The sequence below is a fragment of the Bosea vaviloviae genome, assembly GCF_001741865.1.
GTDB lineage: Bacteria > Pseudomonadota > Alphaproteobacteria > Rhizobiales > Beijerinckiaceae > Allobosea > Allobosea vaviloviae.
Genome location: NZ_CP017147.1, coordinates 4,712,596 through 4,827,938, shown reverse-complemented (window position 1 = coordinate 4,827,938; position 115,343 = coordinate 4,712,596). Strand labels below are relative to the sequence as shown.

At 65.7% G+C, this 115,343-nt stretch carries 90 protein-coding genes and 1 tRNA gene (2 of these 91 only partly in view); 44 read left to right on the top strand and 47 right to left on the bottom strand.

From position 1 onward, the window contains the following. Both trmFO and BHK69_RS31640 read right to left on the bottom strand, forming a co-directional pair. A protein-coding gene (trmFO, locus tag BHK69_RS22085) for a methylenetetrahydrofolate--tRNA-(uracil(54)-C(5))-methyltransferase (FADH(2)-oxidizing) TrmFO (protein WP_069691974.1) crosses the window boundary here: on the bottom strand, window positions 1-802 show its 5' portion. 611 nt of this gene lie to the left of the window's left edge; only the first 802 of its 1,413 coding nucleotides appear in the window; its start codon is at window positions 800-802; its stop codon lies off the left edge, out of view. A 224-nt stretch (window positions 803-1,026) separates the two neighbouring features. Next, the gene (locus tag BHK69_RS31640) at window positions 1,027-1,182 is read right to left on the bottom strand and encodes a DUF1127 domain-containing protein (protein ID WP_082358930.1); all 156 of its coding nucleotides are present in this window, start codon (window positions 1,180-1,182) and stop codon (window positions 1,027-1,029) included. 503 nt (window positions 1,183-1,685) lie between these two features. Here BHK69_RS31640 and BHK69_RS22080 point away from each other — a divergent pair. Further along, on the top strand, window positions 1,686-2,597 hold the full coding sequence (locus BHK69_RS22080) for a dienelactone hydrolase family protein (protein ID WP_069691973.1): 912 nt from the start codon (window positions 1,686-1,688) through the stop codon (window positions 2,595-2,597). Window positions 2,598-3,389: 792 nt separating this feature from the next. Here BHK69_RS22080 and BHK69_RS22075 read toward each other — a convergent pair. After that, a complete protein-coding gene (locus BHK69_RS22075; RefSeq protein WP_069691972.1) occupies window positions 3,390-4,217 on the bottom strand; it encodes an arylamine N-acetyltransferase family protein in 828 nt (275 codons plus the stop codon). A 296-nt stretch (window positions 4,218-4,513) separates the two neighbouring features. Here BHK69_RS22075 and BHK69_RS22070 point away from each other — a divergent pair, with 296 nt between their 5' ends. Further along, the gene (locus BHK69_RS22070; protein WP_069691971.1) at window positions 4,514-4,807 is read left to right on the top strand and encodes a PsiF family protein; all 294 of its coding nucleotides are present in this window, start codon (window positions 4,514-4,516) and stop codon (window positions 4,805-4,807) included. Window positions 4,808-4,909: 102 nt separating this feature from the next. After that, window positions 4,910-5,272 carry a YidB family protein gene (locus BHK69_RS22065; protein WP_069691970.1) on the top strand — a complete coding sequence of 121 codons (363 nt, stop codon included), beginning with the start codon at window positions 4,910-4,912 and terminating at the stop codon, window positions 5,270-5,272. Window positions 5,273-5,925: 653 nt separating this feature from the next. On the opposite strand, the gene uvrA is transcribed toward BHK69_RS22065, so the two are convergent. Then, on the bottom strand, window positions 5,926-8,892 hold the full coding sequence (uvrA, locus tag BHK69_RS22060) for an excinuclease ABC subunit UvrA (protein ID WP_069691969.1): 2,967 nt from the start codon (window positions 8,890-8,892) through the stop codon (window positions 5,926-5,928). Between the two features lie 284 nt (window positions 8,893-9,176). On the opposite strand from uvrA, the gene BHK69_RS22055 reads away from it, so the two are divergent. Further along, window positions 9,177-10,529 carry a methyl-accepting chemotaxis protein gene (locus BHK69_RS22055; protein ID WP_069691968.1) on the top strand — a complete coding sequence of 451 codons (1,353 nt, stop codon included), beginning with the start codon at window positions 9,177-9,179 and terminating at the stop codon, window positions 10,527-10,529. Here BHK69_RS22055 and BHK69_RS22050 read toward each other — a convergent pair. The 3 genes from BHK69_RS22050 to BHK69_RS32275 form a co-directional block, all read right to left on the bottom strand. Continuing rightward, entirely contained in the window at window positions 10,522-11,706 is a 1,185-nt protein-coding gene (locus BHK69_RS22050; RefSeq protein WP_069691967.1) for an MFS transporter, read from the bottom strand. The genes BHK69_RS22055 and BHK69_RS22050 overlap by 8 nt on opposite strands. Continuing rightward, entirely contained in the window at window positions 11,703-12,218 is a 516-nt protein-coding gene (locus BHK69_RS22045; protein WP_069693880.1) for a GNAT family N-acetyltransferase, read from the bottom strand. Before BHK69_RS22045 ends, BHK69_RS22050 begins: the two co-directional genes overlap by 4 nt. 71 nt (window positions 12,219-12,289) lie before the next feature. After that, window positions 12,290-12,700 carry a hypothetical protein gene (locus tag BHK69_RS32275; RefSeq protein ID WP_148663540.1) on the bottom strand — a complete coding sequence of 137 codons (411 nt, stop codon included), beginning with the start codon at window positions 12,698-12,700 and terminating at the stop codon, window positions 12,290-12,292. On the opposite strand from BHK69_RS32275, the gene BHK69_RS22035 reads away from it, so the two are divergent. The 4 genes from BHK69_RS22035 (at window position 12,699) to BHK69_RS22020 (ending at window position 17,266) form a co-directional block, all read left to right on the top strand. After that, window positions 12,699-13,631, top strand: coding sequence for a LysR family transcriptional regulator (locus BHK69_RS22035; protein WP_069691965.1), 933 nt, complete (start codon window positions 12,699-12,701; stop codon window positions 13,629-13,631). The genes BHK69_RS32275 and BHK69_RS22035 overlap by 2 nt on opposite strands. 439 nt (window positions 13,632-14,070) lie before the next feature. Continuing rightward, the gene (locus BHK69_RS22030; protein ID WP_244548278.1) at window positions 14,071-14,940 is read left to right on the top strand and encodes a helix-turn-helix domain-containing protein; all 870 of its coding nucleotides are present in this window, start codon (window positions 14,071-14,073) and stop codon (window positions 14,938-14,940) included. A 126-nt stretch (window positions 14,941-15,066) separates the two neighbouring features. Further along, window positions 15,067-16,353, top strand: a complete 1,287-nt coding sequence (locus BHK69_RS22025) for an MFS transporter (protein ID WP_069691963.1) — start codon at window positions 15,067-15,069, stop codon at window positions 16,351-16,353. Further along, a complete protein-coding gene (locus BHK69_RS22020) occupies window positions 16,346-17,266 on the top strand; it encodes an amidohydrolase family protein (protein WP_069693879.1) in 921 nt (306 codons plus the stop codon). Before BHK69_RS22025 ends, BHK69_RS22020 begins: the two co-directional genes overlap by 8 nt. A gap of 128 nt (window positions 17,267-17,394) precedes the next feature. On the opposite strand, the gene BHK69_RS22015 is transcribed toward BHK69_RS22020, so the two are convergent. Continuing rightward, entirely contained in the window at window positions 17,395-18,576 is a 1,182-nt protein-coding gene (locus BHK69_RS22015) for a pyridoxal-phosphate-dependent aminotransferase family protein (protein WP_069691962.1), read from the bottom strand. A 476-nt stretch (window positions 18,577-19,052) separates the two neighbouring features. Here BHK69_RS22015 and BHK69_RS22010 point away from each other — a divergent pair, with 476 nt between their 5' ends. Continuing rightward, window positions 19,053-22,331 carry an autotransporter outer membrane beta-barrel domain-containing protein gene (locus BHK69_RS22010; RefSeq protein ID WP_083269610.1) on the top strand — a complete coding sequence of 1,093 codons (3,279 nt, stop codon included), beginning with the start codon at window positions 19,053-19,055 and terminating at the stop codon, window positions 22,329-22,331. 52 nt (window positions 22,332-22,383) lie between these two features. On the opposite strand, the gene BHK69_RS22005 is transcribed toward BHK69_RS22010, so the two are convergent. From BHK69_RS22005 to BHK69_RS21995, 3 genes are all read right to left on the bottom strand, one after another. Then, window positions 22,384-23,523: an ABC transporter substrate-binding protein gene (locus BHK69_RS22005; RefSeq protein ID WP_069691960.1), complete on the bottom strand. Its 1,140-nt coding sequence runs from the start codon at window positions 23,521-23,523 to the stop codon at window positions 22,384-22,386. 511 nt (window positions 23,524-24,034) lie between these two features. Beyond that, complete coding sequence (locus BHK69_RS22000) at window positions 24,035-24,718, bottom strand: GntR family transcriptional regulator (RefSeq protein WP_069691959.1); 684 nt, start codon at window positions 24,716-24,718, stop codon at window positions 24,035-24,037. A gap of 39 nt (window positions 24,719-24,757) precedes the next feature. After that, window positions 24,758-25,594 carry an isocitrate lyase/PEP mutase family protein gene (locus tag BHK69_RS21995; RefSeq protein ID WP_069691958.1) on the bottom strand — a complete coding sequence of 279 codons (837 nt, stop codon included), beginning with the start codon at window positions 25,592-25,594 and terminating at the stop codon, window positions 24,758-24,760. Between the two features lie 157 nt (window positions 25,595-25,751). Between BHK69_RS21995 and BHK69_RS21990 the strand changes: the two genes are divergently transcribed. From BHK69_RS21990 to BHK69_RS21980, 3 genes are all read left to right on the top strand, one after another. Then, entirely contained in the window at window positions 25,752-27,191 is a 1,440-nt protein-coding gene (locus BHK69_RS21990; protein ID WP_244548277.1) for an FAD-binding oxidoreductase, read from the top strand. Window positions 27,192-27,391: 200 nt separating this feature from the next. Continuing rightward, a complete protein-coding gene (ssb, locus tag BHK69_RS21985; RefSeq protein ID WP_069691957.1) occupies window positions 27,392-27,934 on the top strand; it encodes a single-stranded DNA-binding protein in 543 nt (180 codons plus the stop codon). 209 nt (window positions 27,935-28,143) lie between these two features. Next, complete coding sequence (locus tag BHK69_RS21980) at window positions 28,144-29,730, top strand: ABC transporter substrate-binding protein (protein WP_069691956.1); 1,587 nt, start codon at window positions 28,144-28,146, stop codon at window positions 29,728-29,730. Between the two features lie 134 nt (window positions 29,731-29,864). Here BHK69_RS21980 and BHK69_RS21975 read toward each other — a convergent pair whose 3' ends face one another. Beyond that, a complete protein-coding gene (locus BHK69_RS21975; protein WP_069693877.1) occupies window positions 29,865-30,335 on the bottom strand; it encodes a VOC family protein in 471 nt (156 codons plus the stop codon). Between the two features lie 187 nt (window positions 30,336-30,522). Here BHK69_RS21975 and BHK69_RS21970 point away from each other — a divergent pair, with 187 nt between their 5' ends. Beyond that, on the top strand, window positions 30,523-31,638 hold the full coding sequence (locus BHK69_RS21970) for a M20 family metallopeptidase (RefSeq protein WP_069691955.1): 1,116 nt from the start codon (window positions 30,523-30,525) through the stop codon (window positions 31,636-31,638). Window positions 31,639-31,932: 294 nt separating this feature from the next. On the opposite strand, the gene gyrA is transcribed toward BHK69_RS21970, so the two are convergent. Continuing rightward, window positions 31,933-34,698 (bottom strand): DNA gyrase subunit A, encoded by a 2,766-nt coding sequence (gyrA, locus tag BHK69_RS21965; RefSeq protein WP_069691954.1) that lies wholly within the window; start codon window positions 34,696-34,698, stop codon window positions 31,933-31,935. Window positions 34,699-34,906: 208 nt separating this feature from the next. Then, window positions 34,907-35,404 carry a hypothetical protein gene (locus tag BHK69_RS21960; protein WP_148663538.1) on the bottom strand — a complete coding sequence of 166 codons (498 nt, stop codon included), beginning with the start codon at window positions 35,402-35,404 and terminating at the stop codon, window positions 34,907-34,909. A gap of 86 nt (window positions 35,405-35,490) precedes the next feature. Here BHK69_RS21960 and BHK69_RS21955 point away from each other — a divergent pair, with 86 nt between their 5' ends. Beyond that, window positions 35,491-36,123 (top strand): MarC family protein, encoded by a 633-nt coding sequence (locus tag BHK69_RS21955; protein ID WP_069691952.1) that lies wholly within the window; start codon window positions 35,491-35,493, stop codon window positions 36,121-36,123. Window positions 36,124-36,247: 124 nt separating this feature from the next. Here the strand turns inward: BHK69_RS21955 and BHK69_RS21950 are convergent, their stop codons facing one another. Next, window positions 36,248-38,035 carry a peptide ABC transporter substrate-binding protein gene (locus BHK69_RS21950; RefSeq protein WP_069691951.1) on the bottom strand — a complete coding sequence of 596 codons (1,788 nt, stop codon included), beginning with the start codon at window positions 38,033-38,035 and terminating at the stop codon, window positions 36,248-36,250. A 287-nt stretch (window positions 38,036-38,322) separates the two neighbouring features. Between BHK69_RS21950 and BHK69_RS21945 the strand changes: the two genes are divergently transcribed. Continuing rightward, the gene (locus BHK69_RS21945; RefSeq protein WP_069691950.1) at window positions 38,323-38,520 is read left to right on the top strand and encodes a hypothetical protein; all 198 of its coding nucleotides are present in this window, start codon (window positions 38,323-38,325) and stop codon (window positions 38,518-38,520) included. 326 nt (window positions 38,521-38,846) lie between these two features. Here BHK69_RS21945 and BHK69_RS21940 read toward each other — a convergent pair whose 3' ends face one another. From BHK69_RS21940 to guaB, 9 genes are all read right to left on the bottom strand, one after another. Then, complete coding sequence (locus tag BHK69_RS21940; protein ID WP_069691949.1) at window positions 38,847-40,040, bottom strand: E22 family MetX-like putative esterase; 1,194 nt, start codon at window positions 40,038-40,040, stop codon at window positions 38,847-38,849. A gap of 115 nt (window positions 40,041-40,155) precedes the next feature. Further along, window positions 40,156-41,910, bottom strand: coding sequence for an AsmA family protein (locus BHK69_RS21935; protein WP_069691948.1), 1,755 nt, complete (start codon window positions 41,908-41,910; stop codon window positions 40,156-40,158). A 187-nt stretch (window positions 41,911-42,097) separates the two neighbouring features. Further along, on the bottom strand, window positions 42,098-43,777 hold the full coding sequence (locus BHK69_RS21930) for an ABC transporter permease (RefSeq protein WP_069691947.1): 1,680 nt from the start codon (window positions 43,775-43,777) through the stop codon (window positions 42,098-42,100). After that, complete coding sequence (locus BHK69_RS21925) at window positions 43,774-44,787, bottom strand: extracellular solute-binding protein (RefSeq protein WP_069691946.1); 1,014 nt, start codon at window positions 44,785-44,787, stop codon at window positions 43,774-43,776. Before BHK69_RS21925 ends, BHK69_RS21930 begins: the two co-directional genes overlap by 4 nt. A 194-nt stretch (window positions 44,788-44,981) precedes the next feature. Beyond that, window positions 44,982-46,007: a DUF2865 domain-containing protein gene (locus BHK69_RS21920; RefSeq protein ID WP_069691945.1), complete on the bottom strand. Its 1,026-nt coding sequence runs from the start codon at window positions 46,005-46,007 to the stop codon at window positions 44,982-44,984. Between the two features lie 294 nt (window positions 46,008-46,301). After that, window positions 46,302-49,445, bottom strand: a complete 3,144-nt coding sequence (locus BHK69_RS21915; RefSeq protein ID WP_069691944.1) for an efflux RND transporter permease subunit — start codon at window positions 49,443-49,445, stop codon at window positions 46,302-46,304. Further along, the gene (locus BHK69_RS21910) at window positions 49,445-50,686 is read right to left on the bottom strand and encodes an efflux RND transporter periplasmic adaptor subunit (RefSeq protein WP_158516258.1); all 1,242 of its coding nucleotides are present in this window, start codon (window positions 50,684-50,686) and stop codon (window positions 49,445-49,447) included. Before BHK69_RS21910 ends, BHK69_RS21915 begins: the two co-directional genes overlap by 1 nt. A 207-nt stretch (window positions 50,687-50,893) precedes the next feature. Then, complete coding sequence (locus tag BHK69_RS21905; protein WP_083269608.1) at window positions 50,894-51,304, bottom strand: MAPEG family protein; 411 nt, start codon at window positions 51,302-51,304, stop codon at window positions 50,894-50,896. A gap of 219 nt (window positions 51,305-51,523) precedes the next feature. Continuing rightward, the gene (gene guaB / locus BHK69_RS21900; RefSeq protein WP_069691943.1) at window positions 51,524-53,017 is read right to left on the bottom strand and encodes an IMP dehydrogenase; all 1,494 of its coding nucleotides are present in this window, start codon (window positions 53,015-53,017) and stop codon (window positions 51,524-51,526) included. A 321-nt stretch (window positions 53,018-53,338) separates the two neighbouring features. Between guaB and BHK69_RS21895 the strand changes: the two genes are divergently transcribed. Beyond that, complete coding sequence (locus BHK69_RS21895; RefSeq protein ID WP_069691942.1) at window positions 53,339-54,778, top strand: MFS transporter; 1,440 nt, start codon at window positions 53,339-53,341, stop codon at window positions 54,776-54,778. 53 nt (window positions 54,779-54,831) lie between these two features. Here BHK69_RS21895 and BHK69_RS21890 read toward each other — a convergent pair whose 3' ends face one another. Both BHK69_RS21890 and BHK69_RS21885 read right to left on the bottom strand, forming a co-directional pair. Beyond that, a complete protein-coding gene (locus tag BHK69_RS21890) occupies window positions 54,832-56,103 on the bottom strand; it encodes an aminotransferase class V-fold PLP-dependent enzyme (RefSeq protein WP_244548276.1) in 1,272 nt (423 codons plus the stop codon). Beyond that, window positions 56,021-56,488 carry a RidA family protein gene (locus BHK69_RS21885; RefSeq protein ID WP_069691940.1) on the bottom strand — a complete coding sequence of 156 codons (468 nt, stop codon included), beginning with the start codon at window positions 56,486-56,488 and terminating at the stop codon, window positions 56,021-56,023. Before BHK69_RS21885 ends, BHK69_RS21890 begins: the two co-directional genes overlap by 83 nt. A gap of 210 nt (window positions 56,489-56,698) precedes the next feature. Here BHK69_RS21885 and BHK69_RS21880 point away from each other — a divergent pair, with 210 nt between their 5' ends. Next, window positions 56,699-57,553 (top strand): LysR substrate-binding domain-containing protein, encoded by an 855-nt coding sequence (locus BHK69_RS21880; protein ID WP_158516257.1) that lies wholly within the window; start codon window positions 56,699-56,701, stop codon window positions 57,551-57,553. A 172-nt stretch (window positions 57,554-57,725) separates the two neighbouring features. Here BHK69_RS21880 and BHK69_RS21875 read toward each other — a convergent pair whose 3' ends face one another. Beyond that, window positions 57,726-58,640, bottom strand: coding sequence for a DMT family transporter (locus BHK69_RS21875; RefSeq protein ID WP_069691938.1), 915 nt, complete (start codon window positions 58,638-58,640; stop codon window positions 57,726-57,728). A 121-nt stretch (window positions 58,641-58,761) separates the two neighbouring features. After that, entirely contained in the window at window positions 58,762-59,499 is a 738-nt protein-coding gene (locus tag BHK69_RS21870) for a pyridoxamine 5'-phosphate oxidase family protein (protein ID WP_069693874.1), read from the bottom strand. A 70-nt stretch (window positions 59,500-59,569) separates the two neighbouring features. Here BHK69_RS21870 and pdxR point away from each other — a divergent pair, with 70 nt between their 5' ends. Further along, on the top strand, window positions 59,570-60,982 hold the full coding sequence (pdxR, locus tag BHK69_RS21865) for a MocR-like pyridoxine biosynthesis transcription factor PdxR (protein WP_148663536.1): 1,413 nt from the start codon (window positions 59,570-59,572) through the stop codon (window positions 60,980-60,982). Window positions 60,983-61,014: 32 nt separating this feature from the next. Here pdxR and BHK69_RS21860 read toward each other — a convergent pair whose 3' ends face one another. From BHK69_RS21860 to BHK69_RS21850, 3 genes are read right to left on the bottom strand one after another with little or no spacing between them, the layout of a single operon-like run. Then, entirely contained in the window at window positions 61,015-61,935 is a 921-nt protein-coding gene (locus tag BHK69_RS21860) for an aminoglycoside phosphotransferase family protein (RefSeq protein WP_425285526.1), read from the bottom strand. Window positions 61,936-61,975: 40 nt separating this feature from the next. Beyond that, window positions 61,976-62,710, bottom strand: coding sequence for an RlmE family RNA methyltransferase (locus BHK69_RS21855; RefSeq protein WP_069691935.1), 735 nt, complete (start codon window positions 62,708-62,710; stop codon window positions 61,976-61,978). A 58-nt stretch (window positions 62,711-62,768) separates the two neighbouring features. Beyond that, window positions 62,769-63,854 (bottom strand): Ppx/GppA phosphatase family protein, encoded by a 1,086-nt coding sequence (locus BHK69_RS21850; RefSeq protein WP_199579283.1) that lies wholly within the window; start codon window positions 63,852-63,854, stop codon window positions 62,769-62,771. Between the two features lie 300 nt (window positions 63,855-64,154). Between BHK69_RS21850 and glpK the strand changes: the two genes are divergently transcribed. After that, window positions 64,155-65,657 (top strand): glycerol kinase GlpK, encoded by a 1,503-nt coding sequence (gene glpK / locus BHK69_RS21845; RefSeq protein ID WP_069691934.1) that lies wholly within the window; start codon window positions 64,155-64,157, stop codon window positions 65,655-65,657. A gap of 9 nt (window positions 65,658-65,666) precedes the next feature. On the opposite strand, the gene BHK69_RS21840 is transcribed toward glpK, so the two are convergent. Beyond that, complete coding sequence (locus BHK69_RS21840; protein ID WP_158516256.1) at window positions 65,667-66,338, bottom strand: helix-turn-helix domain-containing protein; 672 nt, start codon at window positions 66,336-66,338, stop codon at window positions 65,667-65,669. 765 nt (window positions 66,339-67,103) lie between these two features. Here BHK69_RS21840 and BHK69_RS21835 point away from each other — a divergent pair. Continuing rightward, the gene (locus tag BHK69_RS21835) at window positions 67,104-67,994 is read left to right on the top strand and encodes an energy transducer TonB family protein (protein WP_069693872.1); all 891 of its coding nucleotides are present in this window, start codon (window positions 67,104-67,106) and stop codon (window positions 67,992-67,994) included. 12 nt (window positions 67,995-68,006) lie between these two features. On the opposite strand, the gene BHK69_RS21830 is transcribed toward BHK69_RS21835, so the two are convergent. From BHK69_RS21830 to BHK69_RS21815, 4 genes are all read right to left on the bottom strand, one after another. After that, the gene (locus BHK69_RS21830; RefSeq protein ID WP_069691932.1) at window positions 68,007-68,966 is read right to left on the bottom strand and encodes a DMT family transporter; all 960 of its coding nucleotides are present in this window, start codon (window positions 68,964-68,966) and stop codon (window positions 68,007-68,009) included. Beyond that, the gene (locus BHK69_RS21825; protein WP_069691931.1) at window positions 68,963-69,688 is read right to left on the bottom strand and encodes an alanyl-tRNA editing protein; all 726 of its coding nucleotides are present in this window, start codon (window positions 69,686-69,688) and stop codon (window positions 68,963-68,965) included. The genes BHK69_RS21830 and BHK69_RS21825 overlap by 4 nt, the downstream gene beginning before the upstream one ends. Before the next feature lie 121 nt (window positions 69,689-69,809). After that, the gene (locus BHK69_RS21820) at window positions 69,810-70,640 is read right to left on the bottom strand and encodes an AraC family transcriptional regulator (protein WP_069693871.1); all 831 of its coding nucleotides are present in this window, start codon (window positions 70,638-70,640) and stop codon (window positions 69,810-69,812) included. A gap of 66 nt (window positions 70,641-70,706) precedes the next feature. Continuing rightward, window positions 70,707-72,380, bottom strand: coding sequence for an acyl-CoA dehydrogenase family protein (locus BHK69_RS21815; RefSeq protein WP_244548274.1), 1,674 nt, complete (start codon window positions 72,378-72,380; stop codon window positions 70,707-70,709). A 504-nt stretch (window positions 72,381-72,884) separates the two neighbouring features. Between BHK69_RS21815 and BHK69_RS21810 the strand changes: the two genes are divergently transcribed. Next, the gene (locus tag BHK69_RS21810) at window positions 72,885-73,127 is read left to right on the top strand and encodes a hypothetical protein (RefSeq protein WP_148663535.1); all 243 of its coding nucleotides are present in this window, start codon (window positions 72,885-72,887) and stop codon (window positions 73,125-73,127) included. A 44-nt stretch (window positions 73,128-73,171) separates the two neighbouring features. On the opposite strand, the gene BHK69_RS21805 is transcribed toward BHK69_RS21810, so the two are convergent. Both BHK69_RS21805 and BHK69_RS21800 read right to left on the bottom strand, forming a co-directional pair. Continuing rightward, window positions 73,172-74,386: a glycosyltransferase gene (locus BHK69_RS21805; RefSeq protein WP_069691929.1), complete on the bottom strand. Its 1,215-nt coding sequence runs from the start codon at window positions 74,384-74,386 to the stop codon at window positions 73,172-73,174. After that, window positions 74,335-74,856: a MarR family transcriptional regulator gene (locus BHK69_RS21800; protein ID WP_069691928.1), complete on the bottom strand. Its 522-nt coding sequence runs from the start codon at window positions 74,854-74,856 to the stop codon at window positions 74,335-74,337. The genes BHK69_RS21805 and BHK69_RS21800 overlap by 52 nt, the downstream gene beginning before the upstream one ends. A gap of 425 nt (window positions 74,857-75,281) precedes the next feature. On the opposite strand from BHK69_RS21800, the gene BHK69_RS21795 reads away from it, so the two are divergent. The 15 genes from BHK69_RS21795 to BHK69_RS31635 all read left to right on the top strand — a co-directional run bounded on the left by BHK69_RS21795 (window position 75,282) and on the right by BHK69_RS31635 (window position 94,832). Further along, window positions 75,282-77,033: a type I secretion system permease/ATPase gene (locus tag BHK69_RS21795; RefSeq protein WP_069691927.1), complete on the top strand. Its 1,752-nt coding sequence runs from the start codon at window positions 75,282-75,284 to the stop codon at window positions 77,031-77,033. Next, on the top strand, window positions 77,030-78,388 hold the full coding sequence (locus BHK69_RS21790; RefSeq protein WP_069691926.1) for an HlyD family type I secretion periplasmic adaptor subunit: 1,359 nt from the start codon (window positions 77,030-77,032) through the stop codon (window positions 78,386-78,388). The genes BHK69_RS21795 and BHK69_RS21790 overlap by 4 nt, the downstream gene beginning before the upstream one ends. 327 nt (window positions 78,389-78,715) lie before the next feature. Continuing rightward, entirely contained in the window at window positions 78,716-79,537 is an 822-nt protein-coding gene (locus BHK69_RS21785; RefSeq protein WP_069691925.1) for a calcium-binding protein, read from the top strand. A 60-nt stretch (window positions 79,538-79,597) separates the two neighbouring features. Continuing rightward, on the top strand, window positions 79,598-81,880 hold the full coding sequence (locus BHK69_RS21780) for a glycosyltransferase (protein ID WP_083269605.1): 2,283 nt from the start codon (window positions 79,598-79,600) through the stop codon (window positions 81,878-81,880). Further along, the gene (locus BHK69_RS21775; protein WP_069691923.1) at window positions 81,877-82,722 is read left to right on the top strand and encodes a class I SAM-dependent methyltransferase; all 846 of its coding nucleotides are present in this window, start codon (window positions 81,877-81,879) and stop codon (window positions 82,720-82,722) included. The genes BHK69_RS21780 and BHK69_RS21775 overlap by 4 nt, the downstream gene beginning before the upstream one ends. Then, window positions 82,719-83,972: a glycosyltransferase family 4 protein gene (locus BHK69_RS21770; protein WP_069691922.1), complete on the top strand. Its 1,254-nt coding sequence runs from the start codon at window positions 82,719-82,721 to the stop codon at window positions 83,970-83,972. The genes BHK69_RS21775 and BHK69_RS21770 overlap by 4 nt, the downstream gene beginning before the upstream one ends. A 2-nt stretch (window positions 83,973-83,974) precedes the next feature. Further along, complete coding sequence (locus BHK69_RS21765) at window positions 83,975-84,721, top strand: hypothetical protein (RefSeq protein ID WP_158516255.1); 747 nt, start codon at window positions 83,975-83,977, stop codon at window positions 84,719-84,721. Window positions 84,722-84,726: 5 nt separating this feature from the next. After that, entirely contained in the window at window positions 84,727-86,910 is a 2,184-nt protein-coding gene (locus BHK69_RS21760) for a glycosyltransferase family 2 protein (protein ID WP_148663534.1), read from the top strand. Next, a complete protein-coding gene (locus tag BHK69_RS21755) occupies window positions 86,907-88,217 on the top strand; it encodes a glycosyltransferase family 4 protein (protein WP_069691920.1) in 1,311 nt (436 codons plus the stop codon). The genes BHK69_RS21760 and BHK69_RS21755 overlap by 4 nt, the downstream gene beginning before the upstream one ends. A gap of 32 nt (window positions 88,218-88,249) precedes the next feature. After that, window positions 88,250-89,437 carry a polysaccharide pyruvyl transferase family protein gene (locus BHK69_RS21750; RefSeq protein ID WP_069691919.1) on the top strand — a complete coding sequence of 396 codons (1,188 nt, stop codon included), beginning with the start codon at window positions 88,250-88,252 and terminating at the stop codon, window positions 89,435-89,437. After that, window positions 89,434-90,621, top strand: coding sequence for a hypothetical protein (locus BHK69_RS21745; protein ID WP_083269603.1), 1,188 nt, complete (start codon window positions 89,434-89,436; stop codon window positions 90,619-90,621). Before BHK69_RS21750 ends, BHK69_RS21745 begins: the two co-directional genes overlap by 4 nt. After that, window positions 90,618-92,078, top strand: coding sequence for a polysaccharide pyruvyl transferase family protein (locus tag BHK69_RS21740; RefSeq protein WP_069691918.1), 1,461 nt, complete (start codon window positions 90,618-90,620; stop codon window positions 92,076-92,078). Before BHK69_RS21745 ends, BHK69_RS21740 begins: the two co-directional genes overlap by 4 nt. Window positions 92,079-92,182: 104 nt before the next feature. After that, window positions 92,183-93,220: a GSCFA domain-containing protein gene (locus BHK69_RS21735; protein WP_069691917.1), complete on the top strand. Its 1,038-nt coding sequence runs from the start codon at window positions 92,183-92,185 to the stop codon at window positions 93,218-93,220. A 280-nt stretch (window positions 93,221-93,500) separates the two neighbouring features. Then, window positions 93,501-93,776 carry an antitoxin gene (locus BHK69_RS21730; RefSeq protein ID WP_069691916.1) on the top strand — a complete coding sequence of 92 codons (276 nt, stop codon included), beginning with the start codon at window positions 93,501-93,503 and terminating at the stop codon, window positions 93,774-93,776. Window positions 93,777-94,505: 729 nt separating this feature from the next. Next, complete coding sequence (locus BHK69_RS31635) at window positions 94,506-94,832, top strand: PIN domain-containing protein (RefSeq protein WP_083269602.1); 327 nt, start codon at window positions 94,506-94,508, stop codon at window positions 94,830-94,832. Window positions 94,833-94,945: 113 nt separating this feature from the next. Here BHK69_RS31635 and BHK69_RS21720 read toward each other — a convergent pair whose 3' ends face one another. Further along, window positions 94,946-95,914, bottom strand: coding sequence for a lysozyme inhibitor LprI family protein (locus BHK69_RS21720; protein ID WP_083269601.1), 969 nt, complete (start codon window positions 95,912-95,914; stop codon window positions 94,946-94,948). 479 nt (window positions 95,915-96,393) lie between these two features. After that, window positions 96,394-96,467 (bottom strand) — tRNA-Gln (locus tag BHK69_RS21715). A 615-nt stretch (window positions 96,468-97,082) separates the two neighbouring features. Between BHK69_RS21715 and BHK69_RS21710 the strand changes: the two genes are divergently transcribed. From BHK69_RS21710 to BHK69_RS21690, 5 genes are all read left to right on the top strand, one after another. Further along, entirely contained in the window at window positions 97,083-98,825 is a 1,743-nt protein-coding gene (locus BHK69_RS21710) for an ABC transporter ATP-binding protein (RefSeq protein ID WP_069691913.1), read from the top strand. A 221-nt stretch (window positions 98,826-99,046) separates the two neighbouring features. Further along, window positions 99,047-100,264, top strand: coding sequence for an ABC transporter substrate-binding protein (locus tag BHK69_RS21705; RefSeq protein WP_069691912.1), 1,218 nt, complete (start codon window positions 99,047-99,049; stop codon window positions 100,262-100,264). 171 nt (window positions 100,265-100,435) lie between these two features. Continuing rightward, window positions 100,436-102,322: an ABC transporter permease gene (locus tag BHK69_RS21700; RefSeq protein ID WP_069693867.1), complete on the top strand. Its 1,887-nt coding sequence runs from the start codon at window positions 100,436-100,438 to the stop codon at window positions 102,320-102,322. After that, complete coding sequence (locus BHK69_RS21695) at window positions 102,319-103,122, top strand: ABC transporter ATP-binding protein (RefSeq protein ID WP_069691911.1); 804 nt, start codon at window positions 102,319-102,321, stop codon at window positions 103,120-103,122. Before BHK69_RS21700 ends, BHK69_RS21695 begins: the two co-directional genes overlap by 4 nt. Window position 103,123: 1 nt before the next feature. After that, window positions 103,124-103,834 carry an ABC transporter ATP-binding protein gene (locus BHK69_RS21690; RefSeq protein ID WP_244548273.1) on the top strand — a complete coding sequence of 237 codons (711 nt, stop codon included), beginning with the start codon at window positions 103,124-103,126 and terminating at the stop codon, window positions 103,832-103,834. Between the two features lie 144 nt (window positions 103,835-103,978). Here the strand turns inward: BHK69_RS21690 and BHK69_RS21685 are convergent, their stop codons facing one another. The 7 genes from BHK69_RS21685 to BHK69_RS21655 all read right to left on the bottom strand — a co-directional run bounded on the left by BHK69_RS21685 (window position 103,979) and on the right by BHK69_RS21655 (window position 112,638). Then, window positions 103,979-104,848 (bottom strand): UPF0280 family protein, encoded by an 870-nt coding sequence (locus tag BHK69_RS21685; protein WP_148663533.1) that lies wholly within the window; start codon window positions 104,846-104,848, stop codon window positions 103,979-103,981. A 503-nt stretch (window positions 104,849-105,351) separates the two neighbouring features. After that, on the bottom strand, window positions 105,352-106,797 hold the full coding sequence (locus BHK69_RS21680) for a 6-hydroxynicotinate reductase (protein ID WP_244548546.1): 1,446 nt from the start codon (window positions 106,795-106,797) through the stop codon (window positions 105,352-105,354). Between the two features lie 83 nt (window positions 106,798-106,880). Continuing rightward, a complete protein-coding gene (locus BHK69_RS21675) occupies window positions 106,881-109,712 on the bottom strand; it encodes a molybdopterin-dependent oxidoreductase (protein WP_244548272.1) in 2,832 nt (943 codons plus the stop codon). Then, window positions 109,709-110,584 (bottom strand): FAD binding domain-containing protein, encoded by an 876-nt coding sequence (locus tag BHK69_RS21670; protein WP_069691908.1) that lies wholly within the window; start codon window positions 110,582-110,584, stop codon window positions 109,709-109,711. The genes BHK69_RS21675 and BHK69_RS21670 overlap by 4 nt, the downstream gene beginning before the upstream one ends. A 29-nt stretch (window positions 110,585-110,613) precedes the next feature. Next, window positions 110,614-110,928 carry a 2Fe-2S iron-sulfur cluster-binding protein gene (locus tag BHK69_RS21665; RefSeq protein WP_069691907.1) on the bottom strand — a complete coding sequence of 105 codons (315 nt, stop codon included), beginning with the start codon at window positions 110,926-110,928 and terminating at the stop codon, window positions 110,614-110,616. Then, window positions 110,928-111,971, bottom strand: a complete 1,044-nt coding sequence (locus BHK69_RS21660) for an NAD(P)/FAD-dependent oxidoreductase (RefSeq protein WP_069693864.1) — start codon at window positions 111,969-111,971, stop codon at window positions 110,928-110,930. The genes BHK69_RS21665 and BHK69_RS21660 overlap by 1 nt, the downstream gene beginning before the upstream one ends. 166 nt (window positions 111,972-112,137) lie before the next feature. Next, complete coding sequence (locus BHK69_RS21655) at window positions 112,138-112,638, bottom strand: MarR family winged helix-turn-helix transcriptional regulator (RefSeq protein WP_083269884.1); 501 nt, start codon at window positions 112,636-112,638, stop codon at window positions 112,138-112,140. 157 nt (window positions 112,639-112,795) lie between these two features. Here BHK69_RS21655 and BHK69_RS21650 point away from each other — a divergent pair, with 157 nt between their 5' ends. From BHK69_RS21650 to BHK69_RS21640, 3 genes are all read left to right on the top strand, one after another. Then, on the top strand, window positions 112,796-113,992 hold the full coding sequence (locus BHK69_RS21650) for an amidohydrolase family protein (protein WP_069691906.1): 1,197 nt from the start codon (window positions 112,796-112,798) through the stop codon (window positions 113,990-113,992). A gap of 8 nt (window positions 113,993-114,000) precedes the next feature. After that, entirely contained in the window at window positions 114,001-114,588 is a 588-nt protein-coding gene (locus BHK69_RS21645) for an amino acid synthesis family protein (protein ID WP_069691905.1), read from the top strand. A 209-nt stretch (window positions 114,589-114,797) separates the two neighbouring features. Further along, a protein-coding gene (locus tag BHK69_RS21640) for an amino acid synthesis family protein (protein ID WP_069691904.1) crosses the window boundary here: on the top strand, window positions 114,798-115,343 show its 5' portion. 39 nt of this gene lie beyond the right edge of the window; only the first 546 of its 585 coding nucleotides appear in the window; its start codon is at window positions 114,798-114,800; its stop codon lies off the right edge, out of view.

Genomic DNA, 115,343 nt, shown 5'->3' with positions numbered 1-115,343 from the left:
TGACCGTCGGGTTGTGCTTGTTGGTCAGCCCGACCGGCTTCATCGGTCCCCAGCGCAAGGTCTCGCGGCCGCGCTCGGCCATGACCTCGATCGGCAGGCAGCCGTCGAAATAGGGCGTGCCCTCCCATTCCTTGAACTCGGTCTTCTCGGCGGCCAAAAGCGCATCGATGAAGGCCTCGTACTGGTCGCGGTCGAGCGGGCAGTTGATGTAGTCGGCGCCGGTACCGCCCGGGCCGACCTTGTCGTAGCGCGACTGGAACCAGGCCTGGTCCATGTCGACGGAGTCGAAATGCACGATCGGTGCGATGGCGTCGAAGAAGGCGAGCGAATCCTCGCCGGTGAGCGACTGGATACCTTGCGCCAGCGCCGGCGAGGTGAGGGGGCCGGTCGCGATGATGACATTGTCCCAATCGGCGGGCGGCAGGCCGGCGATCTCGGCGCGGTCGATCGTGATCAGCGGATGGCCTTCGAGCGCGGCCGTCACGGCTTGCGAGAAGCCGTCGCGGTCGACCGCGAGCGCGCCGCCGGCCGGCACCTGATGCGCGTCGCCCTTGGCAATGATCACCGAGCCGAGCCGGCGCATCTCCCAATGGAGCTGCCCGACCGCATTGCTGAGCGAATCGTCGGAGCGGAAGGAGTTGGAGCAGACGAGCTCGGCCAGGCCTTCCGTCTTGTGCGCCTCGGTGCCGCGCACCGGCCGCATCTCGTGCAGCACGACCGGCACGCCGGCCTCCGCGATCTGCCAGGCGGCTTCGGAACCGGCAAGGCCGCCGCCGATGATGTGTATGGGTTTGACTGTCATGCCAGCGATGTGTCGCCACAGGCGCGCGCGGTCAAGAGATGGATCGATCTTGCTCGGCGTTATCCGGCGGCCGGCTGCCGCTTTTCGCCAGCGCGAAGCCGCGATCGGGCCGCATCCAGGGCCCAAAACGCAAAATGCCCGCTCGAAAGCGGGCATTCGCTCTTCGACCAGGTCCGAGGGGAGGACACGAACCCGGGAGAACTACTTGTAGAAGCCGTGAAGGCTCAGACGGCGGCGTGGGTCCGCGCGACGAAAGCGATTTCCGAACGCGACAGGCCGAGATCGTCCAGCTCGCGGTCGGTCAAACGCGACAGCTCGCGAACGGTCTCACGGTAACGCAGATAAGAGCGGATCTTGGCAGCAATCATGGTGACGAACATGGTGAAAGTCCTCGGTTTTTTCGGGGCCTTTTGGCCCTGACAGCGATGAATTCGTTGTGCACTGCATATATGGGAGCACCCTTGCCTGAAACAGAGGCGCTAGATCAGTTCCGTTATGCGCTTTGCGCATGTCGATTTAAGAAATGCTTCATAAATCAGGCGTTGTCCCGCAGTGAAGGTCTGGCAAGGTCATCGAGGGCCGCTCGATTCTGCCTATTCGATCGCCATTCGAGTGCTTTGCCGTTAACAAAGCGCTGCTTTGCCTCTTTTCTAGGCATGTTGCACCTGCTCAGTCCATGCGTGAGTACCGGGTCGGCGTTCTGACGTAAGGGGTGTCGGACCAAACAGGTGGTTTTGCGCGAAAAGATTCGCGTTTTCCGCGATCGAGAACCTTGCGATCACGCAGCTGTGACCATTTGCGCCCGATTGCTCCGATTCGGCCCCTTGGCAGTGCGTCCGCGCCGCCGCACTCTGCCGCCCCTTCCGATATGCGAGTAACCGCCATGACGAGCAGCACCGTGACGAGCAGCACCATCGCGAAAGCCGCCAAACCCCTGTTGGAGGGCCTGGACGGCCTCGTGCGCGAGCCCTTCTCGCGCCGTGGCTTCGTCATGACCGGGCTGGTCACCGGTTTCACCGCCGCCACCACAGTGGTGCAGGGCCAGACCATTTCCACCGATGCGACGGGGCTCGAGGCCGGCGAGGTCAAGATCCCGACCAGCGACGGCATGATGCCGGGCTACCGGGCCATGCCGAGCGGGGCAGGGCCGTTCCCGGTCATCCTCGTGATCGAGGAGATATTCGGCGTCCACGAATATATCAAGGACACCTGCCGCCGCCTCGCCAAGCTCGGCTACTGCGCCGTCGCGCCCGAGCTTTTTGCCCGGCAGGGCGATCTCACCAAGATGACCGACGTGCAGCAGATCGTGCGCGAGGTGATCGCGAAGAAGCCCGACGCCGAGATGCTGTCGGATCTCGACGCGACCGTGGCCTGGGCCGCGGCCAGCTCGAAGGGCAATATCCAGAAGCTCGGCGTCACCGGTTTCTGCCGCGGCGGGCGTGGCGTCTGGCTCTACTGCGCCCACAACCCGGCGCTGAAGGCCGGCGTCGCCTGGTACGGCCCGCTCGGCGGCAATCGCAGCGACATCCAGCCCAAAACGGCAGCCGATGTGGTCGGCGAGCTCAAGGCCCCGGTGCTGGGTCTCTACGGCGCTGCCGATACCGGCATTCCGGTGGCCGATGTCGAGAAGCAGCGCGACGCCGCCAAGGCGGCCGGAAAGACGGTCGAGATCGTGATCTTTCCGGACACGCCGCACGGCTTCCATGCCGATTACCGCCCGAGCTACCGCAAGGCGGCGGCCGATGACGGCTGGGCCCGGATGCTGGCCTGGTTCAAGACCTACGGGGTGGTGTGAGGCTGCGACTGACTAAAGCGCCGCCTTTCCTTCTCCCGGATGGGAGAAGGTGGCGCGGAGCGCCGGATGAGGGTGTGCCCTCTCAATAGGAGGTGCTGCGGCGCAGTCGCGCTCCAATAATCAGCGGCACACCCTCATCCCTGCCCTTCTCCCATCCGGGAGAAGGGTTCCCCGCGCCTTTTCCGGATTGCATCGTTGCGCGGGGCGGCACCTCGCTCCGCTCTCAGCGGAAGCTTCTCATGCTGGTGCAATTCATGAAGGCCATATGCGCCGGGGTGCCGCGCTTTGCCGACCGCCAGCGCATGTGGCCGGGACGGTGAGGGTCGGGATAGATGCTGCCGCCATTCTCGAGCGCGCATGCGCATGAGACTCGGTCCCTGAACGTCCGGCATTCCTGAGGCGTCCCGCCAAACTGGGCGAAAGCCATCGATGACAGGCCGATGCTGCAAAGTGATGCGATGCCGAGCAATGAAATAGACTTCATTCGGAAGTCACCCTTGTGTCTAGATGAGGTCTGCCGCATAAATGCAACCTTAGGGTGCTGTCGACACTTGCGCAAACTCGCAATTGCCGACCTCTGCCGCAAAGGCATCGCTGAATAATCTGGCTGCTATTTTGCTCCGCCCCGGTGCTGCCTTGCATCCTTGGACCCCCGGCTCGCGGGGACGTGGCGCGGTTCATTCCGTCATGCTCGGGCTTGTCCCGAGCATCCACGTCTTGAACGCCGCCTTCGACCGGCGAAGGCGTGGATGGTCGCCACAAGGGCGACCATGACGGACGCGGCCTCCGCGCTCACCCCGCGATATTGCCCGCCGCCTTCGCCCAGGCCTCGTCCTCGACCTCGATTCCGAAGCGCTGCGCCAGCACGGCCCTGAGCGCGTCATTATCCGCGATCTCCTGGATGACGGACGCTTCGCCCAGCCGGTGCTCCGTCAAGCGCCGGTTCAGCAAGGCGAGCCGGCCTTTCGGCAGCACGCGGGCGGCGATCAGGCTGTAGGTGAAATGCGAGGCGGGGTGGGTCGCGACATAATGGTTGGCGACCTGGTCGTCGATCGGCCAGGTTTCGTCGAGGGTGAAGCGGTAGAGCAGGCGCCATTCGCCGGCGACTTTGGCGCGCAGCCACCAGATCTCGCCGGTGCGGTCGAGTCGGTAGGGCTCGTGCGGGGTCGGCTGCTCGATCTCGGGCACGAGCCGCATCGGGCCGGTCAGGACCTGGCCGCCGAGGCCGATATCGCAGAGCAGGTCCTGCCCCTCGCAGGTCAGGCGCAGTACCTTGTGGGTGCGCGCGACCTGCGCCTCCTCGGGCTTGCCGAGCATGACGCGGCCCGACATCTGCACGACCGTGAAGCCGAAGGCCTCCAGCACCGCCTTGAACAGCGTGTTCTGCTCGAAGCAATAGCCGCCGCGTCGGGAATGCACCAGTTTCGCGACCAGCGCCGGCAGGTCGAGCGGCGGCGTGCGGCCCGAGAGCGGGTCGAGATTCTCGAAGGGGATCGCTTGCGGGTGCAGGAGATGCAGGGCGTTCAGCGCAGCCCGCGTCGGGGCGACCGCACCGTCATAGCCGATCCGGGCGAGATAGGCGGTGAGGTCCGGGGCGGTGAGGGGCGCGCTGTGAGGCATTGTCGTCTCGTCGGTTGCATCGTCCCCGGCTACGGCGCGATGCCGAGTCGAGCTTCAGCGGGGAGAGTTGCGCCTTGTGGCGGCGCTGCGCAAATCGCGGGCGGGGTTCGCCGGCCGGGCTCGATCCGCGCAAGCATCCGCCTGCCAAGTATCCGCCTGGCGAAAACTTCCGTTGCGGCAGCAATGCGGGCGCGATGACTGTGTCTGGACAATTCACGCGCGCCTGAATTCGGCCTCTTTTCAGTCATCCCTTGCCTGGATCTGCCGGGGCAGGGGCCACCGCAGCGAGGTTCATCATGAAACACTTCACAATTCTCTCAGGCGCGGCCGGTCTGCTTCTGATGACGATGTCGTTTGCCGGCGCGCAGACGACGCCCGCCACACCGGCGACGCCCGCCGCCAAGCCGGCGGTGACCGCGCCTGCGACGACCACGGCTCCCGCTGCCGCCAAGCCTGCTGCTGCCAAGCCTGCCGCCGCAGCCCCCGCGACGCGGACGGCAAAATCCAAGGAATGCTCTGTACAGGCCGACCAGAAGGGTCTGCACGGCAAGGAGCGCAAAAAATTCCGCGACGCCTGCAAGAAAGCCTGAGCACGATGAAGGCCTGAACACGATGAAAGCCTGAACAAGAGGCCCGTGCGCCGTCTCGCGGCGCCGGGCCTTTTCGAGGTTTCCAGAAAGGGGTGGGGCGAGATGAGTTTGCTTGATGGATTGAAGGGCGCGCTTGGCGGCCTCGTCGAACAGGCGCAGGCGCAGCTGCTGCCCGAATTGCTATCGAAGGCCCTGGCCAGCACCAGCCTCGGCTCGCTGCAGGGCCTGCTCGAGAAGTTGCAAGCCTCGGGCCTTGGCCCGCAGGTCGCGTCCTGGCTTGGCAGCGGCGCCAACCAACCGGTGACGGCGGAGCAGATCGAGGCGGCGCTCGGCGACACCATCATCGGCAAGATCGCCTCGACCTTCAACCGCTCGCCCGACGAGGTGGCAGGCTTCCTCGCCGCCCATCTGCCGACGCTGATCAATGCGCTCAGCCCGAACGGGACCTTGCAGCCGCACGCTTGATCCGGGGGCGACGCTCTCTTCCTTCTCCCCCATCAAAGTAGGCTGTTGCCGACTTTGATACTTAGGGGTTGCCCATCTCGGGCAAGCCCGAGATGGCTGGGAGAAGGTGCCCCGGCAGGGGCGGATGAGGGCGCTGCGACCGGGTGAGCCATCCTTCCCTCATCCGTCAGCGCTACGCGCTGCCACCTTCTCCCCCGAGGGGAGAAGGGAAGACGCGGAGGCTCCGGCGCCTTTTCCGGCTTGAGATTCTCGGGTCTGCGCTTCGCTCCGCCCGAGAATGACGCGCCTCTTCTTCCCTTCTCCCACCCATCTCGGGCTTGCCCGAGATGGGCAACTCAAAGTGTCAAAGTCGGCAACAGCCGACTTTGATGCGGGAGAAGGTGGCGCGCAGCGCCGGATGAGGGGGCGCCGTGCCCTGTCCAATTAGCGTCGTGTTCGGCTAGGCGGAGATCTCACAGCGCCCCTCATCCGTCTCGGCTGCGCCGATCCACCTTCTCCCGCGAGGGGAGAAGGGAAAGCGCTGAGGCTCCGATGCCTCGTCCAGTCCAGGATTCGCGGGTCTGCGCTGAGCCTTTGTCCTTTGGCCGGCCAAAAGCCGACCCGGCAGCATTTCGGGATGTTGCCTGAGGTCAGTCATTGGCGTATCCGCCCCCTCACTCCGCCGCCTGCACCTGCTGGGCTTTGACGCCCTTCTTGATCGGCCGCCGCGCCAGAACCTCCTTGAGGAAGCGCGCGGTGTGGCCCTTGCCGATGCGGACGACATCCTCCGGCGTGCCCTGAGCCACGACCTCGCCGCCGCCATCGCCGCCTTCGGGGCCCATGTCGATGATCCAGTCGGCGGTCTTGATGACTTCGAGGTTATGCTCGATCACCACCACGGAATTGCCCTGCTCGACCAGCTCGTGCAGCACCTCCATCAGCTTGGCGACATCGTGGAAATGCAGGCCGGTGGTCGGCTCGTCCAGAATGTAGAGGGTGCGGCCGGTGGCGCGCTTGGAGAGCTCCTTCGAGAGTTTGACGCGCTGGGCCTCGCCGCCTGACAGGGTCGTCGCCTGCTGGCCGACCTTGACATAGTCGAGCCCGACGCGGTGCAGCGTCTCCATCTTCTCGCGGATCGAGGGCACGGCCTTGAACAGGATTTTGGCTTCCTCGACCGACATGTCCAGCACATCGGCGATCGATTTGTCGCGGTATTTCACCTCAAGCGTCTCGCGGTCGTAGCGCTTGCCCTTGCAGACGTCGCAGGTGACGTAGACATCGGGCAGGAAGTGCATCTCGATCTTGATGACGCCGTCGCCCTGGCAAGCCTCGCAGCGGCCGCCCTTGACGTTGAATGAGAAGCGGCCGGGCTGATAGCCGCGCGCCTTCGCCTCGGGCAGGCCGGCGAACCATTCGCGGATCGGCGTGAAGGCGCCGGTATAGGTCGCCGGGTTGGAGCGCGGCGTGCGGCCGATCGGCGACTGGTCGATGTCGATGACCTTGTCGAGCAGCTCGATGCCCTCGATGCGATCATGCGGGGCAGGGTGGTCGATCGCGCCGTTGAGCTTGCGCGCCACCGCCTTGTAGAGCGTGTCGATGACGAGCGTCGACTTGCCGCCGCCGGAGACGCCGGTGATGCAGGTGAACAGCCCGAGCGGGATCTCGACGGTGACATCCTTGAGATTGTTGCCGCGCGCGCCGACAATCTTGAGCGAGCGGCCTTTCATAGCCTTGCGGCGCTTGTCGGGCACCGCGACCGAGAGCTCGCCGGTGAGATATCGGCCGGTGAGCGAGTCCGGGTTGTCGAGAATGTCCTGCGGCGTGCCCTTGGCGACGATCTCGCCGCCATGGATGCCGGCGCCGGGGCCGACATCGACGACATAATCGGCGGTCAGGATCGCGTCCTCATCATGCTCGACGACGATGACGGTGTTGCCGAGGTCCCTGAGACGGCGCAGCGTGCCGAGCAGGCGCTCATTATCGCGCTGATGCAGGCCGATCGAGGGCTCGTCCAGCACATAGAGCACGCCGGTGAGGCCGGAGCCGATCTGGCTGGCGAGGCGGATTCGCTGGCTCTCGCCGCCCGAGAGCGTGCCGGAGCCGCGGGCGAGCGTCAGATATTCCAGCCCGACATCGAGCAGGAAGGTCAGGCGGTCGCGGATCTCCTTGAGGATGCGCGGGGCGATCTCGTTCTGCTTCTTCGACAGGCGCGAAGGCAGGGCGCTGACCCATTCGAGCGCGTCCTTGACCGAAAGCCGCGAGATCTCGCCGATATGGCGCATGTCGATCTTCACCGCCAGCGCCTCGGGCTTGAGGCGGAAGCCGTCGCAGGCCTTGCACGGCGTCTCGGACATGAAGCGGCCGATCTCTTCGCGGGCCCAGTCCGACTCCGTCTCCTTCCAGCGCCGCTCCATATTGGTGATCACGCCCTCGAAGGGCTTCTTCACCTCATAGGCACGCAGGCCGTCGTTGTAGCCGAAGCGCACGGGCTCGGTGCCGGTGCCGAACAGGATCGAGTCCCTCGCCTTCTCCGGCAATTCGCTCCAGGGCTTCGTCATCGAGAAGCCGAAATGCTTGGCAAGCGCCTCGAGCGTCTGGCCGTAATAGGGCGAGGTCGACTTGGCCCAGGGCGCGATCGCACCCTTTTTCAGGGAGACTGCGTGATCGGGCACGATCATCTCGGGGTCGATGCGCATCTCATGGCCGAGCCCGTCGCAGGCCGGGCAGGCGCCGAAGGGGTTGTTGAACGAGAACAGGCGCGGCTCGATCTCGGGGATGGTGAAGCCGGAGACCGGGCAGGCGAATTTCGAGGAGAAGGTGACGCGCCTGGCCTCGCCGTTCTCGGCCTTCTCATCGGCATATTCGAAGACGGCGATGCCGTCGGCGAGCTCCAGCGCCTGCTCCAGCGAGTCGGCGAGGCGGGCGCCGAGATCGGGCCTGATCACGATGCGATCGACCACCACGTCGATGTCGTGCTTGAACTTCTTGTCGAGCGCGGGCGCGTCGGGGATCTCGAAGAACTCGCCATTGACCTTGACGCGCTGGAAGCCGCGCTTCAGCCACTCGGCCATTTCCTTGCGGTATTCGCCCTTGCGGCCGCGCACCACCGGCGCGAGCAGATAGCCGCGCGTCTTCTCCGGCAGTTCGGTCAATCGGTCGACCATCTGCTGGACGGTCTGGCTCTCGATCGGCAGGCCGGTGGCAGGCGAATAGGGAATGCCGGCCCGCGCCCAGAGCAGGCGCATATAGTCATGGATCTCGGTGACGGTGCCGACCGTCGAGCGCGGGTTCTTCGAGGTCGTCTTCTGCTCGATCGAGATCGCCGGCGAGAGCCCGTCGATCTGGTCGACATCGGGCTTCTGCATCATCTCGAGGAACTGGCGGGCATAGGCCGAGAGCGACTCGACATAGCGGCGCTGGCCCTCGGCATAGATCGTGTCGAAGGCGAGCGACGACTTGCCCGAGCCCGACAGGCCGGTGAAGACGACGAGCTTGTCGCGCGGGATCGCGAGGTCGACATTCTTGAGGTTATGCTCGCGCGCGCCGCGCACGGAAATCACGCGCGAATCGACCTTGCGGTTGGCGTCGAACATATCCTCGAGCGCGGCGGCCTGATCGGCGAGCGAGGTCTTGCGGGCCATGGTGATGTCCGTTCGGGGGCAAGGCGTAGAGATAGGGCAAAAGCCGGGCCATGCCAGCCCCGGCCTGCGCTGGCCGGTATGTCTATCACGCAGTGTGGCCGACAGGAGTGGCTTCCACTGACAGCTCCTGTCAGCAGTGCCGAGTCACCCCGCCGCGACCTGGCCGGCCACTGCATGACTGAGGGTTCGGGCGATCGGCTTTTCCGATCGGCGCGATTCGTAACGAGCCGTTAACGAAATTGCCGCGTAGTCTCGGCCTCAGTATCCAACCGTCTGGCCGTCCTGTGACAGCCCTCATCGAAATCGTCAGGCATGAGATCGGCAAACGTCTGCCGATGTTCGCGCTCGATCATAAGACACGGTCGCTCCTCCGGTGGCTGAAACCGGTTGTCGAGAAGAATATCGAGAGGCTGTGTTACCTCGATTACGCACGGGCTCTGGCCGTCCATGCCGACAAGGTGGCGGATATTTCGACCAGAATGGACGAAATGGTTGCCTGTGCTTCGAGCCATTTCAGCGTGTTGTTCGCTGCGAATTTCGACGAGGAATACGTCGCGTCAGTCGTCAGGTTCCGCAATATCGAGATTGAATCGTCGCTCGGCGCCCGGTCGCGCCTGTCGATCGCGATGCGTCTGCTCGAGCCGATCGCGCTGGTTCTGGCCCGGAAAAACCGTTTCTCGCCGGCAGGAATGGCGCGCGACATGGAGATCGTCGGGCGGGTCTTCACGCTGGATATCAATACGACCATCGCCCTGGAGCAGCAGAAGCTCTCGGATGATGGCGCCGCGCGACAAATACGCCTCGCCGAGGGTGCCGCCGATTTCCAGACGAAAATGCGCGAGTTGAATCAGGCCGTCTACGATTCATCCGACCGTTTTCTCAAAAGCGCCGATCGCGCCTCGCAGATGAGCGAGGCTGCGGCCCACGAAACCGCCGAGGTCAGCTCGGCGGCGCGCCGGACCCAGGAAAGCGCAGCCGTGACCGCCTCGGCGACGGAAGAGCTCTCGATGGCCGCCGCGGAGATCGGCAGCACGATGGAGCGGAACCGGGACATCGCCGTCCGTGGCGTTGCGGACGCGCTCAGGCTCTCCGCCAATGTCGAAAGCCTTGGCGCGGGTGCAAACCAGATCGGTTCCGTCGTCGGCCTGATCGCGGCCATCGCGGCGCAAACCAATCTCCTGGCGCTCAATGCCGCCATCGAGGCCGCGCGGGCTGGTCCGGCAGGCCGCGGCTTTGCCGTGATCGCCGGCGAAGTGAAGGCCCTGGCCGGCCAGACGGAGTTGGCGACCAGGGATATCTCGGCACAGATCAGCGCACTGCAGGCGATCGCAAACGGCTCCATCCTCGAGGTGAAATCGATCTCCGCGACCATTCGCGAGATGGAAACGGAGATGCGGTCGATCTCGGAACTGGCTTCAAAGCAGAGCGCTGCCACAGCGCTGATTTATGGCGATGCTGCGGAGGTATCGACGATTGCGGAAGGAACCATGACGAGCGCCGGCATTGTCAAAAATGCGGTCGGTATCCTGCATGAGACGACCGGACAGGCGCGCGACCTGGCCAAGCAACTCAGGTTGACCTCTGTGGAGCTCGACAGCGATATCGGCGATTTCGTCGGCTGGCTGGCTATCACCTAGCCTGCGGCGATCGGAAACGCAGCCTGAGCAGGGCGGCCGCGATCAGCATGAGGACGGCGATGGCGATCGACAGGTAGAGCGCTCCCGTCTCGCCGAAATGCCGGATGACGGAAGCGTAGGCGACCGGCGCGGTGGCGGAGAGGAAGAAGCTCGGCGCGAGCAGCCTGCCGACGACGCTGCCATAGCTGCGGTGGTCGAAGAGCAGCAGGGGCAAGGTGCCGCGGGTGATCGTCAGGATGCCGTTGCCGGCGCCATAGCAGAAGGCGAAGGCGAAGGCCGCGATGCTGGAGTGCCCGCTGGCGAGGCCCGCGACGAAGCAGAACGGCAGCAGCACGCAGGCCATGAGATTGAGGGTCAATGGCTCGATCCGCCGGCCGAACAGGACCTCGCAGAGGCGCGCCAGCGACTGGCCGACGCCGCGCAGCGTGGCGATCCAGACCGAGACCGAGGCCGCGAGACCGAGGCCGGCCAGGATGCCGATCATATGGGCGGACATGCCGGCATTGAGGAAATTGGCGAGCGTCGCAATCGCCGCATAAAGCGCGCCGGCGATCGCGATGTCGCGCGGGCTGGTGGCGAGTGGGCGCTGCTCGGTCGCGGTGCCGCGCGGGACGGGGTTTTGGTAGCGGCGGTTCGGGATAGCCAGATAAAGCGGTGCGGAGAGCAGCGCGATGCCGGCATAGACCATGAGCGCGCCGCGCCAGCCGAAATGCGCGGCGAGCTCGGCCCCGAGGGGCCAGAACAGGGTGGAGGCGAGCCCGCCGAGCAGCGTGATCTGCGCGATCGGGCCGCGCGCCTGCGGCCCGCCGATCCGGGCCAGCGCCGCGAAGGCGGCGTCATAGAGCGTCAGGCGCATCGCCAGGCCGAGGCAGATCCAGGCGACGTAATAGGCCGGCACCGTTTCGGCGAGAGCGAGCCCGGCGCAGCCGGCGGCGTTGAGCAGCGCGCCCGCCGCCATCACGGGCAGGCCGCCATGACGGTCGACCAGGCGTCCGACGAGGGGCGAGGTCAGGCCCATCACCAGCAGCGCGGCGGAAAAGCCGCCATAGACGACAGCGCCCGACCAGCCGAGATCATTGGCGATCAATTCGCCGAAACTGCCGATCAGGTAATAGGAGATGCCCCAGGAGATGAGCTGCGACAGGCCAAGGCAAAGGGTGGTCCGGCGCGGGATCAAGAGCTGGGTTCTGAGCTGAAGCCGATCGCGGGAAGCGTGCTGTCTCCCACGCCCAGGGGGCGCTGCATCAGGATGGTATCGACCCACTGGCCGAGTTTGAAGCCGACGGAGCGCAGGGTGCCGGCGGGCTCGAATCCGAAGCGCCGGTGCAGCGCGATCGAACCGGCATTGCCGCTATTGCCGATATTGGCGAGCATCTGCCGCCAGGGGCCGGCGTCGCAGCGGGCGATCAAGGCTGCGAGCAGCGCCGTGCCGATGCCGTGCCCGCCAAGTGCGTCGGCGACATAGACGGAATCCTCGATGGTGTGCCGATAGGCCGCCCGGGGGCGATAGGCCGTGGCGTAGCAATAGCCGGCGACCCTGCCGTCGAGCTCGGCGACGAGATAGGGCAGGCCGAGCTCCAGCACGGCGGCGCGGCGCGCCAGCAATTCGTCGATGCCGGGCGGTGTCTCCTCGAAGCTCGCCAGCCCATGCAGGACGTGATGGGCGTAGATCGCCTGCACGGCGGCCATGTCGGCCTCGACCGCATCCCGAACAAGGATCGCCGGCCGGCTGGCAGCGGCTTCATGCAATTCCAGATTTCTCACGGATTCTCCTCCGGCCGGGCGCGGCCGATCTTGTGGGGTAGGGATGGCTTCAGGGGCGAGCCATGCTCGGCTTCGAGACGCGAGATGCCGAGATCGGCCAGGAACCGATCATCCAGCTCATACAGGGCCGGCATCTGGTGATGGCGCGACAGCGGCGGGCTGGCGAGGGGGCGGCCAAATTCGCGCAGGAGCGTGCGATCGCGAGCCAATCTGTCGGCATGGGCAGGTCTGTTGGCATGGGCAAGTCTGTCGGCATGAGAGGGCGGCCTGAACGAGCCCGGTTCATTTCCGAGCGACCGGGTGACATTGCCGGAGCGCCTTCGATAAAAGAAGCTTTTGCCAATTATGCAAAGCATGAGAAATTCTTTGGTAAGAGAAGCTCTTGGCAAAGGAAGCCCTTTGGGCATGCGCGATTTCAATCTCGACCAGCTTCAGACCTTCTGCGACGTCATCGCGCTCGGCAGTTTCACCGCTGCCGCCGAAAAGCTGAATCTGAGCCAGCCGGCGGTGAGCCTGCAGATCCGCCAGCTCGAACGGCGTCTCGGCGTGATGCTGATCGAGCGCGTCGGAAGGCGGGCGCGGCCCACCGTGGCCGGCGTCGAATTGCTCGGCCATGCCGGCCAGATCGAGGCCGTGGTGTCGGCTGCGCGCGACGGCATGGCCCGGCACGCCACGGGGGCGATGGGACGGGTGCGGCTCGGCACCGGCGCGACCGCCTGCACCTTCCTGCTGCCGCCGATCCTGCGTGAACTGCGCCGGCGCTTCCCGACGCTCGAGATCACGGTCAGCACCGGCAACACCTCGGACATGGTCAAGGCGATCGACGAGAACCTGCTCGATGTCGGGCTGGTCTCGCTGCCGGTCTCCGGCCGCATCCTCGAGATCACGCCGATCCTGGAGGATGAATTCGTTGTGATCGCGCCGCCCGAGATGCGCCTGCCCGCGCGCGTCACCGCGGCGGCGCTGTCGGGCCTGCCGGTGCTGCTCTACGAACCCGGCGGCAATACGAGGCGGATCGCCGATGAATGGTTCGCGCGCGGCGGCGTGAGCCTGAAACCGATCATGTCGCTGGGCAGCGTCGAGGCGATCAAGGAGATGGTCGGCGCGGGGCTCGGCTGCGCCGTGCTGCCGGGCATGGCCGTGAGCAAGGACAAGAACCGAGACAGTTTTGTGGTGCACCCAGTCTCGCCGCGACTGCATCGTACGCTCGCGGTCGTGATCCGCCGCGACAAGCTCTTGCATCGCGGCCTCAGGGAGACGGTCAAGGCGCTGAAGGCGCTGTCGGAGGAGGCACCCGCCGAGGGCGGGCTTGCGGGCGAAGGGCGGCAAACCTCCTGAGCCCTCATCCAGAGAGTCTGACTTGAAATCGATCGAGCGATAACCTCCGATCGCTGGGCATCACCCGCGCCGTCATTCCGGACAAGCCGCGCTAGCGGCGCCGATCCGGAATCCATCGGAGGGCTCAGGAGCTCTATGATGGATTCCGGAGCTCCGCTGCGCTGCGTCCGGAATGACGGCGCAGAGATGGTCAGGACGAAGCCATTGAAATCTTTGGCTTCACCGCAGGCCGGGCTCTCTGCGGGGCCGGAAGGCCGACTTCGACCCGAGCGATGCGCGGAAAGGTTACGCGGAGCCGGCCGCCGGTCGCGTCAGCAGCGAAATCAGCGGTCTTTGCGGCTCTCTCTTGCGGTTGCGGCGCTTGTGTGCGGAAAGTCGCCGATCGTCTGAAGCCGGTTTGTTTCCCATGAGGCTAGATCCAGTTCGGCACGCGGAGTTCGTGACCGGCCGCAGGCAGTCGGCACTCGTCGACCTGTGGTCGAAGACGGGGTTTGCCGCGGCGCTGAGCGAGGTCACGGGCCCGCATCTCTATGACTATGGCGAGCTGCCTGTCGCGACCGTCGCGATCACCCTCTATGATGTGCGCCGTCATGTGCTGATCGAGGACGGCCGGGTCCGTCGTGATGGCCGCGTTGCGGCCGGGCGTTTCCGCATCGGGCAGCCGGGACGGAAGGTCTTCGTCGACGCGGTTCCCGATGTCCCGTCCGGAAAGCTGCTACTGCTTTATCTGGGCGATGCGCTGCTCAGGGATGTCGGGGCTGGCCAGGGCAGATCGACGCCGATCGAACTGATGGACAAGGCCTGGGACGTCGACGACCCGTTTCTGTCGCAGGCCGCCCAGCGGCTGGTCGAGGCCAGTGAGGCCGCCCATTCCGGCCAATCTCTGCTGGCCGAGCAGCTCGCCTATACGCTGGCGCTGCATCTGTCGGACCGTTACGCCGCCCCGAGCAGCGCATCAGGCGAGCACCTCCGCGATCTCGACGCCGGCATGCGCGCGCGGATCGCGGATTTCGTTCGTGCCGATCCGGGGCGCGACATCACGCTCTCCGACATGGCGAAACTGTCGGGTCTCAGCCCCTCCGCCTTCATCCGCAGCTTCAAGCGCTCCACCGGCCAGACGCCGCATCGTTTCGTCGTCGAGCAACGGGTAGAGGCGGCCGGCGATCTTCTCTGCGCTTCCGGGATGACGATCGCCGAGATCGCGCTCGCCGTCGGTTTCTCCTCGCAATCCCATCTCGGGACGGCGTTCCGGACGATCACCGGGCTGAGCCCGGCGCGCTTTCGGCGCCTCAAGCGCGGCGAAGAGTGATTTTCTGACAAAAGCGCCGGCTTCCGGGGGCCACGCGCCTGTTTTCCGGCAGACATTCCCGGCGGCATCGCAACATCGTCCCGCTTCAGCGCTCGCCCGACCGAAGGCGAGGCCAGGGAGGCAAGAATGTCGACGACACCAGCAACGATCGTTCCGATCGAGGATACGAGCCTGACCGGCTTCTACAAGGACATGACCGTCCCGGAGAAGCGCACCTTCTGGGCCTGCGCCACCGGCTGGGCCCTCGATGGCATGGATTTCATGATCTACCCGCTGGTGATCGGCACGATCATCCAGCTCTGGAACGTCGATCCCGGTACCGCTGGCCTCGCCGGCACGGTGACCTTGCTGGCCTCGGCGCTCGGCGGCTGGGGCGCGGGCTATCTCGCCGACAGGATCGGCCGGGTGCGGACGCTCCAGCTCACGATCATCTGGTTCTCGTTTTTCTCGCTGCTGTGCGCCTTCGCGCAGAATTTCGACCAGCTCCTGATCTGCCGCGCCTTGCTCGGCCTGGGCTTCGGCGGCGAATGGGCGGCCGGCGCCGTGCTGATGGGCGAGACCATCCGGGCGCAATATCGCGGCCGCGCCGTTGGTTCCGTGCAATCGGGCTGGGCCGTCGGCTGGGGGCTCGCCGTGCTGGCGCAGGCTGCCCTGTTCTCCTACCTGCCGCCCGAACAGGCCTGGCGCTGGATGTTCGCGATCGGTGCGCTGCCGGCGCTGCTGGTGCTTTATCTGCGCGCCTATGTGAAGGAGCCCGAGGTCGCGGCGCAAACGCGCGCCAAGGTCGCCGCCAAGGGCGAGAGCCCCTCCATCCTCGAAATCTTCCAGGGCCCGATCCTGAAGGTCACGGTCCTCGCCTCCCTCGTCTCGATGGGCTGCCAGGGCGGCTATTACGCCATCACCTTCTGGGTGCCGCGCTTCCTGACGACCGAGCGCAAGCTCTCGATCGTCAGCTCGACGGGCTATCTCGCGGCGCTGATCGTCGGCTCCTTCGCCGGTTATCTCGTCGGGGCCTGGTATGCCGATAGATTCGGCCGCAGGAACCTCTTCCTGGTCTTCTCGCTCGGCGCGATCGCGGTCGTCGCGGCCTATACGCAATTGCCGCTATCGAACGAGGTGCTGTGGGTGCTCGGCTTCCCGCTCGGATTCTTCGCCTCCGGCTATTTCTCCGGCATGGGGGCGTTCCTGACCGAGCTCTATCCCACAAGGCTGCGCGGCTCGGGCCAGGGCTTCTGCTATAATTTCGGACGCGGCATGGGCGCGCTCTTCCCCTTCCTCGTCGGCTATCTCTCGCAGACCACGACGCTCGCCAACGCGATCTGCATCTTCGCCGTCATCGCCTATGTGGTGTTCTTCGCGGCGGCCTACGCTTTGCCTGAAACCCGCGGCAAGGTGCTCCATGCCGATGCGTGAGGCGAGCTCCAATCAGGATCGGGCTCCGGCATGCCCGGGGCCCGATCCTCGCCCGCATGGGCCGACGCGTTATCGCGTGCCGCCAGGCGCGGTCGACAGCCACGCCCATGTCATCGGCCTGCCACCGGCCTATCCCTTCGTGGAGAGCCGCAGCTACACCCCGCCGGAGGCGACGGCGGACCGCTATCTTGCCATGCTCGATGCCACCGGCATGAGCTATGGCGTGCTCGTCCAGGTCAGCGTGCATGGCACCGACAATCGATTGACCGTCGAGACCCTGAGGGCCCATCGCGACAGGCTGCGCGGCATTGCCGTCATCCCGCTCGGCCTGCGCGACCGGGAGCTTGCGGAGCTGCAGGAGACCGGCATCGTCGGTCTCAGGCTCAACATCCTCTATGGCGGCGGCATCGGCTTCGAGCAGCTCGACGCCTATGCGGCGCTGGCCCGGGAGATGGGCTGGCATCTGCAATTCCTGATCGATGCGCGCGATCTCGTCCCGCTCGCGCCGAGGCTGGGGAAGCTGCCGGTTCCCTTCGTGCTCGACCATTGGGGCCATTTCCCGGTCTCGCGCGGCCTCGACGATCCGGGCTTCCAGACGCTGCTCTCGCTCCTGCGCGATGGCGGTTGGGTCAAGCTCTCGGGCGCCTACCGCAACAGCGTAGAGGGACCGCCCTATGCGGACACCATTCCCTTCGCCCGGCTGCTGCATGAGGCGGCGCCCGAGCGCTGCGTCTGGGGCTCGGACTGGCCCCATGTCGCGCATTGGCAGGTGATGATGAATGTCGGCGACCTGCTCGACCTCCTGGCCGAGTGGGTGCCGGACGAGGCGGCGCGCAAGCGCGTCTTCGTCGACAACGCGCACAGGCTTTATGGCTTTGAGGGCGTCGTTCCGGCTGGGTCTGCTGGGGGCTGAGCCGCCGGGCCAGATCGTTTGCCACAGGGCTTGATCGTCATTGCGAGCGCAGCGAAGCAATCCAGGGGCCGTCGTGCGAGCCTCCTGGATTGCTTCGCTGCGCTCGCAATGACGGGGCTTGCGCTGCCTTAGCGCACGCCTTCCGCCAGGAAGGCCACTGCCGCCGCGACGCCGCCGCTGCCATGGGGGATGCCCTTGGCCTGCAGCGTCATCTCGACGGCGCCGAGCGCGCCCAGCACCATCGGCGCGTTGACATGGCCCATATGGGCGATGCGGAAGGCTTTTCCGGTCAGCTCGCCGATGCCGAGACCCAGCGTCACGCCGCAGATGTCGCGGGCATGGTCGGTGATCGTCGCGGCCTCGACGCCTTGCGTCAGGATCGTCGTCACCGAGGGCGCGCGCTGCGAGGGCTCCGGGATGTTGAAGGCCAGCGCCTGGCCCTCGATCCATTTCGACACCGCCGCATGGGTCGCGCCGGCGAGCAGCTCATGGCGCTTCCAAACCGCCTCCAGCCCCTCGCTCAGGATCATGTCGAGCGCGGCGCGCTGGCCGAAGAGCAGATGCTCCGGGGCCGTGCCGCAATGCTTCATATAGGCCAGCGTGTTCATGCGGGACGACCAGTCCCAGTAGAGCGTCTTCATCGTCGCGGTCTGATGGGCCTGCATCGCCTTTTCATTGGCGGCGACGAAGGCGAGGCCGGGCGAGGACATCAGCCCCTTCTGCGAGGCCGACATCGCGACATCGATGCCCCAGGCATCCATCTCGAAGGGCATGCAGCCGACCGAGGCGACGCCGTCGACCATGAACAAGGCCGGGTGGCCGACGGCGTCCAACGCCTTGCGCACCGCGGGCACGTCGTTGACGACGCCCGAGGCGGTGTCGATCTGGACCATCAGCACGGCCTTGATCTCATGCCGGGTGTCTTGCCGCAGGCGCTCCTCGACGGCGGCGGGATCGACCGCCCGGCGCCAGGTCCCGGCGAGAACCTCGACCTCGGCGCCCATGAAGTGCGCCATTTCGCCCCAGCCGACGGCGAAGCGCCCGCTCGCCAGCACCAGCACCTTGTCGCCGCGCGAGAGCACATTGCTCAGAGCCGCCTCCCAGCCGCCATGGCCGTTGGCGGTGTAGACGAAGGTTTCGCCGGTGGTGCGGAAGATCTGCTTGAGGTCGTCGAGCACCGACTCGGTGAGGTTGACGATCGTCGCCGAGCTGAGCTCCTCGGCCGGGCGCATCATCGCCTGGAGAACCCGGTCGGGAATATTGGTCGGGCCTGGAGTCGCCAGGAAAGCCCGGCCGTTTGCGACGCTCATCTCGAAATCCCCAATATCTTGCCCGGCTGTCCTGGCGCGCAGGGCCGATGATTGGCGATGGCCTTAGAGCAGGATGCGAAAAAGGGGAAACCGGTTTTTAGCATCGATTTGCTCTCATTTTGTGATGAGAGCCGGATTGCGCGCGGACGCAGCAGCGCAATTGTTCGCGTCACGCAGGGCTGGAATGCCGGGATGGCAGGGCGCCCGCATTCGCGAGCCGGCGAGGAGCCGCTGACGGATGGGGAAGGGGCTGTTGCTGCGTGTTGTAAATGCAACAGTTCGCAACAATGGGCTAACCGAAGAGCAACCCTCGCGGGGTTCGCAGCGGTTTGTGTCGGTTTGTCATAAAACTCATGTCTGGGCTCGCTCTTGTGCCGGACTGACCTATCGGAATTTCCGATCAGGTTCGTCCTGAAGAGCCGCGCTGTTTGCTCGTCCGAAGAGCCGCTCTCTCACTTCGATCTGGAGCCTCTTCGATGAGTTCTGCCGCGATCTGTCCTGCCCGCGATGTGCGCGTTTCCCTGACATCACGTCGTCGCGTGTTGTTGTGCAGCACGGCGCTGGTCGCGGCCGCGCTGGTCATGTTCGAGGCGCCGGCAGCAATAGCGCAGACCTTCACGGTCACCACGGGAACGACCGACAATACCGCCAAGACGCTGAACGGGACGCAGACCGGAACCGTCGAGGCCGGCGGCACCCTGAGCACTTCGGGCGCGACCGTGGCAGTGACCTGGAACAACACCGCCAGCAATGTGATCCTGACCAATCGCGGCATCATCGAGCAAACCGGCACGGGGCGTGCGGTCGACACCTCGGGCGGCACCCTGACGCCGCGCAACTACACATTCGTCAACGAGGCGGGCGCCATCCTGCGCTCGACCCAGAACGACGCCGTCCGCATCAACACGGCCGTGACCGGCAGCACCATCCTGATCGACAATGCCGGGCTGATCCGGGCGGGCGGAACCGGCTATGCGGGGCTCGGGCAGGCGCTCGATCTGCGCGGGATCACCGCGACCTCGGGCAACAGCGTCAGCATCATCAACCGCGCGACCGGCATCATCGAATCCTTGACCGATGACGCGGTCAGGCCGGGCCAGGCGACCTCGATCAGCAATTCCGGGATCATCCGCAGCTTCGGGGCCAACACCTCCGGCGGCGCCAACGGCACGGCCGATGGCATCGATGCGGGCGGGCGTACCGGGATCGTGGTCACCAACACCGGCACCGGGCTGATCTCGGGCGCGCGCCACGGCATCACCGCCGATACCGACATCACGGTGTTCAACCTGGCCGGCGGCACGATCATCGGGCGCAACGGTTCCGGCGTTGGCTCGGACGGCGCCGGCACGGTGACGAATTACGGCACCATCACCGGGGCCTATGCCGGGGCCGGCAACATCTTCAACTCGGACGGCACCGCTTCGTTGAACGGGGATGGCGACGGCGTCGACATCGACCTGATCGGCACGGTGCGCAATTTCGGCATCATCCAGGGCACCGGCGCCGGCGGCGTCGATTCCGGCGGCCGCCCCAACGGCTCCGAAGGTATCGCCATGGGCGGGGGCCTGATCGAGAACGCCTATGGCGCCCTGATCTCCGGCGCGACCAGGGGCATCCTCATCGATGACGGCGCCAATGGCTCGGCCTATGGCGCGATCACGATCAACAATGCCGGCACGATCCAGGGCCTTGCCGGTTCGGGCGTGACGGTCGTCGGCAATTTCGCCAATTCGGTCACCAATTCCGGCCTGATCTCGGGGACGGGTTCGGAGCCGGCGCTGTTCTTCAACGGCAATGGCAACAACACTGTCGTCAATACCGGCACGATCTCGGCGAGCGGCACGGGCCCCGCCATCCAGTTCGGCGACGGCAACAACAGCCTGACCAGCTCGGGCAAGATCACGGCTGCGAGCGCGGCCGGCACGGCGGTGCTGTTCGGCAACGGCAACAACAGCGTCACCATCCAGGGCGGCAGCATCACCGGCAATTTGAGGGCCGGCAGCGGCAGCAACACGCTGAACTTCGCGCTGGGCCAGGGTGGGGTTTTCACCCTCGACGGCAATATCAGCGGGTTCGCGACGACGCTGATCCAGTCGGGCGCCGTGCATATCAACGGCACGATCAGCGGCTCGTCGGGCCTGACTGTCGGCGCGGGCGGCATTCTCGGCGGCAACTCGACCTTGCCGAGCGTCACCATCGCCAGCGGCGGTACGATCTCGCCCGGCAACTCCATCGGTACCATCACGATCAACGGCAACCTGACGCTGAGCGCGGGATCGACTACGGTGATGGAAATCCAGGGCGCGGCGGCCGACCGCATCAACGTCAGCGGAACCGCGGCGCTTGCCGGCACGCTGCGGCTCGTGCCGCTGGCTGGCCCCTATGCCTTCAGGACGAATTATACGCTGATCTCGGCGCAGGGCGGCCGCTCCGGCAGCTTCGCCACGGTGGATACGCAGGGCTCGTTTGGCCCCGCGATCCGGACGAATGTGAGCTATACCGGCACGGATGTGCTGCTGAGCCTCGATCCCAACGCCATCCTCTCGGTGGTCGGCAGCACACCGCTCAGCCGCAACGCGCTCGGCGTCGCTGCGGGCTTCGACCGGGCCGTCGCCGGCGGGGCCGACCCGTCCGCCTATTTCAACCTCTACAACACCCAGGCCGGCGCCCTTCCGGGGGCGTTGAATTCGCTGTCGGGCGAGGTCCATACCAGCGCCAATACGATGGCGGTCCAGGCGTCCAACCAGTTTCTGGGCATGATGCTCGACCCCTTCGCCAATGGCCGTGACGGCGCGCTGGTCTCGGCCGCCGAGGCCGGGTTCGGCGCGGCGGCGTTCTCCGCCAGCCGCAGCGCAGTCGAGCTGCCGAGCGGCAAGGGGCCGCGGCCTGTCCTGCGCGAGGCGCCCAAAAACTATCGCGTCTGGGGTGCGGTGGCTGGCGGATCGGCCCGCCTCGATGGCGATACTGTCGCGGGCTCGGCCCGCAACAAGACGTCCGACGGGCATGTCGCTGTTGGCGTCGATGTCGCGATCCTGCCCGGCACGATCGCGGGCATCGCCGTCTCAGGCGGCCAGTCGGACGCGACGCTCGGCAACGGCATGGGTTCGGCCAACGCTGATGTCTATCAGGCCGGTCTCTACGGCATGACCCGGTTCGGGGCGTTCAGCTTGGGTGCGTCGGGCGCCTATTCCTCCCTGCAGGTCGAAACCAAGCGGGCGGTTCCGGTGCTCGGCGTCAATTCGGTCAAGGGCTCGTACCGGGCGGAAAGCTGGAGCGGGCGGCTGGAAGCGGCCTGGGCCGCCGCGACCTTCGCCGGCGTTACCTTGTCGCCCATCGCCGCGATCCAGGCGCAGAGCGTCAGGACGCCGGGCTTCACCGAAACGAATGGCTTCACGGGGGCGGCCTTCGGCGTGACCTCGCTTGGACGCACCAACAGCACCGTGCGCAGCGAATTGGGCGCGAAGCTCGGCTTCGACACCGTGCTCGCCGGGGCGCAGGTCAATCTCTACGCCAAGGCGGCCTGGGCGCATTACTATGTGCGCGATGCAGGGTTTTCGGCTGGTCTCGTCGGCCTGAGCGGCGCGAGCTTCGTCACCGAGGGGGCAAAGCCCGCCCGCGACGCGGCACTGCTCAGCGTCGGCGCGGATGTGAAGCTGAGCTCGCAGATGAGCCTGGGCGCGCGCCTCGACAGCGAATTGTCGTCGAGCACGACCAGCTATGCCGGCTCGCTCAGGCTGCGCTACGCCTTCTGAGACTTGGAACCGCGGCCGGGCCGGTCATGGGACCGGTCCGGCCGAGGCAGCCTCAGTTGCTGATCTTCGGCAGGCGGCCGATGATCTTCTGGCGGCCATCGACGACCTCGGCGAGGAAGCTTTCGCGCTGGACGTCGCCATTTTTGTCGAAGGTGGTCTCCATCAGGATGCCGGGCTCCTCGGCGGGCGTGATGGTGGCGCCGCGCAGGGTCGCGGCGAGCTTGGTCGGCTCGAACTTGCCTTGCTTCTCCGTCGCCCATTTCACGGCGTGGACCGCCATATAGCCTTTGATGCCGTTATGGTCGGGCAGGAAGTTGAAGCGCGCCTGGAAGCGCTTGCCGAACTCCTGCAAGGCCGGGATCGGGGCATCGATCGTCTGGCCGACATGGCCGCGCACGCCCTCCGCCGCCTTGCCGGCGAGCTCGATCACCTTGGAGCTGAGGATCGTGGTCTCGCCGATGATCGGCTTGCCGACCTTCTGGTCGTTCAGGGCGACGAGCAGCCGGGCGCTCTCCTCCTCGTTCAGATAGACGAAGACGGCGTCGGCCTGGACGTTCTTGATCTTGATCGCGTCATTGGTGAAATCGGCCTGGCCTTGCTCGGTCGAGAGGTCGGCAGCGACCTTGATGTCGCGGCTCGCAAGCTCCTTGACGATGGCGTCATGGCCGCCCTTGCCGAAGTCGTTATTGACCCAGACCACGGCGACCGACTTCACCTTGACCACGTCCTTGAGATAGGCCGCGATCTTGGGCATCGCCGCCGTCTGGCTGAGCGAGGTGCGGAAGATGAAGGGGTTGCCCTGCTGGGTGTAGGCCGCGCCGTCGCCGGCCGCGAGCTGGGCGATCTCGGCGCGCTGCGCCACCTGCATCGAGGCCAGGATCGAGCCGGTATAGACCGGGCCGAGCACGGCATGGGTGCCCTCGTCGATGGCGCGTTGCACGGCGGCGCGCGCATTGGCCGGATTGGTCTGGGTGTCGTAGGCGACGAAGTCGATCTTGCGGCCGAGAATGCCGCCCTTGGCGTTGATCTCCTCGACGGCGAGCTCGATCCCGCTCTTCCAATTGACGCCCGCCGTGGCGCCGGGGCCGGAGAGCTCGGCGATGGTGACGAGCTTGACCTTGTCCTGGGCGAGCGCCGGCGACGCAGCAGTGAGCGCAGCCGCCAATGCGACCGCCTTCAGCATGAACTTCATTGGATCCTCCCGAGATCACAGCGGCCTTGAATGGCTCTGGTCGCGATCATAATCCGTAGCACACTGTATGCAAGATGGATTTGCGTACAGTTGGTCTGGCGGGCGGCGGCCAGGATAGACTTATTGGGGAAGGGGCAGCGCGATCGCGGCGGGGAAGGGAGCGATGCGGCTGAACGGGGCTGTCTTGCTCGGAGCCCGCTCAGCCGCGCCGCCCTCATCTTGAGAGATTGGCCTGGAATGAAGCCAATGATTTGAATGGCTCTGTCTTGATCACCTGCGCGCCGTCATCCTGGGTTTCGCGCAGCGAAATCCCGGGATCCATCGGAGGGCTCCGGAACTCTACGATGGATCCCGGAGCTGCGCGGCTTCGCCGCTTGTCCAGGATGACGGTGCGGCAGACCGAAACAGATCAGAAGATTTTGATATTTCTATGTTAATTTTAGACATGGCTCTGAGGGACGTCGCAGGTCCGTCTCGAAGGATGAGGGCTCAGGGGTCTCCAAAGAGTCGCTCAGCCGGCGCTCGCGCGACGCAGGACATCGCCATAGGCGTCCCGGGCGCGCAGGATGTGCTGGCGCAGGAGGCCGTCGAGATCCGCCAGGCGGCCATTGGCGAAGGCCTCGACCATCAGGCGGTGCTCGCTCATGGAGCGGGCCTGCTCGCCTTCAAGCGGCACCGAGAGATGCGTGCGCAGCGCCGCGACCCGGCCCGAGACGCTGCGATAGGCATTGCCGAGATAACGGTTGCCGCAATGCAGGAAGAAGACCTCGTGGAAGCCGGTATCGGCGCGGGCATAATCATGGCGCGTGCCGCTGGCCTGGGCCGCATCCATGGCCGCGATCGCACCCGTCATGCCGTCCAGCGTCGCCTCCCGCGCCGTTGCCAGGCATTCGCGCAGCGCGTTGGTTTCCAGCATGAAGCGGAAGGTGCAGAGCTCGGCGACGTCCTCCGCCGTGGGCGCGAAGACGAAGGTGCCCTTCTTCGGCACAATGGTGACGAGGCCCTGGAGCTGGAGGCGGGCCAGCGCTTCGCGCACCGGCGTGCGGCTGACGCCGAGTGCGCTGCTCAGCGCATCCTCCGAGAGCGCCTCGCCGAAGCGCATCTCGGCGTCGATGATCGCCTTGCGCAGGCGTTCCTCGACGATGGTGACCAGCGATTTCGGCTGCTGGACCTTGAAACGCCTGATCGCCTTCATGCTCGTCACGTTTCGGCCCTCCGCGATTCGACGCCGGTATCAGGCATAATGCTCGCGGCCGAGAAAGGCTTCATAGCTCGGCAGATCCAGCATGTTGGCCTCCAGGCCGCGCGTGGTGCCGCTGCGCTTCAATTCGCGGGCGAAGGCCGTCATCATATGGGCGTAGGCGAGGGTGGACGAGACGGGATAGCTGAGCAGTTTGAAACCGATGCGGCCGAACTCTTCGGCAGTAAGTGAAGGCACGCGGCCCTCGACATAGTTGAACATCAGGGGCGCTTCGATCTCGCGCAGGGCCTGGCGCATCTCGTCTTCGGATTGCAGCATCTCCAGCAGGACGAGATCGGCCCCGGCCTGCGCATAAGCCTTCCCGCGCGTGATCGCCTCGTCGAGGCCCAGCGGCAGGCGCGCATCCGAGCGCCCGATGATCAGGAAATCGGGATCGCGCCGTGTCGCGACAGCGATGCGGATCTTCTCGGCATGCTCCTCGCGCGAGACCAGGGCAAGGCCGGCCATGGCGCCGCAGCGTTTGGGCGTGACCTGGTCCTCGAGATGGATCGCGGCGACGCCTGCGGCCTCGTATTCGGCGACCGTGCGGGCGACGTTGTTGAGGTTGCCATAGCCGGTGTCGGCATCCGCGATGACCGGAACCGGGACGGCGGCGGCCAAGGCGCGGCCGCGCGCCACCATCTCGGTCATGGTCAGGAGGCCGATATCGGGCGCGCCGATCAGGCTGGCGGAGAGGCCGTTGCCGGTCATGTAGACCGCCTCGAAGCCGGCCTGCGCGATGGCCCGCGCGCCGATCGCATCATGGCAGCCGGGGGCGACGACGAGGCCGGGCTGGCGCAGCCTGTCGGCGAGGGAATGGCGAGGGCTCACGGCAATCTCCGTCCTGTATGCAAGATACAGAGCCTTGCACGAGATGGGCTTGTATGCCAGTCCTCGGTGACGCCGGGACGGGGCGCAGCCGCGCCCGCTCGAGCCCGTTTCGACCCGAACCAGTTTCGACCCGCCCGTTTCGATCGGAGACGCCGCCGTGACAGCCGTCCTGCCAGCCTCGCGCTCCCTCGATACGGCTCCCGCGGCGGGCGGGCTCGCCCCGGCGCTGGCGGAGGCGCTGCGCGCGTTGCTTGGCGCCCGCTTCTCGACCTCGCTGGCCGAGCGCGAGCATCATGGCCGCGGCGAATCCTACCATGCCAGCCGCCCGCCCGATGCCGTCTGCAGGGCGCAGTCGACCGAGGAGGTCGCGGGGATCGTGCGGCTTTGCGCTGAGCACGAGACCCCCGTGATCGCCTTCGGCGCGGGCACCTCGTTGGAGGGCCATATCGCGGCCTTGCAGGGCGGGGTGAGCCTCGATCTCTCCGGCATGACGCGGATCCTGGCGATCCGGCCGGAGGATTTCGACGCGACGGTCGAGGCCGGCGTCACCCGCCAGCAACTCGATGCCGCGCTGCGCGATGTCGGGCTGTTCTTCCCGGTCGATCCGGGCGCCGAATGCACGCTGGGCGGAATGGCGGCGACGCGCGCCTCGGGCACCAATGCGGTGCGCTACGGCACGATGCGCGAGAATGTGGTGACGCTTACCGTGGTGATGGCCGATGGGCGCATCATCAAGACCGGCGGGCGGGCGCGCAAATCCTCGGCCGGCTACGATCTGACCCGGCTGTTCGTCGGCTCGGAGGGAACGCTCGGGATCATCACCGAGGTGACGCTGCGCCTGCACCCGTTGCCCGAGGCCGTCTCGGCGCTGGTCTGCTCCTTCGCCACAGTGGCGGGCGCGGTCGAGGCCGTTACGGCGGTGATCCAATGCGCCGTGCCGGTGGCGCGGGTGGAACTGGTCGATGCGCGGGCGATCGCGGCGGTGAACCGGCATTCGAAGCTGGAGCTCGCGGAGACACCGACCCTGTTCTTCGAGCTGCATGGCAGCCCCTCCGAGGTCGAGCAGCAGGCCAGGACGGTGGAGGGGATCGTCGGCGAGCATGGCGCGACGCATCTCGCCTGGGCGACCGACGCGGAAGAGCGGCGCCGGCTCTGGCGCGCCCGGCACAACATCCATTACGCGCTGCAGGCGATGCGCCCGGATGCGCGGATCTGGAGCACCGATGTCTGCGTACCGATCTCGCAGCTCGCGCCCTGCCTTGCGGCAACGCAGGACGACATCGAGGCGGCGAGCTTCTATATCGGCACGGTCGGCCATGTCGGCGACGGCAATTTCCATCTCGGCCTGGTGATCGACCCGAACTCGCCAGCCGAGCTGGCTGAAGCGAAACGCCTGAACGAACGCCTGATCGAGCGCGCCATCGCCTGCGACGGCACCTGCACCGGCGAGCATGGCATCGGTTATGGCAAGGCGCAGTTCATGGAGCGCGAGCATGGCGAGGCGGTCGACGTCATGCGCGCGATCAAGCAGGCGCTCGACCCGCTCGGCATCCTCAATCCTGGCAAGGTCCTGCCCGACAAGCTTCTGCCCGACTAGATCCTGCCGGAGTCGGCCGCACTTCGGAGCTGATCGCGGCAGCTTCGAGCTCCGGCAAAATCGAATCACGAATTCCGGGGACAACCCTGGCGAAGGCTCTTGAACAAAGCAAGAACATCGTTGATAGTGGCGTCACGGATCGGTAGGGTCCGGCTCCGGTCGATGGCCGGTTTCGATGTGCGCAGGAAATGGAGCCTCTCATGGCTGGTAGCGTCAACAAGGTCATTCTGGTCGGCAATCTCGGGCGCGATCCCGAGGTACGGCGTCTCGGCAGCGGCGAACCCGTGGTCAATCTGCGGATCGCGACCTCCGAAACCTGGCGCGACAAGCAGTCGGGCGAGAAGAAGGAGCGCACCGAGTGGCACTCGGTGGTGATCTTCAACGAGAACCTCGCCAAGGTCGCCGAGCAATATCTGAAGAAGGGCTCGAAGATCTATATCGAGGGCCAGCTCCAGACCCGCAAATGGCAGGATCAGTCGGGTGTCGAGAAATACACCACCGAGATCGTGCTGCAGCGCTTCCGTGGTGAACTGACCATCCTCGACAGCCGGGGGCAGGGCGGTTCGGACGAATATGGCGAAGGCAGCGGCGCGATGGAGGATCGCTCGGGCGGCGGCAGCTCCTTTGGCCGGTCGAGCCCGATGGGCGGCGGCGCTGCACCGCGCCAGCCCGCCATGGCGGGTGGCGGCGGCGGTGGCGGCCGTTCATCCTCGACCCATCTCGACGACGATATTCCGTTCTAGGCCGTTCCAGGCTCCGGGCGGCGAGAGAAGTCGGCTTTTCGCTTAGGCAAGCATTCAAAACGGGCGGTTCGGACGAGGTCCGGGCCGCCCTTTTTTGATCGTCTCCCCCGGTGCGGCCGCCGCGCATTGGCATGCCGCTTGCCTGATCCTTGCCGCAGGATAGGCTCTCGCTTGTGCTGCACTTCCGGTTCAGCGAGAGGAGGTCGATCATGCCGACACGGCGTAGGTTTATTCAGCTTGGCGCCGCGGCGCTGGCCTTGCCCGCTCCGAATATCGGGCGTGCGGCCGACAAGAGCGTGCTGAAATTCGTGCCGCAGGCCGATCTCGCCGTGGTCGATCCGATCTGGACGACGGCGACGGTGACGCGCAACCACGCCTTCATGGTCTACGATACGCTGTTTGGGCAGGACGAAACCTACAAGGCCCAGCCGCAAATGGCCGAGGGCGCGGTTGCCGATGCCGACGGCAAGGTCTGGACGATCAAGCTGCGCGACGGTCTCGTCTTTCATGACGGCGCGCGCGTACTGGCCCGCGACTGCGTGGCGAGCCTGAAGCGCTGGGGCAAGCGCGATTCCTTCGGCCAGACGCTGCTGGGTTTGACCGACGAACTCACGGCCGTCGACGACAAGACGCTGCAATTCCGCTTGAAGAAGCCGTTCCCGCTCCTGCCCGATGCGCTCGCCAAGATGACCGCCTTCATGCCGGTGATCATGCCGGAGCGGCTGGCGAACACTGACGCCTTCACCCAGGTCACCGAGGTCATCGGCAGCGGCCCGTTCCGCTTCGTCGCGGCTGAGCGCCAATCGGGCAGCCGTGCCGTCTATGAGAAGTTCGCCGGCTATGTTCCGCGCAGCGGTGGCGTGCCCGGCCGCACCGCCGGGCCCAAGATCGTGAATTTCGACCGGGTCGAATGGCACACGCTGCCCGACCCCGCGACGGCGGCGGCCGCGCTGCAGAGCGGCGAGATCGACTGGGTCGAGCAGCCCTTGCCCGATCTGCTGCCGATGCTGGCGAAGAATCCCGCAATCGAGGTCGTGATCAAGGAGACGACTGGTGCGGTTGCGATCATGCGGATGAACCACCTGCATCCGCCCTTCGACAATCCGGCGATCCGCCGCGCGATCCTGCTGGCGATCGACCAGTCCGAGTTCATGGAAGCGGTCGGCGGACCCGACAAGAGCCTGTGGCGCCCTGGCGTCGGCGTCTTCCCGCCGGGCACGCCACTGGCGAGCGATGCCGGCATGGAGGTGCTCAACGGCCCGCGCGACCCGGCTAAGGTCAAGCAGGCGCTGGCGGCGGCCGGCTATAATGGCGAGAAGGTTGTGCTGCTCGGCGTCACCGACCTCGCCAATCTCAAGGCCGAATGCGAGGTCGCCAACGAGATGCTGATGCGCATCGGCATGAATGTCGACTATCAGGCCATGGATTGGGGCACCGTCGTGGCGCGGCGCGCCAAGAAGGAGCCGCCGGCGCAGGGCGGCTGGAACTGCTTCTTCACCGGCTGGGCCGGGCTCGACATGTTCGATCCCGTCGGCCATCTCTCGCTGCGCGGCAATGGCGCCAATGCCTGGCCGGGTTGGCCGGTGGCGCCCAAGATCGAGGCGCTGCGCGATGCCTGGATCGAGGCGCCCGACCTTGCCGCGCAGAAGGCGATCGCGGCCGATATCCAGAAACAGGTCTTCGAGGACGTGCCCTATGCGCCGCTCGGCCAGTATTTCCAGCCGACGGCCTATCGCAAGACGCTGACCGGTGTGCTGGCGAGCTTCCCGACCTTCTGGAACGTCAAGCGGGTGTGAGGGGAGAGGCCTGAAGCCATTGTAGAGCGTCATTCTCGGGCTTGTGCCCTGAGAATCTCATGACCAGAGGGTTCTGGTTTACGAGATGGTCGGGTCAAGCCCGACCATGACGCGCTTCACATATGGGAGATCGCTCACCCCGCCGCGGCGCGCTCCAGCGCAGCGATGTCGATCTTGGTCATCTGCATCATGGCCTGCATGACCCGGCCTGCCTTGGCGGGGTCCGGGTCCATGTTGAGTTCCAGCAGCCGGTCGGGCGTGACCTGCCAGGACAGGCCGTATTTGTCCTTGAGCCAGCCGCATTGGCTGGTCTGGCCGCCTTCGCCAAGCTTCTCCCAGAAATAATCGACCTCCTCCTGCGAGCCGCAATGGATCAGGAGCGAGATCGCTTCGGTGAACTTGAAATGCGGCCCGCCGTTCAGCGCGGTGAACTGCATGCCCTCGAGCTCGAAGAATGCGCAGAGCACGCTGCCCTTGGGGCCGGGACCCGCATCGCCGCAGCGCATCACGCGGCCGGCCTTCGCGTTCTTGAAGACCGAGAGATAGAAGGCGACTGCCTCCTCGGCCTGATTGTCGAACCACAGGAAGGGCGTGATCTTCTGGATGCTGGGCATGTTGTCTCCGTCGGGGCTGTCGCGGTGGGGTTGGTTACCGTCTCTACTTAACCATATGGTTAAGTAGAGACGGTACGTGATGTCAACCCGCAATCGCAGCTCGCCATGCGGTGAGGGCAGGGGTGCCGCGCCAGGCCGCGTCCTTGCTTGCGCCATGCTTCTTGGCGAAGCTCGCGGCATGAGCACCGTCGATCCCACCATCTCCGCCCTGTCCGTCTGGCTTGCCCTGGAGAGCCCGACCCATCATGCGCCCGGCGTGAACGGGATGATGGATCTCGTCGCCAAGGAGGTCGAAGGGTTGCCGATCGCGGTCGAGCGCTTGCCGGGCCGCGACGGGCTCGGCGACAGCCTGATCTTGCGCGCCGGCCCCAATAATGGCGAGCTTGCCGTCGCGGTGATGTCGCATCTCGACACGGTCCATCCGGTCGGCACGAGCGCCAAGGATCTGCCGGTGCGCGTCGAGGGCGACAAGCTTTATGGGCCGGGCGCCTGCGACATGAAGGGCGGGGCCTGGCTTGCGCTGCAGGCCTTCAAGGAGGTCGCGATCGCGGGCTCGGCCAAGCGGCCGATGGTCTTCCTGTTCACGCCCGATGAGGAGATCGGCTCGCCGACGACGCGCGGCGTGATCGAGGAGATCGGGCGCAAATCGGCAGCCGTTCTGGTGACGGAGCCGGCACGCGATGGCGGCCGGATCGTCACCGCGCGCAAGGGCGTCGGCCGCTTCGACGTCAGGCTCGAGGGCAGGCCCGCCCATTCCGGAACGCGCCATGCCGATGGCCGCAGCGCCATCCGCGAGGCGGCGCATCAGATCCTGGCGATCGAGGGCATGACCGATTATGCGCGCGGCATCACGACCTCGGTCGCGCTGGTCGGCGGCGGCACCGCGGCCAATGTGATTCCGCAGCACGCCTGGTTTTCCGTCGATTGCCGCGTCACCAGCCTTGCCGATGGTGTGATGATGGAGAACCGCATCATCGACTTGGCGCCGCGCGATCCTGATGTCGTGATCAAGGTCACGGGCGGGATGAACCGGCCGCCTTACGAGAAGTCGACCGCTGTGGCCGGGCTGTTCGAGACGGCGCGCGGCATTGCGGCGGGGATCGGCTTCGACCTGCAGGATGTGCCGATGACGGGCGGCGGCTCGGACGGCAATTTCACCGCGGCGCTGGGCATCCCCACGCTGGACGGCCTCGGCATCGATGGCGGCGGCGCCCATACGCTCGCCGAATTCGGGCTGGTCTCCTCGATCGCGCCGCGCCGGGCGCTGATCAAGGGTCTGCTGGAGACGATTTGAGGGGGGGCGGCCCTGTCGGATATCGAAAGAGCGCGGGGAACCCCTCTCCTGTAAGGAGAGGGGCAGGGGTGAGGTGTAGGCCCCTGGACCAGTAGCGTGATATCGCCACAGCGAAGCAGCGGTGAGGTCACGGCCAAAGCGTCAAACGGCCGACCCCTCACCCTGCCCTCTCACTGAACCCGGGTATACCCGGGTTCAGCACTTGGAGTGTCGAAGTCGGGTAGACCCGACTTCGATGCGGGAGAGGGTTCTCTGTCGAGGTTCCCGTGCTGGCTGGGAACAGCGGCGAGGGGATCACTCCCCGCTGCTCTCCTCCGGCGCCGGGCCGGCCTCGGCCTCGCCTTCGCCCTCATCGTCCCCGCCATCGTCGCTGACGCGTTCGACCGAGACGACCTTCTCGCCGTCGGCGGTGTTGAAGATGGTGACGCCCTGCGTCGAGCGGCCCTTGACGCCGATCTGGTCGACCGGGCAGCGGATGAGCTGGCCGCCATCGGTCACCAGCATGATCTGGTCGCTCTCCTCCACCGGGAAGGAGGCGATCAGATTGCCGTTGCGCTCGGTGGTGGCCATGGCGACGATGCCTTTGCCGCCGCGCCCGGTGATCCGGTACTCATAGGCCGAGGTGCGCTTGCCATAGCCGTTCACCGAGAGGGTCAGGATGACCTCCTCGGCCTCGGAGAGCTCGACATAGCGCTCCTGGCTGATCTCGGCATTGCCGGTCGCTTCTTCGCCGTCGCTCGCCGTGGTGTCCTCGCCGATCTCGCCGGCGATGGCGCGGCGCAGCTTGAGATAGGCCTGGCGGGTCTCGCCGTCGGCCTCGACATGGCGCAGGATCGCCATCGAGATGACGATGTCGCCCGAAGCCAGGTTGATGCCGCGCACGCCGGTGGAATCGCGGCCCTTGAAGACGCGGACCTCCGGCACCGGGAAGCGGATGCACTGGCCCAGCGCCGTGGTCAGCAGCACGTCGTTGTCCTCGGTGCAGATCTGCACGTCGACGATGGCGTCGCCCTCATCGAGCTTCATCGCGATCTTGCCGGCGCGGTTGACGTTGACGAAGTCCGACAGCTTGTTGCGCCTGACCCCGCCCGAGGCGGTGGCGAACATCACGTCGAGCTTCTCCCAGCTCTCCTCATCCTCCGGCAGCGGCATGATCGTGGTGATGCGCTCGCTCTGGTCGAGCGGCAGCATGTTGACCAGCGCCTTGCCGCGCGCGTTCGGCGCCGCCAGCGGCAGCCGCCAGACCTTCTCCTTGTAGACCTGGCCATGCGAGGAGAAGAACAGCACCGGTGTGTGCGTCGAGGCAACGAAGAGACGCGCGACGAAATCCTCGTCGCGGGTCGCCATGCCGGAACGGCCCTTGCCGCCGCGCTTCTGCGCCCGATAGGTCGAGAGCGGCACGCGCTTGATGTAGCCGGCATGAGACACGGTGACGACCATGTCCTCGCGCGCGATCAGATCCTCGTCGTCGAGGTCGGAACCCCAATCCTGGATCACCGTGCGGCGCGGCGTGGCGAAGGCGGCCTTCACCGCGGCGAGCTCGTCCTTGATGATCGTCTGGATGCGGACGCGCGAACGCAGGATGTCGAGATAATCGGCGATCTCGGTGGCGAGCTTCGACAGCTCCTCGCCGATTTCGTCGCGGCCCAGAGCCGTCAGGCGGGCGAGGCGCAGTTCGAGGATCGCCTTGGCCTGGGCGTCCGACAGCTTGTAGGTGCCGTCGGCATTCATCGGATGGCGCGGATCGTCGACCAGCGCGATCAGCGGCGCGATGTCTTCTGCCGGCCAGTTGCGCTCCATCAATGAAGCATGGGCGGCGGCCGGCGTCGGCGCGGTCCGGATCAGGCGGATGACCTCGTCGATATTGGCAACCGCGGTGGCGAGGCCGCAGAGCACATGGGCGCGCTCGCGGGCCTTGTTGAGCAGGAAGCGGGTGCGCCGCGAGACGACCTCTTCGCGGAACTCGACGAAGGCCGCGATGAAGTCCTTGAGGTTCAGGACCTCCGGTCGGCCGCCGGTCAACGCCACCATATTGGCGCCAAACGAGGTCTGCAGCGGGGTGAAGCGGTAGAGCTGGTTCAGCACGACATCGGCGACCGCATCGCGCTTGATCTCGATGACGACGCGGACGCCCTCGCGGCTGGATTCGTCGCGCAGGTCCGAGATGCCCTCGATGCGCTTCTCACGCACCAGATCGGCGATCTTCTCGACCATCGAGGCCTTGTTCACCTGATAGGGAACCTCGGTGACGATGATCGCCTCGCGCTCCTTGCGCAGTTCCTCGATATGCGTCTTCGAACGCATCACGATCGAGCCGCGGCCGGTATGATAGGCGGAGTGGATGCCGCTGCGGCCCATGATCGAGGCGCCGGTCGGGAAATCCGGGCCGGGCACGATCTCGATCAATTCGTCGATCGAGATCTCGGGGTTCTCGATCAAGGCAATGCAGGCATCGATGACCTCGCCGAGATTATGCGGCGGAATATTGGTCGCCATGCCGACCGCGATGCCGCCGGCGCCGTTGACGAGCAGATTGGGGAAGCGCGCCGGCAGGACCTTCGGCTCAAGCTCCTTGCCGTCATAGTTCGGCTGGAACTCGACCGTGTCGAGGTCGAGATCCTCCAGCAGCGACATCGCCGCCTTGTCGAGCCTGGCTTCGGTATAACGATCGGCCGCGGCGCTATCGCCGTCCATCGAGCCGAAATTGCCCTGGCCGTCGATCAGCGGCAGACGCAGCGAGAAATCCTGCGCCATGCGCACCAGTGCGTCATAGACCGCGAGATTGCCGTGCGGATGGTATTTACCCATCGTGTCGCCGACGATGCGGGCGCATTTGGTGTAGGACCGGTCGGGCGTGTTCTTGTTCTCGTGCATCGAGAACAGGATGCGCCGATGCACCGGCTTCAGGCCGTCGCGGACGTCGGGCAGAGCGCGGCTCACAATCACGCTCATGGCGTAATCGAGATAGCTCTTCTTCATCTCGTCGGTGATCGCGATCGGCTTGATGTCGCCGCCGAAATGCGGCTCGTCCGGGCGCTTGTCGTCTGTGTCGTCGCTCAAGGGATTGGGTCCCGATTCCTGCTATTTTTCAGGCTTCTGGCTACCCGATTTCGGACCTGTGCGCCAGCGAAACAGCTCGATCTCAACACGAAAATTTCTTATTTTAAATCAATATGTTAGATTGTGTTTCCGAATCGATTTCGGAGGCTCTGCAGCAATCCTGCCGCAATTGGCCTAAGAGCAGGCGCGATCGAACGACGACGGCCTGTCACCAAAGCCTGCGAAGCGGGGCGCACCTGGGAATCCATGGAGCGAAACGCCAGAAGCCCAGGGCAAGGTCGTTGCTGTCGCATGCGATCCGGTCGAACGGTATTCGGAAGCCCCAGCGTTTGCCTGCCCACATTGCAATCGGATTGCGCCGCATTATCCCGAGCGCTTCGGGGTCGGCGATCTTGATCGACAGAATCGGGCGGTCGTCTTCTGGGGGCGGCAGCGAATAGCTCTCGATCGCCGCCCACGGTATCCTTCGTTCGGAAAGCGCAGCGACAAATATGCCATCACGGTCGAAAGACAACTTGACCGAGTTGTTGAACGCACCGGCGAGCGTGCGGACGGTGTAGAAAAGTAGATAAAGGGCGAGGGCCACGGCCGCGATCCGGAACAATCCCCAGGGTTCACTCGATTTGAACATGCGATAGATGAGCCAAGCGCAAATCGCCATAGTGCCGAGCGAGCGCCAAAGGTCTTCGCGATGCCGCAGATTCATGCCGGTAACATCGTTGCGATCGTTTGATAGCATCAAGTGCCACAGAACTCAGTTCTCAGAAAACATACTATCATGAGTTGTGCGCAATGAATCTCGATTTCCTCACCTCTGCGCTGGTGACGCTTCTGGTCACGCTCGACCCGCCAGGGCTCGCGCCGATCTTCCTGTCGCTGACGCGCGGCATGACGGGTGACGAGCGCAGGCAGGTCGCGGTTCGCGCCTGCATCATCGCATTCGGCATCATGGCCTTCTTCGGCGTGGCGGGAGACATCGTGCTGAAGGCGCTCGGCGTCTCGCTGCCGGCCTTCCGCATCGCCGGCGGTTTGCTGCTGTTCTGGATCTCGTTCGAGATGGTGTTCGAGCGCCGCAACGAGCGCAAGGCGCAGACCGCCGAGATCGCGATCACGCAGGACCATATCCGCAATGTCGCGGCCTTCCCGCTGGCGATCCCGCTGATGGCGGGACCGGGCGCGCTGACGGCGATGATGCTGCTGGCTGGCAGGGCCGAGGGCAACCCGCTTATGCTGGCCTCGCTCGCCGTGATCTGTGGCCTGGTGATCCTGTCCTGCCTCGTCGTCTTCCTGCTGGCGGTGCCGATGGCGCGCCTGCTCGGCGTTACCGGCAATGTCGTGCTGACGCGCCTGCTCGGCGTGATCCTGGCGGCGCTCGCGGTGCAGTTCGTGATCGATGGGGTGAAGGCGGTGATCACGGCGGGGTAGGGCGGTTCGCTCCGTCCCGGTGCTGACCAAATAGGAAGAGCCCGGCGGATCAATCCCGCCGGGCCCTGGCCTTGCGAAGCAACCCCTCGCCGAGATGGTGTCTTGGCGAGGGGCTGTTTAGCGCTTAGCTGCGATACCAGGCCGCGAGGTTCCAGGTGTCGACGTCCCAGCCGCTGTGGTCATGCGAAAGGCTTCGCGCCGCCGCCACGACCTTGGTCCTTGAAAGGACCGGGAGGATGACGTTGGCCTCGCAGAAGATCTCGTTGACCTTGATCAGCAGCGCGGCGCGCTTGGCCGGATCGAGCTCCTTCTGCGCCGCCTTATAGGCCTCGTCGGCAGCGGGGTCGGAATAGCGCGAGACGTTGCGGCCCAGCCACTTGTTCTCCTTGTTGGCGATTTCCCAGGAGGTGAACTGGTTGAGGAAGCGCTCCGGATCGGGCTGTGGCTGCGTCGTGGTGTACATCTCCATGTCGACATAGAGCTTGGTGTAGGTGTCGGGGTTGGCAACGTCGGAGGAGAAGAACACCGAGGCCGTGACCGACTTGAGCTCGAGGTCGATGCCGGCGCGCTGGCAGGCCTGCTTGACGATGGCCTGGACCTTCTGGCGCGGGGCGTTGATCGAGGTCTGGAAGACGAATTTGAGCTTCTTGCCATCCTTTTCACGGATGCCGTCGGCGCCCTTCTTCCAGCCCGCCTCGTCAAGGACCTTGTTGGCCTTCTCGATGCTGAATTCGTATTTCAGCATGCTCGACTTGAACTGCTTGGGCTCGTTGACGAAGCTCGCGGTTGCGGTGCCGCCGCGGCCATAGATGAACTTCTGGATCGAGTCGCGGTCGATCAGCAGGTTGATCGCCTGGCGAACGGCCGGGTCGGACAGCGTCGGGTGCCTGGTCTTGATGCTGGAGCGCTCGCCATCGACCTCGGTCCACGGATCGGTCGTGTTCAGGGTGATGAACTCGACATCGCCTGCGGGCGCTGCGCTGACCTTGCCGCGGCCACCGGTCTCCAGGCGCTTGAGCACTTCGTCCTCGACCAGCGTATCCCAGGCATAATCGTACTCGCCGGTCTGCAGCACGGCGCGCGCCGCCGAGACCGCGTCACCACCGCCCTTCACCTCGAGCGTGTCGAAATGGGGCTGGTTCTTGACGTGATAGTCCTCGTTGCGCGTGCCGGCGAGGATGTCGCCGGGCTTGAAATCGGCGAACTTGTAGGGACCGGTGCCGACGGGCTTCAGATTGGCCGGGGCTTCGCGCGATTTGGCGCCCTTGTACTCGGCGAAATGATGCTTCGGGATGATCATGCCGGCGACGCCGACGAAGGGGTCGGCCCAGAACGGCGTCGGCTTGCTGAAGATCACCTTGACGGTGAGATCGTCGACCTTCTCGACCTTGATATCCTTGTAGGCGCCGGTGGTGTAGGCGGCGGTCGCCGGATCGGCGGCATACTCCCAGGTGAAGACGACGTCGTCGGCGGTGAGCGGCTTGCCGTCATGCCACTTCACGCCCGGCTTCAGCTTCCAGGTGACGCTCGTGCCGTCTTCCGACAGGCCGCCATTCTCCTTGCTCGGAACCGCGGCGGCGAGCTGCGGGATGAGGTTGCCCTCCTTGTCCCAGCCGGCCAGCGGCTCATAGAAGATGCGCGAGGCGATCTGGTCCTTGGTGCCCGAGGCGAAATGCGGGTTCAGCAGCGTCGGCGCCTGCCAGAGCAGGAGCTTCAGCGGCCCGCCGCCGCCGGCCTTGCTCGGCTTGTATTCGAGCGTGGCGTTCGCCATCGCTACGTTGTTCCAGGCGAGAATCTGGCTTGCGATCGGAGCGCCGATGCCAAATGCCGCCATCTTCTGGATGAAGGTGCGTCGCGATAGGCGTCCTTCTTTTAGATTTTGCACCATGCCTTGGATATGTTTACTATTCATAACTTGCCTTCGCATCGCATCGACAAGATGTCGATCAATAAATTGACCGGATCTAGCCTCATTTTATTAAATCCAAAGCATGGTTATGCTTTGGTCGCGGCTCCCCTCGTAAGAGCCCCAACCTTAAGCTCAGCTTAAGGCGACTGAAGATGGTCGTGCGGTGAGGGTTGCTTGCCGCCCCATTGCGGACATCCCATAAATCGCTACCCCTGTCGGCGGCTCCGAAGGCGCCTCCCCAGGCCGAAGACGCGCGATTTTCATGTGACGGAAACTGGACGGAGCTCTCGATGACCAAGGGCGGTTGGATTGCCAAGGTCTTGCTCGCGCTCGTGGGAGTCTTCGCCGCGGCGTTTGTAGGCGACGAATTGATCGGCGGAGGCGCGCTGGGATGGACAGCAGGCGGCGCCATCCTCGGCGTAACCGTAGGGCCGCTATTGTTGTCCCTGATCGCCTGGCGCCGGGAGCAAGACAGCCGTTCTGGCTGATAGAGGCGTACCCGTGGCTCTGGCGGGGCGGGGGAACGCCGCTCTCGCATGCTTCAGAAAGCGGCGCACTCTTCCCTTCTCCCACCCATCTCGGGCTTGCCCGAGATGGGCAACCCAAAGTGTCAAAGTCGGCAACAGCCGACTTTGATGCGGGAGAAGGTGGATCGGCGCAGCCGAGACGGATGAGGGGGCGCTGTGAGTTCTCCGCCCGGCCGAACACGACGCTAACCGGACAGGGCACGGCGCCCCCTCATCCGGCGCTGCGCGCCACCTTCTCCCGCGAGGGGAGAAGGGCGCAGGCGCGGTTGGTCGAAAAGGGACGAGGCCTATTTCTCCAGAAACGCCCGGATCGCGCCTTCGGCCTGCTTCATCGAGATGACGCCGTCGAGATGGCCGCGTGTGCCCTGGATGAAGGCCTGGGTGAGGTTGACGCCGCCCTTCCTAAGCGTCTCGGCGGTGCGCTCGATCGCGTCCGTGGTGAAGACGAGGTCCTTGGGCTGGCTGATCAGCAGCATGGGCGCCTTGATCTTGCTGGCCGCGTCCGCGAGCGAGATGCCGCCGGCGGCATAGAGCTGGTTGGCCTTGACCAGGTAGAGGAAATGGTTGGCGTCCGAGACTTTTGCGCGGGCCTCGCCGGCATTGTCCAAGATGCTCTGGACCTGGAACTTGTTGGCGAGCGCCTTGGCTGGAGCGTCGCCCTCCTTGGCGGGACGGCGGCCGAAGGTGCCGTTGGTCCAGTCGCCGTGATTGGCCTGGAGCGTGACCACGGCCAGCGCCTTGGCGAGGCCGGCATTGGGCGGGGTCTTGCCGTAGTAATCACCCTTGTTCCAGTTCTGGTCGACCAGGATGGGCGCAGCCCAAACGTCGAGCCAGGCGATGAGCTGCGCGTCGGCCTCGGCCGCGCCGATCACCGGCATCGCCTTGGCGACCATCTCGGGATAGCTCGCCGCCCATTCATAGGTCTGGAGGGCGCCCATCGAGGGGCCGGCGACCAAGGCGAGCTTCTTGATGCCGAGACTTTCGACCAAGGCCTTCTGGACATTGACGAAGTCGCCGACGGTCACGACCGGGAAGTCGAGCGCATAGGGCTTGCCGGTGTCGGGGTCGATCGAAGCGGGGCCGGTCGTCGTGGTCTTTGGGTCGCCGGTGTTGAGGTTGACCAGCGTGTCGGAGGAGAGGACGAAATATTTGTTCGTGTCGATCGCCTTGCCGGGGCCGACGATGGCGTCCCAATAGCCGGGCGCGGCGTCGGCGGCGGCATATTTGCCGGCGGCGTGCGAATTGCCGGAGAAGAAATGGCAGATCAGGATCGCGTTCGATTTGTCGGCGTTGAGCGTGCCGTAGCTCTCCCAGCCGACCTTGACGTTCTTGAGGGTTCGGCCGCCCTGCGTGGTGTAGCTCGGCAGTTCGAAGATCTTCTTTTCGACGATCAGCTCCTGCGCTTCGGCCGCGCCCGTCGTGATCATGCCCGTCATCATCAGTCCCACGACGCCAACCGCGCCCGCAATCCAATGCTTCATGCCGATATCCTCCCCTTGAACGGTCGTCAGGCGACCTTGGGAGGCATGAGAGCGGAATTCGCCCCGCAATGAAAGCCGTAAAAAGCGGCGCTGGACCTTGCCCGCCTGGCTCCGCTCAGCGAAGCAGCTGTGTCGGAAAAGCCGTGGCTCCGCGCGATAGTGCCTCGGTGTCGAGCTCCAGCGTAGGGTTTTCGAGCGGACCCTTGAAGGTGAAGGGCAGGCGGAGCGGGCCGTTGCTGGGCGCGAGCAGGAGGCCCATTTCATAGGCGCGCCCAGGCAGCGAGACCTGGCCGGCGAGCGTCAACTGATAGCCCGGTCCGATCATCTGCGCATCGGTCACCATCGCGACGCCATTGGCGATGCTGAGATTGACGGCCGCTGTCTCGAACGGGGTCTTGCCCTGCCGCCAGTCGCGCAGCACGAGGCTCGGATTGCGCTCCATCCGGCGCAGCAATTCGCCGAAGGCGATGCCGCCGAGTTCGCCCTGGCGCAAGCTCAGGCCGGCCTTGCCACCAAGAGAGGCGACGACCTCTTCGACGGTGGCGCCGAGGCCGTCCAGCGCGATTTGCAGCGTGCCGGTGCCGCTGAGCTTCGCCAGATCCGGCACATCGCCGGCAGCCTTGCCGAGATTGACCTTGTCGAAGCCGCCCTGGAGCTTGACGTCGACGCCGCCCGGCGCCGCCAGCGCCAGGAGCCGGCCCTTTACGCTGCCACCATAAGCGCCGGCGCGCAGCAGCCCAGCCTCAAAACGCCCCTTCTTGACCAGGAGGTAGGTCGCGACATCATCGAGCCGCGCGCCATTGACCCTGGCCGCATCGACGGAGATGCGCAGGTCGATGTCATGGGCGGTCCAGGCGTCGAAATCGAGCGGGGCGCTCTCGTTCTCCGGCGCAGTGGCGGGCAGCACGCCGAGGCGACCGTAGAGCCGGCCGAGATCGAGCGTCGCGCCAGCCAGCGTGCCGGACAGGGCCAGCCGCCCGCCGACGTCGCCGAGTTTGATCGCGCCCTCGAGCCGCTCGCCTTCGAGGCTGACGACGGCGTTGCTCAGCGAGGCCTCATGCGGCTTGATCTGCGCGTCGGCGGTCAGGTGCAGAGGGCCGATCGCGGAGGCCAGACGCGGCGTTTCGCCGAACCAGCCGAGCAGTTCGGGCAAGGCCTTGGTCGCAAGCGAGAGCCGGCCGTTGACGACGGGGTCGTTCAGGCCGCTGCGAATGCCTTCGAATTGCAGGTTCATCACGGGCGAGGCCGCCGTCAGCGCCAGCCGCGCATTCGCGCCGGCCATCGGCCAGAGCAGGCTGACCTGCGTAGGCACGCCGCGCCAGGTCAACGAACCCGACAGGCTCAGGGGCTCGCCGGCGTCGCGGTCCTGGAGGACGAGGTTGACGTCGCGCAGGATGGTGCGGATCGCGCCCTGCGCCCGCATGAAGACCGAGCCGGCGGTGATGATGATACGGCTCTGGACTTTCAGCTTCTCGAGATAGGCCAGGGGCGGCGTGAGCCAGTCGCCGAGCCCGTCATCCGTGCCTGCGACCGCGACGTCGATCTGCGGCACGACCAATTCGATGCGGTCGAACCTGAACTGCCCGATGAGCAGAGGCAGAATGCGCGCGCGGGCCTTGATCCGCAGGGCGGAGCCCGTCAGGAGGTCGTCGCGCTGCCGGAATGTGACCTTGGACAGGCTGATGCGCGGCAAGGGCAGAAGCGCGATCTCGGCGCGTTCGAGCCCGGTGACCTCGAGCCCGGTGCGCAGCTCGATGGCCGCGATCACACGCTGCTCCACCCGCCCGACCGCGATGCTCCAGGATTGCAATCCGAGCAGCACGACGGCGATGACGAGGCCGTAGGCGAGAATGGAGGCGCGTCTTGTCATGAGCCTTTGCGTGGCGGGAATCCGGCCTGAAGCCGGTTTCGGCCGGTGACCGGTTTATGACGATGCCAAGACCTTGTCGAGATCATGGACCTTGTCGAGATCATGGACCTTGTCGAGATGACCGACCTTGTCGAGGCCCCGGCTTGTCGAGAACCTGCCTTGTCGAGATGACTGGTCTTGTCGTGCTTCAGGCGGGCTTGCCGCCAGCCCGCGCCAGGATGATGGCGGGATAGAGGCCGGCCAGCACGATCAACAGGCTGGCGAGCGCACCATCCTCGAAGCTGCCGCGCGAGGCGTGGCCGTAGACGATCGTCGCCAGGGTGTCGAGATTGAGCGGCCGCAGCAGCAGCGTCGCCGGCAGCTCCTTCAGGCAATCGACGAAGACGAGCAAGGCCGCGGCCGCAATTGCCGGGCGCATCAACGGCCAATGCACGCGCCGCAGCAATTCGGGCGCTCCGGCGCCGAGCAGTCGAGCGGCGTCGTCGATGCGCGGCGAAACCCGCGCGAGCCCGCTTTCGATGCCGGCAATCGCGATGGAGAGGAAGCGCACGGTATAGGCGATGACGAGCGCGGCGCCGGAGCCGATCAGAAGGAGGCCCGGATTGACGCCGAGCCAGGTCTGGGCGGCGTCGGCGAGCCTGTTGTCCAGTGCCGCGAGCGGCACCAGCAAGCCCAGCGCCAGCACCGTGCCGGGCACGGCGTAGCCGAGCGAGGCTATGCGCGCCAGAGCCGGGAGCCAGGCCTCGCGCCCAAGCCGGCTGGCCGCCACGATGGCGAGGCCGAGTGCGACGACGAGACCCGAGGCGAGGCTCGCGAGCAGCAGCGCATTGGCGAGATTTCGCAGCAAGGCGGCGTCGATCTGCTCCAGCAGACCGCGTGACAGCACCTCGCCGAGCAGGAAGCCGATCGGCAGGAGCGCGCCGAACAGGACGGGCAGGGCGCAGATGAGCGCGGCACTGAAGGCTGCGCGCCCGGTCAGCCTGATGCGCCCAACGGGGCGCGGCTGGCGCACCGAGAGCGCGAAGCGGCGCTGGCCGCGCAGATGTTTCTCGATAAGGATCAGCCCGACGACCATCACCAGCATGACGCAGGCGATCTGGGCCGCGCCGGGTAGCGAGCCGCGATTGACCCAGGTCGTGTAGATCGACAGCGTCAACGAGCGCACGCCGAGATATTCGGTGGCGCCGACATCGTTCAGGGTTTCCAGCAAGGCGAGCGTCAGGCCGGCCGCCAGGGCCGGGCGCGCCATCGGCAGGCCGATGCGCCAGAACAGGCGCCGTCGCGAGGCGCCCAAAGTCCGCGCCGCCTCGACCATCGCCGCGCCCTGCAGGCCGAAGAGCGCCCGCACGCTGAGATAGACGTAAGGATAGAGCACGAGCGCCATGATGACGATCGCGCCGACGAGATTGCGGGGGTCGGGAAACCAGTAATCGCGCAGCGAGCGCCAGCCGGTGAGAGCCCGCAGACCCGTTTGGAACGGCCCCTGGAAGCCCAGGAATTCCACGTAGATATAGGCGGTGATGTAGGTCGGCATCGCCAGCGGCAGGACCAGCAGCCATTCGAAGGCGCGCCGACCCGGAAAGTCATATTGCGTGACGAGCCAGGCGGTTGCGACGCCGATCACCGCGCAAACGGCGCCGACGCCGAGCAGCAGCAGCAAGGTGTCACCGAGCGCCCGAGGAATGACGTTGGTGGCGAGATGAGGCCAGATCTGCGCGGCCTCCGGCGAGAGCGCGGTCAGGGCCAGCGCGATGAGAGGAGCGGCGACGAGCCCTGCGCCGAGCAGCGACGCCCAGGCAAAACGCGTCGACGGCCGCCATGGGAATGACGGCCGTCGCAGCGATCTGGCGGGAGCGCCCAGGCTCAATTGTCGAAGCCGACCTTGTCGACGAGGTCGGCCGCGGCCTTGCGGTTCCTGGCGATGTCGGTCAGCGGCGTCTTGTCGGGCGTGATCGCGCCGAGCAGCTTGACGGCAGCGCTCTCCTTGACGTCGGCATTGACCGGGAATTCGAAGTTGCCGTCGCCATAGAGCTCCTGCGCCTTCGGGGTGAGCATGTATTCGATCAGCTTGACCGCATTGTCCTTGTTGGGCGCGTTCTTGGCGATCGCGGCGGCTGAGACGTTCACATGCGTGCCGCCGTCGGCGAAGCTGGTCTTCAGCGGCTTGATCGCGTCGTACCAGCCCTTCTGCTCATTCTTCGCCTGGCTCATCAGGCCGATGTAATAGGTGTTGATCAAGGCGATGTCGCACTGGCCCGAGAGGATGTCGCGGGCGACATCGCGGTCGCCGCCGCCGGGCTTGCGGGCGGTGTTGGCCTTCAATGCCTTGAGATAGCCTTCCGTCTTCTCGGCGCCGTTACGGGCGAGGTAAGCAGCGAAGAAGGCGTTGTTATAGGGGTGCTGGCCGGCGCGGATGCAGAACTTGCCCTTCCATTTCGGGTCGGCGAGATCCTCATAGGTGATCGCGTCCTGCTGCACCCGGTCCTTCGAGACGATGACGATGCGGGCACGCTTGGTCAGGGTGATCCAGCTGTCGTCGGGACCGCGCAATTGCGCCGGCACGATCTTGTCGACCGCAGCCGACTTGACCGGCTGGGTGATGCCGGCATCCACGGCCGCGTTGATCTCGCCGACATCGACCACCAGCATCACATCGGCAGGGCTGTTGGCGCCTTCCGCCTTGATGCGCTCCTGCAAGCCGTCCTTCAGGAACACGGCGTTGACCTTGATGCCGGTGTCCTGGGTGAAGGCGGCGAGCACCGGATTGAGCAGGCCGGGCTCACGCGTGGTGTAGAGGTTGACGCTCTGGGCCATGACCGGTGTCGCCAGCAGGCCGGTGGCCAGCGCCAGGGCGGACAGATGGGTGGAGTGGATCATGGGGCGCTCCCTCTCGATTAAAGGCCCGCTTCTGGGGCTTGAGGCCGGGAGGGGTAGTGGCAGGTTGGCGTTGCGTCAACAGAAAATGGAGCAAGATCAGAGGCTTGAAGATGTTCTAATCTAGCATCACTTTAGCATAATTCTAAAGAATGCGAAGCTGCCCAACCCACCGTTTTTCGGTGGGGAGGCCAGGATCAGGGCTGCGTCGGGGATATGGCGATCGGGATGATGCGAGCCTGCCCACGTGTGGTGGGAGCGAGCGTGCCGCGCAGAGGGACCGCGTCACTGACGACGCTGTCGTCATGCAGGCTGGCCTCGCGCAGGAGCATCTGCCGGCGCAGGCCGCGCGCCTGCGCCTCCATGCGCGAGATACCGACGCGCTCGTCGATCTGCTGGCGCTGGCCCTTGCTGAGCTCGGAGGCCTTGCGGAAATCGCGGAAGTCGCTGGTGCTGTAGGGCCAGCGCGAGCCGCCCATGAAGGTGCGAACCTTGCCGTCAAGCACGACGCTGTCGCCGGGACGCAGGGTGAAATCGCGCAAGAGCGAGACCCGGCGCTCTCCGGCCTGAACAATCGCGGGCCGGCAAGTGGGATCGGCCGAGGTCTCATGGCCATGGGCGACGGGCAGGGCGGAATAGCGCTTGCCGTCGGCGGCCTGGGCTTCGTCGATGGTCGCAGCACCAGCGGCGACGCGGAAGACCTTGACCGGGATGCCCGGATTCATCGCCTGGCAGAGCGACTCATGCGCCTTCATGTCGGACTTATTGCGCAGATAGCCGATCGGTGCGTGAAAGCCGTCGCACATACGTACGCAGATGGTGCGGGCGACATCGGCTGCGCCGGAGACAGTATCGAGCTGGACCGCTTGCCGCGTCTTGACCTGCTGTGTCTTAACCTGCTGTGCCCTGGCCTGCAGTGTCTTGGCGTGCTGGCGCTCCGCCAAGCCGGCGGGCGCGTCATGCAGCCGGAACGGGTTGAGGCTGACCGTGGGGTGGGCGATGCGCCCATCGGCCTGCGTGCGCCAGAGCGGTAATTCCCAGCGGCCGCGAGACGGCGCGTAGGCGGTCGGCGCGGCGGGTGCCGAGGCAGCCTGCTGCGCGGCGCGGCGATTGGCGCCTTCCTGCAGCAGAAAAGTGCGGGCGCCGGCGTCATCCTCGGCCTGGACGAGAGAGATGGTGAAGATCGCGCCGCCTGCGCCGAGCGCCAGGCCCAGCCCCGTCATCGCGATGAGCTTGGTCGCACGGTTGCCCCGTGACGCAGATGGCGCGGCGGTGCTTGCGGCGACAAGACTTTCGCTGCGGGAAAAACCTCCCGCCGGAACTTCACGGACACGTAACATCGCGTCGACTCCACCCTACGCTTGTTCACTCGTCCGCCGCCGAATGGGTGTAGTTTACTTTTTGTTAAGCTTCAACGTCGCTGCAGCGCAGCACACGAAAAAAGGGCGCGATGCTTAACGCAGCGCGCCCTTTGGATTGCGGGGTAGGAAAACAGGGGCGAATATCGCCCTTTTGCTTCAGAGTTCCGGCTTGTGGACAGCCTGGGGCACCGCCACGGGGACGCCAGGTACGAGCATGTCCTGCTGGCTCTCCCGCCGGTTGCGGCCCGAGAGCCAGCTGTCGACCTTGTCGAGATAGAAATAGACGACGGGGGTGATGTAGAGCGTCAGCAATTGCGAGACCAACAGGCCGCCGACGACGGCGATGCCGAGGGGCTGGCGCAATTCGGCACCGGCGCCATGGCCGAGCGCGATCGGCAGCACACCGAAGATCGCGGCGAAGCTCGTCATCATGATCGGCCGGAAGCGCACCAGCGCCGCCTCGCGGATGGCGCTGAGCGCGTCATCGCCCATCTTGCGCCGCTCGATCGCGAAATCGACCATCATGATCGCGTTCTTCTTGACGATGCCGACGAGCATCAGGATGCCGATGATCGCGATCACGGACAGATCCATGCTGAAATATTCGAGCGCGAGCAGGGCACCAAGGCCGGCCGAGGGCAGGCCGGACAGGATCGTGATGGGATGGATGAAGCTCTCGTAGAGGATCCCGAGGATGATGTAGATCACCAGGATCGCGGCGAAGATCAGCAGGCCCTGGCCCTTCAGCGCATCCTGGAAGAGCTGGGCGGAGCCGGCGAAGCTGGTGACGATCGTGGTGGGCAGGTTGACGTCACGCTCGGCCGCCCGGATGGCGTTGACCGCATCGCCGAGCGAGATGCCCGGCGCGGTGTTGAACGAGATCGTCACCGCCGGCTGCTGCGAGATGCGGTTGACCGCCAGCGGCCCGACGCTCGGCTTGATCGTCGCGACCGATTCCAGCGGCACGTTGAGGCCGTTCGCGGCCTTGAGCTGCAGGCGCGAGAGCACGCCCGGGTCCTGCTGGTAGATGCGGTCGGCCTCCATGATGACCTGATAGTCGGTCGCCGGGGTGAAGATCGTCGCGATCTGGCGCGAGCCGAAGGCGTTGCCCAGCGCCTGCCGGATCTGGTCGCTGGTGATGCCGAGGCTGGCGGCGCGCTCGCGGTCGATGTCGATCGAAAGCTGCGGGTTGCGCAATTGCAGGTCGATATTGGCGTCGCGCAATTGCGGGATCTGCGACAGGCGCTGCTGCATCAGCGGGGCATAGGTGAAGAGCTGATTCAGGTCCGGCCCCTGCAGCGAATAGAGGTACTGCGCACGCGAGGAGCGCCCGGCGTTCAGGTTGATGTTCTGGACCTGCTGGAACACGGCGGTGATGCCGGGCACCTCGGTGGTCGCGCGCCTCAGCCTGGCGATGACCACCTCGGCCTTGTCGCGCTGCTCCTTCGGCTTCAGCGAGATGAACATGAAGCCGTTGCTGGTGGCGTTGAAGCCGCCGATATTGGCGTTCAGATAATCGACTGCGGGATCGGCCTTGACGATGGCCGAGATCCGCTGCTGGCGCTCGGCCATGGCCTCGAAGGAGGTGTCGGGCGGCCCTTCGGTCGAGGCGCGCAGCAGGCCGGTGTCCTCGATGGGGAAAAAGCCCTTCGGGATCGAGGTGTAGAGCGACGCCGAGACCCAGACGGTGCCGAGCGTGAAGATCAGCATCAGGACGCGAGCCTTGAGGACCCAGTCCAGCGTCCAGCGATAGGCGTCGAGCATCGCCTGGAAGCCGGCCTCGAAGGTCCGCTCGACGATGTTGGGCTTCTTGTGGTGGTCATGCGCCTTGAGGAAGCGGGCGCACAGCATCGGCGTCAGCGTCAGCGAGACGAAGCCCGAGACGATGATCGAGGCGGCGATCGTGCCGGCGAACTCGGCGAAGACCTTGCCGACGACACCGCCCATGAAGAAGACCGGGATGAACACCGCCACCAGCGAGATGGTGATGGACAGGATGGTGAAGCCGATCTCGCGCGAGCCGTCGAGCGCCGCCTGGAACGGCTTCTTGCCCATCTCGATATGCCGGATGATATTCTCCAGCATGACGATGGCGTCGTCGACGACGAAGCCGACCGCCAGCGTCAGCGCGAGCAGCGATATGTTGTCGAGCGAATAGCCGAGCGCGTACATGATCGCGAAGGTGCCGATCAGCGAGATCGGCAGCGCCAGCGTCGGGATGACGGTTGCAGCCAGGCTCTTCAGGAAGAGGAAGATCACCATGATCACGAGCGCGATCGCGACGACGAGCGAGAACTCGACGTCCTCGACCGCCTCGCGGATCGGGATCGAGCGGTCGTTCAGCGCGTGCAGCTCGATCGCGGCGGGGAGCTGGGAACGGTAGCTCTCGATCCGGGCCTTGATGCTGTCGACGACATCGACGGTATTGGCGTCGGACTGGCGATAGACGGCGAGCAGGATCGAGCGCTGGCCGTTGTACCAGCTCGCGGTCTGGTCGTTCTCGACCGAGTCATAGACAGTGGCGAGGTCCTCGAGCCGGATCGGCACGCCGTTCTTCTGGGCGACGATCAGATTGCCGTATTCGGCGGCGCGCTCCATCTGGCCGGTTGCGCCCAGCGTCAGGCGCTGGTTCTCGCCGTTCAGCGTGCCGACCGGTGAATTCGAATTTGCGGCGGCGATGGCGGTGCGCACATCCGAGAGCGCAAGGCCGCGCGAGGAGACCGCATCGGGATTGATCTTGACGCGCACGGCGTATTTCTGCGCGCCGAAGATGTTGACCTGAGCGACGCCGTTGAGCTGCGAAATCTGCTGCTGCAGCACGTTTTCGCCGAACTCATGGACCTCGTAGAGCGGCTTGGTCGCCGAGGTCAGCACCATGAACAGGATCGGCGTATCAGCCGGATTGACCTTGCGGAAGCTCGGCGGCGTCGGCAACTCCGGCGGCAGTCGCCGGGCGGTGGCGCTCAGCGCCGCCTGCACGTCGAGCGCGGCGCCGTCGATGTTGCGGTTGAGGTCGAATTGCAGCGTGATCGAGGTCGAGCCCTGCTGCGAGACCGAGGACATCGAGGTGATGCCGGAGATCGAGGCGAATTCGCGCTCGAGCGGCGCCGCGATCGAGGAGGCCATCGTTTCAGGCGATGCGCCCGGCATGCGGGCGCTGACATTGATGGTCGGGAAATCGACGCGCGGCAGCGCCGCGACCGGCAATTGCTTGAAGGCAAAGAAGCCGAAGATCAAGAAGGTCGCCATGATCAACGTCGTCATCACCGGACGACGAATGCAGGCCTCGGGCAGGTTCATCAGCCGGCACTCCCGCGCTGAGAGGTCTGGTTGCTCGGCACTTGCTGGCCGCCGCGACTGCGCTCGATCGTGCGGGCGCCGTCGGTCAGCAGCAGCGCGCCGTCGACGACGATAGCCTCGCCGCCCTTCAGGCCCGAGGCGAGCACGACGCGCCCGTCCACGGTACGGTCGAGCACGACGCTGCGCGCTTTGGCGATGTTGTCTTCGATGACGAAGACGAAGGGGCCGTTCTGGCCGTTCTGGACGGCCTCGCGCGGCACGGTCAGCGCATCGGGCTCGACGCGCAATGTGACGCGGACCTGGCAGAGCGCGCCCGGCCAGAGCGTCTCGGCTGCATTGTCGAAGATGGCGCGCAGCTGGATCGTACCAGTCGTGGCGTCGACAATGTTGTCGACCACCGCGATCTTACCCTCGACGCCCTTGGCAACGCCCTGCTGCGTTGCCAGCACTGTGGCGGTGTTGGCGTTCATCGCGGCGCGGATCGCCGGCAGATGGCGCTGGGGCAGGGCGAAGCTGGCATAGATCGGGTCGATCTGGTTGATCGTCGCCAAGGCGCCGGAGGTATCGCCGACCTTGGCGATGTTGCCCTCCTTCAGCGCTGCGACGCCGATGCGGCCCGAAACCGGCGAGATGACGGTGTAGTAGCTGAGCTGGACTTTCAGCCCGTCGACTGCCGCCTCGCCGCCGAGGATCGAGGCCCGCAAGGTCGCAGCCGCGGCGCGCGCCGTCTCGAGCCGCTGGTCGGTGGCGAAGTCGCGCTTGGCGAGCTCCTCGGCGCGGCGCAGATCGGCCTCGGCCGAGACGAGCGAGGCCTTGTCGCGCACGACGTTCGCCTCGGCCTGCCTGAGCTGCGTTTCGAGCTGGCGGGAATCGAGCCGGAAGAGCAGATCACCCTTCTTGACGTAATCGCCGTCCTTGAAGCCGACCTCCATGATCTGGCTTTCGACGCGGGAGCGCACCGTGACGGCCGACAGCGTCTGCACCGTGCCGATGGCGTCGAGCCGCACGGGCATCGGCATCCGCTCGGCCTTGGCGGTGACGATCGTCACCGGCGGGCGTTGCGGGGCTGCTGCGCGCTGCGCGGGCTGCACGGCTTCCGTCAGCGGTGGTATGACCTTGCCGTAGGGTATCTTGTCGAGAGGCCATGGCACCGGCTTGCCGGCATAATGAAAACCCGCGCCTGCGCCTATAGCGCCGACGACGGCCAAAAGAGCCACGCGCCCAAAAGTCAGAACTGCCATGTCAAGCCTTGCGCCAGAGGGAGGACGAGCCTCTGAACCCAACCAAACGGTTGTCCCCAAACCGTTACCGCCGCAAGCATTTAGCATGCCGACGCTGGGTCAGGGGCGCAAGCTATAAACACGGTTTATCGCGGCATGTAGCGAGGATGTGACAGGCGTCCAGACGGGATATATCAGGCTCGCAAATCGCCTCTGGCGTGCGGCGTCTCAGACGACCGCGAGAACCACCCCGATCCACATCAGGAACAGGATCAGCACGCCGAGTGCGTACACGCCGGCGCGCGGCTTCATCGCGTTCGAGCCGACATGGATCAGTGTGTGGACGACGCGGGTGGCGACGAAGGCCCAGGCCAGCCCCGCCATCGCATAGCCGCTGGCGCCGACTTCCATCGCCAGCATGATCAGCGCGAAGAAGATGACCGGCGTCTCGAACTGGTTCGAGAAATTCGCCGCCGCCAGCCGAGCGGGCTCGGGATAGCCCTCGGTGGAGACGGCGATATCGGCCAGGCGCACCTGCTTGCTCTTGAAGGCGGCCTGGCGGCGCAGGAAGACGATGACGAGCACCACGAAGATCCACAGGATCATCGCCAATGTCGGGTAGACCAGTTTCAACGTCATCGTGCGCTCCCGTTCCCCGCTCTCATCTTAGGAGTTGAGAGCGGGATCAATGCGAAAAACCGGTTCCCACTTTTTCGCATCCTGCTCGAGAGCCGGATGATTTCAGATGGGCTCACACAGTGATCCCATCTGAAATCTGAATCCGTCTCTCATCCAGGAGTGAGAGCAGGATCCAATGCGAAAAACCGGTTCCCACTTTTTCGCATCCTGCTCTTGCGCTCAAGAACGGGTGGGGTAGTTCGGGCTCTCGCGCACGATCGTGACGTCGTGGACATGGCTCTCGCGCAGGCCCGCGCTGGTGATGCGGATGAAGCGGGCCTTGGCCTGGTAATCGGCGAGATCCTTGCCGCCGACATAGCCCATGGCGGCGCGCAGGCCGCCGGCGAGCTGGTGCAGGACGCTGGAAACCGGGCCCTTATAGGCGACCTGGCCCTCGATGCCCTCGGGCACGAGCTTGAGCGCGTCCTTGATGTCCTGCTGGAAGTAGCGGTCGGCCGAGCCGCGCGCCATTGCGCCGACCGAGCCCATGCCGCGATAGGATTTGTAGGACCGGCCTTGATAGAGGAAGGCTTCGCCCGGTGTCTCGTCCGTGCCCGCCAGCAGCGAGCCGACCATGGCGCAGGAAGCCCCTGCCGCCAATGCCTTGGCGAGATCGCCTGAGTATTTGATTCCGCCATCGGCGATGACCGGGATGCCCAGCTTCTGCGCGACGGAGGCTGCGTCCATCACGGCGGTGAGCTGGGGCACGCCGACGCCGGCGACGATGCGGGTGGTGCAGATCGAGCCCGGGCCGATGCCGACCTTGATCGCATCCGCGCCGGCGTCGATCAGTGCCTGGGCGCCGCCGGCGGTGGCGACGTTGCCGGCGATGATCTGCACGGCGTTGGAGAGCTTCTTCACCCGTGTCACCGCCTGCAGCACCTTGGCGGAATGGCCATGGGCGGTGTCGACGACGATGATGTCGACGCCCGCGTCGATCAGCAGCTCCGAGCGCTCGAAGCCGAGATCGCCGGTCGTCGTCGCGGCCGCGACCAGGAGGCGGCCATGCGAATCCTTGGCGGCGTTGGGGTGGGCGACCTGCTTCTCCATGTCCTTGACGGTGATCAGGCCGATGCAGCGGTAATGGTCGTCGACGACCAGGAGCTTCTCGATGCGGAACTGATGGAGGAGGCGGCGCGCTTCGTCCTGATCGACACCCTCGCGCACCGTGATCAGCCGGTCCTTGGTCATCAGTTCGGCGACGGGCTGCTGGGGATTGGCGGCGAAGCGGACATCGCGATTGGTCAGGATGCCGACGAGCTTGCCCTTGTGGCCCTGCGGTCCGCGCTCGACCACCGGAATGCCGGAGATACCGTTCTGTTTCATCAATCCGAGCGCGTCGGCGAGTGTTTCGTCGGGATAGATGGTGATCGGATTGGCGATCATCCCCGATTCGAACTTCTTGACGAGGCGGACCTGGGCGGCCTGCTGGTCGGCCTCGAGATTGCGATGGATGACGCCGAGACCGCCGGCCTGCGCCATCGCGATCGCCATCCTGGCTTCCGTCACCGTGTCCATGGCCGAGGCGATGATCGGCAAGTTCAGCGAGATCGTCTTGGTGAGCTTGGTCGAGATATCGACATCGGCCGGCATGACCTCGGAGGGGCCGGGTTCAAGCAGCACGTCGTCGAAGGTCAAACCGTCGCGAATGAGGCCGTCAGTCGGGAATGCCATCGTCAACTCCGGGGCCGGTTCGAGCGGCCTGTTTTCAAGATCTGGCGGGGGAGCCGTGATCGGGTTGACGAGGCCCGTTATCACGCGTGTGACGCTGCCGCTAGGGCTGTTGTTGAAAAATGCCCGGACGGCGACGCAAGGCAGCGATGCGTCGCCGTGAGTGGGGGCTCTGCCACAGCCTTGGCCGAGCGTGCCGTCATGACCTGAAAGCAATTCGGCTTCCCACCAATCCGGCTCCGCGGGAGCTATGTTTCCGTTGCGTTCTGCTCCATATGGTTCCCCCCAAATCGTCCGGCCTCTTGTCGAGAGTCTTCCGTCTTGATGCAGCGTGCCAAGCTCCTGCCCCTGATCGTCGCTTGCGCGCTGTTCATGGAGAACACCGACTCCACGGTGATCGCGACCTCGCTGCCGGTGATCGCGCAATCGCTGGGCGAGGATCCGATCGCGCTGAAGCTGGCGCTGACCTCCTATCTCGTCAGCCTCGCCGTTTTCATCCCGATCTCGGGCTGGATGGCGGACCGCTATGGTGCGCGCACGGTCTTCCGGGCAGCGCTTTGCGTCTTCATGGTCGGCTCGGTGCTGTGCGCCTTGTCGAATTCGCTCGGGGCCTTCGTCGGGGCGCGCTTCATCCAGGGCATGGGCGGGGCGATGATGGTGCCGGTCGGCCGGCTCGTGATCCTGCGCAGCGTCGAGAAATCGGAGCTCGTCAGCGCGCTTGCCTATCTCACTGTGCCGGCGCTGGTCGGCCCCGTCGTCGGGCCGCCGCTAGGCGGCTTCATCACCACCTATTTCGACTGGCGCTGGATCTTCTTCATCAACATTCCGATCGGTCTCATCGGCATCGTGCTGTCGAGCCTGTTCTTCGAGGATATACGCGAGGAGGATGTCGCACCGCTCGACATTCGCGGCTTCATTCTGTCGTCCTTCGGCTTCGCCAGCCTGATGCTGGGCCTGGCCACGGGCGGGCGCCATCTGGTGCCGGAGGCGGTCTCCTATGCCTGTGTTGCAGCCGGCGTCGCGGCGCTGACCGCCTACTGGTTCCATGCGCGCAACGTCGCCTATCCTGTGCTTAACCTGTCGCTGCTGCGGATTCCGACCTTCCGCATCGGCGTGGTCGGCGGCTCGATCTTTCGCACAGGCATCGGCGCGATTCCCTTCCTGCTGCCGCTGATGCTGCAGCTCGGCTTCGGTCTCGACGCCTTGCAGTCGGGATTGATCACCTTCGCTTCGGCCGCAGGTGCGCTGATCATGAAGACGCTCGCCAAGACGATCCTGGCCCGCTTCGGTTTCCGCAACGTGCTGGCGGTCAACGCGCTGTTCGGCGCGGCCTTCCTGGCGGCGTCGGGCCTGTTCACGCCGCTGACGCCGCATTGGCTGATGCTCTCGGTCCTGCTGATAGGCGGCTGCTTCCGCTCGCTGCAATTCACCGGCATCAACGCATTGAGCTATGCCGATGTCTCCAATCGCGAGATGTCGAGCGCGACCAGCTTCTCCAGCGTCGCCCAGCAATTGTCATTGAGCGTCGGCGTCACCATCGGCGCCTTCGCGCTGGAGACGGCCAACGCCTTCAATGGCGGCAAGGCGCTGGGAGCGGGCGATTTCTGGCCGGCCTTCGCGCTGGTCGGGTTGGTCTCGGCCTCGTCGGTGTTCTGGATGGTGCGGCTCGCGCCCGACGCCGGTGCGGAGGTCTCGGGCCACGCCCCGGTCAGCGCGCGCAGGGCGACGGCGGAGGCGATCGCGGACCAGAAGCCGCTGGAGTGAGCGGCGGCGGGATGTGCGGGCGGAGGCGTTTCGCGTAATGGCCCGCGGCGCAATCAACCCTCCTTTGCAATCGCTCGCGTCACCTCTACCAGCCGATCAATCTCAGCTTCGGTATTGAAGTAGGAGATCGACGCCCGCACGATCTCTGTGAGATCCCGCGCACTCATATCGATCGGCGTGTAGGCGACGCCGTTTGCACCGACTGCGATCTGCCGGGCGGCAAGCCGTCTTCGCACCTCATGCGCCCCGACCTCCGCCAGCGTGAACGACACCAGCCCGGAGCGCTCTGCGCCAAGATCCTGGATCGTGACGCTAGGGATATCCGCGAGCTGGCGACGCAGGTTCGAGGCGAGCGCATCGATCCGCCTGCGGATGGGTGCGATGCCGAGGGTCCGGGCCTGACGAAGCGCCGCGCCCATTCCCAGCAGCAGCGCGACCGGCGCTTCGCTCGTCTCAAAGAGCCTGGCGTCAGATCGCGGTTTCGGCCCGCCGTCGCTCCAAGGCGCTGACAGCACGTCGAGATAGGCGGGCGTCAGCTTGTGGAGGAAGTCCGAGCGAACATAGAGAATGGCGACGCCGCGTGGTCCGCGCAGGAATTTGCGGCCCGTGCCTTTCATCATGTCGCAGCCGATGGCGGCGACATCGACTGGTATTTGGCCATAAGCTTGTCCGGCATCGACAAAATAAGGAACGCCGGCAGCGCGAGCGACCCGCCCGATCGCGACGGCGTCGTTGATCAAGCCGCCATTGGCCGGAAGCCAGGTGAGAGAAATCAGCTTCACGCGTGCATCGATCATGGCGCCGAGCGCCTCCGGATCGACGCCGCCGTCGTCGCGACAGGGAATCGTTTCCACGGTCGCGCCCGCCCGGTCGGCGGCGGCGCGCATCGTTGCAAGATTGCCGCCCCATTCCTGGCGGCCGACAAGGATGCGATCGGCGGGCCTGAGCGGCGGAAGCGCGGCAAAGACCATGCCGAAACCGGCAGAGGCGCTGCTGGTGCAGGCGATCTCGGACGGCTTCGCGCCGAGGAGAGCCGCCGCATCGGCGCGGGTTGCCTCGATGCGATCCTGGATCAGGGCCGCTGCCTCCATGGCGCCTAGCCGCGCCTCGTCGTGAAGGTGCCCGATGATCGCGTCGAGTGTTGCCATGGTCGGTAGCGACGCACCCGAATGATTGAAGTGGATGCCATGGCCGCATCCGGGGGTTTCCGCGCGAAGAACTGCGATGTCGAGCGCCATGATCTCACTCCGCCAGTTCGACGACGGCGTCGACTTCGATACTGACCCCGCGAGGCAGCGCCGCCACGCCGACAGCAGCGCGCGCATGGCGGCCCACTTCTCCAAAGACCGCGACCATCAGGTCCGAAGCGCCGTTCGCAACAGCAGGATGTTCGGTAAAGTCGGGGGCGCTCGCGATGAAAACGCCGAGCTTGAGAACGCGGCGAACGGCCGCCAGAGAGCCATCGGTCGCGGCGGAGATCTGGGCGAGTACGCATAGCGTGGCGGTTTCCGCCGCCTTACGCCCCGCTTCGATGTCGAGACCATCCCCCAGGCGGCCGAGATGGGTCGGCTTGCCGTCTGCCTGGCTGATTTGCCCGGCGATGAACAGCAGGTTGCCGCTTCGCGTGAATGGCACGTAGTTCGCAACCGGAATCGGAGCATTCGGCAATTTGTGGCCAAGCTCGGCGAGCTTGTCGGCGATCAAAGTCATATCTGAGCACTCCTCTGGCGCACCGATCAGACTGGCGACGCGCCCGGCTTGCGACCAATTCAAACTTGCGCAGCATGCGATCGAACTGGCTCATGTCTTGCGGACAAGCTAGAGTGCGTTGGTTCTGGCTCAGGTCTCTGGCGCATGCGATCCTCCTCGGCTCTGCCATCGCTTCCGGCTCTGCGTGCCTTTGAGGCGGTCGGGCGGTTGATGAGCTTCCGTCGCGCGGGCGAGGAACTGCTGATCACGCAAAGCGCCGTGAGCCACCATATCGCCGTGCTGGAGCGCGCATTGGGGCTCAGGCTTTTCCTTCGCAAGTCACGCGGCATCGCCTTCACTCCCGAAGGTGTCCGCTATTTCTCCGCGATCAACGAGGGGTTCGCGACGATTGCGCGAGGCACAGCCGAATTGCGCGGCACGGCCGCGCAGACGCGCGTGCGCATCAGCCTGTTGCCCTCCTTCGCTGCGAACTGGCTGGTGCCGCGCCTCGCGCTTTGGCGCGAGATGCGTCCTGACATCGAGATCGACCTCGATCCGAGTCTGCACGCCGCCGATGTCGAAGCTGGCGAGGCTGATCTCGCCATTCGGTACGGCAACGGCGCCTGGGCGGGCGTCGAAAGCCGGCTGCTTCTGCATGAGTGGGTGACGCCGGTGGCGAGCCCGGCGCTTCTCGCGCGCTGCCAAGACATCAATATGCCGTCCGACCTGCTCGCATATCCCTTGCTGCTGAACGCCCGCCCGTCGGACTGGGAGGTCTGGGCCAGGGAAGCCGGGCTCGATTTCGGCGGCTCTCGGCGGATTCAGCTCATGGATTACAACATCGTCCTTCAAGCTGCGATCGGGGGGCAAGGTGTTGCGATGGGGCGCTTGTCGCTCGTCGCTGACCTCCTGCGCGCCGGCACGCTGGTTCAGCCCCTGCCACAGACCGTTTCGTCGCCCGATATTTGCTATTGGCTGATTACGCCCAGGAAACGGCCGAGTTCACCGGCAACGCGCGCTGTGATCGAATGGCTCACGAGCGAGGTCGCTGCAATGTCCGCTCCGGCACCAAATTCGCGAGTGTGAGGTTTGCTTCCTTCGACGACGGTTTGATGGAGGCGAAGCGCGCCTGACGCCGGTGCGGAGGTCTCGGGCCACGCCCCGTTCAGCGCGCGCCGGGCGACAGCGGAGGCGATCGCAGACCAGAAGCCGCTGGAGTGAGCAGTTCGGGGCCAGCCCGCTTTCCAAGCAGGGTGGATCACCGCGAAAGCGGGGGTGAGGGAGACATCTGTTCGACGTCTCCAGCGAGATCCCGCTTTCGCGTCGATTTGACGAGAACATCGACGACGACGGCGGTCATGACGATGCTGCCGCCGATCCAGGCGGACAGGGACGGTCGTTCGCTGAATGCCAGCCAAACCCATAGCGGCGCGAGAGGGTTTTCCATGCTGCCGATCAGTGCGGAACGTGTCGCCGAAATCAGGCGCGTGCCGGTCGTCATCAGCAGCAGGCCCAAGCCGAATTGGACGGTGCCGAACAAGAACAGGTTGAACAGGCTTGTCGCCGTGACATGAGCGGGACTTGCGAAGGGCAGGGCGATGAGCGCGCAGAGGAAGGCCGACAGGCAGGCCGCCGGCAGCATGGACACATGCCGGTTCTTGCGGATGACCACCATCACCGCGGCGTATGACAGCGCCATCCCTACCGCGAAGGCGTAGCCGGCGAGATGCCCTGCCGATGCCTGAGGGTTCACGATGATCGCAACCCCGGCAAGCGCAGCAATGCTCGCTGCCCACGTCGTCCAATCCTCCTTCTCGCCGGCAATGACGAGCGCAAGAACGGCGGTCATGAAGGGGATCGCGGCGTGGATCGTCATGACATCGGCGACTGGGGTCAGCCGCAGAGCATTGATGAAGCAGATCGTGGCGGCGGCCGACAGGATCGTGACCCAGAGCCCGGGCCATCCCATCGCGCGGACGGAGTCCAGCAGATCAGGCCGATGACGCCATGCGATATAGGCGCCCAAGAACACGCCGCCGAAGATTCCGCGCCAGAACAATATGGTCCAGACATCGTGATCGACCAGGCGCGTGAAATAGCCCGACAAGCTATAGGCGATCGCGGACGCCACAATCAGCAGCGTGCCGAGCCAATTGTCCTTGTCTGGATGCATCGAGCTTCCCCTTGCCGGGGAAAGCTCTAGCAGGCTCCTGGCACCGTTCTGTCAGGGGCGTTTCGAGGCGGCAAACAATGCGTCGCGCCGACCGCATGCCTCAGGACATTGTGGCCATCCGCTAATGCTCATGCTCGGGCTCGCGCTCATAGAGGCGCTGGGTCTGCGTGAGCGCTTCGTCCAGCCGCGCGCCTTCGCGGTAGGCTGAAAGGCTCTCCGGCCGCGAGAGGCCCGGCAGCAAGCGCGGGCAGGGCTCTTCGGCGCCGATGACCGCTCTGACCGGGATCACACCCGCCCAGACGGGGTGACCATAGTCCTCCTCGTCGTCGCCGACGCCCTTGGCGCGGGTCTTGGCCGAGGCCTCCTCGATGCGCATGCCGATGACCATCGTGGCCTTGGCCTCCTGCGTGCTGGTCTGACGCAGCGTTTCGGCCCGGTCGGGATAGAAGCGGTTGACGACGCCCAGCAGCGCGCGCGCCTTCTCCTCGGGATCGTCGATGATCCGGGCCGTGCCGAAGCACATCGCCGAGCGGTAATTGGCGGAATGATTGAAACCCGAGCGGGCCAGCACGAGCCCGTCGAGATGGGAGACGGTCAGGCAGGCCGGCGTTCCCGCGCGCAGGTGCCGCAGCATGCGGCTGGCCGAGGAGCCGTGCCAGTAGAGGACATCGTCCTCGCGCCAGTGAATCGTCGGGGTGCAATAGGGCTGGCCGTCGAGCACATAGGCGACGTGGCACAGAAGCCCGGCATCGAGGATCGCGAAGACGGCGCCCCGGTCGTAGCTGCCGCGTTCATGCAGGCGCTTCACCCGGTTGCGGCTCGTGATGGGGAAGGCTTCGTCGATCTGAGCGTCGGTCACCGCACTTGCATCCTTCTGTCGTGCCTGTGCAATCTGCGGCATGCCATTGGCTCATAAAAGAACCAATCCTGTGTTGAAAATGACAACCAATCTGCCGGACTGGTCGGCGCTCATGCCTGTGCTGCCGGGCGAAGGGCCTCGCACCAGGGAGCTCTACGCGGCCATCAGGCGATTGATCGAAGCCGGGGTCGTGCCGGCCGGAGCCAAGCTGCCGACGACGCGTGACCTCGCCCGGCGTTTTGGCCTCTCGCGCGCTTCAGCCGTCGCGGCCTTCGAGATGCTGACGGCCGATGGTTTCGCCGAGGCCAGGGTCGGCGCCGGAACCTTCGTCGCGGCGCAGGTCCCACATCTGCCGGTGGCGGCCGTCAACGATCGCGGGCCGGATCTTGAGGTCTCGCTGCCTCTGCCCTGTGCGCTCGGCGTGGCCACACCCGATGCGCGGACGCTCCGGGTGTTCCGGAGCCTCCTGGCGCGGCGCCTGGCCCGGCCCGGCCCGGAGCATTTCCACTATGGCGATCCGCGCGGCGGGCTCGCGCTTCGCCAAGCCATCGCCGCTTATCTCCGCTCGGCACGGGGCGTCCGCTGCGATGCGGAGCAGATCATCGTGACCTCGGGCTCTCAGCAGGGGCTCGATCTGCTGATCCGCGCGGCGATCCGCCCAGGCGACGCCGTCTGGATCGAGGATCCCTGCTATCCGATGGCGCACGCAGCGCTCGCCCATTCCGGTGGCCATGTTGTCGGCGTCCCCGTCGATTCCGAGGGGCTGGATCCCGTTCTCGGCGAGACGCTCTGCCCACGGGCGCGGGCCGTCTACGTCACGCCCTCGCATCAGTTTCCGCTTGGCATCACGATGACGATGCGCCGCCGCCTGGCCCTGATCGAATGGGCGCGGCGCAACGAGGCCTGGATCATCGAGGACGATTACGACAGCGAGTTCCGCTATGCCGGGCCGCCTCTCACCGCCTTGCAGGGCATGGATGCCTCGGGCCGCGTCGCCTATCTCGGCACCTTCTCAAAAGTGCTGTTTCCAGGGTTGAGGGTCGGCTACGCCGTCGTGCCGGAGCCGCTGCTCGATGCTGTGCTCGAGCTGCGCGCTCGTACGGACAGGCATCCGCCGAGCCTGGCCGAAGGCGCGCTGGCGGATCTGCTGAACGAGGGCCATTTCGCCGCGCATCTGCGCCGCAGCCGCCGGCGGGTCCATGCGGCACGCGATGCGCTGGTGGCGGGACTTCAGGCTTGCCGCGCAGGCGTTCTGGATGTGACCGCGCCGGAGCAGGGGCTGCATCTGGTGGCGAAGCTCACATCCGCGCGCTCCGACGTCGAGATCGTCGCGGCTGCGAAGGGCGCAGGCGTTGGCGCGCGGGCGCTGTCGTCGATGTTCGTGACGGCTCAACCGCAGCAGGGGCTGGTGCTCGGCTTCTCGGGATTCGCCGATGAGGCGTTGCGTGCCGCAGCAGCCACGCTCGACGCACTTCTCGGGTGACGTGGCCTTGGCGGGCAAAGCCGGGCGCGCGGCTAGATTGCGTCGAGCGGCCACAGCATGCGTTCGAGCTCGGCCAGCGTCGCCGCTTTGGCGTGCCAGCCCGGGATGGCGATCTTGCTCATGGGATCGCTGGCGCGATGCAGGAAAGTCAGCGTCAATAATCGCCGCGTCAGGGCCGGATCGATCTCGGTGGGCGAATAGCCGAAACCCTGCAGCAGGTTGCGCACGCGGCCTGGTCGTCCCTCGGTCATGAAGGCGCTGGGGCCCAGAAGATCATACTCGCTCCAGCCGGCGAGGACGTCTCCGAAATCGAAGAGGCCGGCGAGCCGCCAGCCATCGCCGTCGGGCTCAAGCAGGAAATTCTCGGGGATATATTCGCCGGTCAGGATGACGGGGGCAGCTTTCATCGGGATCAGGGCCGGGGCGGCGGCGATCAGCGCATCGAGCTCGTCCCAGTATTTCTCCGGCAATCCCAAGCGGATCTGGCGGGCCCGGCAGCCCGCGATCTGCCGGGAGATGAACTCGGCCCAGCCGGGCTCAATGAGCGCGAGCTCGCCGATCGGCACCCGCTGGACCTGGGCGATCGTCTCTCCGATCTGACGGAGAACGGTTTCCTTCCAGCTTTCCGTCAAAAGTGGCCAGACTTCCGAGCCGAGCGTGCCGCTGAGGCGGGTCATTGCGAGATAGGGCCACTGATCCCGCTCGCCTTCGAGGACGATCTCGGGCGTGGGGATATCGAGCCGTCCGTGCAATTGCTTCAGCGTTGCACGTTCCGAGACGAACTGACTCCTGAGGGCCGGGGGAAAGATCTTCAAGACGAGACCCGGGCCGAGACCCAGGACGAGATTGGTGCCCGTGGCAAAGATATGAGGATTGCCCGCAGGCAAGCCATGGCTGCGCGCGATGTCGAGCGCCGCTGGCAACCAGCGTGCCGTGTCCGTACGCCAGGCCACGAAAGCCTGCCCGGTCTCCAACAACGGAAGGCCCGTCATCTCAGTCGGTCGGCGCTGCGTCGCTGGGTTCGGGCTTGCGCCGAAATCCCGTCGCCAGCACGTAAAGCTCCGAGGAATCCGGACGGCTCGCCGCTGGCTTGACGTTGCGCACCAACGTGAAATCGCGCTTGAGCTGCTTGAGCAGTTCGGCGCTGTCGCCGCCCTGGAAGAGTTTCGCCAAGAAGAAGCCGCCCGGCGCCAGGATGCCGTTGGCGAATTCGAGCGCGGCCTCGGCCAGCGCGATGATCTTGAGATGGTCGGTCTTCTTGTGGCCGGTGGTGTTGGCCGCCATGTCGGACATCACGCCGTCGGCGCGCCCGCCAAGGCGTTCGGTCAGGAGGGCGGGGGCCTCCTCCGCCATGAAGTCCATCTCGATCAGATCGACGCCGGGGATCGGATCGACATGGAGCAGATCGATGCCGACGATGCGGCCCTTGCCCTGTTCGAGGCCGACGCGCTTGGCTGCGATCTGGCACCAGCCGCCGGGCGCGCAGCCGAGATCGATCAGCTTCTGTCCCGTCTTGAGGAACTTGTAGCGGTCGTCCATCTCCTCGATCTTGAAGGCGGCGCGCGAGCGATGGCCGAGTTCGCGGGCCCGCTTGACATAGGGATCGTTGAGCTGGCGCTCGAGCCAGAGCTGCGAGGAATGCTTGAGCTTCCCCGCCTTCTTGACCTTGACCCGCAGGTCGCGGGCTCCGGCGACATTCGATTTGCCGCCCAGTTTGCCGACACTCATGGCTGTTCGCCCATATCCTTTTGCCGGCGCTCAGCCAGCTTTCATCGTCGTGCCGGCCTCATGCCTGCCTGCGCCGCCACCAGGCGCGATCCTCGTGCATCATCCTGAGCAGGATGCCCTCGCGCAGGCCGCGATCGGCGATGCGGACACGGTCGCTCGGAAAGGCCCGGCGGATCGCCTCGAAGATGGCGCAGCCCGCGAGCACCAGATCGGCGCGCTCACGGCCGATGCAGGCATTCGCCGCCCGAGCGGCATAGTCCATCTCGATCAATTGGTCGATGACCGTCAGGATATCTTCCTGCCGCATCCATAAACCATCGACGACGCGGCGATCATAACGGGCCAAGCCGAGATGGATGCCGGCGACGGTGGTCACGGTGCCCGAGGTGCCGAGCAGATGGAAGCTCTTGGCGCAGCGCACTGCGCAGGCCTTCTTCGCGAAGGGCTCGAGCGCCTGCGTGCAATCCTCGACCATGCGCTCGAAGAGGGCGCGATCGACATCGACACCGCCATAGCGCTCGGCGACTGTGACGACGCCGATCGGCAGCGAAGCCCATTCGCGGATGCGCCCGGCTGGATCACGCGCCTCGTTGCGCCCGCCCATCCAGACGATCTCGGTGGAGCCGCCGCCGATGTCGAAGACGATGACGCCCTCGGCGGCCGGGTCGGCGAGCGCGGCGCAGCCCGAGACTGCGAGCGAGGCCTCGGTGCGCTGGTCGACGATCTCGAGCTCGAGCTCGGCTTCGTCAGAGACGCGGCGGACGAATTCGAGCCCGTTGGTCGCGGCGCGGCAGGCTTCCGTCGTCACCAACCGGGCGCGGGTGACGCCGCGATTCGCCATCTTGGTCTGGCAGACCTTCAACGCCTCGACGGCGCGATCCATCGCCGCCTCGCCAAGCTTGCCGCTCGCGGCCAGGCCCTCGCCGAGCCGGACGATGCGCGAAAAGGCGTCGACGACGCGAAAGCCGTGCTGCGCGGGTCTGGCGATCAGCAGGCGGCAGTTATTGGTGCCGAGGTCGAGCGCGGCATAAGTGGCGGCGGGCGGACGCTGCGCATAGGCGTGCACGGGCGAGGCAGCGACCGCGTCATGGGGCATCGCGCCGATCCTGAGCGAATCGACGCTATGGGCCTGCACCGGCGCCATGGTTGCGACGCCTTGCTCCTGCCGGTCCTCCACCGCCACCGCTTCTAATCCCCTGGCCGCCTGCTGGCGCTTTCACGCTGCGACGGGAGCCGGACAATACGCCCGGCCGCTTGCTTCGGAGGCGAGCGTAACAACAGCACGATGGCAGTGCCAAGCGGAACCTTTCGCCGCAGTCGACCCAGGCCATCATGCTGGTCATCATGCTCTTGCCACATGCTCTTGCCGCGCGCTCCCGGTTTCGGCCAGTCTGCGGGCAGGTCGCAGCAAGTCGATCGTCAATTGGGCAGGGACGGAAGCCTCATGGGCGCAGCACGCCATATCCTCGCGATCGACCAGGGGACGACCTCCTCGCGCGCGATTCTGTTCGATGAGGGGCTGCGCGCCGTTGCCAGCGCCCAGCAGGAGTTCACGCAGCATTTTCCCGCCTCAGGTTGGGTCGAGCATGAGCCCGAGGACCTATGGGAGAGCGTGCTGGCGACCTGCCGCGCGGCGATCGCGAAGGCCGGCCTCGGCGCGGGCGACGTCGCGGCGATCGGAATCACCAACCAGCGCGAGACCACGCTGGTCTGGGACCGCAGCACCGGCCGTGCGATCCATCGCGCCATCGTCTGGCAGGACCGGCGCACGGCGGAGGCTTGTGCGACGCTGGTCGAGGCAGGGCATGAGGCTCTCGTCGCCGAGCGGACGGGCCTGCGGATCGACCCCTATTTCTCCGCGACCAAGATCGCCTGGCTGCTCGACAATGTGCCCGGCGCCCGCCGCCGGGCGGAGGCCGGGGAACTCGCCTTCGGGACGGTCGATTCATTTTTGCTCTGGCGGCTGACCGGCGGGGCGGTGCATGCGACCGATGCGACCAATGCGGCGCGCACCATGCTGTTCGACATCAGGCGCGGCGTCTGGGATGCGGAGTTGCTGGCTCTGTTTGGGGTCCCAGCCGCGCTCCTGCCCGAGGTCAAGGATTGCGCGGCGCTGTTTGGCGAGAGCGTGCCGGAGCATTTCGGCAAGCCGATCCCGGTGCGCGGCATTGCCGGGGACCAGCAGGCGGCGACGATCGGGCAGGCCTGCTTCTCGCCCGGTATGGTGAAGTCGACCTATGGCACGGGCTGCTTCGCCTTGCTCAATACGGGAGCTGCGCCGGTCGTCTCGAAGCACCGGCTGCTCAGCACCATCGCCTACCAGTTCGGCGGCGAACGTACCTATGCGCTGGAGGGCTCGATCTTCATCGCGGGAGCAGCGGTGCAATGGCTGCGTGACGGGCTCGGCATCATCGAAAAGGCCAGCGAGACCGGCCCCTTGGCGCAAGCGGCCGATCCGGCGCAGGAGGTCTATCTGGTGCCGGCTTTCGTCGGGCTTGGCGCGCCGCATTGGGATGCGCAGGCGCGCGGCGCGATGTTCGGACTGACGCGTAACAGCGGTCCGCGCGAATTCGCCCGGGCTGCGCTCGAAAGCGTCTGCTACCAGACGCTCGACCTGATCGAGGCGATGCGGGCCGACTGGCCGGCGGCGGGGCAGGGCCAGTCGGTGCTGCGGGTCGATGGCGGCATGGTGGCCTCGGACTGGACGATGCAGCGGCTGGCCGACATTCTCGACCTTGCCGTCGACCGCCCCTTAGTGCTGGAGACCACAGCGCTGGGTGCGGCCTATCTCGCCGGGCTGGATGCGGGGCTGCTGCCGGAGCCTGATCGTTTCGCCGATCTCTGGCGGCTCGACCGGCGCTTCTCGCCGGCGATGGCCGGGAGCGAGCGGGAGCGCAAGGTCGCAGGCTGGCGCGACAGCGTGCGCCGGACCTTGAGTGGAGCGTGAACTCCATTCTCAGCCTTGAGCCAATGCCTCGAGCTTTTTGAGGTTGGTGATGGTCATGGTCTTGCCGTCGACCGCGATGCCGTGCTCGCGCAGGACATTGAACAGCCGCGACAGATTGGCCGGCGACATGCCGAGTTCATAGGCCAAAGCGCGTTTCGAGAAGACGATCTCGACGGTCGCGGAGCGACCGCTCGGGTCCATCTTGGCCAGAATCCATTGCGAGAGCCGCTGTTCCGCCGTCCGCAGCTTCTGATCGAGAAGCCGGTGCGTCATCGCCAGGTATGTCCCTGAAACATGAATCAGCGCGGCGTTGCAGACGGCCTGGTCGTCGCGCACCGCCTTCAGGAAGGCCCCTGTTTCGATGGCGATGGCTTCGCAAGCCTCGCGCGTGACGATCGACAACGCGGCGGGTTGATTTCGCATGGTCGCGGCCACCTCGAACACCATCGGCGCGGTCGTCGTGGCGAGGATGGTTTCGGCATCGTTCAACCGGGCCCAGGCTTCGGTGGAGCCGGAGCTTAGGCAGTAGATGTAGCGCGGAACCTGGCCGACCCTATTGATCTCGATGCCGGCCGAGAAGGACTGGAAGATGCAGCTCGGCGCGAGCTCGCGCAGCGTGCTTTCCTGTGCGCCGGAGAACATCGCGAATGTCCTCAGCGCCGATATGGCGATGTCAGGCATCATCATGCTCGTGACGTTTTGCTAAGCTGGTCCAGACCGCAGGCCATGACGGGCCGCAACGACGCTGCCGCAGCCAGCGCGGCCGATTTGTCGGATCAGTAGTCCGAAATTGGTTATATAGAGAAGACATCTTCACTTTTCGAAGATTTCGAGCCTGTTTGGGAAGCCCGCGATTCATTTATGCAGGTATAATATCAATCCTGCGTTGCGCTACCTCATCATGGTTGCAGCATCGCGTTTCGTCATGCGTTGCAGCATTGGGCGCAGGCCTATTTTGCAGGGATGACGGCACGCTCTGTCCGAGCGCTCCATGGCTTGCCTGTCCGCCCCTGCATTGAGCGGGCGCCGGGCTGCGTTGCGCGCAGGCCCGTGCAGTATCCGGTTCGGGATTCCAGGCTTGTCTAGAATCGATATAAACTACTGTTGTTGCAGAAGAAATTTCGATTTGCTATGGCACGCCGCAATATCGATGAGTTGCCGTGGCCATGCAGAATTGAGCGTGGTTCGGCGATGTCCGAGCCTTCACAGCCAGCTCGTTTTGGGGTGAGCCAGCCGTTTCTTGGATATGCGCCCCCTTGGCCGTGTCGGATTTAAGCCGCAACGGGACCGTAAGGACCCAGGGCGCTGACGATTATTGGGACCAGACTCCGCGATGGATCGTAGGAAGCGTGTCATCCGCCTGGCAGCGAACCGGCAGGGCAAGGCCCGCCGTAGCGAGCAGGCACGTTGCGATCTCGATTGCGGCGCAGCGTCGATGCGGCGGCCATGAGCATGGGGCGCGATGTGAGCGCTTCGCGCTTCTGGCCGGGTGCCCTGCGCTGGAGCGTGGCGGCCCTCGTCGTCGCCGGCGCCCATGCCGGGGCCGGTTGGATGATCCTGAACTGGCAGCAGGCCGAGGCTGCGGTGGGTGAGCCGCCGGCGGCCGTGATGATCGCACTCGCGCCGATCGCAGTTGCACCCGAAGCGCCGCCGCAGGAGGTCGCTCCCGGTCCCGAAATGGTCGAGGCCCAGCCAGAGCCTGCGCCTGAGGTCGTCGAGAAGCCGCCCGAGGCGACGCCGCCCGAGCCTGAGCCGGTGGTGAAGCCGGTCGAGCCGACGCCGGAGGTTCCGCTGCCGGTGGTGCATCCCGTGCCCGAGATCAAGCTGCCCGACATGCCGCAGATCGCCGATGCTCCGGTGGTGCTGCCGCCGCCTCCGCCGCCGCCGCGCCCGGTGGTGCAGCGCAAGCCGCCTCCGCCGAAGCCGCGCGTGGCCGAGAGGCGCAAGCCGATCGAGCCCGACCGCCCGCAGATGCGCCAGACATCCGCTCCGCCGAGCGCGCAGGCCCAGACGGCGCCCAGCATGGCCGCGCCCTCGGCCGGGGCTGCCTCCGCGCCGTCGGTGTCGCCGGCGAGCTGGCGCGGCACGCTGATCGCCCATCTCAACCGCTACAAGCGCTTCCCCGGCGGGGCGAGCCCCGGCACGGTGCAGGTCGCCTTCAGCATCGATCGCGGCGGGCGCGTGCTCTCGGCGCGCCTGGCGGGTTCCTCGGGTGATGCGATCCTCGACGAGGAGGCCGTGGCGATGGTCCGGCGGGCGAGCCCGGTTCCGGCCCCGCCGCAAGGCGTCGGCGGCGGGACGATCGCGCTGGCCGTGCCTGTCAGGTTCTCGCGCTGAGCTTGTTGAGGGTCAGGGCGGGGAGGGGCTGTCGACCTGGTCGAGCCGAGGGGCTGGCGCTTGCCTGCTGGCGGTCGCGACGGCAAAGCCCGCCAAAATCAGCGCGATCCCGATGAGATGGAACGAGCGGACGGGCTCGCCCAGCAGCAGGAAAGCGAGCGTCGCCGTGAATAGCGCGACGAGGTGGAAGGACGCGCCGGTGACGGTCGCTCCCAGCATGGCGACGCAACGATTCCAGAGCACGAAGGCCAGGAGCGAGGCGAAGACGCCGATATAGAGCACGGCGGCGATCGAGCCGGCATCGAGCGGGATTGTCGCACCGCGAGCGAGTTCGGTCACCCAGAACGGCATCAGCACGAGCAGGCCCGTCACCATCGTCGCGGCGAGGAAGACGAGCGGGTCCAGCGCGGCGGGCTTGCGCCGGATCAGGACCGAGTAGAGCGCGTAGTTCGCGACCGCGATCAGGACGAGGATCTCGCCGCCGCCGAGCGAGAGATGCCCGAGGCTGCCAAGATCGCCGCGCGACACGATCCAGGTGACGCCCAGGAAGGAGAGGGCGATACCGAACAGGGTTTTGGGCCCCACGGGCTCGACACCGAGCGCGAAGGCGGCGAGCGGCACCATCAGCGGCAAGGTCGAGTTCAGGAAGGCAACGCTGGCCGCCGGCACGGTCTGGAGGGCGAGGTAGCCCAGCGCGTTGTAGCCGGCGACGCCGAAGGCTCCGCAGGCGAGGATCAGCAGAGCATGCTGACGCAGGAGCTGCCGCTGCTCATAGGCGCGCCGCGCTACAAAGGGGGCAAGCACGACGAACGCCACGAGCCAGCGCCCGACGGCGAGCGAGACCGGCGGAAAGGTCGGCCCGAGCGCCCGGCCGAGCACGAGGTTGCCGGCCCAGAACAAGGGCGGCAGGCAGAGCAGAAGCGCAGGACGCGCCCAGAGGCGAGCCGCGAGCCCCGGGACGGGATGTGTCATGCCGCACCATCGAGGCCGATGCGCAGGCGGCGATTGTGGCGGCCCTTGTTGTCGATCTTGAGAATGCGGATCGGGCGTGACGCCCCGGTCGCGGCGAGATGCGTCCCGCCGCAAGCCTGGCGGTCGAGCCCCACGATCTCGACGATGCGGATCGTGCCGTCGGGGGCCGGCGGTGGCGCAACCGAGCGCGAGCGGATCAGGCCCGGTTCGTCGAAGGCCGCGCTTTCGGTGATGTAGCTGTCGCGGACGGGCAGGTTTTGCCTGATGACGTCGTTGATCGCCGGCTCAAGGGCGCGCAGGCGGTCATTATCGGCCTCCGGCAGGTCGAAATCGATTCGGGCGCTGCCGTCCTCGTTCATCTGGACGCCAGTGACGAGCGCGCCGTTGAAGGACTGGTAGACCAGCGCGTTGACGATATGGAGGCTGGTATGGAGCTCGCGCATGAGCTGGCGGAAGACCGGATCCACGACGGCCTCGACCGGGCTCGGGGGCAGTTCGACAGGCTCCGCCAGGACATGCCAGAGCTTGCCTCCCTGCGCTTCGAAGCCGACGATCCGGCTCTCGCCGCCGGTCCAGCGCAGGAGGCCGCGATCGGGCAATTGCCCGCCGCCGCCCGGGTAGAACGGACTCTCATCGAGGAGCAAACGCCCGGGCGCCGTTTCCGTCACCGTGGTGGTGAGTGTGAGCGTGTCCGGATTGTCGAGGCAGTAATGGCGGGCCATGCCGGTGATGTCCTGAGGCTTGAGCCGCCGGCCGCCGCTCCATAGCGGCAGCCGGCGGCCCGGTGTTCAGGACAGCCTGGCAGAATCGCGACAGGCGCTATTGGCTGGAATTGCGTGGCGTTTAGCCCCGCGCCGCGCGCAGCCATTGCAGCGGGGTGATGCCGAAGCAGCGCTTGAAGTGCTTGTTGAGCGCACTCTGGTCGCAAAATCCGGCGGCGAGGGCGGCTTCGACGATCGGCGTGCCGGCCTTGAGCTCGCGGAACGCGGCCTTGAGCCGGACCTGCGTCAGATAGGCGTGAGGCGTCAGGCCTGTCGCTCGCTTGAACAATCCGATGAGCTGAAACGGCGTCAGGCCAACGACCGTGCCCATTTCGTCGAGCGTGAGCTCTTCACTGTAGCGCTCGTTCATCAGCGCCTGGACCAGGCCCGCGAGCTCCCGGTCGCGCGGCGCGGCGGGAATGGGCTCGCCGCCGCTGCCATGGCGGCGGAACAGCACGCCGAAGCTGCTCACGAGCAGTTCATGCTCCTCCAGCGCGTCGCGGCCGTCGTCGAGCGCCTGGTGCAGGGCCAGGAAGGAGGCGACGAGCGCCTCATCCTTGAAGGCATTGGCTGTGAAATAGGGCGTCGCGCCAATGCCGAGCGAACGGCCCACCGCCTCAATGGCGGGCTTACTCAGATAGAGTCCGCGATAGCGCCAGCGCTTGCTCCAGCCCATGCGTCCCGAATGGGGCTCGGCCGGGTTGAACACCAGAAGCGTGGCAGCGCTTGCCTCCTCGGTCGAACCCCGGCTCTTGAATTCCGAGCCGCCGGCCTCGGTGACCGCGACGACGAAGGCGTCATGGCTATGCGGCGCGTATTCATGGCTGGTGAAATCGGCCGCAAGGCAGCTCAGGCCGGGAACATGGGGGTCCCGCCAGTAGCGCGAACTGTTGCGCGTATCGATCCGAGCCAAACCGCCAATCTCCCAGATCACAGCATAACCAAAGCCGGTCGCCGGCGCGATCTTTCGTTCCGCTGCCTATTGCAGCCGCGACCGCGCGATGATCGCCGCAGCATCAACGCCGCGCGGCAAGCTGCCAAAAGCCCGGTTCGACAAGCCATCCAATCGCGAGGCGATATAGGCGTCGGCGACGGCGGGGATCGAGTGGCGCAGCAGCAGCGAGGCCTCCAGGACGGTTGCGATCATCGTCGTGACCTGGCGCGCGCGGTGCTCCAGTTCGAGCGGGTCGGAGAGTTCGACTTCCAGGGCATCGATCGCGGTGTCGAGACGATGGTCGACGCCCCGCGCCAAGGCGAGCTCGTCGAGCAGTGCGGCGACTGAATCGGGCTCGCGCTGCAGGGCGCGCAGGACGTCGAGGCAGATGACATTGCCGGTACCCTCCCAGATTCCGTTCAATGGCGCCTCGCGATAGAGCCGCGCCATCGGCTGCTCCTCAATGAAGCCGTTGCCGCCATGGCATTCCAGGGCTTCGGCGATGAAGGCCGGCACACGCTTGCAGTTCCAGAATTTCGCGACCGGTGTGAGGATGCGTTCCAGGAGGCGGGCCTGTTCCGAGCCGGCTGCGCTCTCGTCCACGGCGCGGGCGAGGCGGAAGGCGATCACGGTTGCAGCTTCGGATTCGAGGCAGAGGTCGGCCAGCACATTGCGCATCAAGGGCTGGTCGGCGAGCACGCGCTGAAAGACCCGGCGGCCATGCGTATGGTGCAGCGTCAGGTTCAAGGCCCAGCGCATCAGCCCGGCCGAGCCGATGGCGAAGTCGAGCCGGGTCAGATGGGCCATTTCGATCGCGGCCCGGACGCCGCGCCCGTCCTCGCCCAGCAAGATGGCATAGGTGTCGTCATATTCGACCTCGCTCGAGGCGTTGGAGCGGTTGCCGCATTTGTCCTTGAGCCGCTGGATGAAGAAGCGGTTGCGCGTCCCGTCCGGCAATGAGCGCGGCACGAAGAAGCAGGATGGCCCCTTCTCGGTTTGGGCGAGCGTCAGGAAAGCGTCGCTCATCGGCGCCGAACAGAACCATTTATGGCCCGTCAGCCGGTATTCGCCGCCGGCTCCGCCGCCATCGACCGGTATGGCGCGTGTCGTGTTGGCCCGCAGATCCGAGCCGCCCTGCTTCTCGGTCAGGGCCATTCCGATCGTGACGGCGGCCTTGTCTGTCGCGGCAATGGCGCGCGGATCATAGGCTTCCGCGAGAGCCTTGCCTTCCCATAGCATGCGAATGGCGGGCACGAGGCGCAGGCTTGGTATCGCCGAATAGGCCATTCCGGTGGGGCAGCCGACGCCATTCTCGATTTCGTTCCAGAGATAGCTGAGCGCGGCCCTGGCGGCATGGGCGCCGGGCCGGTTCGCCGTCCAGGCGAGGGAATGCACGCCCGACCCGAAGGCGAGCCCCATCAAGGCGTGGTAGCTCGGGTGAAACTCGACGGCATCGATCCGGTGCCCGAAGCGGTCATGGCTTTTCAGCGCGGGGCCGTGCTTGTTGGCGAGATGGGCATGTTCCTGAATCTCCGGGTCGCCGGCGGCGGCGCCGAGCCTTGAGGCGCGGTCTGCGACCCATCCCGCTCCTTCGCGCTCGACCGCCTCGCGCAGGATCTGGTCCATATCGAAAAGATTGACGCCGGTCAGAGCGCTGGACTGGTTCGTGACCTCATGTGTCGTCGCAGGATAAATCCGCGCATCGATCATCGACGGCATGCCCAATCCTCCGCTTCGTCATGGATCGGGGGAGTGTAGGCCCGTGCGGGCACGGTTATTGGCTAAATTTGCAGGAGGGCTGCTCTTGCCGGAGCTGCGCGGCCTCCGGGCGGGGCTTTCCGGAAGATCGCAAAGATTTGTTTTCTCCGGAAAGGTGACGAATTCGAACAAAATCTGAATTAATTCAGGACTATCATCGCCGCATTAACCGGCGATATATGAACAATCGCCGGCGATCCATGATATGGATCGCCGGCCGGTCAAGCTGCCAGACAATATGAGAACCGGCCGTTGGTGTTGTATTCGGTTTCGTGTTCTGTAACCTAATCTAGCGATGGCGAGGGCTTCCCGCTTTGCATCCCACCTCAGCATCAATTAGTATTGCCTCCAGGGTAGGACGCCAGCGGGCGGGGCTGGCACGATTAGGGGTCTGTATTGATGTTGAGAGGAACTGAACCTCTCCAGATTTGGGAAATCATATCCTCCCCCGCCGGGAATGCTGCGTTGCAATACGCAGCGGAAGGGGGCGCTCCTCCACTTGAGCCTTTGATCGGATTGATTGAAGAGTGGTGGGGCCAATGGCTGGACGATGATCGTGAAGATCACCTGCGGCGGCTGCATGACATGGTTGCGCGCCTCATGGCCGCCAATGGCTGGGAGGAGGCTGGTTTCAGGCCGGTACGCAGCGGGCGCTTCATCACTGAGGCGATGACGTTCCGCCGGGCGGGGATGGGGCGGCTACAGTAGCTCGATAAGAGGGCCAGATAGCCTGTCAGGCCAGGAGGTCGCCGTCAGGCCAGGAGCAGGTCGTCCTGCGCGACGAGGCGCCCGATCAGGCCGCGCTGCCGGTCGAGGCAGGTCTGGAGATCGTATTTCGCCACGACCGAGTTGCGAGCCGCCTGGCGCAGCCCCGCGAAGGAGGCCTGCTTCTCCAGCGCCTCATCGATGGTGCCAGCTAGCGCCGCTTCATCGAAGAACGGCACCAGCAGGCCGTTGACCCGATCCGTGATCACCTCCTGGACCGGGGGCGTGCGCGAGCCGATGACGAGGCTGCCACAAGCCATCGCTTCCAGCACCGACCAGGACAGCACGAAGGGCGTGCTCAGATAGACATGGGCGGCCGAGACCTGGAACAGCCGGATCAGCGCCTCATAGGCGAGCCAGGGGATATGGACGATCTGTGCGTCCAGCCCCGTCTCATTCAGCATGGCTTGGCGCCAAGGCCGCCCATCCGGACGCGGCCGGCCGTAGCCGGGCCCGTCACCGCCCACTGCAACGAAGATCGTGTCAGGTCGTTTGCGCGCGACGAGAGCTGCTGCGCGCATGAACTGTGGATAACCGCGGTAGGGGTCGAGATCGCGCGCGGCGAATGTCACGACCGGATCGCCGCGCCGCAGCCTGCGCCCGTCGGGCAAGGTGAAGCTCGCGTCCGGGTTGGGATGGCACGCCGTCATGTCGATGCCGTCATGGCAGATCGCGATGCGCGAACGCAGGCTGCGGGGATATTGCAGCTGTTGCCAGCGCGTCGGCGCATAGGCGGCGTCGAGCGTCTCCAGCGTGACGAGCTGGGCCGCGTTGCGCATGCGGATGCGCCGGCGCTCCGCATCGGAGACCGGCGAAGACGGATCGAAGTCGAGATCCGAGCCGGTTCCGTTATAGTAATATTCGCAATAGCCGATCAGCGGCACGCCCGGCATCGCATCCTTCGCGAAGAGCAGGCCGCCCCAGCCGATATGGCCGATGACGGCGTCGGGCGGATCATGGCGCCGCAGCCGTGCGAGTTCGGCCGCCACGGCCTCTCCGGTCCGGACATGGTAGTCGGTCGCCGCCAGCGTGGCATGGGCCGTCGACGGCTCGCCGACGGAATAGATCACCTGCCTGAGGCCCGGCCGCTCCTGCTCGGCCCGTTCGGTGATGAGCGTGACCTCGGCGCCTTCGGCGACGAGGCGCGCGATCAGGTGAGCAAATTGACCTGATCCTGAACGATGAACGAATAAGATGTGCATGAGGCGAGCAGGACCCCTCCATAGCGCAACGCATCGCTCCACCATTGTTCCAGGCGGCGCAGCGTGTCGTGGGTGGTCTGAAGATCGGTTTCGATGTCGATCTCCGGATTCTGGCCGAACTGGCTGGTCTCGTCGAGCAGGCGCAGCCGCTCGCAGAGAAGCTGCCCCTTGGGCGAGAGCGAGATTCGGGCGAGGCGCCGGTCGCGCGGCGAGGCGCCGCGATCGAGGTAGCCGCTCTCGACCAGCTGCTTGAGATTATAGGATGCGTTCGACCCGACATAGTGGCCCCGGTCGAGCAGATCGCGCACCGCGATCTCGCCCGCACCGATCGTCAGCAGCACCATCACCTGTGACGGTGAGATGTCGTCGACCCCGAGCTTGGTCAATTCAAGCCGCAAATAGTCGAGGAAGCGCCGGCTGACCCGCTCGATCATGCGAGCGAGGTCGAGCTGGGAGACGAAGCCGCGCATCGGATTAGTGTCTGCGTCGCTTCGTCTGGTCGGACTCCTGTGGTCGCCGTTGAAGGCCGTGCCTAGGATTTGATCGCCGCTGTGCGGTTTGGAATGCATTCCCTACTCCGCCTGATTTCAAAATGTGCAATCTATCCCCCAAGAATCCCCTACCACCGTCAAATAGCCTATACGCAAAGCACATGCCACCCAAGATGCCGTGGGCGTAAGATTTTAGCAACCTGTGGATAGATCTGAACTGTTTCGAAATTCAAACTATCGCATCTTTTTGACTTAATTGTCGGCTTTGTTCAATTGTTATGACAACCTATTCTGTCATACTCTCGACACGAGTTGAAGGGCATGCTGTTAATTGTGCATGCAAACTGTCGCTTCGGTCCCAGGGCTCGCGTCCGGCCGTCGCAGATTTTCATCCGGAGACGTGAATGAAGGCTGCAACCCAGGCGCCTGACGCCTTGATTCGAGATTTGCAGCGCTCTTTTGCGGGGGGCTTGGCCTATGCCGGCTTCCTGAGCTTCTGCGTCAATATCCTGCTGCTGACCGTTCCGCTGTTCATGATCCAGGTGCAGGAGCGCGTCGTGGTCAGCCGCAGCCTGGACACGCTGACCATGCTCCTGGTGATCGCGGTCGGGGCGCTCGCGCTCTATGGCACGATCGAGTTCATTCGCTCCCTGACGTTCCAGGCGATGGCGAGCATCTTTGCGCGCCGGCTCAACCTGCCGGCACTGCAGGCGGCGGTCTCGGCCTCGCTCGAGCAGGGCTCCGGCCAGTCCACGCAGGCGATCCGCGATCTCAACGACATCCGCTATTTCATTGCGAGCTCGGCGATCGCGACGCCGCTGGAGGCGGCCTGGTCGCCGATCTTCCTGGCGGTGCTGTTCATCTTCCACCCGATCTACGGGCTCGTCGGCGCCGTATCGCTGTTGATCCTGCTCATCCTCGGTGTGCTCTCAGACCTGCTGACGCGGCGTATCCTGAAGGAGGCCAACGAGGCGGGCGTCGCCAGCATCAACGAGGTCGGCGCCAGCCTGCGGCACGCCGAGACGATCGAGGCGATGGGCATGCTGCCGGCCTTGGCCAAGCGCTGGCGCGGCCAGCAACTGGCCATGATCGAGCATCTCGACCTCGGCACAAGGCGCGGCAAGTTCATCGCCGCGCTGACGCGCTCCTCGCGCATGACGATGCAGCTGGCGATCTACGCCACCGGAGCCGTGCTGATCATCCGCAACGAGGTCTCGGCAGGCACGCTGATGGCGGCGAGCATCCTGCTCGGCCGACTGCTGGCGCCCTTCGATTCGATGATCGGGGACTGGCGGCAATGGGTGCTGGCGGCCTCCGCCTGGAAGCGGGTGCGCGATCTGGTGCAGTCGCGCGTCTCGCAACGCCAGACCGTGCCGACGCCGCGGACGCAGGGCGATCTCGTCATCGACCGCGTCGTCTTCGCGCCGCAAGGCTCCGAGCAGACCGTGATCAAGAGCGTCTCCTTCACGCTCGAGCCGGGTGAGGTCCTGGGCATCGTCGGGCCGTCGGGCGCCGGCAAGTCGACCCTGGCGCGATTGCTCGTCGGCGTGCTCAAGCCGAATGTCGGCGGCGTCTATCTCGACGGCCACAATGTCTTTCTCTGGGAGCGTAGCTCCTTCGGCGACATGGTCGGCTATCTCCCGCAATCGGTCTCGCTGCTGAACGGCACAATCGCCGAGAACATAGCGCGCATGCGCAATCCCGATCCGCACGCCATCCTGGAGGCGGCGCGCATCGCCGGCGTGCATGAGCTGATCGGCCGCATGCCGCTCGGCTACGACACCAATGTCAATGACGGTGATTTCAAGCTTTCCGGCGGCCAGCGCCAGCGTATCGGGCTGGCGCGCGCGCTCTACGGCTCGCCGCGTCTGGTCGTGCTCGACGAGCCCAACGCCAATCTCGACGCCGAGGGCGAGCAGGGCCTGATCCGCGCGGTCAACGCGGCGCGCGAGAGCGGCGCGATCGTGGTGCTGATCGCGCACCGGCCCTCGATCATGCAGGTGGTCGACAAGATTCTGGTGTTGCGCGAGGGCCGCATCAACCAGTTCGGCCCGCGTTCAGCGATCGCCGGCATGATCACGCCCGGCGGCCTGGTCGAGATGGAGCCGGCCAAGCAAGCCGAGCAGCCCAAGCCAGTGCGGGAGGTGACGGCATGAGTGGGCTTCCGATGCTGAAAGAGCCTGGCCGGTCGCTCGTCCCGTTCTCGCAGGCGGAGGAGCCGGACGATGAGCGCGTGCCGACGCTGCGCAGCCTCATCCTGGCCGGGGTGACGGCGGTCGCCGTCGGCTTCGGCGGCTTCGGCGCATGGGCACTGACCGCCCATCTCGACAATGCGGCGGTCGCGGTCGGCACCGTCATCGTCGACAGCAAGCGCAAGACGGTGAGCCATCTCGAGGGCGGCGTCCTCAAGATGCTGCTCAAGGGCGAAGGCGATCGCGTTACCCAGGGCGAGCCGCTGCTGCGTCTGGAGGATGCCCGCGCCAAGGCTGAGCTGCAGCAGCTCCAGGGCAAGCGGGTCGGTTTCGAGGCCAAGCTCGCCCGGCTCAAGGCGGAGCAGACCAGCGCCGCCGAGATCGATTTTCCCGATGATATCGACAGGGCGCAGACGCCGATCGCGCGCGAGGTCGTCGTCGCCGAGCGCACGCTGTTTCGCGCCCGCGGGCAGGTCTATGACGGCAAGATCCGTATCCAGCAGCGCGTCATCGAGCAGTTCCAGGCCGAATCCGAGGCGCTTCAGGCCCAGATCGAGGCAACGCGCTATCAGCGCTCGCTGATCGACGAGGAAACACGCATTGTCGGCGAGCTCTACGAGAAACGCTACGCCAAGCGCACCCAGCTCGTCGACCTCCAGACCAAGCAGAGCGAATTGACCGGGCGCGCCGGCGAGATGGCGGCGCGCAAGGCCAAGGCCGAGCAGGCGGTGGCCGGCGCCAATCTCGAGATTCTCTCGATCGGGCTCGATCGCCAGAGCGAGATCGCCAAGGATCTGCAGGACACTCAACTCTCGCTGTCGGAAGTGGTCGAGCGGATCATCCAGGCCCAAGATATCCTGCGGCGTCTCGTCGTGCTCTCGCCGCAGGAGGGCATCGTCGCCAATATCCGGATGCGCACCGCCGGCAGCGCCATCGCCGCGGGCGAGGCGATTCTCGACATCGTGCCCGAGCATGAGCCGCTGATCGTCGAGGCCAAGGTCGATCCGCGCGACATCGACGTCGTGCGGATGGGGGCAGAAACCCGTATCCGGCTCACCGCTTTCAACGCGCGGCTGCTGCCGCCCCTGCAGGCGACAGTCAACTATGTCGCCGCCGATCAGCTCGTCGACGAAAAGACTGGCGCGGCCTATTTCATCGTGCGCGCCGAGATCAAGCCCGAGAGCCTCGCCGAAAATAAAATATCGCTGCAGGCCGGCATGGCGGCCGAGGTGCTGATCGTCAACGGCTCGCGCCGCGCGGTGGATTATCTGCTTGCGCCCATCACGGACAGCTTCCACCGAGCCTTCCGCGAAGACTGATTTCAGTAACAAAATCAATCTGTTGGGCGGCGTTTGTTGGATATTGCGTTAATTTTAGAAGATTGCTCCGGATTTATCGTTTCGAATTTCGAGATTATTTTGGAGCGTTTTCCAGATTAAACCGCGCTACTTAAAGTATAAATCTTGCTGCATCGCAAAATGGTCACAATAAAAGGCTTGCTGCGCTGCACATATTGGCTACTCTTTGGCCTGTCGAGCGATGGCGTGCTTCTTTAGCGTCATCGGAACGGCACCGAAATCCAGGGGGCGCTGCGGCTCGGTTCCGTAGACCTGGCGGTGCTTTCAGATCGCCTAGGAGGTGACTATATGGCCACGATAGAGGGAAGTGCATTCGACGACTTTTTGATCGGTAGCCGATTCAGCGACGTCATTCATGGCGCCGCGGGGCATGACGTCATTCACGGTGGCGGCGGAGGTGATTTTCTCTTCGGCGACAGCGGCAATGACGTGGCCTTCGGTGATACCGGCGATGACGCCATCTTCGGCGGGAGCGGCGACGATGTCCTTTTCGGGGGACAAGGCGACGACTTCCTGACCGGCGATGCGGGCAATGATGCCCTGTTCGGCGATGACGGTTCCGATTTCCTGACCGGTGGAGCCGGCAACGACGTCCTGGACGGTGGTGCCGGGGACGACATCCTGCAGGGCGGCGCCGGCAATGACATCCTGCTCGGCGGTGCCGGGGACGATATCCTGCAAGGTGGCGCCGGCAACGACCTGCTTCTCGGTGGCGCAGGCAACGACCTTCTGCAGGGCGGTGCGGGCAGTGACGTGCTCATTGCCGGTGCCGGCAACGACCTCCTGCAAGGTGGGGCGGGTGATGACCTGCTGTTCGGCGGCGCGGGCGACGACATCCTTTCGGGTGGCGCTGGCCATGACGTCTTCGTCTTCGCCGGTGGCGGCGGCAACGATGTCGTGCTCGATTTCCAGGCCGGCTCGGACATGCTGCAGATCGCCTCGGACATCAACGGCACCGGCGTTCACTCCGCCGAGGATGTGGCGGCGCGTGCGACGACGGTTGGCGGCAACGCCATCATCGATCTCGGCCATGGCGATACGCTGACCCTGGTCGGCGTCACGGCCGAAGACGTCCAGAGCGATCCGCACTCCTACTTCTCGGTCGCCTGATGAACTGCGACGCCGGCCTCTCCGGCCGGCGTCGCTCCCTGCTCAGCCGGATGTCGCCTCATGCTTACACTTGCGCCCGCCCAAGTGGTGGACACTGGATCAACGCATCTCGACCTGTTCCGGCTCAGCGGATCGGTCTTCCTGTTGTCGTGGACGCTCGATGCGCCGTCTTTCGGCCGTCCCGGCGTCTCGCTGGTCGGTGGTGGCAGGCGCCTGGCCTCGGCTGCGGTCACGCTCGGCTTGAGTGACGGCCGCGAGCGCGTCGTCGTCGCTTTCCGCCATGGCGGGCATGACGGCATCGTCGCGACGCTCTCCGATCAAGGCACGACGGGCGACATCACCGCGCGGTTCGATCCGGCCCTGGTCCATGGCATGACCGAGCCTGTGGAGATTCTGCGCGACTTGACGCCGAAGGCGAGGCTGGCCCTTGCCAGCGCGCTTGTCGGTCCCTGGCCGTCCTTGTTCGGCCTGTCGGCGACGGCGAGCTATCTCTCGTTTCTGCGCCAGTTCCTGCTCTGCCTTTCGCCTAAGCCCGCGCCGGCCTTGCCCGTGGCCGCGCTGGTCGAGGGCAAGGTCCTTGTCGAAACCTCGGTGCAAGGCGGGCTCAGCCCGATCAAATCCATCCACCGGCTCGACAGCGCGGGCCTCAACCGCCTCGACGCCCGGCCGCGCCTGGGAGCCATCGACCGGGCGGGGCAGCGTGCCTTGCATTTCATCCTGGACGAGGCGCCGGCGCGCAGCGCCGGTCTGCTCCTTCTCCAAAGCGAGACCGGTTTCGTCATTCGCGCCTTGCCGACACGCCAGGCGGCCCCATCGCTCGGCCGTTGGTGGGCCGGCAAGTCCAGCACGCGCGACGGATTGCGCAACTGGATCGTCGAGCAGCTCTCCGGATTGTCGGAGCAGGGCAGGCTGCTCGCGATCGAGATGCAGCGGCGCGCGCCGCTCGCAGTGCAGAATGTCCGCCGCAGCGACGACCTGCCTTCGGCGGAGCTCGATATCGCCCTGTGCAATGCGGGCGGCCTGCTGCTGGGCGGCTGGTTCCGCGATCCCGACGGCCTGCTTGATCAGATGCTGCTTCATCGCGGCGAGGGGGCTGCGACCCCGATCCTTGACCGCCTGGAGCGTTTTCCGGCGCTGCTGCCGGGAGGTCCCGGCATTGAGCCTCGTTCCGCGACGGGGTTTGCCGCCCTCGTTCCCGGCTATGCAGCCGGGGCACCGGTTCTGCAACCGCGCTGCGAGCTGAAGCTGAAATCCGGCACGTCTTTGTTCCTGCGTCCGGCCCTCCAGCCGGCCGATGTGGTTTCGGTTCGCGCCCGGGCGCTCGCCGCGATCCCGCCTCAGCATCTGACGGCCGAGATCATGGAGCGGACGCTGGCCCCGATGCTCGCCGCCTGCCAGGCGCAGTTGCGCGAGGATCGGCCGGAGCCGCGCATCAAGCGTTTCGGCAAGGCGCCGGCGCGCCCGGCTGCCTCGGTCGTGATTCCGCTCTACCGCGCCTATGAGTTCCTGCGCGTCCAGATTCCGGCCTTCGCCGGGGATTCCTGGTTCGCTGACAAGGCCGAGCTGATCTATGTGCTCGACTCGCCCGAGCATGAAGCCGAGGTCGCGCATCTCCTGGGCGGGCTTCACCTGGCTTATGGCCTGCCGATGCAGCTCGTCGTCATGGGCCGCAATGGCGGCTTCTCGGCCGCCTGCAATGCGGGGGCGAACGTGGCGCGCGGCGACGCGCTGGCGCTGGTCAATTCCGATGTGATCCCGGCCAGCGACGGCTGGCTGCCGGCACTCATTCGCAAGCTCGACCGGCGCAATCGCGTCGGCGCCGTGGGCCCAAAGCTGCTCTATGACGACGGCTCGCTGCAGCATGCGGGGCTCTACTTCAAGCGCGACAGCAAAGGCTGCTGGCTCAACCATCATTACTTCAAGGGCATGCCGGGCCATTACGCTCCGGCGAATGTCGAGCGACCGGTTCCGGGCGTCACCGGTGCCTGCATCGTGATGTCCCGGGCGCTGTTCACCGAGATCGGTGGCTTCGACGACGCCTATGTCATCGGCGATTACGAGGACAGCGATCTTTGCCTGAAGATCCGGCGCGCCGGCTTCAACATCGTCTATGCGCCCAGCGTGGCGCTCTACCATCTCGAGCGGCAGTCGATCTCGAAGAGCCTCGACTACACGCGCGGCGTCGCCTCGCAGCATAATTCCTGGCTCCAGACCCGGCGCTGGGACGCGCAGATCGAATTGCTGATGGGCGAGATCGACGCCCCGGCATCGGTGCGCAAGCCGTCCCTGCGCGAGCCCGACATCCTTCCCCGCGCCAATCTCAGGAGAGCGACAGCAGCATGACGGCGACACTGGCCTTGAGACCCATAGCGCCCGAACCGGCGCTCCCCAGCTGCCCGGTCGGGCCGGAGTTCGACTGGCTGCTGGCTTCGGTCCAGACCAACCGCTTCCTGCCGCATCCGCCGCCGGACAGCATTTTTGTCGGCGATGGCGATTATCGTGCGATCGGCGCGGAATTCCTCGGTCATTTCGTCCGTCTGGGCCGGCTGTCGCCGACGGAGCGCGTGTTCGACATCGGCTGCGGCATCGGCCGCATGGCTGTGCCGCTGACGCAGTACCTCGACCCCGAGCGCGGCAGCTATGACGGCGTCGATCCGGTCATGGACGGCATCCTGTGGTGCGCGCAGACGATCACGCCGGCCTATCCGCGCTTCCACTTCCAGCGGCTCGACATCGCCCATCCGCTCTACAATCCGCAAGGCTCGCTGCCTGGTACGGAGGTGCAGTTCGGCTTTGCCAATGGCAGCTTCGATTTCATCACGATGGTGTCGGTCGCCACGCATCTGCCGCCCGACGAGCTCGTGGTCTATGTCAACGAGGCCTCGCGCCTGCTGGCTCCCGGCGGCCGGCTCTTCCTGACCGCCTTCGCGATCGACGGCCAGAGCACGGGGCAGGAGCGCCTGAAGTTCAAGCGCTGGCAGGACGGGCCGGGCTGGTACGCGATCGAGGAGGCGCCGCTGGCGGCTGCCGGCATCGATGCGGGCTTCCTGCTCGAGACGACGCAGAATGCCGGCCTGGCCGTCTCCAGCCTGAGCCGCGGCCATTGGCGCGGGATCAGCGCGGCGCATTACCAGGACCTGCTGATCGCCATCAAGCCGGAGCGCGGCCCGGAGCGTAGCCTATGACGCGCCGTATCCTCGTCGTTGCGCATAATCACCCGGACCTGCATCCGGGCGGGACCGAGATCTTCGCCCATGACCTGGCTCAGGGCTATCGCGAGCAGGGCTGCGAGGTGCTGTTCCTGGGCGCCACCAACAGCATTCACCGGCAGCCCCATCCCGGCACCGCCCTCCAGGCGACCGGCGAGAGCGGCGACGTGCTGCTCTGGAGCGGCCATTTCGACCGCTTCCATCTCAGCCAGATCGATCATTACGGCACATTGCAGGACCTCGCGACGCTGCTGCAGGAGTTCAGGCCGGATGTCGTCCACATCCACCACCTCGTCCTGATCGGCGCGGAATTCCTGCCGCTGGCGCGCCGGCTGCTGCCGAACGCGGCGATCGTGATGACGCTGCACGACTATTACTCGATCTGCCACCATGACGGGCTGATGGTGCGGCCGACCGACAAGCAACGCTGTTCCGGCGCCTCGCCGACGGCCTGCCATGGCTGCTTCCCCGAGATCGGCTCGGATCGCTTCCTGCTGCGCGAGCGTTTCCTGAAGACCCATCTGGCCGCGGTCGATCGCTTCGTCGCGCCGAGCCACTTCCTGCGCCAGCGCTATCTGGACTGGGGACTGCCCGGCGAGAAGATCGAGGTCATCGCCAATGCCCGGCCGGCGCAGGACGCCGTCGCGCACCGCCCGACCGAGGGACGCAGGACGAGCTTCGGCTATTTCGGCAACATCAACCCCTGGAAGGGGGCCTTGCCCCTGCTGCAGGCGGCGAAGCTGATGAAGGCCGCCGGCGACACCGGCTTCGAACTCCGCATCCATGGCGGCGCGCCGTTCCAGACCGAAGCCTTCACCACGGCTTTCAGCCAGGCGCTTGCGGCGGCCGGCGGCGTGGTGACCCATTGCGGCCCCTATCGCCGCGAGGACGTGCCGGCCCTGATGAGCGAGATCGACTGGGTGGTGATGCCCTCGATCTGGTGGGAGAACGCGCCGCTCGTCATCCAGGAGGCGTTCCAGCATCGTCGCCCGGTGATCGCCAGCGGCATCGGCGGCATGGCCGAGATGGTGCGCGACGGCGTTGACGGCCTGCATGCGCGGCCGGGCGATCCGGCGCATCTTGCCCGCATTTTGCGCCGCGCGATCGAGGAAGACGGGCTCTGGCAGCGCCTCGTCGACGGCATCGCACCGCAATCCGGCATGGCCGATTGCGCGGTGACGCATCTTGGTCTGTTCGACAGGCTCAAGCTCCCGGTGGCGGCATGACGATGGCGCAGAACCAGGAGGACACGATCCGCATGCCCAATGTCACGCCGGCCCGCCTGAACGGTCGCGTCGATGCGCTCGACGGCAACCGGCTGCATGGCTGGATCTGGGACGAGGCGCGCCCCGAGGAGCGCCTGACGGTCAGGCTGCTGCGTGATGGCGCGCCGGTCCAGGAGGCGACGGCCGATCAGGCTCGGATCGATCTGCGCCGCAACGGCATCGGCGACGGCAAGCACGCCTTCGCCATGGAACTCGACGATGCCGTCGCTGCGGCGCGCGACCACCTGACCATCATCGGCGTCTCGCCGAGCACGGGCGCAGAGCTCGAACTCAGGCTGCCGCCGCCGGCGGAGCTTGCGGCCGAGGCGGCGATCGCCGTACCGCTGGCCCGTTTCTTCGATCGTGTCGAAGCTTTGATCGCACTGAACCGGCGCACGCAGATCGCGCAGAAGGAGCTTGGCGAAAAGCTCGACCAGATCGCGCTGCGCCTGAACGAGGACCGCGCCCCGGCGCGGGATGCCGAAGTGGAGGCGGCGCGGGAGGATCACATCACCCGGCGTCTCGCCGAGCTCGACATCTTCCAGCTGCGCTTCGACGCGACCTTGGCGAGCTTCGACGAGCGGCTGGTCTCGATCCGCAAGGAGGCGCGTGCGCCGATGCGGCAGGTCACCGTCATTCTCGGCTTTCTGTCGGGGCTTGCCGCTCTCCTCTCCTTTATCACGCTTGCCGTGACGCTGGTTGATCGGTGATGTCCATGAGCGAAGTCATCGTTCCCGAACGGACCCGCCTCAGCCCGGCCCCGACCGTCGCCTGGACGCCGTTGGGCGAGAACGCGATCCTGGTCATGAGCGCCTGCGACGCTATACCGGGCAAGGTTCCGGTCGCGGTCGATGGTAATCCGCGCAACAAGGTCGAGACCATGGCGCTGACCTGGCGCCGGCCCCAGGCCGAGCCTGCCATGGCCGTGGGCTTCCTGTGCCTGGCACCCGCGCCCTCGGCCGACCGGGCTGATTCAGGCGCCATCCTGCTTGGGCGTCCGGGCCGGCCGCTGCGCCTGATCCTATCGCCGAAGCCGCTGCCGCTGCAGGCCTTCCTGGCCGCGCTGGCGGAGGAGGCGGGCCAGTCCTTCCCGACCGTGGTCGACGGCTTGCTGGAGATCCTGCTGGCGGGCAAATCTAATCCGCGCCGGCTGCGCGCGGTCGGGATGCTGCTGCAATCGGTCGCCAAGCCCGGCGGTTTCGTCGAGGTGATGGGCGCGCTCGACGAGGGCGTCTTCCTTCAGGGCTGGAGTTCGAACTTCGCCGCTGGGCGCACAAAGCTGCTGATCGCCAGTGGGGGGCTTGCGCCGGCGGCGCTGGAGGCCGGCACCTTCGAGCGCGACGATCTCGGCGAGGGTGCGCGCGGCTTCTTCGGCATGCTGGAGGATTGCGCCATCCGCCATCCCAGCGAGATCGAGCGCCTGTTCTTCCGCGGCACCGATGGCTGGCGCGCGCTCGAAGTCTATGAGCGCTATGTCCTGCTCGAGCCGATCACCGTTCCAGGCCATCTGCGTGATGGCCTGCAGCGCGGCACGGCCCCGCAGGCGACGACCGACAAGCTGCGCCGGGCTTCGCAGCGCTTCGACGGCCGCGACACGGTCTGCCTGCTGGACGTACCCGTGCGCGCGGGCATCGACAGCGCCACCATCATCGAGAGCGCCGGCGTCCTGATCATCGGCTGGCTGTTCGATCCGGAGCGTAAGGTCAGTGCGGTCACCTTGCGCAGCGGCGCGCAATCCTGCGTCATCGACCGGCTCTGGACGCGTGTGACGCGGCCCGACGTCTCGGCGGCCTTCATGGAGGATCCGCGTTTCGGTCCTGCTCTCGCCGCGCGCCGCAGCAGCCACGGCTTCATCGTCTTTGCGCCGAAACTGATACCGGAGCCCGGACAGCCGCTCTATCTGGAGTTCGAGATCGAGAGCTCCGGCCCGGCCTTCCTGCCGCTGGAGCCTGACCGCGGCCAGGCACGCCCGACGCTGGAACGCATCTTCGGCCTGCTCGATCCGCGCTCCTCGACGGCCAACGTCGTGGTCGAGCGACAGGTCGCCCCGGCCTTGCAGGCGGCCGAGATCGCGCCGCCGCGCGTGGTCGAGACCTTCGATGTCGGAGCTTTCGACCCGGATGCGCCGCTCGGCCTGGTGATCGGGCTCGATCATCGCCACCGCGAATTGTCCGCCTTGTTCGCGCTGCTCGCGATCGATCCCGAGGTCCGCCCGATTCCGATCGTGCTGGCGGCGCCGGGCGAGAGCTTCGACCGTATCGGCGCGGAGGCGCGGCGCCTGGCGCGGTTCTACGGGCTTTCCGTCAGGCTCGTCCTGGTCGAGGGCGTCGAGGACGCCTGCGACGCGCTGGAGGCCGGCGTGCGCGCCTGCCGTTTCCAGACGGTGGCGCTGCTCTCGGGCGCCGCGCAGATCAGGATGCCGGGCTGGCTGGGCCGGCTCGAGCGCGCCTTCCGCGGGCGAGGGGGGCAATGCGTCGCCAGCCCGACCCTGCTGTTCGAGGATAATTCGATCCGCTGGGCCGGAGCCTGGCTCGATGGCGAGGGGGCGAACCGGCGCGTCTCCAACCGCTATGTCGGCTATCCCCTGGAGGCCATCGGCAATCTCGGGCCGATGGAGGTAGCGGCCGGGGCGACCGAATGCTGCGTCATGTCGCGCGCCGCCTTCATCGAAGCCGGCGGCTTCGCGCGGAACTACTTCACCACCGGCGAGAAGGGGCTCGATCTCTGCCTCAAGCTCAGGATGGGCGGCGCACCCTCGCTCTGGGTGCCCGAGGTCGAGGTCTATGTCGTCGACGACGGCGAGATGGCGCGGCCTCATATCGGGGCGCTGGCGCAGCTCGCTGACCGGACCAGTTTCGACCGCCGCTGGGCGCTCGCAATCTCGAACATGAGAGGATGAAGATGCGGGTTCTTGTTGTGTCCCATGCGCATCCGTCGTTTTCGCTCGGCGGCGCGGAGATCGCGTCCTACAACCTGCATAAGGGCCTGCAGGCGCATGAGGGCGTCGATACGAATTATCTCGCCCGCGTCGGCGCGCCCACGCCGCGCCATGCCGGGACCGCGCTGATGAGCCTGCGCCAGCAAGGGGGCGAACTGCTCTATTATGCCGAGGATTATGATCACTTCCTGATCTCGAACCGCGCCACGGAGGAGATCGAGCGCGATTTCATCCGGGCTCTGCGCGACCTCAAGCCCGATGTGGTGCATTTCCACCATTTCATCGGGCTCGGGCTCGAATGCATCTTCGCCGTGCGCGACACGCTGCCCGATGCGCTGATCGTGGTGACGTTCCACGAATACCTCGCGATCTGCAACCATCACGGCCAGATGGTGAAGACCGGCGCCTTCAAGCTCTGCTACCGGGCCTCGCCGACGGATTGCAACGCCTGTTTTCCCGATATCTCGCCGGCTCGCTTCCTGGCGCGGGAAACCTTCATCAAGGGCGTGCTCGGCCTTGCCGACCACTATGTCTCGCCGAGCCGTTTCCTGGCTGAACGCTACCAGGCCTGGGGACTGCCGAAGGAGCGCTTCTCGGTGATCGAGAACGGGATCGACGTTGCCGAGGTCGCGCCGCCGCGCTCGCTGCCGGAGCCGACGGCGCGGCGCTCGCGCTTTGCCTATTTCGGACAGCTCACGCCCTATAAGGGCGCCGATGTGCTGATCGACGCCGTGACGCGCATCCCCGACGCGGTCTGGGGCGAGGATTCGATCCTGCTGGTCTATGGCGGCAATCTCGAACGCCAGCCGCAGGCCTATCAGGACAAGTTCGCCAAGCTCGTCGAGAGCGCCGGCCGGCGCGTGCGCTTCTGCGGCGCCTTCCAGAACCATGAGATGCCGAACCTGATGCGCTCGGTCGACTGGGTGGTGATGCCCTCGGTCTGGTGGGAGAATTCGCCGATCGTCATCCAGGAAGCTTTCTTCCACGGCCGGCCGATCCTCTCCAGCAATCTCGGCGGCATGGCCGAGAAGATCACCGATGAGGTCAACGGCCTGCATTTCCGCTCCGGCAGCCCGGAGGATCTCGTCGACTGCATGACCAGGGCGCTGACCGAGCCGGATCTGTGGTCACGGCTGCGCGGCGGCATCACCCCGCCGCTCAACCATGTCGAATGCGCCGCGACCCATGTCTCGCTCTACCAGCGCCTGATCGCGGAGCGAGGCATGCCGATACCAGCAAGCCGCACGGCGACGCCAATGATCGCCTGATGCCAAGCGGACATAAAAAGGGAAAAGCAAAGATGGCCCGCATCCTCGTTATCAGCCCATCCGGGGAGGTTTACGACCACGATAATGTGCGCTGGTACGACCACAGTCAGCTCGCCAGCCACATCAACCACTATCACAACATCGGCGACGCCTTCGTCTTCGATTCCTCGCTCAAGCTGTTGAACTTCGAGCAGCTCGACGCGTTGCCGATCAGCCATGTCGACCCGGCGGCGATCGACCGCCTGAACGCCGAATACGACTACGTCTTCCTGCGCGGTTCCAACTATGTCCATGCCGAAATGGACTGGGAACGGACGGTCGATGTCCTGCGCCGGCTCAAGATCCCGGTGATCGCCTTCGGCATCGGCGCCCAAGCGCCCGTCAGCGGCAAGCTCGAGCTGAGCCAGGATACCAAGACCGTGCTGCGATTGATCGCGGATTCCACCGCCTCGCTTGGCGTGCGCGGCACCTATTCCGCCGAGGTGCTCAATGAGCTCGGCATCAAGAACGTCCGCATCATCGGCTGCCCGACGGCGTTCCGCGCCAACAACCCCAATCTCGCGATCCGGCTGCCGGCGCTCGACCAGGTCAAGACGGTCGGGGTGACGATGCGGCGCGAGGTCTCCAGGGACTATGCCCAGGACATCCAGCGCTACCTCACCTTCCATCGTGATCTGGTGAAGACGATGGCGGGCCGCTTCGACGTGACCCTGATGGCCCAGGGCGAGGTCGAGGAGAAGAAGCTCGCGCTCGGCACGCCCGAGCAGAAGGAGGAGGCGATCGCCGCTCTGCGGGAAAATGGCTGGGCGAATGAATGGTTCCTCGATGAGGAGATGGAGCGGCTCTACCGCAGCCGGATGTTCTATTCCGACGTGGTCGCCGAGTATGAGCAGCTCGTGCGCGGGCTCGACCTCGTGCTGGGCTACCGCCTGCACGGCAATCTGATGGCGCTCGCCAATGGCACGCCGTCGATCTACTTCACCTATGACAGCCGGACCGTCGAATTCGCGGAAACCTTCAAGATCCCGAGCTTCGACGTCTTCTCCGGGCAGGAGTTCCGCCTGGAGGAGTATTGGGAGCAGGCGCGCTTCGACCGCTTCAACGCCAACTACACCCAGGTCTATGGCGCGATGCGCGACTTCCTGGTCGAGAACCGCGTCGACAACAAGATGCTCGGGCAGCCGGCTGCGACCGGCGAGCCGGAGCGCAAGGTCGCATGATGAGGCGATGTCGCGCCGAGCTTGCGGGTCCGCTGGCGGCACTGCTGCTGCTTGCGGCGCCCTCCGCCTTGTTCGCCCAAGTGCCGGGCTACCGCGTCGAGATCGTACCCGGCGCGCAGGAGGAGATCGTCTTCGACTGGGCCCGTCAGCGCTGCGAGCAATGGGATATCCCGGACGCGCCGCTGCGAGCCTATCGTGACGACCGCGGCGAGGTCGTCGCATTTGCCAGCCACCATCGCAGCCGCGCCATGATCGGCCGCGGGCTCGATCGGGTCGCCTCGTCCTGCGCCATTTCCTTCCAGGCCAAGCGCAGCGCCAACCCCAGCGATTTCAGCGATTTCAGCTGGATCGGCGCGACCTGGACCGGCAATGGCCGCGACGTCTTCGCGCTGATGCATGACGAGTATCACGCCAATGAGCATCCCGGCGCCTGTCGCTTCAAGGAGGCGATGAGCTGCTGGTACAATGTCGTGACCGCGGCGCGTTCGCGCGACGGCGGGCGCAGCTTCGCTCCCGATCAGCCGCCGACGGTGGTCGCGGCCCCGACCTTTCGGCAGGATGTCGGGCAGGGGCGCCATCGCGGCTTCTTCAACCCCTCCAACATCGTCCAGCGTGACGGCGCCTGGTACGCGCTGATCGCGACGACGGGCGGCGAGGGGCAGAAGCCCGGCGTCTGCCTGTTCCGGACGACGACGATCGAGGATGCGACCAGCTGGCGGGCCTTCGACGGCGCGGATTTCACCTTGCGCGCGGTCGATCCCTATCGCGGCGACCTGTCGCAGGCAAAACCCTGCCAGCCCCTCAAGGAATTGCCGACGACAGTCGGCTCGGTGACGCGGCACGAGGCCAGCGGGCGCTGGCTCGCGATCTTCCATCTCGGCCCCGACCCGGCCAAGGGCGTCGTCGGCGGGCGCGTCGCCTATAGCTGGTCGAGCGACCTGCTGAAGTGGACGCCACTGCAGACGCTCACCACGCATCCAACGATGTGGAGCAAGGATTGTAGCGACCAGCAGCGCTACGCCTATGGCGCGATCGCCGACCCGGCCTCGCCCTCACGCAATTTCGAAACGACCGGCGACGAGGCCTTCCTGTTCATGACGAAGCTACATGTCAAAGACTGCAAGATCGGGCCGGATCGCGATCTCGTCCGGATCAAGGTCCGGATCGTGAAGGAGACACAATGAACGCGCCCGTCCTCAACCTCGCCACCGCCAGCTCGACAGGGCAGGCCGTGAAGATCCTGCGCGCAACGACGAACGAGATCGTCGTCTCGGCCTCCCGCCGGCCGGAGGGCGGCTGGCCGGATTTGCGCCTTCTGCTCGATGGGCAGGACTACGCCACGATTCATCCAGGCTCCCTGGTCCCCGGCGATGCGACTGTTGCCGAGCTCACCATACCGCTGCCGCGCCTGCCCGACGGGCGCCCGCATTCGGTCGCGGTCATGGATGCGGCGACGGGAGCGCTCGCCCCTGGCTCGTATCTGAGGCCTGTCGCGACCACGAAGGCGCTCAGGGCGCTGGTGATCTATCCGGCCGGTGAGGTCTATGACCATGACAAGGTGCGCTGGTATCGCGCGCCGATGGAGAAGCTGCTCTCCGACTATTTCAACATCGGCGACATGATCGTCTACGACTCGACGCTGAAGCTCCTGCGCTACGCGCATCTCGAGCCGATGAAGATCATGAACCCGACCGAGGCCGATATCGAGCGCTACGCCAGCGAGTTCGACTATGTCTTCGTGCGCGGCTCGAACTTCATCCATGAGAAGATGGAGTGGTTCCGCGCCGTCGAGGTGCTGGAGCGCGTCAAGCTGCCGGTCTATGCCATCGGCGTCGGCGCGCAGGCGAGCCTGAACCGCGCGATCGAGCTCTCCGAGGGCTCGAAGCGGTTCTGGAGCATCGTCGGGGATCGCTGCGCCGCCATCGGCGTGCGCGGCGCCTTCAGCGCCGAGACGCTGCGGCATAACGGCGTCAAGAATGTCGAGGTCGTCGGCTGCCCCTCGATCTTCCGCACGCGTAACCGCGACCTCGCCATCAAGATTCCCGACCAGCGCGAGATCCGCAAGGTCGCCTTCAGCCTGCGCCGCGAGTTCGACAGCAGCTACACGGCCAATCCCGAGACCTATATCCGCAACCAGCGCCAGGCTCTGCTCAAGGTCGACAGCCAGAGCGACATGGTGATGTCCTCGCATGGCGAGCAGGAGGAGAAGGCCTTCTTCCTGCGCGACGATGCCGCCAAGGCCAAGGCCGTCGCCGAGTTCGTCCATTCCGGCTGGTGGGATGGGCCCGACGATGCGCGCATGCGCGAGATCTACGAGAAGAAGCTGTTCAGCTTCTTCGATGTCGAGCGCTACGACGAATTCGCTGCTGGCCTCGACCTCGCGGTCGGCTACCGCGTCCATGGCGTCCTGCCGGCCGTGGCGCATGGCGTGCCCGGCGTGCTCGTTGCCTATGACACGCGCAGCCAGGAACTGGCCGAGACGCTGAAGATCCCGGTCGTGCCGGAAGCGGCGCTGGCGGAGGGCGGCTGGCGCGCCGTCTACCAGGAGGCAGCGCTGAACGCGCTCTCTAAATCCTATGCCCAGTCCTATGACCGCATGCGGAATTTCCTGGCGACGAACGGCGTGCCGCACCGGATGTGAGCAGGCAGGGCGCCGGCTCGCGCCGGCGGCCCTGCCGATCAGTTTTTTTCTAGAGGGGGTCCGCGGCGGCGACGCCGGCGGCCAGTAGCGGCAGGAGCATACCGATGAAGATCGAATACGACGCAGGTACCGCGCTCTCGATCATGCGCGGCAACCCGGTTCGCGGCTGGACCTCGGGCAAGGCCGAGCGGATGGCGAAATCCCGGCTGACCACCGGCGATTTCGTCCAGATCGAGCACAAGCCGAAATTCCAGATCGATCCGTCCTGGCCGATCTTCACCATGGGCTCCTGCTTCGCGCGCGAGGTCGAGAATGTCCTGATGATGCGCGGCCTGTCGCTGGTCACCAGGGGCCATGGCGTGCCGGCCGAGCATTTCGAGACCTGGGATGCGACGACCGGGCGCGGCGGCGGGGCCGCCGGCGGTGAGTTGAGCCGGGGTGCGCTGAACAAATACTCCGTGCGCTCGATGACGCATGAACTGAAGCGCGTGCTGCTCGATGAGAGCTACCCGCATGACGGCCTGATCGAGCTCGCGCCGGACCAGTGGTTCGATCCGCATGCGAGTGGCCTGCGCCTGCTCGACCGCGAGACCGCCTTCGCCAACCGCCAGCGCTTGAGCGCCGCGACCGCGACGATCAAGCAGGCACGCATCTGCTTCTTCACCCTGGGCCTGACCGAGACCTGGCTCGATGCGGAGACGGGGCTTGCAATGAACGCCCATCCCGGGCCGGCTTGGCTCGCGCGCATGCCGGAGCGCTTCCGCTTCATCGATTACGGCTATGAGGCGACGCTTGCCGACATGCTGCAGATCATTTCGATGATCCGCGAGCATTGCCATCCCGAGATGCGCTTCGTCGTCACCGTCTCGCCGGTGCCGCTGGGCGCGACCTTTAAGGACGCCGACGTCATCGTCGCCAATAGCGGCTCGAAATCGGTGCTGCGGGCAGTCGCCGAAGAGCTCTTCCGGCGCTTCGACTTCGTCGACTACTTCCCGAGCTACGAGATCGTGCTCAACTCGCCACGCGCGCTCGCCTTCCAGGAAGACCAGCTCCATGTCGCGCGCGACATGGTCTCCTGCGTGATGAGCCATTTCGAGCGCAGCTATCTCAGCGGCGAGGCGGCGCGCTCGGAAGCGGCTTAATTAGACTCGGAACCACCGCCGTCATCCTGGGCTTCGCGCAGCGAAGTCCCGGGATCCATCGTAAAGCGCTGAGTCCTACGATGGATCCCGGAGCTGCGCCGCTTGCGCGGCTTGTCCAGGATGACGGCGCGGTTATGTGCGAGCCGATTGACGAAGGTAACTTACCTCGTCGTTAGGATCATCGCATCCGCTGGAAAGGCCTGCCGGCGATGCCCAAAGAGTCGACCGAAGCACTCGCGATTTGATATCTATCTCGGGTAGATGTCGAAGGAAGCGCGCGATGCCGACGGCAGCCGAAAAACCCACTGCGAAGCTGTTCATGCATGGCCGCGGCCAGGCTGTGCGCCTGCCCAAGGAGTTCCGCTTCGAGGGCAAGGAGGTTCGCGTCAGCAAGGTCGGCGATAAGGTCATCCTGGAGCCGATGAAGAAGCCGCCGGTCGACCTCGACCGGTTCTGGGCCGAGCTCAACGCGATGGGCGCCAAGGACTTCCTGCCCGAGGGCATCCCGGAGGATGCGCCTGTTGAGCCCGATCCGCGCGTGTTCTTCGACGGATGATCTGCCTCGACACCAATATCGTTCTCTGGATCGTCAGCGGCTGCAGCTCAGCGCCACCGGATCGGCTAGTGGTGAAAGTCTGATGCTTGGTACCCAACGGAGACAGCCGCTATAGGGTGGGAAGCTGACCTTAACCGGCGCGATATAAGGCGGTGTAGCGCCACCGTGAAGTCAGGTACGGGCAAACGACGGTCTTACTTATCGCCGCGCTCGTTATGTTCGCCATCTTTACGTTCTGGCTCGCTCATAAATCAGGTCAGTGGCAAAGTTGGTTGTGCATGCGACGAATGAAGCCTCGCTCAGCAGTCGGCTACTAATGTCTATCGCAGTTGTCGGCTGTCTTGGGTTTTGGTGGTTTATCTCTAGGCGCTAGTTCAAGAGATACCGTCGGGGATCCAAGTCGGCCTGCCAGCTCGATGTGTTGAGCCCGAAGTGGGTCGAAAGCGGGATTTGCCGTAGCAGCATCTGCGTGCGCTTAGTGAGATCAAAAGGCCAGCAGGGCGCCATTGAGGGTACGCTAATGAAGCAATTCGTCGAAGCACTGGGTAATGAATATAAGGCCACCGCTCGCTTCTTCATGTCGAAACGGGGCGTGGCTTTGGCGCTGCTCATGTTAGCGGCCAGCATCGTAATAAAATACGGCCTCCCATAGTCTTCCAGCCCGGTCAGGAAAGGGGTGTCTCCTGCATTCGCGGCGGGTACCAAGCGTCAGATTTTCACCGCTAGCAGCTGCGCGCCGGCACGCCGATCGCGCTGCCGGTCGTCGCGCTCTACGAGCTGCGCTACGGCTTCGCCAAGAGCGAGCGGCGCGAGCAGGCGGAACAGCTCCTGGAGAAGTTCCTCAGCCTCGGCATCGCCGTTCTTCCCTTTGAGGAGGACGATGCCGCCCATGCCGGCGACATCCGCGCCGCGCTGGAAATGAGCGGCATGCCGATCGGGCCCTATGACTACCTCATCGCCGCCCAGGCCCGTCGCCACGGCGCCGCGCTGGTGACCTTGAACAAGAAGGAATTCGAACGCGTGCCGGGACTGATGGTGATGGATTGGGCGGTATGAATTTGGCGGTCCCCTGCGAGGTCTGCGCCGAAGGCCTTGGGGGGGCCGGATGGCTGGGTGCTGGTCCCCTTGGCCAAAGTGGCCTTGATCAATCCCGCCTATCATTGCTCGGCTTAAACGTTGCCTTCTTCCAATTCTGACCACCATTTCACCCGTTCCAAGCGGGACTTAGTTAAGTCGGTCAAGGAGTTAGCGTACACCATCGGCCCCATGGACCCTCCGGGTACGAGAGCGGCGTGAAGGTTTGCTTCCTTCACCGCGAACTCCTTCCATGCGGCCTGTGCTTCGTCAAAGTCATCGGGATCAACGTTTCCGGACGCTTTAGCTCTTATGATTTCAGCGGCGAGCTGTTGTTCAGCCTCGACGAGGAGCTCCGCTCTACGAGAGTTTAGGCCTGATTGGGTCCGGGGCTGTGGCCCGTGTAGGCGGAAGGAGATGACTTCATCACAAGCAGCAACATAGGTCGCCGCCGCGCTCAACAGCTCCGGAAGCTCCTCTTGTGTGTAAATCGGCTCTCTCCCAGCCTCATGGGCCAGCTTGTGGCGTATCTCAAATAGGCGGTTCAGGCTGCTAAATAGCCGTTCGAAATCACGAATGATCGGCGTCTGCTCGTCGGGCGTCTGCTCATCGGCACTCGGGCTTTTAGCCTCGACTAAGGCTCGCTTAAATCCGCCCCCGCAAACAGTGTCGAAATGCCGGACTAAATCCCAATGTGAACTAATGGGCACTTCGTGCGCGATCAGATCGCCAACTGTCACTGTGCGTTTTTGCAAAGCGCTCGTAATCAGGTGATCTAGCTTTATTTTGTCAGAAAGCTTTGCAGCGTTTTCGAGGTATGGTGAGCCATGGTCTATTATTTCTTTTAGCCTCACTCTTATGAAAACTTCGATGTTAGCGACGGCTCGCAAAGCAAAAACGTCAAAAAGAAGCGAACGTTCAGCGGGAATTTTTTCTTTGCTTAGTTCTGCGCAGAGCACGAGTAACTCCACCAACGCCGCGTAAGATTCGTGTTGATAGTGAGAGCGGCCCATTCGGGCTTGCCACTCGGCGATACGCCTCAGGCGTTCCTTAGTTTCTGCCATGCTCTTGCCCGTGCCCCCGGCCGCCCATTTTGGCCCATGATGTCATCCGGCCCGACGTGTGGAAAGCTCGGCGCGGCGACATCACAGAATGGAATCCATAACCCCGGATCCCAGAGGTGCTGTGGGCGGTCGACCGCATTGGTGACAAGGACTGCTTACGTATGTGAACGAAGCCGTCGTTCGTCGCGTAGCGAAATATGTATATGCAACGTGAGACGCACAACTCTCGTATGTGACTCGCGAGATGGGACGAGAATGCCAACCCTCTTTCGGTCGGCGTTCGGCCAACGCCCGTCTCAGTAAGAACCAGCAGGAAGCAGATCAACGGACGTTGCGAGAAGTTCAGTCGACAGCCTGAACACGCGAGAAAGAAGCGGTGCTGCTGGGCTACGAAAATGAGCTACCGCTGGGCTACCAGAGCGATTTCCGACGCCGATGAACTATTGATTTTATTTCACTTTAGAGAGCCACTAGCGAAGTGGCTGGGGGACTAGGATTCGAACCTAGACAACCAGAGTCAGAGTCTGGGGTCCTACCGTTAGACGATCCCCCAACGGCGCGGTGCGTTCGCGTTGGTGAGCCGGGGTCTAATCAAACCGAGCCCGGATGGCAAGTGCAGAATGCGAGCTTGTGGACGATCCGTCCCGACGACGGATTAAGGAGGCCTTTGCGCAGCCGAACGCGCTGCACGCAGCCCCAAAAGAAAAAAGGGCTACGCCGAAGCGCAGCCCGAAGTCTAGGGAGGAAACGCCCAAGGAGGGCGACACAGCATCTCTGCTGCGGTGCACAAGAGATAGGGCTTCTTTTGGACCCGCACAAGGGGAAAGGGACAGCATGGCTGTCCCTAATTTAATCGTCCTGCCCATAAATGCGCCGTTTTGTCATATTTGGCGGGACTGGTCGCTAAAGAGGCAGTTTGAATGGGCAAAAAGATCGCTTGGAAACTCCAGCCCTCATCCTGAGGAGCCGCGAAGCGGCGTCTCGAAGGATGCGCCAGATGGTTCCAGAGCCTCCTGAAACATCCTTCGAGACGCCATTCCAAAAGGAATGGCTCCTCAGGATGAGGGCTCAGGAAATGTCCAAACAGCCTCTAGGCCCCTCGTTCCGGCATGCCGGTCGCCCATGAAAAACCGGGCACAAGCCGGGCGCAAACTGCTATGAGAGCGCCATGCTACGCGCCTTCCTGACCTATTATCGCCCGCATCGGACGCTGTTCGTCGTCGATTTCGGCTGCGCCGTGATCTCCGGCCTGCTCGAACTCTGCTTTCCGCTGGCGGTGAGGGGGTTCGTCGACATTCTGCTGCCGCGCGGCGACTGGCCCTTGATTCTCATGGCCGGGGCGGGGCTCCTGCTGATCTACACGGTCAATTCCGGTTTGATGGCGATCGTGACCTATTGGGGCCACCGGCTCGGCATCAATATCGAGACCGAGATGCGCCGGCAGGCCTTCGACCATCTGCAAAAACTCTCCTTCCGCTTCTATGACGAGCAGAAGACCGGCCATCTCGTCGCCCGTGTCACCAAGGATCTGGAGGAGATCGGCGAGGTTGCCCATCACGGGCCGGAAGATCTGTTCATCGCGGTGATGACCTTTTTGGGCGCCTTCGTGCTGATGGCCTATATCCATGTCGAGCTGGCCTTGATGACGGCGCTGGTGGTGCCGCTCGCCGGCTTCATCGTGGCGCGCTATGGCGGGCGCATGACCCGCAACTGGCAGGCGCAATATGGCCGCGTCGGTGCGTTCAATGCCCGGCTCGAGGAGAATATCGGCGGCATCCGCGTGGTGCAGGCTTTTGCCAACGAGGCACATGAGCGCGCGCTCTTCGCCGGGGACAACCAGCTCTACCGTGCCACCAAGCTCGACGCCTATCGCATCATGGCGGCGAGCCAGGCGCTGAACTATCTCGGCATGCGGCTGGTGCAGCTCGCGGTGATGCTGGCAGGCACCTGGTATGTCGTGCAGGGCTCGCTGACGATCGGCGGCTTCGTCGGCTTCCTCTTGCTGGTCGGCGTATTCTACCGCCCGCTCGACAAGATCGCCGCCGTGATCGAGACCTATCCCAAGGGCATCGCCGGTTTCCGGCGCTATCAGGAGCTGCTCGCGACGCAGCCCGATATCGAGGACAAGCCGGGCGCGATCGCGCCCGTCGCGCTCGAGGGCGATATCCGCTTCACCAGCGTCGGCTTCGGCTATGCCAAGGGCCGGCCCGTGCTGGCGGGCGTCGATCTCACTATTGCGCCTGGCGAGACTGTCGCCTTCGTCGGCCCGTCCGGCGCCGGCAAGACGACCTTGCTCTCGCTCTTGCCGCGCTTCTACGAGGTCGATTCCGGCGCCATCAGCATCGACGGCATCGACATCCGCGAGATGACGCTGGCCGGCCTGCGGCGGCAGATCGGCATCGTGCAGCAGGATGTCTTCCTGTTCGCGGGTACGATCCGCGAGAACATCGCCTATGGCCGGCTCGACGCCACCGAGGCCGAGATCACCGAGGCTGCGCGCCGCGCCAGGCTCGACGCGATGATCGCCGATCTGCCCGCCGGGCTCGACACCGTGGTCGGCGAGCGCGGCGTCAAGCTCTCGGGCGGGCAGAAGCAGCGCCTCGCGATCGCCCGCATCTTCCTCAAGAACCCGCCGATCCTGATCCTGGACGAGGCGACCTCGGCGCTCGACACCGAGACCGAACAGGCGATCCAGGCCTCGCTCAGCGAGCTGGCGCGCGGCCGCACGACATTGGTCATCGCGCATCGGCTCGCCACCATCCGCCATGCCCACCGCATCGTGGTGGTGACGGAGGACGGCATCGCCGAGCAGGGCAGGCATGAGGATCTCGTGCACGCCGGCGGCCCCTACCAGGCCTTGCACGAGGCGCAGGTCTCGCCGCTGCGCCTGTCGCTCGGCGCGGCAGAGTGAAGCTCAGCCGGAGCGGCCTGTCCGGAGCGTAAACGGCGCCTTGAATCCTGCCTTCGGCTTGCGCAGAGGCTGATGTTTTTTAGGCGTTGACAAGCGATTTAGGGCTCTTCAAATTCATAGGTATACAAATGATTATGCCGGCTGACGCAGCGGCGCCGGCATGCGACATCTGTCAATGAGCATCGGGGCGTTTCGCCACCGGGCCAGAACGGGGAACAGCGATGACGATCGACCGTCGGTCACTTCTAGCCGGCGCCTCCGCCGGCGCTGCCTTGATCGCTGCGCCGGCCCTGGTGCGGGCACAAGGGGCAGGGCCCATCAAGGTGGGCGAGATCAACAGCTACACGGCGCAACCCGCCTTCCTGAAGCCCTATCGCCAGGGCTGGGAGCTGGCGCTGGAGCAGATCAATGCGGCAGGCGGCGCGCTCGGGCGCAAGATCGAGACGATCTTCCGCGACGATGGCGGCAAGCCGGAAGACGCGGTGCGCCATGCCGGCGACCTGATCAATGCCGAGAAGGTCGATCTGCTCTCGGGCGGCTTCCTCTCCAATGTCGGGCTCGCGATCGCCGACTTCGCCGCCCAGAACAAGCGGCTCTATGTCGCTTCCGAGCCGCTCTCGGATGCGGTCGTCTGGGCCAAGGGCAACCGCTACACCTTCCGCCTGCGCCCCTCGACCTATATGCAGGCGGCGATGCTGGTCGAGGAAGCCGCCAAGCTTCCCGCAAAGAAATGGGCGCTGGTCGCGCCGAACTACGAGTACGGCCAATCCGGCGTGAAGTGGTTCAAGGAGCTGCTGAAGAAGGCCAAGCCCGATGTCGAGTTCGTCGCCGAGCAGTTCCCGGCGCTCGGCCGCATCGATGCGGGTGCGACCGTGCAGGCGCTGGAGGCCTCCAAGCCCGACGCGATCTTCAACGTCACCTTCGGCGCCGATCTCTCGAACTTCGTCCGCCAGGGCAATACGCGCGGATTGTTCGAGGGCAGGGCGGTCGTCTCGATGCTGACCGGCGAGCCTGAATATCTCGATCCGCTCGGTGCGGAAGCGCCTGTTGGCTGGATCGTCACCGGCTATCCCCATGCCGACATCCAGACGCCGGAGCACGTCAAGTTCCGCGACGCCTACAAGGCCAAGTTCAACGACTACCCGCGCCTCGGCTCGGTCGTCGGCTTCGACACGATGAACTCGATCGCGGCGGCGCTCACCAAGGCGGGCTCGACCGACACCGAGAAGCTGGTCGATGCTATGAAAGGCCTGAAATTCGCCTCCGCCTTCGGTCAGGCCGAATATCGCGCTATCGACCATCAGTCGACGCTGGGCGCGTTTGTCGGCAAGACCGCGCTCAAGGACGGCAAGGGTGTGATGGTCGATTGGCGCTATGCCGACGGCGCGAAATACCTGCCGAGCGATGCCGAGGTGAAGCTGCTGCGCCCGGCGGGGTAGTGACATTTCCCGCTCGCACTTGAACCTCCGTCATTCCGGACAAGCGGCGTAAGCCGCGCAGATCCGGAATCCATCGACGGGCTCGACGGTGCTCTATGATGGATTCCGGGTCGCAGCTTCGCCGCGCCCGGAATGACGGCAGAGCTTTGGCCCCAAGGCGGTTCCCTCATGATCGACCTCATCCTCACCCAGACGCTGAACGGGCTGGCCTCGGCCTCCTCGCTCTTTCTCGTTGCGTCGGGGCTGTCGATCATCTTCGGCGTCACGCGCATCGTGAATTTCGCGCATGGCTCGCTCTATATGCTGGGCGCCTATCTCGCCTGGACGCTGGTGAGCTACTTCGGCGCGGCGGAGCCATTCGGCTTCTGGGGCGGCGTGCTGCTCGCGGCGCTGCTCGTCGGGCTCCTCGGCGTCGTGATCGAGGTCTTGGTGCTGCGCCGAATCTACCAGGCTCCGGAACTCTTCCAATTGCTCGCCACCTTCGGCGTCGTGCTGATGCTGCAGGACCTGGCGCTTGCGACCTGGGGGCCGGAGGACAAGCTCGGGCCGCGCGCGCCCGGCCTCAAGAGCTTCGTCATCCTGTTCGACAACCGCTTCCCGACTTATGAGCTCTTCCTGATCGCGGTCGGGCCGCTGGTGCTGCTCATCCTCTGGCTGCTGTTCCAGAAGACGCGCTGGGGCACGCTGGTACGGGCTGCGACGCAGGACCGCGAGATGGTCGGAGCGCTCGGCGTCAACCAGCGCCTGCTCTTCACCTCGGTCTTTGCCTTCGGCTCGATGCTGGCAGGCCTTGGCGGCGCGCTGCAGCTCCCGCGCGAGGCGGTCAACCTGCATATGGACCTGTCGATGATCTCGGAGGTCTTCGTGGTCGTGGTCGTCGGCGGCCTGGGCAGCGTGACGGGGGCCTATCTCGCCGCCGTGCTGATCGGCATCCTGCACGCCTTCGGCATCCTGATCTTCCCCAAGATCACGCTGGTGCTGGTCTTCCTGGTGATGGCGGTGGTCCTGGTGGTCAAGCCCTATGGTTTGATGGGCAAGGCGCCGATCGGCGGGGCGCGCGGCCATGGCCCGGCCGAGCCGCTGCTGCTGCCGGCCGACAAGCTGACCAGGCTTGCCGGCCTGATCGCGCTCCTGCTGCTCGTGCTCGCGCCACTGGTCGCGCCAGACCATATCCTGCTGACGCTGACCGAGCTGGTGATCTTCGCGCTCTTCGCGGCCTCGCTGCATTTCATGATGGGCCCCGGCGGCATGGCGTCCTTCGGCCACGCCGCCTATTTCGGGCTCGGCGCCTATGGCGCGGCGCTGGCGGTGAAATGGTTGGGCGCTTCGATGGAGCCCGCCCTGATCTTCGCGCCCTTCCTGGCAGGCATCGCCGGCGTTGTCTTCGGCTGGTTCTGCGTGCGCCTCTCGGGCGTCTATCTCGCCATGCTGACGCTCGCCTTCGCGCAGATCGCCTGGGCGACCGCCTTCCAATGGGTCGAGCTGACCGGTGGCGACAACGGCATTCTCGGCGTCTGGCCCTCGGCCTGGGCCGTCTCGAAGCTGAATTTCTACTACCTTACGCTCGGCGTCTGCGTGCTCTCGATCCTCGCCTTGCGCCTGACGATCTTCTCACCGCTCGGCTATGCCTTGCGGGCCGGGCGCGACAACCCGCTGCGGGCCGAGGCCATCGGCCTCGACGTGATGCGCATCCAATGGGTCGCCTTCGCGGTCGCGGCCTTTGCAGCGGGCATCGCGGGCGCGCTCTTCGCCTTCTTCAAGGGCTCGGTCTTCCCGACCTATATGGCGATCCCGCGCTCGGTCGATGCGCTGCTGATGGTGCTGCTCGGTGGCGTGCAGACTGTGGCGGGCCCGGTCATCGGCGCCTTCGCCTATGCGGGCCTCAGCGAGCAGTTGATGAAGGCGACGATGTATTGGCGCTTTGGGCTCGGGCTCTCGATCGTGCTGCTCGTCATCCTGTTCCCGCGTGGGCTGGTCGGTGCGTCGCTGCTGCTGCGCGAGCGCTGGACGAGGCAGCCCGAGCCTGCCGCCCGGCTGGCAGTGGAGGGCGGACGATGAACGCGGTCCCGCAGCTCCAGGCGATCCCCGCCGTGGCGCCCGACCCGGTCCTGGTCGTGCGCGATCTGCAGAAATCCTTCGGCGGCGTGCGCGCGGTCGACGGCGTCTCCTTCTCCGTCCAGGCCGGCACGATGCTGGCGCTGATCGGCCCCAACGGTGCGGGCAAGACGACCTGCTTCAACATGCTCAACGGCCAGCTCAGGCCCGATGGCGGCGAGGTTTTGCTGGCAGGCAGGTCGATCACCGGCATGAAGCCGCGCGTGGTCTGGCGCATGGGCGTCGGTCGTACCTTCCAGATCACCGCGACCTTCACCTCGATGACCGTGCGCGAGAACGTCCAGATGGCGCTGATCTCCCATGCCGGCGGGATCTGGAGCCCGTTCGGGCGCGCCCGCGACCGCCATGCCGAGGCCGCCGACGCGCTGCTCGCCCAGGTCGGCATGCTGGAACAAGGGAGCCGAGCCTGCGGCGTGCTCGCCTATGGCGACCTCAAGCGCGTCGAGCTTGCGGTCGCGCTGGCCAACCAGCCGAAACTCCTGCTGATGGACGAGCCGACCGCCGGCATGGCGCCGCGCGAGCGCATCGCATTGATGGCGCTGACCGCCGATATCGCTGCCGCCAAGGGCATTGCCGTGCTTTTCACCGAGCACGACATGGATGTCGTCTTCACCCATTCCGACAGCGTCATCGTGCTCGATCGTGGCCGGCTGATCGCCCATGGCACGGCCGAGGAGGTCAGGCGCGACCCCAATGTCCGCGCCGTCTATCTCGGCTCCGGCGCGACCTCGGGAGGGCATTAAGGTGAGTGCGCTACTCGAAATCGTCGGTCTCGACGCCTATTACGGCCGTGCTTATATCCTGCAGGGCCTCGGCTTCACGATGAACCGCGGCGAGGTGCTGGCGCTGATGGGCCGCAACGGCGCCGGAAAATCGACCACGATGAAGGCGATCATGGGCCTGGTGCCCCCAGCCGGCGGCACCGTGACCTTCGAGGGGCGGGCGGTTCAGGGGCGCGAGCCCTTCGAGATCGCGCGGCTCGGCATCGGCTATGTGCCGGAGGACCGGCGCGTCTTCTCCGAACTCAGCGTGATGGAGAACCTTTCGGTCGCGCAGCGTCCGGCGCGCTCTGACGCGCCGCACTGGACGCCGGAGCGGCTGTTTGCGCTCTTCCCCAATCTCGGCCGCATGCGCGACCGGCCGGGCGGGGCGATGTCGGGTGGCGAGCAACAGATGCTGACGATCGCGCGGACCCTGATGGGCAACCCCAAGCTCGTGCTGCTGGACGAACCGTCCGAGGGGCTGGCGCCGGTCATCATCGAGGAGATGGCCAAGACCATCCTGGCCCTGAAGGCTGAAGGGCTTTCGGTGCTGATCTCGGAGCAGAACCTGCACTTCGCCGGCAATGTCGCTGACCGCGCCGCGATCATCGAGAAGGGCATGATCCGCTTCACCGGCACGATGGATGAATTGAAGGCCAACGAGGCGGTCAGGACGCAGTATCTGTCGGTGTGAGCGCCAACGTGCCTAACACCCTCGCGTCATCCTGGGCGACCGAAGGTCGTCCCGGGATCCATCGGAGGGCCAATCCTTTGACGAGTCTGGCCCTACGATGGATCCCGGCGCTCCGCTTCGCTACGGCCAGGATGACGTCGCGATTTATCCGGAGGTGGTCAGGCTGGTCGCCCCACCCACGCTGCGCCACTCATCGGCCAGTGCCAGCAGGGCTCCCTCGATCAGCCCCTCGGACAGCAGCAGTTGCGCAACCCTGACGCCGTTCTCCAGCGCCGTCGCCACTGCCGTTGGTGATAACGGCCCCACTTCAACCGTCACCGCCAACCCCCTGAGATCGTTGTCGGGATCGAGTTCACGCGCCGGCCGGCGGAGGATTGCCGCGTCCTTCACATCGACGGCATTGGCGATGACGGTCGCGGCTGCGTCGGCCTCGGCCGCCGAGCGCGCCAGCACGGTGACGGCGTCGGCGATGCCGAGCGAGAAGGAGCGCCCGCGCCAGCCGCTGGTTGCGATACCTCGCGCGTGGCTTGCCGGATCGAGCCGCAGGAAACCCTCCGGCCGGGCGCGGGCAAGCGAGGGCACGACGCCGATGTCGAGCGGGTAACCGGGCGTGACGTGCAGCGCGATATCGCCGCCATTATTGACATAGGCGCGCTCGAGCCGGGGTTCGGCTGCGAGCATCGCGCTGAGGACCGTATCCGCCACTGCGCCGGCGACCGCCGCCATCGGCGTGATGTATTGCGACCGGAAAGCCCAGCAGGCGCGCGCCATGCGTTGCGCCGTCGCGCCCTTCAGGGAGGGCGGCTGATGGTCGAGCGGTTGGCGCAGCAGGCGCAATTCGCCGGCGAGTTCGGTCAAAAGCCCATCGAAACGCGCCTCGGCCGCGACATAGGCCCGCTCGATTCGCGGCTTGGGACCGAAGGCCGCGATGACGAGATCGCTCGGCCCCTCCTGCAGATGCAGCCGGTTGCCGGGCAGGCGGGCGATGCGATGGGTTTTCAATGAGGGGCGCATGGTGACTTCATATGGAAACACCATGTCATTCCGGACAAGCCGCGAAGCGGCGCCGATCCGGAATCCATGCTGGAGCGCGTCATGGTCGGGCTTGACCCACTGCTGTCCGGTTGGAGTTCTGACCCCTGAGCGGATCATGCACGGCTCTCCCCTCGCGGGCGAAGGTGACGCGAAGTGCTGGATGAAGGGCGCGGGGAACCCTTCTCCCGGATGGGAGAAGGGCAGGGATGAGGGCCTGCCGCCGATTATTGAGGCGCGACCGTGCCGCAGCACTGGCTTCATCCTGAAAGCACAGGAGACGATGCGGAGCCGCTTGCGCGATCTGGTTATCTGGCCTGCCCTCACCCCTGCCCCTCTCCCACACGGGAGAGGGGTTCCCCGCGCCTGTCTCATTCGTCACCGCCCGCTGGAAAGCCTTCAATGAACGGTGCTCTTCGATCGGGCGCTTGCAGCGAACCGGATAGTCGTGGGCTTGATATGACGGTGCGTGGGCGATCGAGCCGCTACCCCACATCCCGCCGGAGCGGCCAGGGATTCTCCGCCACCGCGTTCTCGATCCGCGCCTGCCCGCCATGGGCGCGCAAAATCTCTTCCATCGGGACGATCTCGTCGGCATGCCCGCCCGAGGCGAGATAGAGTTCGCGCGACAGGGTGAATTCGATCGGCGCGACGATTGCCGGCGTCGGCACATAGCCAAAGGCGTTTTTGGGCATGCGCAGCACATCGACCATCACGGTGATGCCGCCGCCGGGCCAGACATAGACCGGCGCGCCGCCCATCGTGACCCGCGTCGTGCCTGATTGAACCGAGCGCGTCAGCAGCACGGGATTCTCAGTCACACCCGCCCGCAAGCTGCCGCCGGCGCCGGCCATGAAGGTGACGGTGCAGAGCGAGGGCTCGCAATTCTCGCCGATGCGCTCGACGACCTGCCGCACGGCCGCCGGCATCTCGGCTTCGACGGGCAGCAGGTTCTCGTCGAGCACGCAATAAAGCGAATCCTCGCCGGTGGTCGATGTCATCAAGAGGCGCATGCCGGGCCAGGCGAGGCCTGCATCGATCTTCTGGATGATCGAGAGCGGTTCGGTGATGTCGGTGCCGCCCCAGCCGAGGCCGGGCTGGGCGACCTGGAAATAGCGACCAGGCGTCGATTTCCGCCCGCGCACGCGAATCCCGGCGGGTTTCATGTCGAGCACGCGGCCGGCCTGATGCTCGGTCAGCACGCCGGTGATGTGATCGTCGACGACGATGACCTCGTCGACATGGCCCTGCCACTGCTTGGCGAAGATGCCGATGGTGGCCGAGCCGCAGCCGACACGCATGCGCGTCTCCGGTTTGCCGTCGACGATCGGAGCGTGGCCGGCCTGCACGATCACGCCATGGCCGCCATCGATGGTCAGTTCCACTGCCTCGCCATTGCTGAGCTTCAGCATCGCCTCGCAGGTGGCGTTGCCTTCCTTCTTGGAACCGCCGGTGAGATGGCGCACGCCGCCGAGCGAAAGCATCTGCGAGCCGTACTCGGCCGTGGTGACATGGCCGATCTGCTCGCCATTGGCGCGTACGGCAGCGGTCTCCGGGCCGAGATGGCGGTCGGTGTCGATCTTCACCTTGACGCCGCAATACGAAAAAATGCCCTCGGTCACGACCGTGACGGTGTCGACCCCCTCATGCTGCGAGGAGACGATGAAGGGGGCGGGCTTGTAGTCGGGATAGGTCGTGCCCGAGCCGATGCCGGTGACGAAGGCGCGGTTCGCCGGCAAAATCTTGCCGTCCCAATCCTCGGCGTTTTCGGCAAAGGGCACGACAGGGCCGCCGACCTCGACGGCCTCGGCCAGCAGCACGACCGGATCGGTGCGCACCAGCAGCCCGTTGTCATTGGCGTAGCGCGAGCAGGCGCCGGAGCGGCCGGGGCGAATGCGACACAGGACCGGGCAGGCGTCGCAGCGGACGATGCCTTCATTGCCCTCTGACGCGCCGAATTTGCGCGAGCGCTCGGCGAGCGCCGCATCCGCTGCGGGAACGGGGTTGAGTTCGTTCACGGCTGAGTCTCCTCGCCAATATCCTTGTCGCCCATATCCGTGTCGCCAATATCTTTGGCCCGCAGCAATTCCCACAACCGATGCGGCAGCACCGGGACCTGCCGGGGCGTCACGCCGGTGGCGTGGCGGATCGCGCCGAGGATCGCCGGCGCGGTCGGCACCAAAGCCGGCTCGCCGATGCCCTTGGCTCCGGAGGGGCCGAGCGGCTCGGCATCCTCGACCAGGATGATGTCGATCGGCGGTACGTCGCCGGCGGTCGGGATCAGGTAATCGTGCAAATTCTCGGTGCGGCCGGGCAGGTATTCCTCCAGCAGCGCCAGCCCGATGCCCTGGGCGATGCCGCCATGGATCTGGCCCTCGACCAGCATCGGGTTGATCGCGCGGCCGACATCATGGGCCGCGACGATGCGGTTGAGCTTGACCGTGCCGAGATCGAGATCGACGTCGAGCGAGGCGATCTGCGCCGCAAAACCATAGGTGGCGTAGGGGATGCCCTGGCCTTTCTCGTCCAAGGGCACGGTCGGCGGGTCGAAGCTCCCGATGCCCTCCAGAACGATGCCATCGGCCTTGGCGGGGAGGGCGGCGAGGTCGATGCGCGCGATGACGCCGTTCTCCTCGACCAGCAGCTGCGTGCCCGCGAGCGTCAGGGTCGCGCTCGGGCCGGCATTGGTCAGGCGCAGGATCTCGCTGCGCAACGCGGCGGCGGCAGCCTCCGAGGCGCGGCCGGAGACGAAGGTCTGGCGCGAGGCCGAGGTCTTGCCGGCGTCGAAGGTCAGATACGTGTCGCCGATGACCAGCGTGAAGGCCTCGACCGGCAGGCCGAGCGCGTCGGCCGCGATCTGGGTCAGCACCGTGGTCGAGCCCTGGCCGATATCGACCGCGCCGTTCCAGAAGGTGAGCTGGCCCATGGTGTCGAGCGTGATCCGCATGGTCGAAGGGTTCGACATGCCGGTGTTGCCGATGCCGTACCACATGCAGCCGATGCCGACGCCGCGGCGCGTGCGGCCTTCGCTGGCATTGAAGGCCGCTGCATCCGCGAGCAGGGCCTGCCAGTGGGGTTTGAGCTTCTCCAGGCATTCGGCCAGGCCGGCGCTGGCCAGCAGGACCTGGCCGGTCGGTGTCGTATCGCCGGCGCGGATTGCGTTGATCAGGCGGAATTCCAGCCGGTCGAGGCCGGCAGCAGTGGCGAGATCGTCGAACAGGCTCTCCTGCGCGATCGCGGCCTGCGGCACGCCGAAGCCGCGAAAGGCGCCTGCCGGCGGGCCGTTGGTGTAGACCGCGCGCGACAGGTTGCAGACATTGGGCACCTTGTAGGGACCGGTCGCATGCACCGGCACGCGGCCCGCCACCGTCGGGCCCCAGGAGGAATAGGCGCCGGTGTCGAAATCGCCTTCCATGGCGAAGGCGACGAGGCGGCCGTCCGCATCGCAGGCAGCCCTGGCTTCGATCGAGGAGGGGTGGCGCTTGGTCGAGGAGATCATCGATTCGATGCGGCCGAAGACGCAACGCACCGGCCGGTCGAGGACCCAGGCCGCGACCGCCAGCATCGGCTGCAGCGAGACGTCGAGCTTGCCGCCGAAGCCGCCGCCGCAAGCCGAAGGGATGATGCGGACATCGTCGAGCTTCAGGCCGAGCACGCGGGCGACCTCGTCGCGGTCCATATAAGGCGCCTGGGTGCAGGCAAAAACCTCGATCGTGTCGTCGACGCGCCGGGCGTAACCAGCCTCGGGCTCGATATAGGCGTGCTCGACGAAGCCGGTCTCGAAGCTGCCGGTGGCGAGATGGGCGGCCTGCGCGAAGCCGGCTTCGACATCGCCGCGCTCGACGCGGCCGCGCGTCAGCACATTGTCGGGCGCGAAATCATGAAGGGTGAAGGCGCTCTCGCCCAGCGCCGCCTTGACGCCGACCATCGGCGGCAGCGCTTCCCAGGCAATCGGGAACTCGTCCAGCCTGATCGCCTCGACCGCATCCTTCTCGCCGACGATGGCGAGCACGCATTCGCCGCGATAGCGCGTTTCGCCAGTCGAGAAGACCGGCTGGTCCTTGAGATGCGGGTAGATGCCGAAGGAGTTCTCGCCCGGCACGTCCTTCGCGGTGAAGATGCGCACGAGGCCCGGGTGGCTTGCGACGAAGGCGTCGAGATCGCCCAGCGCGAAACGGGCGCGGGGATGGGGGCTGCGCACGGCGCGCAGCCAGAGCGCGTCGACCGGCGCGGCATCGGCGCCATAGACCTCCGTGCCGGCGACCTTGGGCTCTCCGTCAAGGCGGGTCATGCGCGCGCCGACCGACGCAGTGCTCGCGGCAGGCGCGATCGGAGCGGGCTCGATGAAAAGATGCGCGTCGCGCACGGCCTCGACGATCTTGAGATAGCCGGTGCAGCGGCAGAGCACGCCGCCGAGTGCATCCTGCGTCTCGGCCTCATTGGGCTGTGGGCTGCGCTTGAGCAGATCGTAGCCCGCCATCAGCATGCCGGGCGTGCAGATGCCGCATTGGGCCGCGCCATGCGCGTGGAACGCCTTCTGCAGGGCTGAGCCGAGCGCGTCCTGCGCCAGGCCTTCGACCGTGATGATCTCGCGGCCTTCCACCTGTCCGATCGGCGTCAGGCAGGCGCAGGCCTGTGCGCCGTCGATCAGCACCGTGCAGGCGCCGCAATCGCCGGCGTCGCAGCCGATCTTGGTGCCGGTGGCGCTGAGGCTCCCGCGCAGCGCTTCGCTCAACCGCGTGTCGGGCGCGTCGCCCAGATAGACGTTCGCGCCGTTGAGCCGGAAGGCGATGCCGTCGCTGGCCGGAGCCGAGGAGCTGAGGGTGGAGCGATCATGGACGTTCACGCGGCGACCTCCAGCGGCGAAGACAGCAAACCGGCGAGCGCGCGCCGCACCAGGACGAGCGCGGCGTCGCGGCGATAGGCGGCGCTGGCGCGGACATCGTCGATCGGCGACAGAGGCGCGAGATCGGCGGCGCTGAGGCTCTCGGCCAGCGCACGCGAGGACACTTGGTCGAGCAGCCGGGCTTCGAGCGCGCTCAATCGCTGCGGCGCGGCCGCGCAGGCTCCCACAGCGATCCGCAGCGAAGCGATGCGCCCTTGCGCATCCAGGGCGAGATTGATGGCGACGGAGGCGATCGAGATCACCAGATAGGCGCGCGCGCCGAGCTTTTTGAAAGTCGAGCGCGCTTCCGCCGGCTGTGCCGGCACGTGGATGGCAACCAGCAATTCATCAGGCGCAAGCGCGGTCTTGCGGTTCCCAAGCACGAATGAGGCGAGCGGCAGTCGTCGGCGTCCGCCAGGGCTCGCCAGCTCAACTTCGGCATCAAGCGCCAGCAGCGGCGGCACCCCGTCAGCGGCGGGCGAGGCGTTGCAGAGATTGCCGCCGATCGTAGCCCGGTTCTGGATCTGGACGCCGCCGACCTGCCGGCTTGCCTGTTTCAGGGCGTCGAAGGCGGGCGGGAGATCGGCCTGGGCGATGGCGCTCCATGTCGCCATCGCGCCGATACGGATGCCCTCTGGGGCGTGATCGATGCCGGCGAGCTCCGGGATGAGGCTGAGGTCGAGCAGATCGCGATTATGGGGCTCGAACCAGGCGGCGCGCTGGGTGCGGACGGGATAGACGTCGGTGCCGCCCGCCAGGATCGTCAGCGGGCCGTCGCCGGCTCTGAGCGCCAGAGCTTCATCGAGTGTCCGGGGGCGAAGATAGCGCGTCATGACCGTCTGCTCCTCGTCAGCGTGCTGTCTCAGTCCAGTTCCGGCGCCAGCACGACCGTCAGCCCGTCGAGCTCGGGTGAGAACAGGATCTGGCAGGCGAGGCGTGAGTTCGGGCGCACGTCGAAGGCCTCGTCGAGGCGCTCCAGCTCCTCCTCGCGCGGCGGATGCAATTTATCGACCCAGTCCGCCGCGACATAGACATGGCAGGTGGCGCAGGCGCAGGCTCCGCCGCATTCGGCTTTGATCGGCAGGCCCCAGTCGCGGATGATTTCCATCAATCGCCAGCCTTCGAGCGCCTCGAGTTCGCGCTGCTCGCCTTCGCGATCGGTGACGCGGACATGCATCACGCGACTCCGAGCTTTTTCTGGAGGGATGTCGATGAGGTCGTGTACTGGAAGGTCAGGCGCTTGTCGGGATAGACGTAGCGATGGACTTTCTGGGCGGCGAGCGCGGCCTCGTGGAAGCCCGACAGGATGAGCTTGAGCTTGCCGGGATAGGTGTTGATGTCGCCGATGGCGAAGATGCCCGGTGTGCTCGTCTCGAACTTCTCGGTATCGGCCGGGATCAGGTTCTCGTTGAGGTTCAAGCCCCAATCGGCGATCGGCCCGAGCTTCATGGTCAGACCGAAGAAGGGCAGGAGCGTATTGCAGGCGATCTCGAAGGTCTGGCCGTCACTGTCGCGGCAGATCGCAGCCTGGAGCGCCGTGCCTTCGCCCTTGAGGCCGGTGACCTGGCCGAGCTTCATATCCATCTGGCCCGATGCGACGAGCGCGCGCATCTGCTCGACCGAATGGGGCGCGGCGCGGAAATCGTCGCGGCGATGCATCAGCGTGACGCGCCTGGCGATCGGCTGCAGGTTGAGCGTCCAATCGAGAGCGGAATCGCCGCCGCCGACGATCAGGATGTCGCGGCCGCGGAAGGCCTCCATCTTGCGCACGGCATAGAACACCGAGTTGCCCTCATAGGCCTCGATGCCGGGGATCGGCGGCTTCTTGGGCTGGAACGAGCCGCCGCCGGCGGCGACGATGACGGTCTTGGTCTCGAACACCGTGCCGGCATCGGTGGTGACGCGGAAGCGCGGGGCGTCTGCCGTGCCGATCGGCTCCAGCGCCTCGATCATCTGGTTCAAGTGGAAGGTCGGGCCGAAGGGCCGGATCTGCTCGACGAGATTGTCGACGAGGCCCTGGCCAGTGACGATCGGGAAGCCGGGAATGTCGTAGATCGGCTTCTCCGGATAGAGCTCGGCGCATTGCCCGCCGACCTTGGGCAGGATGTCGACCAGATGCGCCTTGATGTCGAGCAAACCCAGCTCGAACACCGCAAACAACCCGCACGGACCCGCGCCGACTATCACGACATCCGTGGTGATGATGTTGTCGTTGGTCATCGCCGCGTCTCGGGTCATCGCCATGCCTTCCATCGCACCGCGCCCAAGCGCCGGTGAGCTGGCGCGGGGCATCATCAAATCCAACGTCAATTATTGTTAGTATACAAATGAAATTGCGCAAGCGGATTTTGCAGGCAAGTCCTGCTCCAATCAGGCAGGGCGCTGCTCAATCGAGGCGCGCCAGCAGCGCGAGCAGGCGCTCGGCCTCTTCGCGCGAAAGCGGTGCCAGGGTCGCGGCGGTGATCGCCTTCGCCTTCTCGAGCAGGCCAGGAATCGCCTCGTGCCCCTTGGCGCTGAGCCGGACGCGGACGCGGCGCTGATCGTCGGGGTCGGGCAGGCGCTCGACCAGCCCGCGCTCTTCCAGCCGCGCGATCACGCCCTTGATGGTGGCGGGGTCCATCGCCGTCATGCGGCCGAGCAGATTCTGCGAAATCTCCTCGCCGGCGCTCAGTTTCGACATGGCGGCGAATTGCGTCGGCGTCGGGCCGTCATCGCCCATGATGCGCTGGAAGATCGAGATATGGCGCTGCTGGGCGCGGCGCATCAGGAAGCCGACCTGCTCGTCGAGGATATAGCCCGTTGGGGCGGCAGTGCTGGCCGAGGACGGCTTGCGCTGCCTTGCGGTCGGCTTGGCGGCTGTGTCCGCCACGCTGTCCTGCCTGCTCATCCTCATCCCCTGATCGCCGCCGCGCGGGCCGCGCCTCCGGCCCTGCCGCATCGCCTCTTGCCAGCCGCCGAAACGCTGTCCATGATTGTTATTACACATTCAAACATCGCCTGTCTCGCAGGCATGATTGTGCTATACGTTTCGAGCGGAGGACCAGATGGCTCACGACGTCGCGGCAGGCCCGGCCAAGGGCAAGCTCGTCATCCGCAATCTCGGCCTGGTGCTCTCGGGCGATCTCAACCAGCCGATCCTCGACGCCGATACGATCATCGCGGTCGACGGCCGCATCACGGCCATCGGCCGGGCCGCCGATCTCGATTGTGATCGGGCCGACAGCATCATCGATGCGCAGGGCTCGCCGGTCGCCCCGGGGCTGATCGACAGCCATTGCCACCCGGTCTTCGGCGACTGGACGCCGCGGCAGGGGCAGATGGGCTGGATCGATTCCTGCGTCAATGGCGGCGTCACCACCTTCGTCTCGGCCGGCGAAGTGCATCTGCCCGGCCGGCCGAAGGATCCCATCGGCGTCAAGGCGCTCGCCATCACGGCACAGCGCACCTTCGCGAATTTCCGGCCGACGGGGGCGAAGATCCATGCCGGCGCGCCGATCGCCGAGACCAGCATGGTCGAGGAGGATTATGCCGAGATGGCCCGCGCCGGGGTCAAGATGATCGGCGAGATCGGGCTCGGCACCGTCAACACCGGGCCCGAGGCGAAGAAGCATGTCGATTGGGCCCGAAAATACGGGATGGAGACGATCATCCATACTGGCGGGCCGTCGATCGCGGGGTCGAGCCTGATCAGCGAGGACATCGTGCTGGAGGCCCAGCCCGATGTGATCAGCCACATCAATGGCGGCCATACCTCGATCCGCTTTTCCGGCATCTGCCGGCTCTGCGAGCAGGCGAGGGGCGCGATCGAGATCGTCCATAACGGCAATGAGCGCGCCGCGCTCGAAGCCATCAAGACCGCGACCGAACTGAACCTGACCTACAAGGTCATCCTCGGCACGGACGCGCCGGCGGGTTCCGGCGTGCAGCCGCTCGGCATCCTCAGGATGATCGCCTTCCTGTCGAGCCTCGGTGACGTGCCGCCCGAGGTCGCTTTCTGCATGGCGACCGGCAATACCGCGCGGGTGCGCAAGCTCGATGCCGGCTTCATCGCGGTCGGCATGCCGGCCGATCTCGTCTTTCTCGACAAGCCGCAGCATTCGGCCGGAAAGCATCTGCTCGACGCCGTCTCGCTCGGCGACATTCCGGGTATCGGCATGGTGGTGATCGACGGCATCATCCGCACCGGCCGCTCGCGCAACACGCCGCCATCGCACACCGCGCCCGTTCTGGTCGGGCATTGAGGGGCATCATGACTGAGCTCATCGATATCCGTCGGGTCCAGACCAGCGTGGAGGAGATCTTCCACGAATTCGGTCCGCGCCCCGGCCGCACCGAGCGCATCGCCTCGGTTTGCGCCGTGCTGACCAACCCTTATGCCGGGCGCTACGCGCCCGACATCCTGCCGATGATGGAAGCGCTGAAGGCTGCCGGCCTCGACATGGCGACGCGTTGCCTCAACGCGCTCGGCGGCGATCCCGGGACCGTCGAGGGCTATGGCAAGGGCGCAATCGTCGGCTCCGCCGGGGAACTGGAGCATGGCGCGCTCTGGCATGTGCCGGGCGGCTACGCGATGCGCGAGATTCTCGGCAATGCGAAAGCGATTGTGCCCTCGACCAAGAAGGTGGCGGGGCCGGGCGCGCGCATCGACATTCCCGTCACCCATATCAACGCATCTTATGTCCGCAGCCATTTCGGCGCGGTCGAGATCGGCGTGCCGGGCTCGCCGCAAGCGGATGAACTCGTCTTCGTCCTGGTGATGACGACGGGCGCGCGCATCCATGAGCGCGTCGGCGGCCTGCGCGCCGACCAGATCAGCGTTGGCGACGGGCAGCGGTGATGGACAGCTCTCCCTTTCTTGCCAAAAGAGGCGCGGGGAACCCTCTCCCGTGTGGGAGAGGGCAGGGTGAGGGCAGGCCAGGAAACCAGATTGGCACGCCTATCTTTAGCCCGCGCCTTCCTCGTCCAACGGCCTACACCTCACCCCTGCCCCTCTCCTTACAGGAGAGGGGTTCCCCGCGCCTGACTTGACGCTGGAGTCCCTCCGCCATGCCCGCAGACATCCGCAAGATCTTGACGCAAGTCGATGAAATCCATCTCGAAATGGGCCAGACGATCAGCCCGCCGACGCGGCGCGCCGTGGCCTGCGCCGTGATCGCCAACCCGTTCGCCGGGCGTTATCAGGAAGACCTCTCGGAGCTGACCGAGATTGGCGTCGAGCTCGGCGACCTCCTGACCAAGCGCTGCCTTGCGGCGCTGAACATCGCGCCCGACCAGGCCGAGAGCTTCGGCAAGGCGGCGATCGTCGGCGAGGGCGGCGAACTCGAGCATGCAGCCGCCATCCTCCATCCCAAGCTGGGCACGCCGGTGCGTGCGGCGCTCGGCAAGGGGCCGGCGCTGATCCCCTCGGCGAAGAAGCGCGGCGGGCTCGGCACACCGATCGACGTGCCGCTCGGCCACAAGGACGCAGCCTTCGTGCGCTCGCATTTCGATGCGGTCGAGGTCCGGATCACCGACGCGCCGCGCGCCGGCGAGATTTTGGTGGCGATCGCGATCACCGATTCGGGCCGCCCGCTGCCGCGCATCGGCGGGTTG

What these genes read in the sequence shown, in the direction of transcription:
- BHK69_RS21695 (WP_069691911.1), top strand. Translation starts at nt 102,319, where the DNA reads ATGAACGCGGTCCCGCAGCTCCAGGCGATCCCCGCCGTGGCGCCCGAC.
- BHK69_RS22025 (WP_069691963.1), top strand. Translation starts at nt 15,067, where the DNA reads ATGTCGACGACACCAGCAACGATCGTTCCGATCGAGGATACGAGCCTG.
- BHK69_RS21950 (WP_069691951.1), bottom strand. Translation starts at nt 38,035, where the DNA reads ATGAATAGTAAACATATCCAAGGCATGGTGCAAAATCTAAAAGAAGGA.
- BHK69_RS21770 (WP_069691922.1), top strand. Translation starts at nt 82,719, where the DNA reads ATGACGCGCCGTATCCTCGTCGTTGCGCATAATCACCCGGACCTGCAT.
- BHK69_RS22005 (WP_069691960.1), bottom strand. Translation starts at nt 23,523, where the DNA reads ATGAAGTTCATGCTGAAGGCGGTCGCATTGGCGGCTGCGCTCACTGCT.
- BHK69_RS21760 (WP_148663534.1), top strand. Translation starts at nt 84,727, where the DNA reads ATGAGCGAAGTCATCGTTCCCGAACGGACCCGCCTCAGCCCGGCCCCG.
- BHK69_RS22045 (WP_069693880.1), bottom strand. Translation starts at nt 12,218, where the DNA reads ATGGCCGCCGTGCAGGCGATCTACGCCCATCACGTCCTGCATGGGCTG.
- BHK69_RS21655 (WP_083269884.1), bottom strand. Translation starts at nt 112,638, where the DNA reads ATGAGCAGGCAGGACAGCGTGGCGGACACAGCCGCCAAGCCGACCGCA.
- BHK69_RS21780 (WP_083269605.1), top strand. Translation starts at nt 79,598, where the DNA reads ATGCTTACACTTGCGCCCGCCCAAGTGGTGGACACTGGATCAACGCAT.
- BHK69_RS21735 (WP_069691917.1), top strand. Translation starts at nt 92,183, where the DNA reads ATGAAGATCGAATACGACGCAGGTACCGCGCTCTCGATCATGCGCGGC.
- BHK69_RS21835 (WP_069693872.1), top strand. Translation starts at nt 67,104, where the DNA reads ATGAGCATGGGGCGCGATGTGAGCGCTTCGCGCTTCTGGCCGGGTGCC.
- BHK69_RS21970 (WP_069691955.1), top strand. Translation starts at nt 30,523, where the DNA reads ATGAGCACCGTCGATCCCACCATCTCCGCCCTGTCCGTCTGGCTTGCC.
- BHK69_RS21895 (WP_069691942.1), top strand. Translation starts at nt 53,339, where the DNA reads ATGCAGCGTGCCAAGCTCCTGCCCCTGATCGTCGCTTGCGCGCTGTTC.
- BHK69_RS21925 (WP_069691946.1), bottom strand. Translation starts at nt 44,787, where the DNA reads ATGATCCACTCCACCCATCTGTCCGCCCTGGCGCTGGCCACCGGCCTG.
- BHK69_RS21755 (WP_069691920.1), top strand. Translation starts at nt 86,907, where the DNA reads ATGAAGATGCGGGTTCTTGTTGTGTCCCATGCGCATCCGTCGTTTTCG.
- glpK (WP_069691934.1), top strand. Translation starts at nt 64,155, where the DNA reads ATGGGCGCAGCACGCCATATCCTCGCGATCGACCAGGGGACGACCTCC.
- BHK69_RS21795 (WP_069691927.1), top strand. Translation starts at nt 75,282, where the DNA reads ATGAAGGCTGCAACCCAGGCGCCTGACGCCTTGATTCGAGATTTGCAG.
- BHK69_RS21880 (WP_158516257.1), top strand. Translation starts at nt 56,699, where the DNA reads ATGAGCTTCCGTCGCGCGGGCGAGGAACTGCTGATCACGCAAAGCGCC.
- BHK69_RS21855 (WP_069691935.1), bottom strand. Translation starts at nt 62,710, where the DNA reads ATGAGTGTCGGCAAACTGGGCGGCAAATCGAATGTCGCCGGAGCCCGC.
- BHK69_RS21730 (WP_069691916.1), top strand. Translation starts at nt 93,501, where the DNA reads ATGCCGACGGCAGCCGAAAAACCCACTGCGAAGCTGTTCATGCATGGC.
- BHK69_RS21980 (WP_069691956.1), top strand. Translation starts at nt 28,144, where the DNA reads ATGCCGACACGGCGTAGGTTTATTCAGCTTGGCGCCGCGGCGCTGGCC.
- BHK69_RS22075 (WP_069691972.1), bottom strand. Translation starts at nt 4,217, where the DNA reads ATGCCTCACAGCGCGCCCCTCACCGCCCCGGACCTCACCGCCTATCTC.
- BHK69_RS31640 (WP_082358930.1), bottom strand. Translation starts at nt 1,182, where the DNA reads ATGTTCGTCACCATGATTGCTGCCAAGATCCGCTCTTATCTGCGTTAC.
- BHK69_RS22070 (WP_069691971.1), top strand. Translation starts at nt 4,514, where the DNA reads ATGAAACACTTCACAATTCTCTCAGGCGCGGCCGGTCTGCTTCTGATG.
- BHK69_RS21825 (WP_069691931.1), bottom strand. Translation starts at nt 69,688, where the DNA reads ATGGCCCGCCATTACTGCCTCGACAATCCGGACACGCTCACACTCACC.
- BHK69_RS21885 (WP_069691940.1), bottom strand. Translation starts at nt 56,488, where the DNA reads ATGACTTTGATCGCCGACAAGCTCGCCGAGCTTGGCCACAAATTGCCG.
- BHK69_RS22020 (WP_069693879.1), top strand. Translation starts at nt 16,346, where the DNA reads ATGCGTGAGGCGAGCTCCAATCAGGATCGGGCTCCGGCATGCCCGGGG.
- BHK69_RS21890 (WP_244548276.1), bottom strand. Translation starts at nt 56,103, where the DNA reads ATGCGCGCGCTGCTGTCGGCGTGGCGGCGCTGCCTCGCGGGGTCAGTA.
- BHK69_RS21815 (WP_244548274.1), bottom strand. Translation starts at nt 72,380, where the DNA reads ATGCCGTCGATGATCGATGCGCGGATTTATCCTGCGACGACACATGAG.
- BHK69_RS21750 (WP_069691919.1), top strand. Translation starts at nt 88,250, where the DNA reads ATGGCCCGCATCCTCGTTATCAGCCCATCCGGGGAGGTTTACGACCAC.
- BHK69_RS21840 (WP_158516256.1), bottom strand. Translation starts at nt 66,338, where the DNA reads ATGCCTGACATCGCCATATCGGCGCTGAGGACATTCGCGATGTTCTCC.
- BHK69_RS32275 (WP_148663540.1), bottom strand. Translation starts at nt 12,700, where the DNA reads ATGCCCAAAGGGCTTCCTTTGCCAAGAGCTTCTCTTACCAAAGAATTT.
- BHK69_RS21875 (WP_069691938.1), bottom strand. Translation starts at nt 58,640, where the DNA reads ATGCATCCAGACAAGGACAATTGGCTCGGCACGCTGCTGATTGTGGCG.
- BHK69_RS21935 (WP_069691948.1), bottom strand. Translation starts at nt 41,910, where the DNA reads ATGACAAGACGCGCCTCCATTCTCGCCTACGGCCTCGTCATCGCCGTC.
- BHK69_RS21645 (WP_069691905.1), top strand. Translation starts at nt 114,001, where the DNA reads ATGACTGAGCTCATCGATATCCGTCGGGTCCAGACCAGCGTGGAGGAG.
- BHK69_RS21665 (WP_069691907.1), bottom strand. Translation starts at nt 110,928, where the DNA reads ATGCATGTCCGCGTCACCGATCGCGAAGGCGAGCAGCGCGAACTCGAG.
- BHK69_RS21945 (WP_069691950.1), top strand. Translation starts at nt 38,323, where the DNA reads ATGACCAAGGGCGGTTGGATTGCCAAGGTCTTGCTCGCGCTCGTGGGA.
- BHK69_RS21940 (WP_069691949.1), bottom strand. Translation starts at nt 40,040, where the DNA reads ATGAAGCATTGGATTGCGGGCGCGGTTGGCGTCGTGGGACTGATGATG.
- guaB (WP_069691943.1), bottom strand. Translation starts at nt 53,017, where the DNA reads ATGGCATTCCCGACTGACGGCCTCATTCGCGACGGTTTGACCTTCGAC.
- BHK69_RS21740 (WP_069691918.1), top strand. Translation starts at nt 90,618, where the DNA reads ATGAACGCGCCCGTCCTCAACCTCGCCACCGCCAGCTCGACAGGGCAG.
- BHK69_RS22015 (WP_069691962.1), bottom strand. Translation starts at nt 18,576, where the DNA reads ATGAGCGTCGCAAACGGCCGGGCTTTCCTGGCGACTCCAGGCCCGACC.
- BHK69_RS21850 (WP_199579283.1), bottom strand. Translation starts at nt 63,854, where the DNA reads ATGGCGCCGGTGCAGGCCCATAGCGTCGATTCGCTCAGGATCGGCGCG.
- BHK69_RS21910 (WP_158516258.1), bottom strand. Translation starts at nt 50,686, where the DNA reads ATGGCAGTTCTGACTTTTGGGCGCGTGGCTCTTTTGGCCGTCGTCGGC.
- BHK69_RS21905 (WP_083269608.1), bottom strand. Translation starts at nt 51,304, where the DNA reads ATGACGTTGAAACTGGTCTACCCGACATTGGCGATGATCCTGTGGATC.
- BHK69_RS21765 (WP_158516255.1), top strand. Translation starts at nt 83,975, where the DNA reads ATGGCGCAGAACCAGGAGGACACGATCCGCATGCCCAATGTCACGCCG.
- BHK69_RS21955 (WP_069691952.1), top strand. Translation starts at nt 35,491, where the DNA reads ATGAATCTCGATTTCCTCACCTCTGCGCTGGTGACGCTTCTGGTCACG.
- BHK69_RS21720 (WP_083269601.1), bottom strand. Translation starts at nt 95,914, where the DNA reads ATGGCAGAAACTAAGGAACGCCTGAGGCGTATCGCCGAGTGGCAAGCC.
- BHK69_RS22065 (WP_069691970.1), top strand. Translation starts at nt 4,910, where the DNA reads ATGAGTTTGCTTGATGGATTGAAGGGCGCGCTTGGCGGCCTCGTCGAA.
- BHK69_RS21670 (WP_069691908.1), bottom strand. Translation starts at nt 110,584, where the DNA reads ATGACGCGCTATCTTCGCCCCCGGACACTCGATGAAGCTCTGGCGCTC.
- BHK69_RS21650 (WP_069691906.1), top strand. Translation starts at nt 112,796, where the DNA reads ATGGCTCACGACGTCGCGGCAGGCCCGGCCAAGGGCAAGCTCGTCATC.
- BHK69_RS21785 (WP_069691925.1), top strand. Translation starts at nt 78,716, where the DNA reads ATGGCCACGATAGAGGGAAGTGCATTCGACGACTTTTTGATCGGTAGC.
- BHK69_RS21805 (WP_069691929.1), bottom strand. Translation starts at nt 74,386, where the DNA reads ATGCACATCTTATTCGTTCATCGTTCAGGATCAGGTCAATTTGCTCAC.
- BHK69_RS21790 (WP_069691926.1), top strand. Translation starts at nt 77,030, where the DNA reads ATGAGTGGGCTTCCGATGCTGAAAGAGCCTGGCCGGTCGCTCGTCCCG.
- BHK69_RS21830 (WP_069691932.1), bottom strand. Translation starts at nt 68,966, where the DNA reads ATGACACATCCCGTCCCGGGGCTCGCGGCTCGCCTCTGGGCGCGTCCT.
- BHK69_RS21915 (WP_069691944.1), bottom strand. Translation starts at nt 49,445, where the DNA reads ATGAACCTGCCCGAGGCCTGCATTCGTCGTCCGGTGATGACGACGTTG.
- BHK69_RS22080 (WP_069691973.1), top strand. Translation starts at nt 1,686, where the DNA reads ATGACGAGCAGCACCGTGACGAGCAGCACCATCGCGAAAGCCGCCAAA.
- BHK69_RS21685 (WP_148663533.1), bottom strand. Translation starts at nt 104,848, where the DNA reads ATGCGCCCCTCATTGAAAACCCATCGCATCGCCCGCCTGCCCGGCAAC.
- uvrA (WP_069691969.1), bottom strand. Translation starts at nt 8,892, where the DNA reads ATGGCCCGCAAGACCTCGCTCGCCGATCAGGCCGCCGCGCTCGAGGAT.
- BHK69_RS21705 (WP_069691912.1), top strand. Translation starts at nt 99,047, where the DNA reads ATGACGATCGACCGTCGGTCACTTCTAGCCGGCGCCTCCGCCGGCGCT.
- BHK69_RS21745 (WP_083269603.1), top strand. Translation starts at nt 89,434, where the DNA reads ATGATGAGGCGATGTCGCGCCGAGCTTGCGGGTCCGCTGGCGGCACTG.
- BHK69_RS21775 (WP_069691923.1), top strand. Translation starts at nt 81,877, where the DNA reads ATGACGGCGACACTGGCCTTGAGACCCATAGCGCCCGAACCGGCGCTC.
- BHK69_RS22035 (WP_069691965.1), top strand. Translation starts at nt 12,699, where the DNA reads ATGCGCGATTTCAATCTCGACCAGCTTCAGACCTTCTGCGACGTCATC.
- ssb (WP_069691957.1), top strand. Translation starts at nt 27,392, where the DNA reads ATGGCTGGTAGCGTCAACAAGGTCATTCTGGTCGGCAATCTCGGGCGC.
- BHK69_RS21920 (WP_069691945.1), bottom strand. Translation starts at nt 46,007, where the DNA reads ATGACGGGGCTGGGCCTGGCGCTCGGCGCAGGCGGCGCGATCTTCACC.
- BHK69_RS22010 (WP_083269610.1), top strand. Translation starts at nt 19,053, where the DNA reads ATGAGTTCTGCCGCGATCTGTCCTGCCCGCGATGTGCGCGTTTCCCTG.
- BHK69_RS21710 (WP_069691913.1), top strand. Translation starts at nt 97,083, where the DNA reads ATGCTACGCGCCTTCCTGACCTATTATCGCCCGCATCGGACGCTGTTC.
- BHK69_RS21960 (WP_148663538.1), bottom strand. Translation starts at nt 35,404, where the DNA reads ATGAATCTGCGGCATCGCGAAGACCTTTGGCGCTCGCTCGGCACTATG.
- BHK69_RS21800 (WP_069691928.1), bottom strand. Translation starts at nt 74,856, where the DNA reads ATGCGCGGCTTCGTCTCCCAGCTCGACCTCGCTCGCATGATCGAGCGG.
- BHK69_RS22000 (WP_069691959.1), bottom strand. Translation starts at nt 24,718, where the DNA reads ATGAAGGCGATCAGGCGTTTCAAGGTCCAGCAGCCGAAATCGCTGGTC.
- BHK69_RS21660 (WP_069693864.1), bottom strand. Translation starts at nt 111,971, where the DNA reads ATGACCAACGACAACATCATCACCACGGATGTCGTGATAGTCGGCGCG.